The organism is Tenacibaculum agarivorans (assembly GCF_001936575.1).
Classification (GTDB): domain Bacteria; phylum Bacteroidota; class Bacteroidia; order Flavobacteriales; family Flavobacteriaceae; genus Polaribacter; species Polaribacter agarivorans.
In genome coordinates this window covers 1-115,343 of the sequence record NZ_MSMP01000006.1, presented here as the reverse complement: position 1 = coordinate 115,343, position 115,343 = coordinate 1, and the positions used below count along the sequence as shown (strand labels likewise).

99 protein-coding genes (1 of these 99 running past the window's edge) are annotated in these 115,343 nt (G+C 31.7%); 45 read left to right on the top strand and 54 right to left on the bottom strand.

The genetic code is table 11. The features are described 5' to 3' along the window. The 9 genes from atpA to porW form a co-directional block, all read right to left on the bottom strand. Positions 1 to 112, bottom strand: partial view of a F0F1 ATP synthase subunit alpha gene (gene atpA / locus BVC87_RS06280; RefSeq protein WP_075341502.1) — the 5' portion only. Its footprint begins 1,469 nt before the window's first position; 112 of the gene's 1,581 nt are visible here — the first part of the coding sequence; its start codon is at positions 110 to 112; its stop codon lies beyond the left edge, outside the window. Positions 113 to 158: 46 nt separating this feature from the next. Then, on the bottom strand, positions 159 to 716 hold the full coding sequence (atpH, locus tag BVC87_RS06275) for an ATP synthase F1 subunit delta (protein ID WP_075341501.1): 558 nt from the start codon (positions 714 to 716) through the stop codon (positions 159 to 161). Positions 717 to 725: 9 nt separating this feature from the next. Next, positions 726 to 1,226 (bottom strand): F0F1 ATP synthase subunit B, encoded by a 501-nt coding sequence (locus tag BVC87_RS06270; RefSeq protein ID WP_075341500.1) that lies wholly within the window; start codon positions 1,224 to 1,226, stop codon positions 726 to 728. Positions 1,227 to 1,330: 104 nt separating this feature from the next. Beyond that, entirely contained in the window at positions 1,331 to 1,519 is a 189-nt protein-coding gene (atpE, locus tag BVC87_RS06265) for an ATP synthase F0 subunit C (RefSeq protein ID WP_004569351.1), read from the bottom strand. Positions 1,520 to 1,559: 40 nt separating this feature from the next. Next, on the bottom strand, positions 1,560 to 2,690 hold the full coding sequence (gene atpB, locus BVC87_RS06260; protein ID WP_075341562.1) for a F0F1 ATP synthase subunit A: 1,131 nt from the start codon (positions 2,688 to 2,690) through the stop codon (positions 1,560 to 1,562). A 127-nt stretch (positions 2,691 to 2,817) separates the two neighbouring features. Continuing rightward, positions 2,818 to 3,192 (bottom strand): DUF6168 family protein, encoded by a 375-nt coding sequence (locus tag BVC87_RS06255; protein ID WP_075341499.1) that lies wholly within the window; start codon positions 3,190 to 3,192, stop codon positions 2,818 to 2,820. After that, a complete protein-coding gene (locus BVC87_RS06250) occupies positions 3,185 to 3,415 on the bottom strand; it encodes an AtpZ/AtpI family protein (protein WP_075341498.1) in 231 nt (76 codons plus the stop codon). The genes BVC87_RS06255 and BVC87_RS06250 overlap by 8 nt, the downstream gene beginning before the upstream one ends. Next, positions 3,381 to 3,806, bottom strand: coding sequence for a bactofilin family protein (locus tag BVC87_RS06245; RefSeq protein ID WP_075341497.1), 426 nt, complete (start codon positions 3,804 to 3,806; stop codon positions 3,381 to 3,383). The genes BVC87_RS06250 and BVC87_RS06245 overlap by 35 nt, the downstream gene beginning before the upstream one ends. Before the next feature lie 9 nt (positions 3,807 to 3,815). Continuing rightward, complete coding sequence (gene porW / locus BVC87_RS06240; RefSeq protein ID WP_083629316.1) at positions 3,816 to 6,041, bottom strand: type IX secretion system periplasmic lipoprotein PorW/SprE; 2,226 nt, start codon at positions 6,039 to 6,041, stop codon at positions 3,816 to 3,818. Between the two features lie 277 nt (positions 6,042 to 6,318). On the opposite strand from porW, the gene BVC87_RS06235 reads away from it, so the two are divergent. Then, entirely contained in the window at positions 6,319 to 7,698 is a 1,380-nt protein-coding gene (locus BVC87_RS06235) for a hypothetical protein (RefSeq protein WP_075341495.1), read from the top strand. 196 nt (positions 7,699 to 7,894) lie between these two features. Here BVC87_RS06235 and BVC87_RS06230 read toward each other — a convergent pair whose 3' ends face one another. The 12 genes from BVC87_RS06230 to gdhA form a co-directional block, all read right to left on the bottom strand. Then, positions 7,895 to 8,884, bottom strand: a complete 990-nt coding sequence (locus tag BVC87_RS06230; protein ID WP_075341494.1) for a DUF4837 family protein — start codon at positions 8,882 to 8,884, stop codon at positions 7,895 to 7,897. A 54-nt stretch (positions 8,885 to 8,938) separates the two neighbouring features. Beyond that, entirely contained in the window at positions 8,939 to 10,252 is a 1,314-nt protein-coding gene (locus BVC87_RS06225) for a lytic transglycosylase domain-containing protein (protein WP_083629315.1), read from the bottom strand. 10 nt (positions 10,253 to 10,262) lie between these two features. Beyond that, positions 10,263 to 11,024, bottom strand: coding sequence for an exodeoxyribonuclease III (locus BVC87_RS06220; protein WP_075341493.1), 762 nt, complete (start codon positions 11,022 to 11,024; stop codon positions 10,263 to 10,265). A gap of 35 nt (positions 11,025 to 11,059) precedes the next feature. Beyond that, positions 11,060 to 11,839 carry a hypothetical protein gene (locus tag BVC87_RS06215; protein WP_075341492.1) on the bottom strand — a complete coding sequence of 260 codons (780 nt, stop codon included), beginning with the start codon at positions 11,837 to 11,839 and terminating at the stop codon, positions 11,060 to 11,062. A gap of 16 nt (positions 11,840 to 11,855) precedes the next feature. Then, positions 11,856 to 12,509, bottom strand: coding sequence for a CoA transferase subunit B (locus BVC87_RS06210; protein WP_075341491.1), 654 nt, complete (start codon positions 12,507 to 12,509; stop codon positions 11,856 to 11,858). A gap of 58 nt (positions 12,510 to 12,567) precedes the next feature. Continuing rightward, positions 12,568 to 12,909: a four helix bundle protein gene (locus tag BVC87_RS06205; protein ID WP_075341490.1), complete on the bottom strand. Its 342-nt coding sequence runs from the start codon at positions 12,907 to 12,909 to the stop codon at positions 12,568 to 12,570. Between the two features lie 31 nt (positions 12,910 to 12,940). Next, positions 12,941 to 13,642 (bottom strand): CoA transferase subunit A, encoded by a 702-nt coding sequence (locus tag BVC87_RS06200; RefSeq protein WP_075341489.1) that lies wholly within the window; start codon positions 13,640 to 13,642, stop codon positions 12,941 to 12,943. 32 nt (positions 13,643 to 13,674) lie between these two features. Further along, positions 13,675 to 15,969, bottom strand: a complete 2,295-nt coding sequence (locus tag BVC87_RS06195) for a penicillin-binding protein 1A (protein WP_075341488.1) — start codon at positions 15,967 to 15,969, stop codon at positions 13,675 to 13,677. 2 nt (positions 15,970 to 15,971) lie between these two features. Then, positions 15,972 to 16,472 carry a gliding motility lipoprotein GldH gene (locus BVC87_RS06190; RefSeq protein WP_075341487.1) on the bottom strand — a complete coding sequence of 167 codons (501 nt, stop codon included), beginning with the start codon at positions 16,470 to 16,472 and terminating at the stop codon, positions 15,972 to 15,974. Beyond that, positions 16,447 to 17,919: a PSP1 domain-containing protein gene (locus BVC87_RS06185; RefSeq protein WP_075341486.1), complete on the bottom strand. Its 1,473-nt coding sequence runs from the start codon at positions 17,917 to 17,919 to the stop codon at positions 16,447 to 16,449. Before BVC87_RS06185 ends, BVC87_RS06190 begins: the two co-directional genes overlap by 26 nt. A 173-nt stretch (positions 17,920 to 18,092) precedes the next feature. After that, positions 18,093 to 18,935, bottom strand: a complete 843-nt coding sequence (locus BVC87_RS06180; RefSeq protein WP_075341485.1) for an alpha/beta hydrolase family protein — start codon at positions 18,933 to 18,935, stop codon at positions 18,093 to 18,095. 83 nt (positions 18,936 to 19,018) lie between these two features. Further along, positions 19,019 to 20,362, bottom strand: coding sequence for an NADP-specific glutamate dehydrogenase (gene gdhA / locus BVC87_RS06175; protein ID WP_075341484.1), 1,344 nt, complete (start codon positions 20,360 to 20,362; stop codon positions 19,019 to 19,021). A 180-nt stretch (positions 20,363 to 20,542) separates the two neighbouring features. Between gdhA and pheS the strand changes: the two genes are divergently transcribed. Together pheS and BVC87_RS06165 are read left to right on the top strand one after the other, a co-directional pair. Next, positions 20,543 to 21,562: a phenylalanine--tRNA ligase subunit alpha gene (gene pheS / locus BVC87_RS06170; protein WP_075341483.1), complete on the top strand. Its 1,020-nt coding sequence runs from the start codon at positions 20,543 to 20,545 to the stop codon at positions 21,560 to 21,562. Between the two features lie 87 nt (positions 21,563 to 21,649). Continuing rightward, entirely contained in the window at positions 21,650 to 22,045 is a 396-nt protein-coding gene (locus BVC87_RS06165; RefSeq protein ID WP_075341482.1) for a hypothetical protein, read from the top strand. A gap of 260 nt (positions 22,046 to 22,305) precedes the next feature. On the opposite strand, the gene BVC87_RS06160 is transcribed toward BVC87_RS06165, so the two are convergent. The 3 genes from BVC87_RS06160 to BVC87_RS06150 all read right to left on the bottom strand — a co-directional run bounded on the left by BVC87_RS06160 (position 22,306) and on the right by BVC87_RS06150 (position 24,555). Continuing rightward, the gene (locus tag BVC87_RS06160) at positions 22,306 to 22,668 is read right to left on the bottom strand and encodes a cupin domain-containing protein (RefSeq protein WP_075341481.1); all 363 of its coding nucleotides are present in this window, start codon (positions 22,666 to 22,668) and stop codon (positions 22,306 to 22,308) included. A gap of 4 nt (positions 22,669 to 22,672) precedes the next feature. Next, positions 22,673 to 23,476, bottom strand: a complete 804-nt coding sequence (locus tag BVC87_RS06155; protein WP_075341480.1) for a DUF6503 family protein — start codon at positions 23,474 to 23,476, stop codon at positions 22,673 to 22,675. A 173-nt stretch (positions 23,477 to 23,649) separates the two neighbouring features. Next, a complete protein-coding gene (locus BVC87_RS06150) occupies positions 23,650 to 24,555 on the bottom strand; it encodes a hypothetical protein (RefSeq protein ID WP_075341479.1) in 906 nt (301 codons plus the stop codon). 171 nt (positions 24,556 to 24,726) lie between these two features. Here BVC87_RS06150 and BVC87_RS06145 point away from each other — a divergent pair, with 171 nt between their 5' ends. From BVC87_RS06145 to BVC87_RS06135, 3 genes are all read left to right on the top strand, one after another. Then, positions 24,727 to 26,112, top strand: a complete 1,386-nt coding sequence (locus BVC87_RS06145; RefSeq protein ID WP_075341478.1) for an alanine/glycine:cation symporter family protein — start codon at positions 24,727 to 24,729, stop codon at positions 26,110 to 26,112. 186 nt (positions 26,113 to 26,298) lie between these two features. Further along, on the top strand, positions 26,299 to 27,489 hold the full coding sequence (locus BVC87_RS06140; protein ID WP_075341477.1) for a pyridoxal phosphate-dependent aminotransferase: 1,191 nt from the start codon (positions 26,299 to 26,301) through the stop codon (positions 27,487 to 27,489). An 18-nt stretch (positions 27,490 to 27,507) separates the two neighbouring features. Beyond that, positions 27,508 to 28,638, top strand: coding sequence for an AEC family transporter (locus BVC87_RS06135; RefSeq protein WP_075341476.1), 1,131 nt, complete (start codon positions 27,508 to 27,510; stop codon positions 28,636 to 28,638). A gap of 10 nt (positions 28,639 to 28,648) precedes the next feature. On the opposite strand, the gene BVC87_RS06130 is transcribed toward BVC87_RS06135, so the two are convergent. After that, positions 28,649 to 29,350 carry a M50 family metallopeptidase gene (locus BVC87_RS06130; protein WP_083629313.1) on the bottom strand — a complete coding sequence of 234 codons (702 nt, stop codon included), beginning with the start codon at positions 29,348 to 29,350 and terminating at the stop codon, positions 28,649 to 28,651. A 297-nt stretch (positions 29,351 to 29,647) separates the two neighbouring features. Then, positions 29,648 to 30,271, bottom strand: a complete 624-nt coding sequence (locus BVC87_RS06125) for an FMN-binding negative transcriptional regulator (protein WP_075341474.1) — start codon at positions 30,269 to 30,271, stop codon at positions 29,648 to 29,650. Between the two features lie 177 nt (positions 30,272 to 30,448). On the opposite strand from BVC87_RS06125, the gene BVC87_RS06120 reads away from it, so the two are divergent. From BVC87_RS06120 to BVC87_RS06110, 3 genes are all read left to right on the top strand, one after another. Then, a complete protein-coding gene (locus BVC87_RS06120) occupies positions 30,449 to 31,627 on the top strand; it encodes an AGE family epimerase/isomerase (RefSeq protein WP_075341473.1) in 1,179 nt (392 codons plus the stop codon). Between the two features lie 229 nt (positions 31,628 to 31,856). Continuing rightward, complete coding sequence (locus BVC87_RS06115) at positions 31,857 to 33,248, top strand: MFS transporter (protein WP_075341472.1); 1,392 nt, start codon at positions 31,857 to 31,859, stop codon at positions 33,246 to 33,248. A gap of 6 nt (positions 33,249 to 33,254) precedes the next feature. Further along, complete coding sequence (locus BVC87_RS06110) at positions 33,255 to 34,445, top strand: glycoside hydrolase family 130 protein (RefSeq protein WP_075341471.1); 1,191 nt, start codon at positions 33,255 to 33,257, stop codon at positions 34,443 to 34,445. A gap of 313 nt (positions 34,446 to 34,758) precedes the next feature. Here BVC87_RS06110 and BVC87_RS06105 read toward each other — a convergent pair whose 3' ends face one another. The 6 genes from BVC87_RS06105 to BVC87_RS06085 form a co-directional block, all read right to left on the bottom strand. Next, complete coding sequence (locus tag BVC87_RS06105) at positions 34,759 to 35,100, bottom strand: HopJ type III effector protein (RefSeq protein WP_075341470.1); 342 nt, start codon at positions 35,098 to 35,100, stop codon at positions 34,759 to 34,761. 171 nt (positions 35,101 to 35,271) lie between these two features. After that, entirely contained in the window at positions 35,272 to 37,152 is a 1,881-nt protein-coding gene (locus BVC87_RS06100) for an OmpA family protein (protein ID WP_075341469.1), read from the bottom strand. A 48-nt stretch (positions 37,153 to 37,200) separates the two neighbouring features. Beyond that, positions 37,201 to 37,497, bottom strand: a complete 297-nt coding sequence (locus tag BVC87_RS23205) for a hypothetical protein (RefSeq protein ID WP_143569730.1) — start codon at positions 37,495 to 37,497, stop codon at positions 37,201 to 37,203. 84 nt (positions 37,498 to 37,581) lie between these two features. Beyond that, positions 37,582 to 38,376, bottom strand: coding sequence for a hypothetical protein (locus BVC87_RS06095; protein WP_075341468.1), 795 nt, complete (start codon positions 38,374 to 38,376; stop codon positions 37,582 to 37,584). A 68-nt stretch (positions 38,377 to 38,444) separates the two neighbouring features. After that, complete coding sequence (locus tag BVC87_RS06090) at positions 38,445 to 38,780, bottom strand: hypothetical protein (protein WP_075341467.1); 336 nt, start codon at positions 38,778 to 38,780, stop codon at positions 38,445 to 38,447. A gap of 2 nt (positions 38,781 to 38,782) precedes the next feature. Beyond that, positions 38,783 to 41,380, bottom strand: a complete 2,598-nt coding sequence (locus tag BVC87_RS06085) for an EndoU domain-containing protein (RefSeq protein WP_075341466.1) — start codon at positions 41,378 to 41,380, stop codon at positions 38,783 to 38,785. A 594-nt stretch (positions 41,381 to 41,974) separates the two neighbouring features. Between BVC87_RS06085 and aspS the strand changes: the two genes are divergently transcribed. The 8 genes from aspS to BVC87_RS06045 all read left to right on the top strand — a co-directional run bounded on the left by aspS (position 41,975) and on the right by BVC87_RS06045 (position 52,737). Next, positions 41,975 to 43,735, top strand: coding sequence for an aspartate--tRNA ligase (gene aspS / locus BVC87_RS06080; RefSeq protein WP_075341465.1), 1,761 nt, complete (start codon positions 41,975 to 41,977; stop codon positions 43,733 to 43,735). 183 nt (positions 43,736 to 43,918) lie between these two features. After that, on the top strand, positions 43,919 to 45,274 hold the full coding sequence (locus BVC87_RS06075) for a hypothetical protein (protein WP_075341464.1): 1,356 nt from the start codon (positions 43,919 to 43,921) through the stop codon (positions 45,272 to 45,274). A gap of 256 nt (positions 45,275 to 45,530) precedes the next feature. Continuing rightward, positions 45,531 to 47,240, top strand: a complete 1,710-nt coding sequence (locus tag BVC87_RS06070; RefSeq protein ID WP_075341463.1) for a LytTR family transcriptional regulator — start codon at positions 45,531 to 45,533, stop codon at positions 47,238 to 47,240. Between the two features lie 131 nt (positions 47,241 to 47,371). Beyond that, positions 47,372 to 49,012 (top strand): DUF4403 family protein, encoded by a 1,641-nt coding sequence (locus BVC87_RS06065; protein WP_075341462.1) that lies wholly within the window; start codon positions 47,372 to 47,374, stop codon positions 49,010 to 49,012. Positions 49,013 to 49,059: 47 nt separating this feature from the next. Beyond that, positions 49,060 to 49,302, top strand: coding sequence for a lipoprotein (locus BVC87_RS06060; protein WP_143569729.1), 243 nt, complete (start codon positions 49,060 to 49,062; stop codon positions 49,300 to 49,302). Positions 49,303 to 49,440: 138 nt separating this feature from the next. After that, positions 49,441 to 51,084, top strand: coding sequence for a hypothetical protein (locus BVC87_RS06055; protein WP_143569728.1), 1,644 nt, complete (start codon positions 49,441 to 49,443; stop codon positions 51,082 to 51,084). A 287-nt stretch (positions 51,085 to 51,371) separates the two neighbouring features. Further along, the gene (locus BVC87_RS06050) at positions 51,372 to 51,926 is read left to right on the top strand and encodes a hypothetical protein (RefSeq protein ID WP_075341459.1); all 555 of its coding nucleotides are present in this window, start codon (positions 51,372 to 51,374) and stop codon (positions 51,924 to 51,926) included. Between the two features lie 52 nt (positions 51,927 to 51,978). Continuing rightward, positions 51,979 to 52,737, top strand: a complete 759-nt coding sequence (locus BVC87_RS06045; protein WP_234974645.1) for a tetratricopeptide repeat protein — start codon at positions 51,979 to 51,981, stop codon at positions 52,735 to 52,737. A 44-nt stretch (positions 52,738 to 52,781) separates the two neighbouring features. On the opposite strand, the gene BVC87_RS06040 is transcribed toward BVC87_RS06045, so the two are convergent. Both BVC87_RS06040 and BVC87_RS06035 read right to left on the bottom strand, forming a co-directional pair. Next, positions 52,782 to 53,261 (bottom strand): OsmC family protein, encoded by a 480-nt coding sequence (locus tag BVC87_RS06040; protein ID WP_075341457.1) that lies wholly within the window; start codon positions 53,259 to 53,261, stop codon positions 52,782 to 52,784. Beyond that, positions 53,258 to 53,671 carry an amino acid-binding ACT domain-containing protein gene (locus BVC87_RS06035; protein WP_075341456.1) on the bottom strand — a complete coding sequence of 138 codons (414 nt, stop codon included), beginning with the start codon at positions 53,669 to 53,671 and terminating at the stop codon, positions 53,258 to 53,260. Before BVC87_RS06035 ends, BVC87_RS06040 begins: the two co-directional genes overlap by 4 nt. A gap of 113 nt (positions 53,672 to 53,784) precedes the next feature. On the opposite strand from BVC87_RS06035, the gene BVC87_RS06030 reads away from it, so the two are divergent. Further along, complete coding sequence (locus BVC87_RS06030; protein WP_234974644.1) at positions 53,785 to 54,015, top strand: DinB family protein; 231 nt, start codon at positions 53,785 to 53,787, stop codon at positions 54,013 to 54,015. A 76-nt stretch (positions 54,016 to 54,091) separates the two neighbouring features. After that, a complete protein-coding gene (locus BVC87_RS06025) occupies positions 54,092 to 54,781 on the top strand; it encodes an ArsR/SmtB family transcription factor (RefSeq protein WP_075341455.1) in 690 nt (229 codons plus the stop codon). Between the two features lie 569 nt (positions 54,782 to 55,350). Here BVC87_RS06025 and BVC87_RS06020 read toward each other — a convergent pair. Continuing rightward, positions 55,351 to 56,370 (bottom strand): LacI family DNA-binding transcriptional regulator, encoded by a 1,020-nt coding sequence (locus tag BVC87_RS06020; RefSeq protein ID WP_075341454.1) that lies wholly within the window; start codon positions 56,368 to 56,370, stop codon positions 55,351 to 55,353. A gap of 146 nt (positions 56,371 to 56,516) precedes the next feature. Here BVC87_RS06020 and BVC87_RS06015 point away from each other — a divergent pair, with 146 nt between their 5' ends. The 5 genes from BVC87_RS06015 to BVC87_RS05995 are packed head-to-tail and all read left to right on the top strand — an operon-like array spanning position 56,517 to position 64,193. Continuing rightward, positions 56,517 to 59,180 carry a TonB-dependent receptor gene (locus BVC87_RS06015; protein ID WP_075341453.1) on the top strand — a complete coding sequence of 888 codons (2,664 nt, stop codon included), beginning with the start codon at positions 56,517 to 56,519 and terminating at the stop codon, positions 59,178 to 59,180. A 60-nt stretch (positions 59,181 to 59,240) separates the two neighbouring features. Beyond that, positions 59,241 to 60,587 (top strand): MGH1-like glycoside hydrolase domain-containing protein, encoded by a 1,347-nt coding sequence (locus BVC87_RS06010; RefSeq protein ID WP_234974643.1) that lies wholly within the window; start codon positions 59,241 to 59,243, stop codon positions 60,585 to 60,587. A gap of 28 nt (positions 60,588 to 60,615) precedes the next feature. Next, on the top strand, positions 60,616 to 62,322 hold the full coding sequence (locus tag BVC87_RS06005) for a sodium:solute symporter family transporter (protein ID WP_075341452.1): 1,707 nt from the start codon (positions 60,616 to 60,618) through the stop codon (positions 62,320 to 62,322). Between the two features lie 10 nt (positions 62,323 to 62,332). Further along, entirely contained in the window at positions 62,333 to 63,454 is a 1,122-nt protein-coding gene (locus BVC87_RS06000; protein ID WP_075341451.1) for a glycerate kinase, read from the top strand. Positions 63,455 to 63,482: 28 nt separating this feature from the next. Next, a complete protein-coding gene (locus BVC87_RS05995) occupies positions 63,483 to 64,193 on the top strand; it encodes a DUF6503 family protein (protein ID WP_075341450.1) in 711 nt (236 codons plus the stop codon). 247 nt (positions 64,194 to 64,440) lie between these two features. On the opposite strand, the gene BVC87_RS05990 is transcribed toward BVC87_RS05995, so the two are convergent. From BVC87_RS05990 to BVC87_RS05980, 3 genes are all read right to left on the bottom strand, one after another. Beyond that, a complete protein-coding gene (locus BVC87_RS05990) occupies positions 64,441 to 65,226 on the bottom strand; it encodes a HesA/MoeB/ThiF family protein (protein ID WP_083629312.1) in 786 nt (261 codons plus the stop codon). A gap of 16 nt (positions 65,227 to 65,242) precedes the next feature. Beyond that, positions 65,243 to 65,920: a hypothetical protein gene (locus BVC87_RS05985; RefSeq protein WP_075341449.1), complete on the bottom strand. Its 678-nt coding sequence runs from the start codon at positions 65,918 to 65,920 to the stop codon at positions 65,243 to 65,245. Between the two features lie 177 nt (positions 65,921 to 66,097). Beyond that, positions 66,098 to 66,670 (bottom strand): energy transducer TonB, encoded by a 573-nt coding sequence (locus tag BVC87_RS05980; RefSeq protein WP_159439326.1) that lies wholly within the window; start codon positions 66,668 to 66,670, stop codon positions 66,098 to 66,100. Positions 66,671 to 67,172: 502 nt separating this feature from the next. Between BVC87_RS05980 and BVC87_RS05975 the strand changes: the two genes are divergently transcribed. From BVC87_RS05975 to BVC87_RS05930, 10 genes are all read left to right on the top strand, one after another. Then, entirely contained in the window at positions 67,173 to 67,922 is a 750-nt protein-coding gene (locus tag BVC87_RS05975) for a 3'-5' exonuclease (RefSeq protein ID WP_075341447.1), read from the top strand. Between the two features lie 15 nt (positions 67,923 to 67,937). Then, on the top strand, positions 67,938 to 68,366 hold the full coding sequence (locus tag BVC87_RS05970; RefSeq protein WP_075341446.1) for a hypothetical protein: 429 nt from the start codon (positions 67,938 to 67,940) through the stop codon (positions 68,364 to 68,366). Between the two features lie 74 nt (positions 68,367 to 68,440). Further along, positions 68,441 to 69,841: a PQQ-dependent sugar dehydrogenase gene (locus BVC87_RS05965; RefSeq protein ID WP_075341445.1), complete on the top strand. Its 1,401-nt coding sequence runs from the start codon at positions 68,441 to 68,443 to the stop codon at positions 69,839 to 69,841. A gap of 149 nt (positions 69,842 to 69,990) precedes the next feature. Further along, positions 69,991 to 70,413, top strand: a complete 423-nt coding sequence (locus BVC87_RS05960; RefSeq protein WP_075341444.1) for a hypothetical protein — start codon at positions 69,991 to 69,993, stop codon at positions 70,411 to 70,413. A 77-nt stretch (positions 70,414 to 70,490) separates the two neighbouring features. Further along, positions 70,491 to 71,342 (top strand): hypothetical protein, encoded by an 852-nt coding sequence (locus tag BVC87_RS05955; protein ID WP_075341443.1) that lies wholly within the window; start codon positions 70,491 to 70,493, stop codon positions 71,340 to 71,342. A gap of 1 nt (position 71,343) precedes the next feature. Further along, positions 71,344 to 71,739 carry a hypothetical protein gene (locus BVC87_RS05950; protein ID WP_075341442.1) on the top strand — a complete coding sequence of 132 codons (396 nt, stop codon included), beginning with the start codon at positions 71,344 to 71,346 and terminating at the stop codon, positions 71,737 to 71,739. A gap of 37 nt (positions 71,740 to 71,776) precedes the next feature. Continuing rightward, positions 71,777 to 72,253, top strand: a complete 477-nt coding sequence (locus BVC87_RS05945; protein WP_075341441.1) for a hypothetical protein — start codon at positions 71,777 to 71,779, stop codon at positions 72,251 to 72,253. Positions 72,254 to 72,264: 11 nt separating this feature from the next. Continuing rightward, positions 72,265 to 72,855: a hypothetical protein gene (locus BVC87_RS05940; protein ID WP_143569727.1), complete on the top strand. Its 591-nt coding sequence runs from the start codon at positions 72,265 to 72,267 to the stop codon at positions 72,853 to 72,855. A 410-nt stretch (positions 72,856 to 73,265) separates the two neighbouring features. Continuing rightward, positions 73,266 to 74,561 carry a phosphatidylserine decarboxylase gene (locus tag BVC87_RS05935; RefSeq protein WP_075341439.1) on the top strand — a complete coding sequence of 432 codons (1,296 nt, stop codon included), beginning with the start codon at positions 73,266 to 73,268 and terminating at the stop codon, positions 74,559 to 74,561. Positions 74,562 to 75,021: 460 nt separating this feature from the next. Continuing rightward, positions 75,022 to 75,837: a hypothetical protein gene (locus BVC87_RS05930; protein WP_143569726.1), complete on the top strand. Its 816-nt coding sequence runs from the start codon at positions 75,022 to 75,024 to the stop codon at positions 75,835 to 75,837. A 201-nt stretch (positions 75,838 to 76,038) separates the two neighbouring features. Here BVC87_RS05930 and BVC87_RS05925 read toward each other — a convergent pair whose 3' ends face one another. From BVC87_RS05925 to BVC87_RS05910, 4 genes are all read right to left on the bottom strand, one after another. Then, entirely contained in the window at positions 76,039 to 77,865 is a 1,827-nt protein-coding gene (locus BVC87_RS05925) for a sulfatase-like hydrolase/transferase (RefSeq protein WP_075341437.1), read from the bottom strand. Between the two features lie 411 nt (positions 77,866 to 78,276). After that, positions 78,277 to 80,136: an ABC-F family ATP-binding cassette domain-containing protein gene (locus BVC87_RS05920; protein ID WP_075341558.1), complete on the bottom strand. Its 1,860-nt coding sequence runs from the start codon at positions 80,134 to 80,136 to the stop codon at positions 78,277 to 78,279. Positions 80,137 to 80,272: 136 nt separating this feature from the next. Further along, positions 80,273 to 82,036: a GEVED domain-containing protein gene (locus BVC87_RS23360; protein ID WP_075341436.1), complete on the bottom strand. Its 1,764-nt coding sequence runs from the start codon at positions 82,034 to 82,036 to the stop codon at positions 80,273 to 80,275. A gap of 270 nt (positions 82,037 to 82,306) precedes the next feature. Beyond that, the gene (locus BVC87_RS05910; RefSeq protein ID WP_083629308.1) at positions 82,307 to 85,525 is read right to left on the bottom strand and encodes a S8 family serine peptidase; all 3,219 of its coding nucleotides are present in this window, start codon (positions 85,523 to 85,525) and stop codon (positions 82,307 to 82,309) included. Between the two features lie 185 nt (positions 85,526 to 85,710). Between BVC87_RS05910 and BVC87_RS05905 the strand changes: the two genes are divergently transcribed. The 6 genes from BVC87_RS05905 (at position 85,711) to BVC87_RS05880 (ending at position 92,450) form a co-directional block, all read left to right on the top strand. Continuing rightward, the gene (locus BVC87_RS05905; RefSeq protein WP_075341435.1) at positions 85,711 to 87,369 is read left to right on the top strand and encodes an ABC transporter ATP-binding protein; all 1,659 of its coding nucleotides are present in this window, start codon (positions 85,711 to 85,713) and stop codon (positions 87,367 to 87,369) included. Between the two features lie 61 nt (positions 87,370 to 87,430). Further along, positions 87,431 to 88,447, top strand: coding sequence for a sugar phosphate nucleotidyltransferase (locus BVC87_RS05900; RefSeq protein ID WP_075341434.1), 1,017 nt, complete (start codon positions 87,431 to 87,433; stop codon positions 88,445 to 88,447). After that, complete coding sequence (locus BVC87_RS05895) at positions 88,425 to 89,405, top strand: tetratricopeptide repeat protein (RefSeq protein ID WP_159439325.1); 981 nt, start codon at positions 88,425 to 88,427, stop codon at positions 89,403 to 89,405. The genes BVC87_RS05900 and BVC87_RS05895 overlap by 23 nt, the downstream gene beginning before the upstream one ends. Beyond that, a complete protein-coding gene (locus BVC87_RS05890; RefSeq protein WP_075341433.1) occupies positions 89,402 to 90,181 on the top strand; it encodes a DUF4292 domain-containing protein in 780 nt (259 codons plus the stop codon). Before BVC87_RS05895 ends, BVC87_RS05890 begins: the two co-directional genes overlap by 4 nt. Continuing rightward, the gene (locus tag BVC87_RS05885) at positions 90,181 to 91,389 is read left to right on the top strand and encodes a murein hydrolase activator EnvC family protein (protein ID WP_234974642.1); all 1,209 of its coding nucleotides are present in this window, start codon (positions 90,181 to 90,183) and stop codon (positions 91,387 to 91,389) included. Before BVC87_RS05890 ends, BVC87_RS05885 begins: the two co-directional genes overlap by 1 nt. Next, complete coding sequence (locus tag BVC87_RS05880; protein WP_075341432.1) at positions 91,389 to 92,450, top strand: AI-2E family transporter; 1,062 nt, start codon at positions 91,389 to 91,391, stop codon at positions 92,448 to 92,450. Before BVC87_RS05885 ends, BVC87_RS05880 begins: the two co-directional genes overlap by 1 nt. 98 nt (positions 92,451 to 92,548) lie before the next feature. Here BVC87_RS05880 and BVC87_RS23165 read toward each other — a convergent pair whose 3' ends face one another. The 3 genes from BVC87_RS23165 to BVC87_RS05865 all read right to left on the bottom strand — a co-directional run bounded on the left by BVC87_RS23165 (position 92,549) and on the right by BVC87_RS05865 (position 94,980). Further along, positions 92,549 to 93,175, bottom strand: a complete 627-nt coding sequence (locus BVC87_RS23165) for a helix-hairpin-helix domain-containing protein (protein WP_075341431.1) — start codon at positions 93,173 to 93,175, stop codon at positions 92,549 to 92,551. A gap of 313 nt (positions 93,176 to 93,488) precedes the next feature. Next, on the bottom strand, positions 93,489 to 94,001 hold the full coding sequence (locus BVC87_RS05870) for an acyl-CoA thioesterase (protein ID WP_075341430.1): 513 nt from the start codon (positions 93,999 to 94,001) through the stop codon (positions 93,489 to 93,491). 61 nt (positions 94,002 to 94,062) lie between these two features. After that, positions 94,063 to 94,980 (bottom strand): HU domain-containing protein, encoded by a 918-nt coding sequence (locus tag BVC87_RS05865; RefSeq protein ID WP_075341429.1) that lies wholly within the window; start codon positions 94,978 to 94,980, stop codon positions 94,063 to 94,065. Between the two features lie 99 nt (positions 94,981 to 95,079). On the opposite strand from BVC87_RS05865, the gene dprA reads away from it, so the two are divergent. Then, positions 95,080 to 96,177 (top strand): DNA-processing protein DprA, encoded by a 1,098-nt coding sequence (gene dprA / locus BVC87_RS05860; protein ID WP_200799166.1) that lies wholly within the window; start codon positions 95,080 to 95,082, stop codon positions 96,175 to 96,177. Between the two features lie 35 nt (positions 96,178 to 96,212). Continuing rightward, positions 96,213 to 97,274 (top strand): hypothetical protein, encoded by a 1,062-nt coding sequence (locus tag BVC87_RS05855; protein ID WP_075341428.1) that lies wholly within the window; start codon positions 96,213 to 96,215, stop codon positions 97,272 to 97,274. 8 nt (positions 97,275 to 97,282) lie between these two features. On the opposite strand, the gene BVC87_RS05850 is transcribed toward BVC87_RS05855, so the two are convergent. The 3 genes from BVC87_RS05850 to BVC87_RS05840 form a co-directional block, all read right to left on the bottom strand. After that, positions 97,283 to 97,996 (bottom strand): DUF6503 family protein, encoded by a 714-nt coding sequence (locus BVC87_RS05850; protein ID WP_143569725.1) that lies wholly within the window; start codon positions 97,994 to 97,996, stop codon positions 97,283 to 97,285. Between the two features lie 152 nt (positions 97,997 to 98,148). Beyond that, positions 98,149 to 99,048, bottom strand: a complete 900-nt coding sequence (locus BVC87_RS05845) for a hypothetical protein (RefSeq protein ID WP_075341426.1) — start codon at positions 99,046 to 99,048, stop codon at positions 98,149 to 98,151. 68 nt (positions 99,049 to 99,116) lie between these two features. Next, complete coding sequence (locus tag BVC87_RS05840) at positions 99,117 to 99,971, bottom strand: DMT family transporter (RefSeq protein WP_075341425.1); 855 nt, start codon at positions 99,969 to 99,971, stop codon at positions 99,117 to 99,119. Between the two features lie 650 nt (positions 99,972 to 100,621). Here BVC87_RS05840 and BVC87_RS05835 point away from each other — a divergent pair. The 3 genes from BVC87_RS05835 to BVC87_RS05825 all read left to right on the top strand — a co-directional run bounded on the left by BVC87_RS05835 (position 100,622) and on the right by BVC87_RS05825 (position 108,416). Beyond that, positions 100,622 to 103,720, top strand: a complete 3,099-nt coding sequence (locus BVC87_RS05835) for an Ig-like domain-containing protein (RefSeq protein WP_075341424.1) — start codon at positions 100,622 to 100,624, stop codon at positions 103,718 to 103,720. 12 nt (positions 103,721 to 103,732) lie between these two features. Continuing rightward, positions 103,733 to 105,340 carry a carbohydrate-binding protein gene (locus BVC87_RS05830; RefSeq protein ID WP_075341423.1) on the top strand — a complete coding sequence of 536 codons (1,608 nt, stop codon included), beginning with the start codon at positions 103,733 to 103,735 and terminating at the stop codon, positions 105,338 to 105,340. A gap of 127 nt (positions 105,341 to 105,467) precedes the next feature. After that, on the top strand, positions 105,468 to 108,416 hold the full coding sequence (locus BVC87_RS05825) for an Ig-like domain-containing protein (RefSeq protein ID WP_075341422.1): 2,949 nt from the start codon (positions 105,468 to 105,470) through the stop codon (positions 108,414 to 108,416). Positions 108,417 to 108,656: 240 nt separating this feature from the next. On the opposite strand, the gene BVC87_RS05820 is transcribed toward BVC87_RS05825, so the two are convergent. The 6 genes from BVC87_RS05820 to BVC87_RS23355 form a co-directional block, all read right to left on the bottom strand. Continuing rightward, complete coding sequence (locus BVC87_RS05820; RefSeq protein WP_075341421.1) at positions 108,657 to 110,003, bottom strand: TlpA family protein disulfide reductase; 1,347 nt, start codon at positions 110,001 to 110,003, stop codon at positions 108,657 to 108,659. Between the two features lie 48 nt (positions 110,004 to 110,051). Next, positions 110,052 to 113,432, bottom strand: coding sequence for a transcription-repair coupling factor (gene mfd, locus BVC87_RS05815; RefSeq protein ID WP_075341420.1), 3,381 nt, complete (start codon positions 113,430 to 113,432; stop codon positions 110,052 to 110,054). A 313-nt stretch (positions 113,433 to 113,745) separates the two neighbouring features. Continuing rightward, positions 113,746 to 114,126, bottom strand: coding sequence for a hypothetical protein (locus tag BVC87_RS05810; RefSeq protein WP_143569724.1), 381 nt, complete (start codon positions 114,124 to 114,126; stop codon positions 113,746 to 113,748). A 43-nt stretch (positions 114,127 to 114,169) separates the two neighbouring features. After that, a complete protein-coding gene (locus tag BVC87_RS05805; RefSeq protein ID WP_075341418.1) occupies positions 114,170 to 114,547 on the bottom strand; it encodes a hypothetical protein in 378 nt (125 codons plus the stop codon). A 35-nt stretch (positions 114,548 to 114,582) separates the two neighbouring features. After that, positions 114,583 to 114,969, bottom strand: a complete 387-nt coding sequence (locus tag BVC87_RS05800; protein ID WP_075341417.1) for a hypothetical protein — start codon at positions 114,967 to 114,969, stop codon at positions 114,583 to 114,585. 137 nt (positions 114,970 to 115,106) lie between these two features. After that, the coding region (locus BVC87_RS23355; protein ID WP_159439324.1) for a hypothetical protein at positions 115,107 to 115,343 on the bottom strand (237 nt) is incomplete at its 5' end.

The window sequence follows — 115,343 nt, the reverse complement described above, 5'->3', positions numbered from 1 at the left end:
CATCACCCACTTGTAATACAGTTCCTACTTCGTTTAACGTAGCTTTTGATTCAAAATTTGTTAATTGTTCCTTTAAAATTGCTGATACTTCAGCTGGTTTAATTGCTGCCATCTTTATTTTTTGCTTTAGGCTTTAAGCTTTCGGCTTTTAGCTATAATTAAATTTTTGGAATATAATGACTATTGTCAAATTCTCTTCTTAATTCGTTTAATTGGTTAGAGATACTTGCATCGTATTGCACATCTCCTACACGTAATATAAATCCTCCTAAAATATCAGGATTTACAACGTTTTCAATTGTTGCACTGTTTCCAGTAATTTCAACAATTTTCTTTTGGATTTTAGCCTCTAAGTCTCCACTTAAAGCAACTGCAGTTGTTACCTTAGCAACCTGCATGTTCTTATAGTAATCGAAAATGATAGTGTATTGCTTTGCAACACTTTCTAACATTGTCATCCTTTTATTTTCGGCTAGTAAGTTAAATAATCCTTTAGCGATATTATTTACTTTATCTCCAAATAAGGCATCTAATACTTTTTTCTTATCAGAAGCTTTAATCACTGGACTTTTAAGCATAGCATCTAAATCGTCACTTTCAGCAACAGTAGCAGCGATAAGTTTCATGTTATCGTTTACTTCTGCATCATTACCTTGCTCTTTAGCTAGGTTTAATATCGCTTTTGCGTAACGTAATGCTGGTCTTGACTGTTTCATTATGCTAAATTAGTTTAAAGTAACGTCTTCTAACATTCCTTCTACAAGCTTTAACTGCTCATCTTGAGAAGCTAATTCTTTTTTCACTACTGTTTCAGCAATTCCAATAGAAAGATCTGCTACTTTTTTCTTTAACTCTGCAATAGCTGCTTGTTGCTCTTGCTTAATGGTAGCTTTTGCATTCTCGATCATTTTTGAAGCTTCTTCTTTAGCTTCATCTTTTGCATCTGCAATGATTTTATCTTTAATCTCACGAGCTTCTTTCATCATAGCATCACGTTCTGCTCTCGCTTCTTTTAATAATCTATCATTATCAGCTTGTAAGTTTTGCATTTCCTTTTTAGCAGCTTCTGCTTGGTCTAATGCGCTTTGGATTCCTTCTTCTCTTTCATCTAAAGACTTTAAGATTGGTTTCCAAGCAAACTTTCCTAATAAAACTAATAATACGATTAGGATTATCACTTGCATGAAAAATAACCCTGGAGAAAAATCATTTAATAACTGATCCATTATATCTAATTTATTCTTTTAAAATTCTTTTTGTTTAATTGTTAAAACATTTCCTGCAACCAACCGTTACAGGAAAATGTTTTGCTTTTTGTTTCTTCTGGAGATTACTTTCCTAAGATTAAAGCACCGAATGCTAATCCTTCTAATAATGCTCCGATGATGATCATCGCAGTTTGGATTTTACCAGCAGCCTCAGGTTGACGAGCAATTCCTTCCATTGCTTTTCCACCGATTTGACCTAATCCGATTCCTCCACCGATTACGATTAATCCTGCTCCAATTAAATTGTACATACTAATTGATTTATATAATTAAACAAATTCTTATTCTAAATTAATGTGCATGATCATGTTCATGCTCTTCTACTGCCATTCCAATAAATAAGGCAGATAACATGGTAAAGATAAACGCTTGTAAAAACGCCACTAAAACTTCTATTACCATAATGAATGTAGCTAATACAAATGACATTCCTGTTGAAGCAACAGGACCGAAGTCTTTCTTAAGCACAATCATTAACGCTATTAAGCTCATTACTACAAAGTGCCCCGCAGTAATGTTTGCAAATAAACGCACTAAAAGAGAGAATGGTTTAATTAACACAAACCCTACTAATTCTATTACTGCTAAAATTGGTCTTAACACAACAGGTACACCAGGCATCCAAAGCGTATGCGCCCAGAAATCTTTTGAACCGCTTGTTAAGTAAATTACTGCTGTGAATAATGCTAAACATATAGTAACTGCAATTTGCCCAGTAACATTAAACCCTATTGGAGTTAACCCTAATAAATTTAATATCCAGATAAAGAAAAACACCGTTAATAAATAAGGCATAAATCTTTTATATTTTTTCTCACCAATATTTGGCCTTGCTATTTCGTCTCTTACGTATAATACTAAAGGCTCTAATACACGTCCAACTCCAGTTGGAATAGCTCCTTTTTTATATCCTTTAGCTAAAGAACCAAATCCTAAAAACATTAATAACCCAGCCACTAACATTCCAAAAACACTTTTAGTAATAGAAAAATCTAATACTTTATGTGCATTTGTTGCATGATGATGATCGTCAAAAGCAACGTGCTCTACACCTTCATTCAATTCATAAATCTTACTATGAATTTTAGCTAACTTTACGTCACCAGCATCTACAACTACATGTCCATCATCATTATGATGAAATTTAGATGACATGAAAGTTTTCAATCCTTTGCTCGTCCAAACAATAACAGGTAATGGAAAACCTACATGCTTTCTTTCTCCTGCTTCATTTGTATATGAATACAAAGAAAAGTCATGAGAATCAGCTAAGTGATGTTTGATATAACCTTTGATATCTTCAGGAGTATTAATCTGTCCTCCTTTTTCAGAATTTCCGCCTCCTCCAGCGAAAACGTTTAATGAAGAAAATACTATTGCTAGTATTGCTAAACATTTGATAGATTTTTTTGCTATCATCATACCTTTACTAAATATAGAATTTATGGTCTCTAAATTTCCGTGCAAAGGTACACATTTAATTAAAACTACAAACTCTTTTTGAGATATAGTTTTTTGCAGTTGAAAAATTGAGTGGAAAGAAACTAAACTACTTGCTGTTTAGGAGTTTGGAAACCATTATTGCTTCTGTTATTAAAAACAAGAATAATGGGACAACTAAAGAAAATCGTTCAGGCTTGGTTAGAATGTTTTCTCCAAATACTGAAGTATTAAAAATAAGCACGAAAAATCCTATTTTTATAAATATGGATGCTAGATAGGCATAACCTGCTTGATTCGGTAATTTATCTGCTACCAACTCTACAATAGCATATACTATTGAGGCTGCAATGGCATGGAATAAGTACACACTAAATAACGAGAATGGAAAGTGGTTTTCTTCTACTAAATAACTATTTAAAAAATAACTTACGATGAATAGAAGAACTATAGCAGCTATAAATAATACAATACGCTTAATCATTATCTTTAGAAATATTTGACACCTGTTTGATTACGGCATACATAGCCATAAAAACGGCAGCTAAGGTACAAACTTTAGTATAGATTTCATCTGAGTTTGGGTACTTTCCATCTAACCATTTACCTAATAAACTACCTAGATAAATAGTACCCCCCATTTGAATAGCTATACCGCTAAAGCGTATATATTTATGATACTGATTTTTGTTTTCCCTTTTGGACATCAGTAGTTTTCTTAGCTAATTCTTTTACTGCACCTTTCATATTACAGGTTGCATTAAAAGCTGCTCCTGGTTCAGTTGAAATTTGCCCAACATTTACGTTACCAGTAATATTTGCTGTAGATTTTGCAGTTAACGTATTTGCAACATTAAAATCGCCTGAAAACTTTCCTTCTACATCTGCGTTACTACATTCTACCGTTCCATTAATGAAACCGTCATGTCCAATAATAACTCTTCCATTAGTTTTTAATGTACCTTCTAAAGTACCATCTATTCTAAAGTCTCCTTCAGATATTAAATCTCCAGTAATTTTAGTCCCTTTACCAATTACATTTCTACCTGTTGTCTTTTTTTCAACCGTAGTTTCTTTTTTGTTTTTATTGTTAAACATTTTTGGGAATTATTTTAATAGGTTAATAATTTCGTTTGCTTTTTGACCTTCAATCTGATTTGCATATTTAAATGCTACAAATTCTAAGGCCTTTTTATACTCTTCTTTACTTTTGTATTTTCCTAGGCACATTGCCCTGAGTAAAGCAAATTTAGCAATTAATTCTGATTTTTCTACTTTATCACCTAATTTATCTATCTCATTTACAGCTTCTTCGTTCATATTGAACTTATACATCCTGTAAATTTCTTTATATTGTTTATCTATTTCACTAACTTTTATTTGGCTATCTAACTTAGTGTCAGGATTTTTTAAAATTTGAGCAAATTGAGAATCTGCATAATTATTTAGGATCAAATTCTTCTTCTCTTGTGCTTTATCTTCTTTGTTGGTTCTTTGATAAAGCTGAAATAAATGGTAATGAATTGGTAATTTAAGTTCTTCTTTAACATTTAAAGTTAGTAAACGCTCTAATTTTTCAATAGCCAACCCTGGATTTTTAAACTGTTCTTTATAAATCAGTCCTAATTGATATAAAGCGTCATTTCTTTCCTTTTCTAGATTTTCTACCGCTCCTGGTTCTTTAGGAATTGCATCTAAATATGTAGACACTTCATATCTACTATCTATTTTTTCAACTTCTTCTTCCACATCTTCCTCTGCTTCTTCAGAAACTTTTGTTTTGTTTGACCATCTCCAATTATCTGCTAGTTCTCTTTTTCCCCAAACCTTGGTAAAATTCACTTTTCCGAAACCTTTGGATTGTGCATTATAAAAATACCATTTGCTATTCTTATCATTGCTACCTATAGGAGCACCATTTCCACCTGCAAATTGACTTCCAAAATCTTGAGAATTTGCCAATTTTTGCCTTCTCTTTTCATCTTCCTCTTTTAAGGCTTCAATATGCTTTTCAAAAAAAGCTGTTTGCTCTTCAGTAGACATTTTAGCTATATTGATAATGCTATCATTTACCTTAACAAGTTCTTCAAAATCTTTAAGTTTTTCTAATCCTTTTTGTTTTCTTTTTATTCTTCGGATCCTTTTTTCATTTTCAAACTCTTCTGTTGTTGCTTGTAATACACTATCATAAAAAGTTCCAGCTAACAAGTAATCTTGCTTTTTAAAATAAATATTCCCTAAGCTTTCATAAGCATAGGTTTTTTGATAATTCGTGTTTTTTTTAGCTTCTAATGATTTTAAATAATATTCAATAGCTTGATTGGTGCTATCTCTTCTTTCTTCTAAGACTCCTAATTGGTAATATAATTCGTTATGATACTTTCTATTATCAGGGTTTCGAGTTAATTTTTTTAGTCTACCTATGAGTCCTAAACTTGAAGAATCTTTATGACTATTTTTTACGAGTTCTAGATACGCATGTATTTTATATTTTCTTGGTGTACTGCGTTTTCCTGCTAAAAGTTTAAAAACCATTCTTGCAGAATCTTTTCGGTTTAACTCGCTGTAAATTTGCCCTAACACAAAATAGTTTCTTGCCGTTTGTGCATTGTCAACAAATACAACAGATTTTTTTAAGTTATCAATAACTTTTTGAATTGTATCTGTTTTCTCATACGCCATTGCTAACGCTGTAAATGCTGATTGACGCTGTACACCTGTAAGATTTTTTTCATTTTGATCTAAATCTACAAGAAGCTTTAGTGATTCTATAGCCAATTTTTCATTTTCTAATCGAACGTTTGCTTTAGCTCTCCAAACTTTAGTATCGTAGATTAAATCGGCTTTGGGATAATTTGCAATGATGTAATTAAATGCTTCAATCGAAGGAATAAATCGTTGTGTATAATATCTCGCTTTTCCTAATAATAAATAAGCATTATCTACTTGTCTATTTTTTTCATATCCATTAATATTCATAGAGTGTTTTTGGATTGCTTTAGTCGCTTTTTCCTCAGCTCTATCGAATGGTGTAGACGCTTTATTCTCTTTGTTGTCATCGTCAAAACCACTACCTAATCGTAACTCTCCTATATTTCGTTCGTTGAATTTTATAGGTTCGATAGGTAATCTTTTCCAAAAATTATCCTCGTAATTTGTTTCGATACCTTTTAGCCCTTTTTCAAAAGCTTGTTCACCATGAAACAACACATTAAATTTTGTTGTTAATGCATGAAAATTTCTGTTGATTACAGTATCTTTTTTTGTACTACAAGAAAGCAAAACACTAACTATAAATACACTAAGAATTATTGGTTTGATTGTTTTTTTCATAAAATCCGCTCTACATGTACAACATCTAATTTCAGCATCTATTGTACACATGAGCGTAAAAATAGAAATAAAAAGCTAATTTTTAGTGTTGTAATTTGTTTTCTATAATGAATAATAGACCATTCTTACTGTAAAAGTTGTAATAACAATCAAATACCTTCTATTTATCAACCTTAGATTTAGAGCTTTTCTATGTAAAAAATCACTAAAAAAGGGGAGGTTAACTCGTCTTTTTTAAGATAATTTTGAGGCTAACTATAATAAATCAAAAAATAAAATGAAATCAAATGTAATCCTCAAATTACTAGTAATTACACTGTTTATTACTTTACACTCCTGTTCTTCGAAAGATGAAATCCAAGATCAAATTCCAGATGATGATTCTACATCAGTAACACCTGACGCATCTGCTGATTCAAATCAGATGAAATCCTTAGACATTTATAATGGAACTTTTATTTTTAAATTTTCTGAAAATTATGAGGTAGGGCAATTTGCAAATGGTGACTACTGGGTACATAATAATGGAGCAGATGTTAATATTGAACAAATTTTACCTGAATCTACAATTACCAATACACAAAGGGTAATTAATGGTACAATGATCAACCCTGAAGAAAGTAATTCTCAAGGTTACGATAGTGAACCTAGAGATATGAAATTTAAAGCTAGTTTGAATGTAGATCCTGGATATACATCTACTGCACTTATTGTAAAATCAGGTTCTTCTATTGTTAAATCTATTTCTACAGAAAGTAACAGAGGAAGACCAATTATACAACATGCTGTAGTTGTAACTGTACTTGACAAAGCACCACCTAAAGGAGCATTTCGTCCACCGTATACAGGAAGTGATAAAAGCATTATTGCTACGGTGAATGATTTAAATTATGATGTTTTAGGTAAACACCCTAAGCTAGGGAATGAACCTGATATTTTAGATGTACAAGAAAATTACGAAAGAGTATGGTTAGAACACTGTACTGAATGGGTACAACGTGATATACATCCAAAAAGTAACATGCCTACTTATGGTAGAGATATTGCCAAAAAATCAGGTGAAGGCTTAATCACTTTACAATTGGATTATAGTGACAAAGAAAAAGAACTGTTATTGATCCGAATGGTTCAGTATGGTTTGGACATATATGGTGTAGCAAAAAATGGCGGTGAATGGTATAATAATGGTGGGCATAATTTGGGTAGAAAAATGCCTCTTTTACTTGCTGCAAAAGTTCTGAACAACACTGACATGTTAGCGTATGCAGATAAAGAAAAACATTTCATTTTTCAAGATGATCAACAACATTTTTATGTTTCACAAGCTGAAGTTGATTTAACTAATGGACCTAAATGGGATCCTGATGACAGAGCTCCACTTACTCCATATAAGCCAGAAGACATTGGTATGGCTGAATGGGGAATTCGACATGCAGATAGACCTAAAGCTGACAATGCTAATTGGTCTGCAACATATAGACACGTTAATGGACCTGCTCAATTCTCTCATATACTAGCTGCTAAATTAATGGGAGTAGAAAAAGAATGGAATTGGTCACCTGCTTTTGATTATGCTAAACGCTATTATGGCATTGAGAAACAAAAGAAAATTGATGGTTATGTACTTGATTTATGGGAAGCGTATGCTAATGATTAAGTTTTTCAACTAACATAACTCCGTAAAAAAGAGGTCGAATTTTAAATTAAAATTCGACCTCTTTTTTTATTATTTAGCTTGGATTTTGCATAAAAACACTTATTAGTTCTAATAATTTTTCTATTGATTTGAATAAATCCAATCACTAAAAAAACGTGTTAAATCAACTTCAATAAAACTATTTAGAACAAAATCATTAATTAATCTTTAATGATTTTCCTATCGCTTCTAATTCAAATACGAAATCTCTTTTATTAACTGATGGTGCATAGGTAAAACCTTCAAAAACAATTAATCTATTGTTTTCTTTATCAACAATAGTATAATTTAAGAAAGGACCCGCCATAAAATCATTCTTCACTTCCCATTTACCTCTAGTTTCGTATGCTTTTTTGCCACTAATTTCGGCATCATAGGTAAATGGCGTGTAAGCTTGTTCCGTAATCATAAACATACCTTCTTGGCTTCCTGGAATATACTTTTCACCGATACTATCTCTTACAGTAGTAATATTATCTACAATTTTTGATTCATCAGTTAATGGAACACTATAGATTAAAACATTATTGGTTCCATCACCTCTAGCAATTCCACTTTTTAAATGCTGACGCATCCAAAGGAATTCACCTGTATCGTCAACTAAACGGTAACGCTCAGGAATATCAATATCAATATTTAAGTTTTTTATTGTTTTAAGTTGCGAGACATCTACACGTTCTCTTTTAAAAATAGATTGAATGAATTTGATATCTTCATTTTTAAACAACTTCATTATTTCTTTACCTCTAGTTTTAATCAAATTAATTTGATCATACTCATCTTTAGCGGTAGCTACAATTATAGTTTGTGGAGCAGCATACTTGTTTTTAAGTATAGAAATACCTGAACTATCAGACTTTTGAAATAATAAAACTGCTTTGTTATTTCGCATAAAGCTTTTAAATCCTGATGGGTCTATTTGTGTCACAGAAAGTAATGTTTCAGGTTGTGGCAGCCCTACTTGATGCTCACCAAAAACGGAACGCACTTCATCTCCTGGTTTACCTAACCAATCATTACCTTTCATCACCACTAATATTTGGTTTGTATTACCGGTAGAAGTAGGTAAAATAATATCATTTTTACCATCCGATTTACAACCTTGAAGTGCCGCTAACACCACAAAAAATAGGTAAAGTTTCTTCATAATAATAGTCTTTATTCGTTTGTAGTTGTTTTTGTTGATCAATAATTATTCCATTTACATTCTTCTTGGATAAATATATAAACGTTGACCTGCTCTTAGATTTGAATTTCTCATATTATTCCAACGTTTAATATCTTTTACTCTTACTCCAAATTTTATCGCTATTTTACCTAGATAATCACCCGATCTTACTTTATAACGTATTCTTTTATCCATCTCGAAATACTTCGGTAATGGTTTTTCTCTACTGGCGTCTTCAGCTTCAGCTAAGGCATAAATTTCCTGTTCTTTATATAGAAAATCTATCATTTTATTCCTTGGCAAACGAATTGAAAAGTTTTTATTCTTTACATAAGGAATAACATCAATTTTATACTGCGGATTTAAAAAAGCAAGCATCTCAGTATCTATATCTGTTTTTTCAGAAATCTGTTGAAATGAAATTGTTCTTTTTACTTGAATAGTATCCGTTTGAAAGTTAAATACTTTAGGTGATTCTGGATATATACCTAGTTCTTCAGCATATTTGAAGATATACATAGTAGTATAAAAAGCAGGAACATAGCCTGCTGTTTCTCTAGGTAAAAAAGGACGGATATTCCAATAGTTTTTATATCCTCCAGATCTTTTAATCGCTTTTAATACATTTCCTGGTCCTGAATTATACGCTGCTAAAGCTAAATCCCAATCGTTAAATAAACCATGCAAAAAGTTTAAATATTTACACGCTGCAATTGTAGATTTTACAGGGTCTTGTCGTTCATCTACATACGAATTTACTGCTAGTTTATATTGTTTTCCTGTTCCATACATGAACTGCCATAAACCTGTAGCACCAACTCTGGATTTAATTTGTGGACGTAATGAAGATTCTACAACCGCTAGATATTTCATTTCCAAAGGAATGTCGAATAAGTCTAAATATTTTTCAAAAATGGGGAAGAAGTATTTCGCTCTTGCCATTAATGTTGGATAATACTTTTTTCGATACTTTATATAATTGTTTACCAATCGCTCTAAAGCAGGATTGAAAGATAGATTAAATGGCGTAGTAGCATTAATCAATGCTAATCGCTCTTTCAATAATTCTGGTGTAACTACTTTTGGAACGTCAACAACAATATCTTTATCGTTAATAATGTATGGAATACTATCAAATAAAGGAGAATTGAATTTAGCTTCTACAAGAAGACTATCAATTCGTTTTAAATCATCATCTGTATACAGTTCTTTTATTTCTTTTTGCTGAGGAATTGAATCTATTTGGATTTTTTGAATCGTATCAATCTTCTGAATTGAATCAACAGGTTGTTGTGCAAAAAGAGTAGAAATAGTAGTAAAAATGGTTAAGACAAAGAACTTTTTCATAAAAACAGTACTAAAATTCAAATTCTACTGCTACTGGACAGTGATCTGAGTGTTTTGCTTCTGGTAAGATATAGGCTCTAGATATTTTATCTTTCAATGGTTCAGTTACCATGCAGTAATCTAATCGCCAACCTTTATTATTTGCTCTGGCATTAGCTCTATAACTCCACCAAGAATATTCTTGACGCTCTGGATTTTTAAAACGGAAACTATCAATAAATCCACTATCTATAAACTTACCTAACCATTCTCGTTCTTCTGGTAAAAAACCAGAAACTCCTTTCATTTTTGGATTATGAATATCGATCTCTTCATGACAAATATTATAGTCTCCACAGATGACAAGATTTGGAATTGTATTTCTCAACTCAGAAGCATATTCCAAAATCTCATCCATGTAATTGAACTTAAAGCCTAATCGTTCGCTATTAGTTCCTGAAGGTAAGTACATGCTCATGATAGAAACCTCGTCATAATCTACACGTACATTTCTTCCTTCGTTATCCATAGAAGCTATTCCCGTTCCGTACTCTATATGATTTGGTTCTTTTTTACAAAAGATAGCAACTCCAGAATATCCTTTTTTCTCAGCTGAAAACCAATATTGGTATGGATAACCTGCTAGTTCAAAATCCATTGGATTTACTTGATCTTTTTGTGCTTTAGTTTCTTGTATACAAATCACATCTGGACTAGCAGCTTGCAACCACTCTGTAAAGCCTTTTTTAAGTGCAGCTCGGATTCCGTTTACATTATAGGATACTATTTTCATTTGCCTATCTCTTATCTTCCCGAAGGGAAGAAGTTTTAATTAATTATTATTTCTTCTAATTTATCTAATTCCTTGTCTAGACTTGATAAGTTTAGAAATTTTCTGTTTTTAATATCATAAATAGCAAATTTTTGCTTTTTATGTTCATCTCTAATCTTATTCCTATCGGTATACTTGATGAAAATTTTAGAATTGGAGTTTATAAAATTAAATCTTTCCACATCTATACCTTCAGTAACTTTTGTTAATTTTTTACCACTTAAATCAGAAATAAACAAATCATGTTCATCACCTGAATTGAGTTTTCCATCTTTATTTGAATCCTCAAAAGCAATTAAATAGGCTATTAAATTTACTGTTGTATCAAGTTCCTTATTATCATAACCATTTGATTTATTCTGTGGCTCTATACTTAAAATTGAAGCTTTTCTATCTAACAAAGAACCTATTACTTGGTATTTTTCATCTAAGAAGATAACATTTACGTATTTCAAAAGTCCATCTCCTATGTCATTCGCTACTGAAGCAGCTTTATAAATTGCTTTTTCTTCTTCATATGTTAATAGCGAAATTGGCAAGTACTTATTTTCAGAATTATATAATTCATTTGGACTGTAGTACTTTAAACCTTGAAGAGCAACACTATCTTGTTTAGCAGTTTCCAATTCTTGACCTACTATAACACCTCCATTGTAATATGAGTTTTCTTTATTTCTAAAAGCGTCTTTTACTATATTAAATAAGGCAAAAAACAATAATATTGGTAAAAGTGTTCCATTAAGGATAATCAAAAACTTAATGTATTTATTTTTCATAGCAATTTAATTGACTTTAAATTTCCATTTCTGGAATTTCACCATTTACAACTAGTGTTCCTTCGGTTGCTGCTTGAATATCTTCAACAGATACTCCTGGCGCTCTTTCTAACAGATGAAATCCATCATCTTTAATTTGTAAAACGGCCAAGTTGGTTACAATTTTAGTTACACAACCCACTCCAGTTAATGGTAAAGAACATTTTTTTAATAGCTTAGATTCACCTCTTTTATTGGTATGCATCATTGCTACAATTATATTTTCTGCTGAAGCTACTAAATCCATAGCTCCTCCCATACCTTTTACCATTTTGCCTGGGATTTTCCAGTTGGCAATATCTCCATTTTCAGCTACTTCCATAGCTCCTAGAATGGTCAAATCTACATGCTTTCCTCTAATCATTGAAAAGCTGGTTGCAGAATCAAAAAAACTTGCACCTGGTAGTGTTGTTATCGTTTGTTTTCCTGCATTTATAATATCGGCATCTTCTTCTCCTTCAAAAGGGAAAGGTCCCATGCCTAGAACTCCATTTTCACTTTGAAATTCTACTTCTATATCTTCACGAACAAAATTAGCTACTAGTGTAGGAATTCCTATTCCTAAGTTCACATAGTAACCGTCTTTTACTTCTTTTGCTATACGTTTTGCTATTCCGTTTTTATCTAACATTTTACCTAATGTATCAATTTATAGATGTAACAATGTATCAATTCACAATATTTTATAATTATCTTGATTTAATACTTGTACTTAATATTTTATATAAGATTAGTCCTAATTCTTTTACTTTGTTTTGTAATTCGATGTTATTAGGATAACTTTTGGATTTATCACAAAGAATTAACCAATATTTAGTTTCTTCTAATTCTTTGGTAGCGATCTTAATTTTATGAATAAAATCTGATTTACTTTCTGCGTTTTGAGCCTCGTGTACATTGGCTCCGATGCTAGTACCTGATTTTAGTAATTGGCGTGCGATTACAAACTTTTTATTTTTTTCTAAAATCTCGCAAAATTCAATGATCAATAATGCAACTTCAATAGATTTTTCTACTACTACATTTTTCATTAGTACATTGATAAATTGCTATATTGGAGAATTAAAGTTTTGGGCGTACAGTACGCTGCTCAATTCTTTTCTCATATTTTTCGCCTTGAAAAATACGTTGTACAAAAATTCCAGGAATATGAATTTGATTTGGATCTAATTCACCAACAGGAACTAATTCTTCAACTTCAGCAACAGTAATGGTTGCAGCACCACACATACATGGATTAAAGTTTCTTGCTGTTCCTTTAAATATTAAATTTCCTGCCTCATCACCTTTCCATGCTTTTACAAAAGAATAGTCTGCCTTAAATGCTTCTTCTAAAACATACATTTTTCCGTTGAATTCTCTTGTTTCTTTACCTTCTGCTACTTCTGTTCCGTAACCTGCAGGCGTATAAAACGCTGGAAATCCTGCTTGAGCTGCTCTACATTTTTCTGCTAATGTTCCTTGAGGTGTTAACTCTACTTCTAATTCCCCTGATAACATCTGACGCTCAAATTCATCATTCTCACCTACGTAAGAAGAAATCATCTTTTTTACCTGATGGTTTTGAAGTAATAAGCCTAAACCAAAATCATCTACACCTGCATTATTAGAGATGCAGGTTAGATTTGTTAATCCTAATTTTACTAACTCGGTAATGGAGTTCTCAGGAATTCCACATAATCCAAATCCGCCAAGCATAAATGTCATCCCACTAGAGACACCTTGCAACGCTTCGGATACTGAGCTTACTTTTTTATTTATCATTTAATTTAGTTGTTTGATTGTTTCAGTTTTCCTTAAAAATCAGTAGCTCCACCCTCTTCTTGCTTTTCTTTTTCTTCCTTCTTTTTCTCTTCTTCATGTTTCTTACAATCTACATTGATAGAAAGATCTGAAGGCTCTTCAAAATCAGCAGTACTAATATTTAATGTTTTGTCTTCGTAGCATTTACGCATGAAAATTGCCCAAGTTGGTAAAGACATCGTTGCTCCTCCTCCTTTATCTAATCCAGCAAAATGTGTTGCTCTATCTTCTCCACCTGTCCAAACACCAGTAGTTAAATTAGGTACTGTACCCATAAACCAACCATCTGATTGATTTTGCGTAGTACCTGTTTTACCTGCAATAGCATTACCGAATTTATATGGATAGCCTGTAATAAATTTAGGACGCTTATATGTAGTTCTTAATCGAGCTCCTGATCCAAATTTTGTAACTCCTTCCATAAGGTTTAAAATTACATACGCTGCTTCTTCATTTACTACTTCTTTGGTTTTTGGGACAAATGTATCTAGTACCGTTCCGTTTTTATCTTCTATTTGCGTAATAAACATTGGTGTTACACGCATTCCCTTGTTGGCAAATGTGGAATATGCACTGGTCATTTCCAGTAATGTTAAATCAATAGCACCAAGAGCGATAGATGGATTTGCTTGAAATTCGGTAGAAACCCCTGAAGACTTAGCTAAACGTGCTACATTAATAGGAGACACTTCATCTATAAGTCTAGCCGTAATTACGTTTACAGATTTAGCCAATGCTTGTTGTAATGTAAGTTCCCCTCCATATTTATTTCCTGCATTTTTAGGGGTCCAATCGTCTTCCATACCATATTTTTCTTTCGGAATGGTGTAGGGTGTATTTGGTAATTTATCACAAGGTGATCTTTTCAATTGGTTGATGGCCGTTGCGTATACAAAAGGTTTAAAAGTAGAACCTACTTGACGCTTTTGTTGTTCAACAGCTTCGTATTTGAAATGTTTGTTATTAATTCCTCCTACCCAAGCTTTGATATGACCTGTTTGTGGCTCTATTGATACTAAACCTGAACGTAGAAAGTGTTTGTAATAACGAATAGAATCGTAAGGCGTCATTACCGTATCTCGATCTCCTTTCCAAGAGAACACTCGCATTTCTGTTTTTGTATTGAAAACCTTTTCAATCTCTTTGTCTGATTTACCTACTGCTTTTAACACTTTATAGCGATCCGAATTCTTTTTAGCTCTATTTAGTATCTTTCTAATATCTTCCTTTTCTAAATCATAAAAAGGTGCTTTTTTGTTTCTTTTTTGTTCATTAAAAAAATACTTCTGTAAATTAGCCATATGCTCTTCCATAGCTTCTTCTGCATATTGCTGCATGCGTGAATCTATAGTGACATAAATTTTTAGTCCATCTTTATAAATGTCATATAGTTCACCATTGGCTTTTGGGTTATCTTTTGCCCACTTCTTCATAAACTTTTTTAGATGTTCTCTGAAATAGGTAGCTAAACCATCACTGTGACTCTCTGGAGTAAATTTAATTTTCAAGGGTAACTTTTGTAGTGAGTCTTTTTCTTTTTCTGTTAAAAATCCACTCCTCACCATTTGTCTAAAAACTACATTTCGCCTACTTAATGACTTTTTTTGAGATACTTTTCGATATGGGTTGTACTGCCTAGGGTTTTTTAACATTCCTGCTAAAATAGCTGACTCCTGAATATCTAATTCTTTAGGTTCTTTACCAAAATAAATACGAGCAGCTGAACGAATACCTGTAGCATTAAATAAGAAACCTTGCTTATTTAAGTACATGGTAATAATTTCTTTTTTTGTGTATTGGCTTTCAAGTCTGACCGCTATTACCCATTCTTTAATTTTCTGTGTTAATTTTGTATACAAAGAGGCTTTCTCCCTTTTATGAAATAAGTTTTTTGCTAACTGTTGCGTAATCGTACTTGCTCCTCCATTTCTACCAAATTTCGATAATGCTCTAGCTAAACCTCTAAAATCGATACCAGAATGTTCATAAAAACGTTCGTCCTCTGTAGCTACAACAGCTTTCACTAAATTATCTGGTAAGTCTTTAAACTGAATTGGTGTTCTATTTTCTTTTAAATAATATTTACCTAATGTTTTACCATCAGAAGAAATAATTTCAGTAGCCAAATCATTCTTAGGATTCTCTAATTCTTCAAATGTTGGAAGCGTTCCAAAAGCTCCCCAAGAAGCTAATAGAAATACAAAACAAACTGCAAACAAACCTCCTAAAACGATTCCCCAAAACCATTTGATAAATGTAACGTAACTTCTAGTTTTCTTTTCTGCCATGATTATTCAATTTTTTCGATTCTAAATCCTACATCTGTAATTCCTTGGAGTTGTTCTATACCATTTACCTCACCATTTTTTCTCATCGCTTGGAAAATTTGTATTTGATAATCTCCGCTTGTTGGAAATTGAATCTGTTCTTTATAAAAAAGTTTATTTTCTTTAATCTCTGAAAAACCTGTTCCTAAAAACCTACCTCTTTTGTCAGTCATATCATACTCTAAGGTATCGGTAAGTTGATTCCCGTCAGGAAAACTCATCTTCGTAATTAAAAATAGGTTACTGTATTGATAATTGTTATTATTTCTAATATTGATAAATAGGTTTCTTTGTGCTAAAGTATCTTGTATTGGAAATTGAAATGTTACTGGAGCGTTAATTTCCCAAAGTCCATTATCAATAGCAGTATAATTGTCGAAAACACGTTTGGAATCACAAGAAACCAAAACGAACAGTATGAAAAATGTATATACTAATTTATGATTGTTTATCCGTTTTAGCATTCTTATTCCCGTTGTTGTTGTTTCTACGTTTATTTCTTCGTTGTTGATTGTTATTATTCTGCTTCTTATTGGTTGGAGAATTTTGGTTATCAGATTTTCTGTTATTCGAATTTTTTCGTCTATTCTGATTTTTTTGATTGCTAGTATTCTTAGCTTGTGTTTTATTGTTGTTTTGTTTTGTATTCCCCTGATTACCTTGATTCGCTTGTTTATTATTGGTATTCTGAGGTTTTTGCTTTCTAGTGTTCCCCTTATTGTTATTGTTAGGGGAATTATTATTGTTGTTTGCTTTAGCTTTTTGATTCGGATTTTTACGCCTTCTTTTATTTCTCCTTCTTGGTTTTTTAGGCGTATCGAAACGTGTTAAGCTATCTTGACCAACAACATTTTCAAAATCTACCTTTGCTTCTTCAGTAATTTCAGATTCATAGTCTTCTAGTGGTGATCCTAATTCATCATTTTGGTTCAACTCTATGATCTCTGATACTTGTTCAAGGGAAAGCTTATACCATTTTGATTTTTCTTCCTTATAGGTATACCATAACAGCTTCTTAAAAATGTCCATTTTAATAAAAATAGCATCTCCTTTTTCTGTTTTTAGTAACACATCTTGCTTTGGAAAAGCTTGTAAAGCGTCTAAGTAAGAATCTAACTCAAAATTTAAACAACATTTCAGTTTTCCACACTGTCCAGCCAATTTTAATGGATTTAAAGACAATTGTTGATATCTGGCCGCTGCAGTATTTACTTTTCTGAAATCGGTTAACCATGTAGAACAACATAGTTCTCTACCACAAGAACCCACACCTCCTAATCGAGCAGCTTCTTGACGCATCCCTACTTGTTTCATTTCTACACGAATAGAAAATGCACTGGCTAAATCACGAATTAATTGACGAAAATCTACTCGATCATCTGCTGTATAATAAAATGTTGCTTTATTACCATCACCCTGAAACTCTACATCTGAAAGTTTCATTTGCAACCCTAAACGACTTATAATTTCTCGTCCTTTACGTTGTGTTTCTAGCTCTCTATCTCTAGCTTGATGCCAAACGTCTATATCTTTTTGAGTTGCTTTTCTGTAGATCTTTTTAACATCTTCACTATCTGATGCAACTTTTCTTTTTTTCATTTGAACTTTTACCAACTCTCCTGCCAGAGAAACGATTCCGATATCGTGACCAGGAGAACCTTCAACAGCAACAATGTCTCCCATAGAGACTTTCATTTTATCATTGCTTTTGTAAAAATGTTTTCTTCCGTTTTTAAAACGTACTTCGTATATATTAAATGGAGCTTCACCTGTAGGTAAAGTCATATTTGATAACCAATCAAAAACAGCTAATTTATTTCCACTACCGCATGTTCCTGTACCGCAATTTCCGTTACTCTTACATCCTTTAGGAACGCCATTCTTGTTAGTTGAGCAACTGCTACAACTCATATTTTAATGTATTTAATTAATAGCTTTTTAAATCTGATTTTACTCAGCATCAAAAAACTAATTATATATTTATTTGATTTTTAATTAGATAAAAAAAATTAACACTTTTTTTATTAATGTGTAAATATAGTCATTATACTGTAATGTGAAAACCGCTTCACTCAATGAAACGGCTAGTTCCCTAAAAATGATTTACAAATTGCTATTGCTTCTTCTAAATGTTGCGGTAATTCATTGGTAGTCCAAGGGTGTTTCGCTCCAAATACATGATTGGCATCCTTTATAATATGTAATCCAGCGTGCGAATTCCATGACTTTAAGTTTTCCGCTTCAGATATATGAATTGCTTCATCAGCATCTCCATGGATAATACAATAGGGTTTATTCAAATTTTCAACAGCTCTTTTTATCGTTAATCGCTTTTCATTTTCTATGAAATCTTCATAAAACTGGTAAAAGTGAAGCATTTGCTGCCCAGTTCTTCCATTAAGCACATACTTTACCCCAGTTTCTTTCCATTCTTGTAAACCTCCTGAAGTTGCTGTTCTACTTTTATAATCTGAAACTCCTGCAAGTGAAATTACATTTTGCACTCTTTCATCTTCTTCTCCTTTTATACATACAATTCCACCACCTCTACTATGTCCTAATAATGTAATATTATTTAGATCTAGTTCTTTTTGATATTCTTCTTGCTGAAAACACCAATCAATTACGGTTTCTAAATCGTCTAATTCTTTTGAATAGTTATTTTTTCCAAAAGCTTCTAGATCTTCAAATTCCATTGGGTTTTCTATGGAAGTTCCATTATGAGAAAAATTAAATTTTATAAAGAAAAAACCAGCATTTGCAAAAGCTTCTGCCATTAGGTTCCAAGCACCCCAATCTTTAAAGCCTTTATAACCGTGACAAAAAATAAGAATTGGTTTTTTACTAGTATTCTCCGTATAGAAAACATCATAAAGTATCGGTTTATCTTCTTTATTTTTTAGTATTCTATTGTTAACTTTTATCATCATTCATTTTTTATAAGTACCACAAAATACAAAAGCCCATCTAAAAAAGATGGGCTTTTACATGTATTATTTTAAAAGAGCTGTTATACAACTCCTTGTGCTAGCATAGCGTCAGCAACTTTTACAAATCCAGCTATGTTTGCCCCTTTTACATAGTCTACATAACCGTTTTCATCTGTTCCATATTCTACACATGCTTTGTGGATATTTTCCATAATTCCTTTAAGTTTTTCATCTACCTCTTCACGAGTCCAACTTAAACGTAATGAATTCTGGCTCATTTCTAATCCAGAAGTAGCTACACCTCCTGCGTTAGACGCTTTTCCTGGTGCAAATAAGATTTTATTATCGTGGAATGTATGAATAGCTTCTGGAGTAGATGGCATATTTGCTCCTTCACTAACACAAATACATCCGTTAGCAATTAATGTATTAGCTTCATCTCCGTTTAATTCATTTTGTGTTGCACATGGTAATGCAATATTACACTTAACTCCCCAAGGTCTTTCACCTTTAAAGAATTTAGCTGAAGGATATTTTTCTACATACTCATGTATACGTCCTCTCTTTACATTTTTAAGCTCCATTACAAAAGCTAACTTTTCAGCATCGATTCCATCCTCATCATAAATGTATCCTGAAGAATCTGATAACGTAACCACTTTAGCTCCTAACTCAGTTGCCTTTTCACAAGCATATTGCGCTACATTTCCTGATCCAGATACTGTTACCACTTTTCCTTTAAACGAATCTCCTCTGGTTTCTAACATACTTTGAGCAAAGTATACAGTACCGTATCCTGTAGCTTCAGGTCTTATTAAAGAACCTCCCCAGCTAGCTCCTTTACCAGTTAACACACCAGTAAATTCGTTTCTCATTTTTCTATACTTACCAAACATGTATCCTATTTCACGTCCTCCAACACCTATATCTCCAGCTGGCACATCTGTGTTAGGACCAATATGTCTGAATAACTCTCCCATGAATGCATGACAGAAACGCATGATTTCGTTATCTGACTTTCCTTTAGGATCAAAATCAGAACCTCCTTTACCACCACCCATCGGTAATGTAGTTAATGAGTTTTTGAATACTTGTTCGAATGCTAAGAATTTTAAAATACTAGCATTTACAGTTGGGTGAAAACGCAAACCTCCTTTATAAGGACCAATTGCAGAGTTCATTTGAATTCTATATCCTCTGTTCACCTGAATCTCACCATTGTCATCTACCCAATTCACTCTGAAGGAAATTAATCTTTCAGGTTCAACCATTCTTAATAATATATTCTTTCCGTGATAGATATCGTTATTTACAATGTATGGTATAACAGTTTCTGCTACTTCTTGCACAGCTTGCAAGAACTCTGGTTCATGACCGTTACGTTGCCTAACCAGATCCATAAAAGTCTTTATTTTAGATTCCATAATTTAACTATTCTAAAAATGTTTTTTTTATAAAAATAATGTACAAATATAATTAATTAACTAATTTGACAGCTTAAAATACCCCTTTTTTTACACATTCGAAAACGATGTAGTAGTTCATATAATTTACCACTCTATTTCAGTAAAAAGTTTTAAATTTGCCACCTAATTTGACGGAATATGTTAGAAAAGATTACAGAGTTAATTAACGAAGTTAAAAACTTTGAGACTTCTTCTGCTGAAGAAATTGAAAAATTCAGAATAAAATACCTTGGTAGCAAAGGAATTTTAAAGGATTTATTTACTGATTTTAAAAATGTTCCTAACGAACAAAAAAAGGAATTTGGGCAAACTATAAATCTTTTAAAAAAATCTGCTGAAGAGAAAGTAAACACTTTAAAAGAAGCTATAGAAAGTGCTGTTGAAGAAAAGGGTGTTTATGGAGATTTAACTCGTCCGTCTGAACCTATTCAGTTGGGTTCTCGTCATCCAATTTCACTAGTTAAAAATCAAATTATTGAGGTTTTTAATCGAATTGGATTTACCGTTTCTGAAGGTCCTGAAATTGAGGATGATTGGCATAACTTTACAGCGTTAAACTTACCAGAGTATCATCCTGCTAGAGATATGCAAGATACTTTCTTTATTGAAAAAAATCCTGATACTTTATTAAGAACACATACTTCTTCTGTTCAGGTTCGATATATGGAGAAAAATGAGCCACCGATTAGAACTATTTCTCCTGGAAGAGTATTTAGAAACGAAGATATTTCTGCCAGAGCACATTGTATTTTCCACCAAGTGGAAGGTTTATACATTGACACTGATGTTTCTTTTGCTGATTTAAAACAAACATTATTATACTTTACTAAAGAAATGTTCGGAAAGTCTAAGATTCGTTTACGTCCTTCTTATTTCCCTTTTACTGAACCAAGTGCTGAAGTAGATATTTACTGGGGATTAGAAACAGAAACGGATTATAGAATCACCAAAGGAACAGGTTGGTTAGAGATTATGGGTTGTGGAATGGTTGATCCTAATGTATTAAAGAACTGTAATATTGATCCGACAAAATATTCTGGTTATGCTTTTGGTATGGGTATTGAGCGTATTGCAATGTTATTGTATCAAATCCCTGATATTAGAATGTTTTATGAAAATGATGTTCGTTTTTTAGAGCAGTTTAAGTCTGTTATCTAAAAATAAATTCAAAGATTATAAAATATAAAAGTTGTAAAGTTTGTGGAGAATTTTACAACTTTTTTAATTAATATATAAGTTAAGATTATGAAGAAAGACATTATAATACCTGAGGTTAGCGGTATAGAAATAGCCGTAACATTAGAACATAATGATGTACATAATACAGAGGATTGGTATGTATATCTTATCAATAGAAAAGTAGTAGATTTAGAAATGGTGATGATTGTATCTCAAGGTTATTCTGATACTAAAAAGACCACTACATTTAGAAAAAGAATAGATGTACTACCTGCAATTAGTTTTGCTAAAATAGAAATGATACATCCTGATGTCTTTAAATTAAAAAACAGATTTCAAGTATCTTTTTTTCAAGACAATCAAATTTTTGAGAAGACTTTTATTTTTGAGGAAAATACTATTAAAGAAGGTGCTTTGCGAATGATTCCTTTTTTAGAGAAAAGAGGTGTAGTATCTAAATAAAAAAAGATCCTTTTACATTTGGGGCTTGCAAAAGGATCATAATTTAATCAACCAAATAAATTTCAAAAACCTTCATTTTAATGAAGAGTGTTTTTTTATGAAAAAAACTAAAACTAAGTGTACTTATATATTCTACTTATTTACACTTCAAAGGTACTACTGTTTCTCGGGTTTAATTTAAGATATTCGATATATGATTTTTAACTGTAGTTAAGCTGACTTTTACTATCGATGAATGAAAAAATCACATCAGGCATCTATTAAATTGATTCATATGTTTCTACAGTTATGTCTGCTGTAACATCTCCTGTATGTTTTGTTGATAAGGGTTCAAAAAGCAGAATATGTACTTCTTCCTCTGCTATTGGTTTGTGTAAAACACCTTTGGGAACAATATAGAACTCTCCTTCATTAATAGTTACTGACGAATCTTCTAAATCTATTCGTAATTGTCCTTTTATAACCATAAATAATTCATCTTCGTCATCGTGCTTATGGAAAACAAATTCTCCTTTTATTTTAGCTAATAGTACTTGTTGACCATTAAGCTCTGCTATTTTTTTAGGAGACCAATGATCTGAAAACAAATTAAACTTGTCTTTAATATTAATTGCAGCTGACATATTATTATTGATTTTTAGTGTTTTTTAAATTTACAACACTTTCTGTATCTATTCTAGAGACTTCTTTTAATTCACCTTTTTCAAAAAGAGCTGGTAAATCAGCTAATGGAGTTCCTACTTCTGCTTTATAATTAATATAATCTTGGAATAAAATTCCATCTACATTTCTTCTATTATAACTACTTCTAAATCGTACTCCTCCATTATTCACTTTATAATTATAGGCCAAATAATCCATAGTGTGAGTTTTAGTATGTATCCAATAATAGTACTGATCTTCAAAATCTTTACCTCCACCATCTTGATTAAATGTTATTTCAACTACAAAATAGTTCTCTCCTTTTATTACAATTTCTCCTTTGTATTTTTTATTCACAGCACCATCATTCAATTTGTACGGAAGTGTAGCAAAATATACGACTGAATTTAATGCCTCTTTATATCTGGAGTTATCTCTAGGATTTAAGGTTGTCATTTCTCCATTGACTTTTCTAGTCAATTTTCCATTATCTAAAACATCTTCAATCAATTGATTTTCTTTTTGAGTCTTAACTGAGTACTGATAAGTATCTTTAGTATTAGTGAAAGTATATTCTTTTTTTCTGAAGGTAAACTTATAAGAAGCACTATCATATAAAGTACCTCCATGTGCAGTAATTGCTAAATTAACAATCGAATCTCCTTTACTTACAGGAACGTCCTTCTTCTCAATGTTTTTTAATTCTTTATGTTCTTGCTTTTCACTTTTACACGAGACATAGGTAAATACTATTGAAATCAATAGTAAAAGTAAGGTATTAGTTTTCATTTGTTTAAAGTTCTAGTTTGTTAATATGGTGTTTTAACTGTGATAGGTAGTCTTGTTTTTCAAAAAAGCTTACATTTTTTAACAAGGTTTATGTTCTAAAAGTAAAATTTCTACATTAAAAAACCCTCTTAAATCAATCTTTAAGAGGGTTTCAAATTTTATATTGAATTTCTTTATTTCAGAAGGATACTTGAGGCTCCAACTTTTCTATCACCTATATATACGTTAGCTACGTAATTCCCTCTTCTCATTTGATTCTTATCAACTGAAATTAGAGAAACAACACCTATTTGTTGATTTCTATAATCAACTTTTATAGCATCATTACATGCTATATTTGCTTCATTTTTAAGTGCACTCTTTTCAGAAAACACTACCTCTCCTTCATCATCTACTATTTGAATGTAAACATCTCTTTCACCTGGATTAGCAACTACGTTTTCTAACAAATCGAACTTAACTTTAAACGCATCTGTTTTACTAGATCTGGAAGTATTTACATATTTTCCATTTCTTTTTTCTTTAAATGCATTTATAGAAACCCTACCAACCTCTACTTTGGCTACAGTACTAATTTTACTTTTAAGCTCATTTTCTTCTTTTAAAAGAGCTTTCTTCTCGTTAAGTAATGATTCGTGAGTTTTCTTGTGCGCTCTTAGGGTATTTTTAGCAATCTCATTCTTTTGAAGTAACTCTTCATTTTCATTCTGAAGACGATTCGCTTCAATATAAAGATTTCTATTGTCTCTTTCCAATTTTGCTGCTTTCAAAGTATATTTTGCAAGCAAGGCATGGTTAGCTCCTTTGATTTCTTTAATAGAATCCTTAAGGGCAATTATTTTATTAATGCTTGTAATAATTCTCCTTGATAATCCTTTTTTTCGTACTGTGATTTTTTTGTAGTCTGCAATCACTTTATCGAGTTCCTTTTCAAGAATTTGTTTTTCTTTCTTGAATTCTTCTTCTAATTTATTCTGGTTCTTGTTGGTGTTGAAAGAATAAATAACGACTAATACTAAAATAATAATTGGTGAATACTTGTAGAACTTATTCACTGAAGTTTTACTGAAAATTTTCATAATTGGGGAATATGAAGTTGTTATTTATAAAGGTACAAAAAACTTTCTTTTTTTTATAGCATAAATTGTTTTTTCGACAAACAATCTTGAATGATACGACAAATGGTTATGAAAAAGACTAAAGAATTATAAACTAATCTGTAAATATCTTATTTTCGTTCAAAAACCAATATGTTTTTAAATATTCAAGACCTTGTTGCTCAATTTCAATCTTGGGTTTGGGGAATTCCTTTACTAATTCTTTTAATCGGAGGAGGTTTTTTTCTTTTTATCTATTCAGGGTTAGTTCCTTTTCGTTATTTAGGTCATGCTGTAAATATTTTACGAGGCAAATATGATAAACATAATTCTCCTGGAGATTTATCTCACTATGAAGCTTTATCTTCTGCAATTGCTGCTACTGTAGGTATGGGTAATATTAGTGGTGTAGCTATTGCTATTGCTACTGGTGGACCTGGTGCTATTTTTTGGATGTGGGTAAGTGCTTTTGTAGGTATGGCTACTAAGTTTTTTACGTGTAGTTTGTCTATTATGTATAGAGGAAAAGATGAAAAAGGCAATACCAAAGGAGGTCCAATGTACGTAATTACAGAAGGCTTAGGCAAACAATGGAAACCTTTAGCTGTTTTTTTTGCTTCCGCTGGTTTAATAGGAACATTACCCGCCTTTCAGGCCAATCAACTTACTCAAACTTTAGTGGATGTTTTTGATGTAAAAGAAGCTAATATTTTTACAGCCAAACTACTTTTAGGTATTACAATAGCTATTATTACAGCTCTTGTTATTTTTGGTGGAATAAAACGTATTGGAAAAGTGGCAGGAAAGTTAGTTCCTGTTATGGTAGTTATTTACTTACTTACAGTGTGTACGATCCTAATCTTAAAAATTGAAAATATTCCTGCAATGTTTTCATTAATTTTTACCGATGCTTTTTCTGGAAATGCTGTTTTGGGTGGTGCTTTGGGGAGTTTAATTATTACTGGAGTAAAACGCGCCGCTTTCTCTAATGAAGCAGGACTAGGAACTGCTCCAATAATGCATGGAACAGCAAAAACCGATGAACCTATACGAGAAGGTTTAGTAGCCATGCTAGGTCCAGCCATTGATACTTTGTTAGTTTGTACACTTACTGCTCTAGCTATTTTAGCTTCTGGAATATGGAAAGGCTTTGATGGTAACGGAATTTCACTAACACTAACAGCTTTTGATACTGTTTTACCTAGTGGATTAGGTAGCATTATTTTAACCATTTGTGTATTGATATTTGCTTTCTCAACCTTGTTTACCTACTCATTCTATGGATATTCTTGTCTTAGTTTTTTAACGAATTCAAAAATTGGAAGCTATTACAATTATATATACATTGTAACCATTGTTATTGCTTCTATTGTAAAACTGGAATTTGTAATTAACGTAATAGATAGTGGTTATGCTTTAATGGCAATTCCAACGGTACTTTCTACCTTAATTTTAGCACCTAAAGTAAAGAAAGCGGCAAACAAATATTTTTCAGAATTAAAACAGGAAAAGCTTCAAGAAACAACTAACAATAGATAATACTATTATTTTCAAAAACTTACCAACTAACGATTTTGAATAAAAAGCTGATATAGACTTCGTAAAAACAAGTATTGAATTTTAAACAAATCACATTTTAAGTTGCTTATTTTTAAATAATTACCATAGCTTTTTTTAATAAATCTGTATACATTGTAGTTCAATCAAATTTATTCAAACTTCAGCATGGAAACTACAGGTATAAGCAGACGTAATTGGTTAAAAAAAGGAACTTTAACATTGGCTTCAATGGCTTTAATCCCAAATGATATTTGGGCTATGGCTGTAGAAGAAGCTCAGATAAAAAATGCTCCATTTTTATATAACACCCCTAACTCTTTTAATGAATTTACTCCTCCACCCTTTAAGGAACCAGAACTAAAAGCTATTCTTAGAGCAAACGAAAATCCTTATGGTCCGCCTCCTCAAGCCGCTAAAGCTTTTCAAAAAGAAGTATTTCAAGGAAATAGATATGCTTGGAAAACTTTATTTAATCTAATGGATTTAATTGCTCAAAAAGAAAACGTTTCTACAGAACAAATTTTAATGGGTCCTGGATCATCAGATATTCTAGAAAAAGTAGCTATGGTATTATTTCAAAAAGGTGGAGATGTGATAAGTGCAGACCCTAGCTATATGTCATTAATTAATGTGTCTAAATCAGTAGGTGGACAGTGGAAATCATATAAGCTATTACCTGACTTTCAACATGATTTAGATGCAATGGAAGCAGGAATTGATCATAATACTAAATTGGTATACATCTGTAACCCCAATAATCCAACGGGTACTATTACTGATGCTAAAAAATTAAAAGAGTTTTGTAGTCGCGTTTCTAAAAAAGTACCTGTTTTTGTAGATGAAGCCTACATTGAGTTATCGAAAAACGGATTAAAAGATAGTATGGTTAGCTTGGTTAGCGAGGGTAAAAATGTGATGATCGCACGTACATTTTCCAAAATTTATGGAATGGCAGGATTACGCATAGGATATTTAGTAGGTAAAAAAGAAACTGTACAGCAAATTCAAGAAATCACTAGAGGAGGAATGGGAATTACAGGCCCCTCTATACTAGCCGCAACAATAGCGTTAACTGAAGTTGATTTTTTACAAAATTGTAAAGACAAAATTAAAATAGCGAGAGATTATACCAAGACATATTTAGAAGAGAAAAACTATCGCGTAATGCCTTCAGAAACCAATTTCTTAATCTTTGAAATTTCAATGGAAGGTGATAAATTTTTACAGAAAATATATGATAAGAAAGTAGCTGTTCGCGCCTTTAAGTTTTGGGATAAAAATTGGTGTAGAGTAAGTATCGGCACATTGGATGAAATGAAATTATTCACAAAGGCAATGGATGAAATTTTTGCATAAAGCACTATTATCTACATTATGGACAACGCAATAGAGAAATCATTATCTTTCATCATTTTCATTTTGATTGGTATATTTTTGAAGGGAAAATTTGCTAAAAACAATCAGAAAGATGGATTAAAAGCACTAATCTTAAATCTAGCCTTACCAGCAACAATTTTTATCGCTTTGCTAAAAATTAAAATCGATAACAATTTACTTCTTTTACCCTTTTTTACTTTATTCTTTAATGGTATACTATTTTTATTAGCTCCACTTCTACTATCCTATGTTGGGGTTACTAAAAAGTCTTCGTTCAGATCTATACTTTTATTATTACCTTCATTAGCTCCAGGCTTGTCTTGTTTTCCGTTCATTATAGAGTTTTTAGGAGATTCCTACTTAGCTAAAGCTGCTATGGCTGATTTAGGTAATAAATTTTTTGTCTTATTCATATTATATTTAATTGCTATGCAATGGCATAACAGGAGTCAATCTGTACAAAAAGAATCTATGAAGGAAAAAATGACTTCTCTATTTAAAACACTCATTTTAGAACCAGTTAACCTGTTTATTTTTGCCGCTTTGATTCTTTTATATCTAGGAATTAGTATCGATAATTTACCCACTATACTGTATAAAATTCTAAACAGACTAAGTTTTATTATGACGCCAGTTGTCCTTATTTTTATAGGATTAGCTCTCAAATTAAACCGCAAAAGTTTCTTTCAGATTTTATCATTGCTTATGCTCCGTGCTGCAATTTCATTTTTCTTAGTTTTACTAGTAATTCTAATTTTTAATCTTTCAGTGCAGAAAGAAATCCTATTCATCTTAGTATTTTCATTAAGCTCTTGTAGTTTTTGGCCCTTTGCTCATATTTCTACTATTTCATCTAAAGAATCAGCTATTGCTAAACCCAAGAGAACTTTTGACACCTCTGTTGCTTTGTCTGTATTAGCATTATCCTTACCAATATCTGTAATTATGATTCTCACAGTACTTACAAGTGGTGAAACATTTACAGAAGTAACCACGTTATTAATCACAAGTATTTTACTGTTTATTGGAGGGTCTATTTTACCCTTTATGAATTTCTTGCGTAAACACGTACCGTTATACAAAAAAGAACAAAAGGTGATAGTTGCCTCAAATACAGATTTGAATTAATTGTGTAATGTTATTTTGAAAAGTAAAATCGAATACTCTTCCATAGAAGTACACCGCTGATAATAAAAATGATGAGTCCCCACATCCAGTATGTACCAAAGCTATTAGCTGCTATATTTTCTGTATCGGAAGTCATAATAGCACCATGACGCTCGAATTGTTTGGTAAACAAATAATTGAATTGTAAAAAAGTACTTAAAATACATTGCAGACCTAAAAACAACACTGTAATGGTTTCGATCTTCTTATTTTTTAAAAACATGATAATTATAAAACCTACAGCAAAAGCTGTCAGAATTATAATTCCCCATGTAGAACGAATCCAAAGAAGTAAAGATAAAATGATTACACCTGTGAGTATTTTTAAAAGTATGCTTGCATATTTTATTGATTTCGCAGAAATAATTAAAATAGCTCCTGCAATAGCCGGACCTAATAAACCTCCAGCGGCTGTTAAAGCTCTAGCTATTGAAATGGAGAAAAAGCGGTTAGTTACAGTAGAATAAGCTACACCTCCACCATTTTGATAAATCTCTAAATACTTAAACTCTCCTCCTACTAAAATAGCTGTTAGTCCATGTCCCATTTCATGAAACCAAGTACCTAATAATCGAAACGGATATTGCAAATGTGCTAAATCAGGAAGTTGTAACAATAGAAAAATTCCTGCTGCTATGCTAAGTATGGTATAATCGAGTTTTTTTGAGTTCAATGTAAATATTTTTAATTCTTATATCAGATGGAGCACAGTCGAAATCTTAGTTTACACGTTCAATAAATTCTAGACACGTTTTATTTTAAACACAAATTGATTAAGATAAATCCATAATAAAATCTTGTCAGTTCGAGTGATTTTACTGAATGACAATGAGGTAAAATTGTATCGAGAACTATCTATTTTAATTTCCAATAGATCTACTGAGCAATAGTCGAAATATAAAATTTATTTCCACTCTACTCCCACGAGTTTCGCTCGAAATATCATTTTTATTCTCAAACAAGATCCATCTTAACTAGGTATTCTTTTTTTCATTTCTTCTGCTAAAAAAGAATTCGTTCCTCCCTTTTTTTCTAGTTCAGCAATTACATTCAAGTAACTTTCTTTATCCAAACCTTGACTTAATTTAAAAACGGTATCTAAATGTTCCACTTTCATTTCAAAACCTATAATGTGAGGCATCCATTTGTTCGTATAACTTTCTGGTAAATTATCATACACAGTTGGTGAACTTGTATTTCCTCCTTCATGATATAAAGTGAATTCTTTCATAAGAGCCACCAATTGCTCTCCTTCAAAAAAAGAAAGTTTACCCTCTGTATGTACACTCATATAATTCCATGTAGATCCTTTGTTTGAATTTACACACCAAGATGCACTTACATAACCATTCGGCCCAGTGAAAACAGATACTACTTCAGGGTTTTCTAAAAAAGCCTTGCAGTGATCTGTATTTTTCATCATATGACCTAAAAGATATAGATCATCTCCTCTCTTTTTCACTAATAAAGGAATCTGAGTAGACACTATCTTACCTACTGGATTTACTCCTGTAATCAAAGCTAATGGATATTCATTAATAAAAGCAACTATTTCTTCTTGATCAGCTGCTTTGTAAATAGGAATATTATACATATGGTTGAAAATTTACGGTAAAAATATAATCATTTTAGAGTGAAAAGCAATCATTATTATAAACAGATCAAATGGTTTTGAATCTTTGACAAAAAAGTGTTATTACAAATAAAAACTGCAAGTTATTTTTGAGAAACCTTGAAAGCTAAACCTTTATTTATCTAAAACTACCGTTACATGAATATTTTAGAGCATTTAAAAATCGATCTTGAAAATGAACTTAAGAATATTCTTACGTATTGGGAAAAACACACAGTAGATGATGATTTTGGAGGCTTTATTGGGCATATAGATTATCCAAATATTAAAAATAAGCAAGCGCATAAAGGTGTTATTTTAAATACAAGAATTTTGTGGTCTTTCTCGAAAGCATCTAACTACTATAAAGATGATCGATATAAAGATGTCAGTGAGAGAAGCTTTACTTATCTCAAAGAATATTTTAAAGATAATAAGTACGGAGGTGTGTATTGGGAAGTCAATTACAAGGGAACACCTATCAATACAAGAAAGCAAATATATGCTCAAGCCTTTGCCATATATGCACTTTCAGAGTACTACTTATATTCAAAAAATGAAGAAGCAAAAGTATGGGCTAAAGAAATTTTCAAATTTATTGAAGAAAACGCCTTTGATAACAAATACAACGGATATATAGAAGCTTTTGAAGAAAACTGGAGTGCTATAGAAGATATGCGGTTGAGTGAAAAGGATGACAACGCTGCCAAAACAATGAATACGCATTTACACATATTAGAAGCGTATACCAATCTGTATACAATTTATCCTGATGATAGATTAGAAAAGGCTCTTCAAAATTTGATTGCTATTTTTATTGATAAATTTTTATCTGAAGATGGGCATTTACATTTATTTTTTAATGAACAGTGGGAATTAAAAAGTAGCGTTTATTCTTATGGACATGATATAGAAGCTTCTTGGTTACTTTTAGAAGCAGCAAGAGTAATTAAAGCTACAGAAACAATAAAAGAACTAGAGGAAATTGCTGTAAAAATCACAGATCATTTTGTTAAGGTAGCTATAGCGCAAGATGGTGGAGTGATGAATGAAATAGATACTGCAACAGGGCAAGTTGATACTGATAGGCATTGGTGGCAACAAGCCGAGGCAATGGCTGGTTTATATCACACGTATAAAATCACTGAAGACAGTAGATATCTTGATCATCTTTTTAAAATATGGAACTTCATTAAGACCTCTATCATAGACCATACTTATGGAGAATGGTATTGGTTAGTGGATAAAAATGGCCATTTTAATACTGCTCATGAAAAAGTTGGAATGTGGAAATGTCCTTATCATAATACAAGAGCTTGTATTGAAATTATACAATAAACCGCACCTTAAAAAGCGGACTTTGTCATTATTCTTTCAAAGAAAGGCAATAATTGATAAAATAGTATCACCTCTATATTACTTCTAAAATTAATTTTGTTTGGTGTTAAAATTGATAATACAATATTTTTTATTGTTAAATTTTACAAATATCATAAAAATCAACCTTCTGGGTTACCAATATAATTTGATTACTCGAAATGTATGGTCCTCATAAAAGATTCAACCAATGCAAAAATTAAAACTTAGTGAAAAAATAGGGTATGGATTTGGAGATTTTGCATCTTCTATGTTCTGGAAATTATTTACCATGTATTTACTCTTTTTTTACACCGATGTTTTTGGAATTTCTGCTGCCGTTGTAGGTACAATGTTTTTAGTAACTAGAGTTTTCGACGGACTAAATGACCCAATAATGGGAGCCATTGCTGATAGAACCAATACAAAATGGGGAAAATTTAGACCGTATTTGTTATGGATGGCCATTCCCTTTGCTTTTGTAGGTGTATTAACGTTCTCTACTCCTGATTTATCTACTAGTGGTAAAATAGTGTATGCCTATATCACATACACCTTAATGATGATTGTGTATACTTCAATAAATATCCCTTACGCTTCTCTTTTGGGAGTTATAACTTCTAATATTAAAGAGCGAACTTCATTAGCTAGTTACCGATTTATATTTGCTTTTGCTGGAAGTATCTTGGTTTTAGCGCTAGCAGAGCCTTTAGTTAGTGTTTTTAGCAAACAAGGAAATGTAGAAAATCAAGCTATTGGGTGGCAATATACTGTTACCATTTTTGGAATTATAGCTACGTTGTTTTTTTTAGGAACTTTTTACTTAACCAAGGAGCGTATAAAACCTCCAAAAGCACAAAAAACAGATCTAAAAACTGATTTAAAAGATCTTGCCAAAAACAAACCTTGGTTTATTTTATTAGGCGCTGGTGTTTGTGCTCTCATATTTAACTCACTCAGAGATGGGGCTACCATCTATTATTTTAAATATTACTTTATAAGTCAAAATGCTTTTAAACTTCCTTTGCTAGATATAAACATCACGTACAGTACTTTATATTTAGTATTAGGTCAAGCAGCAAATATTGTAGGTGTAATTTTAGCAAAACCAATATCCGCTAAATTGGGTAAAAAAACGACCTTTTTTATGGCTATGGTACTGGCCTGTGTATTTAGTTGTATTTTCTTTTGGTTTAAAGAAAATCACCTTCAATTTATCTTCATTTTTCAATTTTTAATCAGTGCCTGCGCTGGAATTATTTTTCCGTTACTATGGTCTATGTATGCGGATATTGCTGATTATTCTGAATGGAAAACAGGGAGAAGAGCAACAGGACTTATTTTCTCATCTTCTTCAATGTCTCAAAAAATGGGTTGGACTTTAGGAGGAGCGCTCACAGGATGGATGTTAGCATATTATGGTTTTGAAGCTAATGTAGTGCAAACAGAAAATGCAAAATTTGGTATTCGGATGATGCTGAGTTTTATTCCAGCTATTGGAGCAATAGGATCAGCAATCTTTATTTATTTCTACAAATTAGACGATCAGTTTATTCAAAAAATTAATACAGAATTAACCCAAAGAAGGGAATTAGAAAATTAGTACACTATGACCACAAAATCAATTTCTAAAACAAAATTGAGATTAAAAAATTTACTCAAATCTCATGAAACGTTATTGTTACAAAAGAATAGTCCAATCGCAAAATATAACGGAATTTATCAACGGTATAAAAATCCTATTATTACCGCTGACCATGTTCCCATTCATTGGCGCTACGATTTAAACCTAGAAACCAATCCAATGCTGCAAGAGCGTATTGGCGTAAACGCAACGTTTAATGCAGGGGCAATGAAGTGGAATGACAGTTATGTGGTTTGTGTAAGAGTAGAAGGATACGATCGTAAATCGTTCTTTGCTATTGCTGAAAGCCCTAATGGACTTGATAATTTTAGATTTTGGGATACTCCTATAGCATTACCAGAAACGGAAAATCCAGATACTAATGTGTACGATATGCGTTTAATAGCGCATGAAGATGGTTGGATTTACGGTATTTTTTGCTCTGAACGTAAAGACCCGAAAGCACCTAAAGGAGATACTTCTAGTGCCGTAGCGAGTGCAGGAATAGCTAGAACAAAAGATTTAATAAATTGGGAGCGACTTCCTGATTTGGTAACCCCATCTGACCAGCAAAGAAACGTAGTTTTACATCCTGAATTTGTAAACGGAAAGTATTGTTTATATACACGTCCGCAAGATGGTTTTATTGAAACTGGATCCGGAGGAGGCGTTGGTATTGGTTATACGGATTCTATGGAAAAAGCGATTATTACTGAAGAAACGGTGATTTTCAATAAAAAATACCATACGGTTTACGAGCTTAAAAATGGACTAGGACCTGCTCCTATTAAAACAGAAGAAGGTTGGCTACATTTAGCACATGGTGTACGAAATACAGCAGCCGGTTTACGCTATGTTTTGTATGTATTGATGACCCATTTAGACGATATTACCAAAGTAAAATATCAACCTGCAGGATATTTTATGGCACCAAATGATGAAGAAATAGTGGGTGATGTAAGCAACGTACTTTTTTCAAATGGGTGGATTCATAATGAAGAAGATGATAGTGTATATATTTATTATGCTTCTTCTGATGTGCGCATGCATGTAGCGGTATCTTCTATAGCCGCATTAATAGACTACTGTAAAAATACTCCTGAAGATCATTACAGAAGTAGCACCTCAGTACAATCAATTCTAAAACTAATTGAACATAACAAGCCCTTTTTATAATTTTTAATACCCTAATACAAAAGGTGGTTAGACGAGTGCTAACCACCTTTTATTAATGTGGATTCAATATAATTTTTCTTGAGTTCTATGTGAATAAAAATGTCTTTGCGAACGAATCCTGAATATTTCCTGAGATTCTTGAAGGAAAGAGAAAGGGAAGTGAAGCAATCTTTGTCTTATAAACGAAATTTTCGTTATTAAATGAACAGATTACTTCTTCACTTCACTACGTTTCGTTCATCGTAAAGACATAATTCATTGATTTACATATTAAAATGTATTCTTAAATCGAAGTCACCTTTTATTGTATGTATTACTTTTTGGTTAAGGTCTCATTTTCAAATTGTAGACCTTCGAAACTTGTTTTCATAAAGTTTCTAATATTTTGATGTCCTGTTCCGTTAGGATCTCCTAATACTTCAGTATAATATTGACCAAAACAGGCTAAAGTTTCTTCTTTTGTCAATTCCTGTTGAATTGCAAATGAAAACACTTTACAAGAGCCTTGATTTTGAGAAACTTCATTCTCTAATTCTCCATTTTTGAATGCTGAAGGTGTAAAGTTGTAGTTATTTTCGATTACTGCAATTGTTTCTTTAAAATCAATTGTAGCGGGTTCGTTTTGTAATTGATGTTTGAAATCTTGTAGTGTCATAAATGATGTATTTCGTTTTTAGAAATCTATGAATTATCAAAAATAATCATTGTCAACCTTTCTATTGTAACTCAAGGCCTAGGAAATACATAAGACTTCTTACACTATAAAAACCCCTGTTATTGTATAACGGTTTTTATAGTATTCATATTTTGTATAAAGTGTAGCTCTTTATGGTTGCTGAGTACAGCTTTCACAATACAATACTCTTAATTCTATATTTTCTAATAACTGAAATGTAACGCCTCCTTCTAAAGATGGATTAAAAATTGCACAAAATCGTTTTGGATTCATATTGATAGCATTTAACACCGTAGTTTTATAAGCAGCAGTTTTTACTAAATCTCTATTGGTTAACGTTAGGTTTAAATAATAAAATAATAAATCTTCATCTACGGTAATTTCTTTTACTTTATCTTCTAACACCTCAATAGCATCATAAATATTTGAATAATACGTTAAAAATTGCGCTAAACTCAAATAATCGTAATTAGACAATGGAAAGTTTTCATAAGTATCTAGAATAAACTCAACCGACTCATCTTTTTCATCGTATTTTCTGCTCTGTAAATCTTCTTGTGCTTTTATAATGTGATAATTTACCAACATTCTATCGATTAATACCTGAGGTATACCAACATTTTTAAGTGCTATAATTTCTTTTTTAAACTTTTCTTTATTGATCTTTCCCGCTTTATTTCTCCAAATGATAAACTTAAGCACAGCAAGATTATATTGTATGCGTTTGTTTTTAGGATCTAATTTTTCTAACGCTAATAGTTCATTTTGTACAATCAATGTTTGCGAAATATTCATTAGATACTTTACCATACTGTTTTTAGTAAGTAGCGTAATATATTTTTTCTGTTTTGGAATATTCATTTGCGTTAATGCATCTGGCGACAAAGTTTCTCTTACTTTAGCCAGAATGGAGTTTTGAATTGCTGTGGCTTCCGCAATGTCATCACTTTGTATAGCTGTATTAAAACGGTTTACCAATTCTTCAACTGTTAACTTTTTGTACTTATCTTTCTTTTCTAGAGATAAGGTAACCACTGCTTTTCTGTGATGTTTCAGTATCGGCTCTATTTGCTGTGCTAAACTCCCTACTAACTTTGCTTTGGTCTCTTTTTTAGATAAAGGTATTAATGTAGCAAAACTGGTGTTTTTAATGTCATTTAAAAACTCTACCCAATTTTCAGACGACGATACTGTAGTAGCAATACTAGGTTGCTGAAACGATTGTAAAGAGTTTGCAATACTTGTAGCTCGTTGTTCCTGCAATTTTATATTTCTTTCTACACTACCTTCTACAGAAGCATAGGCTTTAATCTCTATGGTTTTAATATTGAAATTTGTTAAACGCAACGAATCATACATAGGCTTTATGTCCTCTGGTTTGTATTCTGCTTTGTTTTTTTCAAAAGGAATGGTAAACTTCAGCGTTTTATATTTCGTTACTATTTTTTCCTGTACCGTAGTAATTTTTTGATTTTTATAGGTTAATGAGTCTAAATACACTCCCATATCTAATAAATCCCATGCATAAGCTTGTAGGTTGTATATGTTGTAGTATTGGCATAAGCTTTTATTCTGTAAAAACAGAATGTTAAATTCCAGATCTTCTTCTTTTAGGTTTTCTGGTATTTTACCTACCCATACTCTATAATTATTTTGTCTTGCCTTTTTTAACTTTCGTTTTAATTGCATAGCATAAACAGGAGGAAGTAAGGTTCCTCGTATTTGTGTATCTGCTACCAATTGGTTACAACTATAGCGTTTTTTAGATACTACATCTACAGCAATGCCGTCTCCTGTTTTTTTAAACAACTGATCGAGCCATCGCTTGTCATTAATTTCAAAATACAGGTTATTTCCTTCTGTTTTTATCCCAAAGCGTATTTCTTTGGGTTTTTGCTGAAAGGCTTGTAAAAAGTAATTGCATTTGGTTTGCCTATCACGTTTAGGAAAATAAATTCCATATGTTTTTTGTTGTGCTGTTACTGCTTGTATTCCTATACATAGCAATAGTAGTATTGTAATTTTTTTCATTTCTTTTTTTAATTGAAAACTAATTTCAAAGTTTTTCCCTATAAATCATTATTTAAAAAGCATAATAATATCCTTTATATTAGGTAACATCAGTATTAATAAAACAATAGGAAATAAACTATTTAATATAAGAGAAGTCCAAAAAGAACTGGATAATCTTAATTTATACTGTATAGTAAGGATTACACCAAAAATGCTTAAAACTATACCTAAAAAAATAAAGAGTACTATATTTATAAGTATAATACTGTTTCCTAAACTACTCCAGAAATACAGTAGTGTAAACACTATGACTACAATACATAAGTTTGCTAATCCTAAATATAAAGGAATTCTATTTTTCATATTTAAATTTTTACTGTGTGATTATTACTTGTGTCCTTATACGCAGAAATAATAATCTTGTATTTTTTCTTTTTTACACCTTTTTTAGTAGCGTTTCAATATGTAGTTTTCAAAATCAATATCTATTAATTTATGATTTTGTTTATTACCATTATAATCATCGAGCACATACTGAAGACAACCCTGAATATCTTCAGAATACCATTTACATTCAAGTATTAAACCATTTAAATTTAGCTTCTTTCTTAAACGCAAAAAGTTGTAATACATAAAAGGGAAATTATATTCATCTGATACATATAATTCATATCTGTGATTTTCATCTATCATAGATGTTTTTATATGTGCATTTATGATAACTTTATACCCCAGTAATCCTAAAATTTTTTTGGTGTCATTTTTATTAATTTCTATCTTATAATCTACATTCTGTTCTTTATATTTATTTTTGAGTTCAAATGCATATTTGCTAATCTTATTTTTTCTTTGATATTTTTTAAAACTTTTAAAATATTCAGGAACATATATAAAAGATTTTGATAAGCTATACACCTTAATAGTATCATTAAAAAAATAATAGCTTTCAGGGGGTTGCAATACACTTACCGCTCTTTCTTTACTCGGACGAATTAGAGAATCATCTAAAGCAATAATTCTTGAATCATATGCTTTATCGCGTTGTTCTACACTCAAATACTCTTTTATCTTAAGCCTGAACGAATCTATATCTTTCTGATGAATAGCTGCTAAAGTATAATTATTACGAACCTCGTAGGAAACATATCCTTGCCTATTTATCTCCTCATTTTTTTTTGGTTTCTGAGTAAAACCATTGGTATATGATAGCACCAAGAAAAGTATTAACAGTATATTTTTCATTTCTTTTCTTATAGTGAAAAACCAACCCTAAATGGGTTGATTTTTCTTTTACTTTATAATCAATATTTTTACCTACCATTTTCTTCTAAAATGTATATCCACAGCATAATCAACTCCTTAAAATCTTTTGTAGGTAATTCAAAATCAGAATGCCCTAAATCACTTCCTAATAGTTTAGTAGTTTCTGACTCAATATAAGCTACGCCAACAACATCAGCTCCAATATCATTAAATTTTAGTTCTTTATTTATTACTAGATTCAGTTCAGGCAATAAATCTTCTTTTATATCTTGTACGTTATCCCAATAAGCCAAGAAATGTACAAGAATTTGTTTATTACTATCTTTAGTAACAATATGTTCGTTACTATTAATTTCTAAGTTATATTTTTTTAATAATTCCATAATTATAAGTTTGGAAAAGCAGTTTTAATATTTCCTAATTCATCTAAAAACATTGTAATCTTATGACCAGTAGTTGTAAATCCGCTAAATTTATTTCCTAACTCTAAAGTCTTGTTCTTAAAAGCATGAGCTATTTCTGCTTGTATTTTTTCTGTACTCCATGAATCAGGAAAAAATGTTGATTTATTATTTTTAACTTTCCAATTCGTCCCCTGGTCATTTATAAATCCTTTAATTTGTTTTTCCACTTTTGCTTTATAAAAACCATCTCCTAAATCTTGAATTTGTGTCCCTGGTTTTATTCTTACAGTACCATCTAAAAAAGCTTTATTAGAATGAATTCCTGTCACCTTGTAAATATTGTCTCCAGCTGCATTCTTACCAGTTATAGTGACATCACCTTTAAAAGTATGATCATTGAGCTTTTTATTATCTATAACATCATCAAATGCTTTAATAAAATCTGGATCATTTTTTAACTGCTTAAATGCATCATCTCCTAAATTGTCTAATTTTGTACTTGCTTTAGTAAATGACTCAATAGCATCCTCTCCTTTAACAATTATCTTTCCAGCATCATCAGTTAATTGCACTACATCACCCGCTATTTTAACACCAAATTTTTTGGCTAATAACCTTCCTAGGCTTGTAGCAAAATTACGCAATTTAGCAAAAGCTTTAAATACTTTGACTCCTACTTTACCCGCTTTTATAAATCCTTTTACAGCTGTGCCTCCTAAGGCATCTACAAGTAAACCACCTAAAGCAAAGGCTAAGCCTATAGTATCTCCGTTTTGTATACTTTTGGTTGCTTCTATAATATCTGCACCAGGTATGGTAGCTAGTAAAAGCTCACCAACTAAACTGCTTGCCAATTGTCCAATAACTTTCCACTCCTCTTGATTTTTTGGCCAATACTGTTTTAAGTCCTGTAATGAAGGTAATAACGCAATCGCGTTTTCATTAGTTTTAAGTTCTCTTAACTCTTTTTCTGTAAGATTAACCAAACCTATAGAAGATAATTTTTTACGTGCGGCTAGTCTTCTAATTTCTAATAACGTATTATTTATTTTTACCCATTCCGCTGGCGATAAGTTTATGATTTTGGTAATGTTGTTAATATGCTCTTGAATTCCAAAATAGTATAGCGGGTCCATGAGGAATAAGTTATACCCAAGTACTTTTGCGTATTCGCTACGTTCAAATATATTTGAAAGTATAGTAGTAGTAGCTGCTCCTCTAAATATATCTGTAGCTTTTTTAGCTAGTACTCCTGCTTCATTAGAGTATTTTTCATCTTCATAAAACTTTCCAATAGCATCAACAGTATCTTTGTTGTCAGGGTTATTTACCCATGCTTTTTGGGCTTCATTTAAATTTAAAGATATAGTTAACGAAGTTGCATAATTTCTTGTACTAGGTGTATCGTCTGGTGTAAAAATAGGCGTATCTCCTGTACTATCTGGACATTCTGAAGCGTCCTTTTGTACTATCACTTGTCTATATCCTAAGCCTTCACAAGGATCCGGTAATACTAACTCGCTTTCTAATTTTCTTAAAAACGCTTTTTCAAAAATAGTTCGCTCTCCTTCCTTAGTTAACAACCTATTTCTTGCTTCTAATATAAAGTTTCTGTAAGCTCCTTCTCCTTTTGCACATAATGCTTCTACTAACTCTAGATCTACATCTAAAAATCGATCAACATCAGGTCCTGCTAAAACCACACCCTCTGTAGCTCTTAAGGCTACATATATACAAGATTGTGCTACCTCATATCGCACTCCTGTACCGCTATGCCCTGAAGATGCATCTCCACATTCTTCTGAGCTATGATCTGTATGATTGTTGGGTCCGTTACATTGATATCTAATTTCTTTTACTTCAGGTACACATACGGTTACAAAAGCAGACTGACCAACCTTAATTCCTCCACTAGAAGTACTGGTAGGTGAGCTATTTAAAATACCTGATGATAAATCTCCAGAAACATAATTTATATCCACGCTAGAATTACTATTGGCAGGATCTACATTGTTCACCTCACAAGGTTCTTGTGCTGCTCCAGGTGTTTCTGTTCTACTCTGAACTGAGAGTCCTTTTAAAAATTTTTCGGCATTAAAAGTAGCTACTTGCCAAGGGTTTTGGTAAAAATTTTCACTGGTAATGGTAGTAATATTAGCTTGTGATGTATACTGTTGTATTTTTGGGCTACTTAAGTTTCCATAAATATCTTTTTGTATAACAATATTATAAAATGTTGTTTTGGCTTCATTTTTTAGAGGAAGTAGTATACTATAGGTTTTAGTATTGTTACTACTATTTACTTCCATAATTGGTGTAGTTACCAATTTTGCCATGTCTATTTTATCTTGAATTTCAGCATGGTCAGTAATAGCATTTAGCAACTGGGTAAGTTCAGGTACTTCTCCGTAAGCAACATATTTGTACGTGGATGAGCTTGTTGGTAATGCATTACTCGCAATTACCTCTTCATCGGATATTACATCATCATTATCGCAGTTATATAACAGTAATGGAATAATAAAGAATAAGGCTAGTTTTCTAATTACAGAATTGAATTTTCTCTTTTTGTTTTTCATAATTACATCTAAATTATAATGGTTAATGGTAATAGAAAGGTATATAGGTTACCGACGATGTGGAAGTACCATAGCAATATCTTTCTTTTTAATTTTCGCATGCAAAAGAATAAAAAAAGTTTGAATTTACCATAACTTTTATCTTGTTTTTTGTATTTGTACAGCGTTTGTATGTACTGTGTACTAGTGCTGTACGGGATTTGTGCGAATAATCAGTTACCAATGAATATGCTAATAAAAATCAGAGTATAGACCTCACAGGTTTTAAAAACCTGTGAGGTCTATTTTAAAATGTTAAATAGTTACTTTTTTTGATTCACTGTAAACTCGCGTTAGGGATTGTAACGGCATCCTTTTTATTAGAATTTCTAAATAAAAAGATATAGTGAAAAGCCCGACCCTTTAGGGGAACGTCAAAAACAATATCATATACAATCAACAAATTCCTTCATTCTTCCTTCGATACACTCAGGAATCATTTGTAATGATTCAAAACTTTACATTTTAAACTTTTCCTTCTTATAATTTTTGAGCTTGAATTTAATTCAGGATATAACTTTTATAACTAAATTTGCGCATCTAAAAACAGAAACAATGTACAGATCGCATTCTTGCGGTGAGTTAAGAGCATCGCATATAAATACAGAAGTTACCCTTGCAGGTTGGGTTCAAAAATCAAGAGATAAAGGTTTTATGATTTGGGTTGATTTACGAGATCGTTACGGAATTACCCAATTGATTTTTGATGAAGAGAGAACTTCTAAAGATCTTATTGAAAAAGCAAAAACTTTAGGTAGAGAATTTGTGATTCAGGTAAAAGGTACAGTGATTGAAAGAGCTTCTAAAAATCCTAATTTAGAAACGGGAGATGTGGAAGTTTTAGTTTCTGAATTGACGATTTTAAACGAAGCAAAATTACCTCCTTTTACTATTGAAGATGAAACAGATGGTGGTGAAGATATCAGAATGAAATATCGTTATTTAGATATTCGTCGTAATCCTGTAAAAAACAGTTTATTATTCCGTCATAAAGTATCGATGGAAGTACGTAAATATTTATCTGACAAAGGATTTATTGATGTAGAAACTCCATATTTAATTAAATCTACACCAGAAGGAGCACGTGATTTCCTAGTGCCTTCTCGTATGAATGCTGGTCAGTTTTATGCCTTACCACAATCGCCACAAACCTTTAAACAATTATTAATGGTGGGTGGAATTGATAAATATTTCCAGATTGTAAAGTGTTTTAGAGACGAAGATTTACGTGCTGATCGTCAACCTGAATTTACACAAATAGACTGCGAAATGTCGTTTGTAGAGCAAGAAGATATTTTAGAGATTTTTGAAGGAATGACTCGTCATTTACTAAAAGAAATCAACGGAGTTGAAGTAGATAAATTCCCAAGAATGTCTTTTGATGATGCCATGCGTTTATATGGAAATGATAAACCGGATATCCGCTTTGGAATGCAGTTTGGTGAATTAAACGAAGTTGCACAACATAAAGATTTTAAAGTATTTAATAGTGCTGAATTAGTAGTAGGAATTGCCGTTCCAGGTGCTGCTGCTTACACGCGTAAAGAAATAGACAAGTTAATAGAATGGGTGAAGCGTCCACAAGTTGGAGCTTTAGGAATGGTGTATGTAAAATGTAATGAAGACGGAACATTTAAATCTTCAGTAGATAAATTCTACGATAAAGAAGATTTAGCAAAATGGGCTGAAGCTACAGGAGCTAAACCAGGTGATTTAATTTGTGTATTATCTGGAAACACCAATAAAGTACGTGCACAATTAAGTGCATTACGTATGGAATTAGCTGAGCGTTTAGGTTTACGTAAACCTGATGAATTTGCTCCGTTATGGGTTGTTGATTTCCCATTATTAGAATTAGATGAGGAAACAGGACATTACCACGCAATGCATCATCCATTTACTTCTCCAAAACCAGGTCAGCTAGAATTATTAGATACGGATCCAGGTGCTGTAAAAGCAAATGCTTACGATTTAGTATTAAATGGAAATGAAATCGGAGGTGGATCTATTCGTATTCACGATAAAGAAACGCAAGCCATTATGTTTAAGCATTTAGGATTTACTGAAGAAGAAGCGAAAGCACAGTTTGGTTTCTTAATGGATGCTTTTGAATATGGAGCGCCACCACACGGAGGTTTAGCTTTTGGATTAGACCGTTTGGTTGCTATTTTAGGAGGACAAGAAACCATTCGTGATTTTATTGCTTTCCCTAAAAACAATTCGGGGAGAGATGTAATGATAGATGCTCCTGCTACTATTGATAACGAACAGTTAGAAGAATTAAGTATTCAATTGAACCTTAAAGAAGAAGCATAAGGCTTAGAAACAAGGTCGCTTCGCTGCAAGAATCAAGAGACAAGACTATTTGTTAGTATTCTATAGATTAAAAAATCCCGCTTTAGGCGGGATTTTTGCTTTTTATTACTAAGATACTTATTTGTAGGTATAGTGGTGCCTTTATATTCCATATAGTTTTGAAACTAACCAAAACTTAGGAATATGAAAAAATGTGTTCTTTTTATTTGTTTTTTTTACTTACAAAATAGTGTGGGACAAAGTGATTTAGATAAACTTTATCATAAATTAACTCAGGATATCGGCTTTTTCCAACAGTTAGATTCCAATACAAACAACGCCAAAAGTTACCAAAAGGCATTAGCTTATGTAAAAATGCTAAACCATCAGGAAAAAGAAATTGATAAATTAGGCTTAAATATATCTTTTGGTTTAAACGGAAATGATAATAGAAATACAAGTAGTTTTGTTTTCAACACCAAAGCCAAAATCACAAAAGAATTTTATCCATACAATTTAGACGTAAGCGCATCAATAAGCACACAATTTTTTAATGGTGTTTTGCAAGAAAACATTTCTAACTATCATGCTAGTCTTGATTTTTTTATCAAAAATGAAGATAGGTTTGAACATACCGGAAAAAACTATCTTTTATTAAAAAATAATTTAACTACTGAAGGTTATGTGTACGCTGATAGGTATGCAAATCAATTTTTAAATATAGATCAACGTTATGAAGTCGGGGCTGGATTGATATTTAACTTTTATAGTGGAAGTTTAACCAAGGAGAAAAGAGACAAACAAGGGGAATTGTATAGTTTTGATTATACTGAAAATGAACTACGAGGTTTAACACAAAAAGGTAAAGCATTAGTAAAAAAATTCTATGAAACCCCTGCTATCAAAATCAAAGTGAAAGAAAATGACTCTTTAGTGGTAAACGATGAAAAAAAGGAAATCATAATTGGTTTTTGCAAAGATAAATCATGTAGTCCTGTACCTGTAAATAAACATATTAAATTAGAAGATAACAACACCTTAAAAAAAGCACGTAGAAAAATTTCAAACGCATTAAAGAAAAAGCACAGTGCATTCAGAGTTGCTCTATTGACTGGTTTATTTTATGAAATTGAAAAGGGTAATGCTAGTGATTCTGTAACCATCAAGGGCCAAAAAGATAAAGAGTTTATAAGTAGAGCAATTCCAGCCACAAATTTTTTAAGATGGCAATTCAGACCAACGTTTGAGTTTAAAACAAATCAATTCAATTTTAAGTTAAAACCTTATTTTAAAATGCCAATGCCTTGGGAGTGGAACTCTAAAGTAGCGTCAGAAGAAGATCCAACTGAAAACAACAAAAAAGTAGATTACTTAATTGATGGACAAGCTTCCGCATCTTATGCTATAAGTAACAAATTTAATGTTACACTTACATTACGTCATATTTATGATAATGCTCCCAAACGTGTTTATGTTGACTTTAAAGGAGATCAAAGGTTATTATCCGCTAGAAATCATAATACACAATTTAATTTTTCTTTAGTGTATAAAATTTTGTAATCAATTATAAAACTTAAAACCCTTCTAAATGTAGGATTTTTTTATATTTAACCTGAATCTCGTTTAAGAATGAGAGTGTCGCTTCGAGTGAAATTCATTGGAGTAGAATGGAAATGAATTTTGTATCGAGAAGTGAATACGTTGTTCTCGATACAATTTTACCTCATTATCATTCCGTAAAATCACTCGAACTGACAAAGATTTCATATCCAAGATTCGCGTTATTTAGACTCTAACCACTAACCAAACTCCTTTGATGAAAAAGAATATTAGTATTCTTATAGGTATATGCTTTTGTTTTCTACAAAGCTTTGCTCAAAATGAAATTGATAAAGAAGCTAAACGATTAGAAAATCTATGTAGAAAAAATAGCAGAACTCCTGACAGCCTATCCTTTTACGGAAAACAATTGTTATCTCACGGAAAAAAACACAGTCATTTAAAAGCTATTATTGAAGGGTATTTTGCTTTGGGCTATTCTAACAGCTTACAATCTAAAGAAAATATTGCTATTACTTATCTAGATAGCGCTATTGCGTATAAAAAAGAAGCCTCAGAAAAATATTTTCCTGATATGATGCGAATTATGCGTAATAAAGCTATCATTTATTCTAGGAAAGGGGAATTTAATACCGCAGAAAGAATTTATCGTGAAATCATTACAGCTTGTAAAGCAAATCAAAAAATGGGAGCCGTAGCACTCAATTATAATGATTTAGGGATTGCTTTTAAGCAACAAGGAAAATTAGATTCTGCGGTAGTGTATTATAAAAAAGCCATGCATATTTGGGATAGTATCGGAAAAGAAGCTCCAAAAACCACATTGTATTTAAATATTGGAAATGCACAGTTAGAGCAAAAAAATGATAAACAAAGTACACTATCTTTTAAAAGAGGGTTAAAAATTGCTGAGCAATATAAGAATGAAAGAGATATTTATCGATTTTATAATAATTTATCGATTAGTTATCGAAACCTAAAACAATATGATTCTGCCTATTATTTTTTACGAAAGTTAATTCCATATTACCATACTAAAAAGTTAGTCTACCTAGAAAACTTAGCCTATATGAATATTGGAAACACGTTGTTCCAAGAACGTAAATTAGATAGTGCTGAATGGTATTTGCAAAAATCGTTACGAGGTTTAAAGCCCACACAGCAAGTGAATTCTATTGGAGAAAATTATCGCTTATTGAGTTATGTTTTTTTTCATGATCATAAAATTAACCTAGCTAAAACCTATTTGGATTCTTCTAATGCTATTAATGTAAAACACCATTTAAAAAGTCATTTAGTTAAAGATTATAATTTATATGCAAGAATTTATGAGAAGTTAAATGATTTTAAAAAAGCTACTGAATATTACAAGTTAGAAAAACAAATTAGTGATAGTATTTATGCGGCAAAAACAGCCAAAGATTATAATGAATTACTAGTAGAGCAAAATGTGAAACAGCAACAGCATAAAATTAAAGATCTATCCAATACCAACTCCATATATAAATCCAATTTATTTATCGCTTTTCTATTCATTTTAGTGCTATTAGTCTTTAGTATCATCTTATATAAAAATTACAGAAAAGGAAAAAAAGAAATCACTCAATTACAAGAAGAGCTAGATGTATTTAAAAGTACTACTGCTCCAATTGAAGCTAATTTTATACACCTAAAAAGTAAAGCTGTACTTAATACTATTGATATTTTATACATTAAGTCAGACGGTCATTATCTTGAAATTTTTACCCAAGACAAAAACAAACCCGAAATTGAGCGCAGTACACTAACTGAGTTCTTAAATACATTACCTGAAGGAGACTTTATACGTACTCATAAATCTTATATTGTAAATATCCATAAAATTAAAATTATAAACTCTACGCAATTGATGCTTCAAAATGGAGAATGGATAAAACTATCTAGAACATACAAACAAGACTTAAAAGATATACTGAATAAAGAGTAAAATCAAGTAGGTTACTGGTGATAGCTTTTGTGTTGTTCATGACAAAAACTCAATAAAACAAGGGCTTTGCATTACTTTCGTAGTGTAATCCTCTTCATTTAATTTTTGTCATTAACTAAAAGCTAATTATAATGAAGACCATTAAAACCTTACTGATTTTATGCCTTTTCACAAGCATTTTTACCAGTTGTAATTTATTCAGAAATTACACCACTATTACCACAAAACCTGATCGGTTTTTTGCGAACAAAGTTACGGCTCAAGATACCAGTCTAGTTTCTTTTGACCTAAAAGTGGATTATAAATCCATAGAAAAAAAGGTAAATGAATTATTCTCTCAACCATTTACGGATAGTGAAAGTGGTGAATTTGATGAAAAATATCAGGCTAAAACCAAAAATATCGCTTACGATCCTGTAGAATGGATAAAAATTAGAGATCCACTATATAATCCTAAAAAGTGGCTTCGAATATTAGGTATAAAAACTAAAAATCCGTTATATCATCCTAACAAATGGATTAAGACGAAAAACCCCAAATATGATCCCAATAAATGGATTTATGGAGATGTTGTTCGTGTTCAAGTCGGGTATACCTATAGCTATGCTGTGGAAAAAAGAGGTACTATAAATTTTGAAAACATTGGGAATGATGTATTACGAATTCATGTTCCTTTAGATATTAAAGGTACTGTAGGATTCAAAGGAGATGGTGCACGATTATTAGGGCTAAACAAGAAGAATGTAAAAACTAAAATCGACTTTTTTATTGACACTAAAATTTCTTTTAGTGAAGATTGGTGTCCGTTAATCAAATCTAAAATCAATCATAAATGGATTTCTGATCCTAAAATTGAAATTGCAGGCGGTGTATGGTTAAATCTAAAACTACCCGCTCAATTGGCTTTAAACAACGTAGAAAATGAACTAGAAAAGGAAATTGCTAATAAGGTGGAATGCACAAAACTACAGGATGAAATTAAGAAATGGATTAAGCCTTCATCTTTTCAGTTAACTAACGTTTCAGAGTTATTGTATTTAAATGCAAATCCTCAACAGTTTTACTTGTCAGATTTGCAAGTTACCTCTTCAGATTTGACTATACGATTTGCGGCAAAGTTACTCTTAGGCCTAAGCACTACTAAACGATATGAAAATCAATCACAAGAACTCCCCAAACTAGAAAAATATGCATTTAAAGAAAACATCATTGCGCTTACTGTTCCTTTAGCTGTTGAATATGATGTATTACAAAATGAATTGAATGCATTGTTAGAGAAAGAAGAGTTAACCTATGAAGAAAAAAGGACGAAAATTAAGGTTAAGGAATTCGAAATATACCCTAGTGGAGAAGCACTAACTATTGGTGTGGATATTTCTGCTAAACTTCCAGGGAATTTACTATCTACAAACGGAAAAATATATTTAACTGCTGAACCTCACATCAACAATAAAAAGTTTGAGCTTAAAAACATTTCATTTAGCACACAGCTTGATAATGAAATCTACCCTATCGTAGCAGCTGTTTTTAAGAAAAAAATAATCAAATACATTCATTCAGCAACCCAAAAAGACCTCACCAAACAATTTGATCAAGCTGAAAGCATTCTTCAAGATAAATTAACGGAGCAATTGAAAACCTATAACAATATGGATGTTACTGTTGATGAAATACGTTTAGACATCCCTTACATAAGTATCCTGGAGAAAGAATTTAGCATTCCTGTTAGACTTGCTACAGGTGTAGATATCAAGGTAAAGTCTGTTTGGTAACACTTAAAACAGAAAGAATTCAAATACTAATTAAACTAAAACATATTATGAAAAAATTAATCAAACTCATCGCTATTCTAGCAATTACATTGACTTTAAACGGTTGTGAACATTGCTACGAGTGTGTAAAATGTACTTCTTATGATGAAAATAATGAAGTAGTCCGCGAGCTTTTTGACTGTAGTACTGAAAAGCCTTTTTTAGATGGTTTTGTGGATGGTTTTAAAGCCAGAGCTAAAGAAGAAGGCAATACTGCCGAATGTGTAAAGAATAATTTAAAATGTGAGTAATTACCTCATAAAAAATAACTACTAATTCAACACATCATGAAAAAATTAATACATACCCTTTTACTTTTTTCTTCACTGCAACTTATAAGTCAAACTATAAATTGTGAAGAGAAAATTAAAAGTTTAAACTCCGAGTTTTTGGATTCAAAAAAAGAGTTAGCTAAGGAAGAAAATACTTTTAATACATTAAAAGATAACCTCACTTACGGAAACTCAGCTGAATTTTCTAAAAAACTAGTTCATCAAGACAGTATAATTACGAGCATAAAAGAAAAAATGAACAACCTACAGATGCAGTTTTCAAATTACAAAGTAGTATGTTCTGAAAATAATCTTTTGGAGAATATTAAAATTGACACCATGTCTATTTCAAAAGACATATCGTTTGACTTACAAAACCCTGTGAAAGAAGCAACTAAAGAGCCCATAACTTTCAGCTATTTTAATGAGGATATAGTAATAGTCAACTCCATTATACCTGAGGATAAACAAAATACGCTACAAGCAAAAATATTCAATCAGGTATTAAAACAAACTCAGCAAGAAACCTACTTCGGAGATATAACTATACCTGAAAAAAATCAAGAATTTTACTTCTATTCGTACAAAAAGGTCGAAAAGAAAAAAGTAAATGATAAAAAGAAAGCAAATGAAAGCACTAAGCAATATGAATATAAGCTTGTAAAAAATAACTTGAAAAAATATAAATTCAAAAAAATTCAGATTGAAATAAGAGATGGAAATTTCTTCGATATTCAGGTTCAGGTGGAATACAACGGAAAATTACTTTGGTTTGAAAATCAAAAAGGCTTAAATTTTCTAAAAATCAACAAGCTAGCAAAACGTAACTTTTTATTCTATCTACAAAAAGAACCTGACGATGTAGATGAGCAAATCTATGAAGAATTGAGATTACGATTGAGTGATGTTTTTATGTATAAATATAAAATGGGTAATAATTATATTCCTCACGATCTAGTTATAGAACTTCCTAAAGAAGATATCAACAGTAAAGAAACAAATGCAGAAGCACCAGCTACCTATCAAATAAAACAAGACACGTATTTAGATAAGATTATTGAATTGAGAGCTTATACAGATTTTTTCTCTCTCTTTGGTGATTCTAATAATGGTTTAGTACAAATAGAAGGAAATGCAAAGTTTTACATTTTTCCTTTCCCTTATAATATAGGTTCTAAAGCTAGAGGTCAATTGGAGTTTTTTAAGTCTATTACCCCTCATGTTCACTATGCAAAACTTGATGATGATAGTCAGAATGTAAATGTTAGTGGTGGAGTTATTGATAAACGATTAGAACTTATTGAAAAAAAGTTTTTAAATATTGGAGCTAACTTGAATGTAATTGAATTTTACCATAAAAACTACCCGATGAAAGCTAGCCTTTATGGAATAGCAGATTACAATATTACCAAAGCAAAAAATGATGCTCAAGCACCTGAAAATTTAAAATCATTAAGTTTAGGTGCCGGATTAGAAATTGCTTCAAATAGATTAAACAACTTTGGATTTAACTATAGATTAAGTATGCTTTGGTATGATTATAAAAGTTTTAATACTTCTACTAGTATTAATACCGATTTTGGTGTACCTGTGATATCAAATCAAGCAGAAATATTTTATCATCCTAATGAAAATCCAAATCAAGCTATTTTTGTTCGGCTAGCCACCAATAATTTCTTAGGAGAAAGAAGTAATGAAGCATTTTATCAGTTTCAGTTTGGATACAAATTCTCCATAGGTTCTAGAACTGTTAAAAAATAATTATATAAAATGAGGCCGTCTGAAAAGTCGTCATTCCGAACCTTTCGACTAACGCTCAAGACAGGTAAAATGAAGGAATCTTTTAAATTTAAGTTACCAACAATAAGATTACTTCAAAATTAAATTTTTCGTAATGACGTTTGAGAACATCTTTTCAGACAGCCTCATATATTCAAACTCGACTTCCTTTCTATACTACTTTTGTTATACGTACTCTTTTATTTGTCGTTTGTACATAGATTTTTAATTCATCAAAATTTCATATTTTTTTAAATTACATTTGATTTATGAAAAAAATAAAAAAGCTGAAAATTACCCTCTACGTCTTTTCTATTTTACTCTTAGGTGGAATTACAACTTATGCGATATTATATTATAATTTCTACGGAAAATTTAAAATTGATACGCAACAATTCCCTCATCATATTGGGTATATAGATCAAGAAAAAGCTTTATTAAACAATACATATACGCTTTGTGGAGATAGAAGTATTTATAAAATACATCACGGTGCTCCTGATGATGCTTTTGAAGGAAGCAAAAAAAAGTTTAAAAACTTTATACTTTCAAATTATAAAAATGAGTCTTACACCGATTCTGGATACGCAAACTTTCGATTTCTGATAAACTGTGAAGGAAATGCTGGTTGGTTTGAAATCATTGAAATGAATTTAGATTTAGAGGAATCTCCATTGGATAAAAATATGGTGAAACAATTACTAAAACTAACTTCAGACTCTAGAAACTGGGCGATTTTTTCTTATAAAAATCAGCCGAGAAATTATTACATGTATATATCTTATCGTATTGAAAATGGAGAAATTGTCGAAATATTACCTTAGTTTACTTATTTGCTTTACTCTTTTCACTTCTTGTAAAGAGAAAGTAAACCAAATGGGGAAAACAAAAGAAAGAGTTTTAGCTGAAAAAGTTTTTAAAGAAGGAGAACACTTATTTCAAGGATCTCCAAAAAGTATGACTAGAATTCAAAAAGCTATTGAAATCGACCCAACCTATGCCGAAGCTGTTAGAGAAATGTCTGTAGCGTATTTAAAAAGAGGAATGCCGCACTTATGGAAAAAATACATGGATAAAGCAGTTGCTTTAAATCCCAAAGTTTGGCAAGGATACAGAGGGTATTGTTATTTATGGTTTTATAGAGATTATAAAAAAGCTATTGCGGATTTTGATGCTAATGATGTATTAACTCCAAACATTACCGATGCGCCTCAAGGTCATAGCGTTGATTATTGGAAAGGAATTGCCTATCTAGGACTAAAAGATTACGAGAACTCTTTACTATACTTTGATAAATATATTAAAGAAGAAATTGAGGAATTCGGAACAAGCACTGTAGAAGTTACTACCTATTTATATAAAGGAATCGTTTATTATGAAACAAATGACTTTGAAAAGGCTAAAGAGAATTTCGAATTACTATTAAAAAACTCATATAATGTTTATGCTGACGGAAAATACTATTTAGCTCTAATTTTAAAGGAAGAAGGAAAAATAGAAGAAGCTAAAGAAATGGTACTTTCTGGGTTAAAAGATTTTAATGATGGTTATGTAAATCAACGTCCTTATGTTGAAAGTATGAGAGAGTTGTATTTAGAAGATTATCAAAACTTAATAAAAGATGTAACAAAGTAAATGTAGAGTATAAAAGGTATATAATTTTACACTCTGATTTGTGTTTAATTCTTTTCTTCTAATTCTATTTTTACAATGTGTTCAATTGGAAAATTAATAGAATTCGCTATGAAACAAAACTCATTAGCTTTTTGATGTAGTTCTATTGCTTTCTCTTTCATCGATATTTCTGAAATCGTGACTGTAGGATTTAAAATAACTTTAGAAAAATAACCACTACCATCCGCATTGATATTCATTACTCCATAAACCTGATCCTCATAAGCAGTAACCACAATACCCTTTTCAGCACATAAATGTAGATACCACAACATATGACAAGATGCGATTGAAGTAATTAAAAGTTCTTCTGGATTGTATTTTCCACCATCTCCTCTAAAAGCTACATCTGAAGAACCTAAAATTTGCGGTTTATTGGCTATGGATATTTCGTAACTTCTTTCATAATTTTTATAATCGATAGTTCCTTTTCCTTTGTTTCCTCTCCAAGTTACAGTAGCAGCATACTTATGTTCTTTTTTCATATGATATAATCTTCATTATTCCACCATTTTTTCATCCATTTATCTGATACTTTTTTACCTCTTTCATAATCATCTACTACAACTATGAGCTGGTTTGCGTGATCACTATACTGAACTAAAATATTTATACCTTCATTCGCTAGTTCCTTACAAAACTCACCAAGCTGCCCTGGAACGTTTTGTTTTAGTTTTTGAATAATCACATTGTTAATTCTGGTCACCTTTACTCCTGAGTTTTCTAAAACCCTTTTTGCTTTTTCAGGTTGTTCTACTAAAAAATGAGCAATGGCATTTTCCCCATTTTGAAAAACGCCTCCTCCTTCTAAACTTATCTGATTTTCTCCTAGTATTTTTCCTAATAAAGCCAACTGTCCTGGTTTATCTTCTAATACAATTTCTATATCTTTCATTTTCTCGTTGATTTATTTTCATCACAAAGAAAAAACAACAAAAACACTGATACTTCATTTCAAAATGAACTATAGGAACAACTCCTAATTTACCTTTGTTGAAAAATTAAAACATGGATTCAAAATCAATTATTCTTTTAAATTTTAAAGAAACTAGAAGAAGAAGTATCAAGTTATGGAAAGGAATTCCTACTGAATATTTACATTGGAAACCAGATATGCAAGCTATGAGTTGTATTGAAATGGTTAGACATGTACTGGAAGGAGAACATTTATATCATACAATTATCAAAAATAAAGGTAATTTAGGTTCGTATGTTTCTCCTTGGAATGGTGTATCATGAAGCTGTTCATACCGGGCAATTACTGAGTTATTTAAGAACTTTGAATTGCAAACGACCTCAAATTTGGGATTAAATAATGGAAAATTTAGAACACGATTTTAGTGAAATAGCTGCTCTTTTAGGCGATAAATCCAGAGCCATAATGCTTTGGAATTTACTAGATGGTAGAGCGTATACAGCCACTGAATTAGCCAATTGCGCTGGTATTTCGTTACAATCTGCAAGCAATCATCTATCCAAACTATTAAAAAACAATATACTATCTGTTGCTAAACAAGGAAGGCATCGTTACTACAAGTTTAGTTCTCCTGAAGTTGCTCGAGTGATTGAATCCATGGCTAGTCTATTATCATTTCAAAAAGAACATCAAAAAATTAAAAAGCCAAAACCTACAAACTTTACCTATGCAAGAACTTGTTATCATCATTTAGCTGGAGAAATTGGAGTAAAAATCACTAATGCTCTGATTGCTAAAGAAATTTTACTGTTAAACAACGAAACCTACCAAATAAGTGAATACGGAACACAATGGTTTTCAAATTTAAACATAGATATTCAAGAACTACAAAAACAAAAACGAACATTAGCCTATCCTTGTTTGGACTGGAGTGAAAGAAAATACCATTTAGCAGGTGCTTTAGGTAACGCCTTTTTAGAATTCATGTTGACAAAAAATTGGTTCCGAAGACATAAAAATTCACGTGAACTCACTTTAACCTTTGAAGGTAAAAAATACTTAAAAAGTTTACTTGACTTAGATTTCTAAAATAACATGAATCTTGGATAAACTTTTTTGTCAGTTCGAGGCCTTAGATAAGTTTAATTATCTAACGTAGGAAATGACGTATTAAAAGTTAGTTCGTTTAAACAGAAGATCGTTCAATTAATGGCACCCTAAAAAAGTGACCTCTGAATCAAAATTTTGAAAATCAAGGAAGCAGTGTTGGCCAAAAGGTAAAAAGATGTTTGAGCGATAGCGAGTTCTTTTTATCAGTGGAAGATTCCGTAGTATTTTCTCAAATTTTGATTCGAAGTCTTGATTTTTGTTTCTTTTCATCAAGGAAAAGAAAGAGAGAATTTATTATTTTTTATTGGAATTAACTCCCTTTAAAACAATAGATTATAAAAGGCGTCAATGATAGCTATTTTATGGAATGATAATGAAATTATATCGAGAACTAGTGAAATACTTCTCGATAACTCTACTGAGTATTTCGACTATCGCTCAATATAAACTTTAGTCGAAGTACAAAATTATTTTCCATTGTATTACAAATAATTTTACTCGAAGTGACAGGAGTTTCTTTAAGCAAGATTCTCCTTAAAATAGCAATACTACAAAAATGTTGAAGCTCTTATGATAAGATTCGTCTGAATCTCAATAGATTTACTAGTACCAAAAGCATCATTATTTTCTATCTCTCTCACCATTTGTTGCATAGCTAACTTACCTATTCTACTTCCTGGCTGATTCACAGTAGTCAAATTCGGTTCTATAATTGTTGAGTGTGATGAATTACTAAAACCAACAACAGCAATCTCATCGGGTATTTTTATAGCAAACTTTTTTAAGGTTTTAAGTACCCCTATGGCAAAATCATCAGTAATACAAAAAATAGCATCAGGACGATCTTTTAAACAAATTAACTCTCTTGCCAATCGCTTTCCTTCATTAATAGAGGAATCATCTGTACTTAAAATCAAACTCCTGTCTATAGGAAATCCATGCTTTTCTAAAGTTTGTATATATCCTTGGTATCGTTTTTCGGAATTATATGAATCTTCTCGCTCTTTTATAATTGCTATACGTTTCTTACCGATATTAATTAAATGTTCAACCGCATTTGCGGCTGCAGCTACTTCATCTATCACAACTTGTGTACACGGAATTTTACTAGAAACTTTATCAAATAAAATCAAAGGTCTTTTCTTTAACGCATATAGCATTGGCGAAATATTTCTGGTATGTTTAGATAAAGACATTAGAATTCCTTCTACTCCAAATTGTAACATGGTATGTAAAACATCTTTTTCTTTCTCAGGGTTATTGTTCGTTTCAGTAATAATCGTCGTGTAATTTGTTTTTTCTGACTCTAATAAAATTCCTTTTAAAATAGTTGCTGTAAAAGAATGCACCACGCTAGGTACTATGATCCCAATAATATTGGTTTTGTGCTTCCGAAAACCTTTTGCAAGGATATTTGGTACGTATTGCAATCTTTCAGCCTCTCTTTTTACTTTTCTTTTTGTGGATTCACTTATATCAATATGATCATTTAACGCCCTAGAAACTGTTGATATAGAGATATTTAAACTATTTGCGATTTGTTTTAATGTTGTTGTTTCTTTCTTCATTATGTAAATTTTACATTAAACACTCGTCATTTCTTGTTTTGCAAACGTTTGCGGTAACGTTTGCGTTAACTTTTCGTAAAATTATTGAAAAAAAATTGAATATATAATAATATTTTTATGCTATTAGCAACTAATTCACAATTTATATGAAACAATTATTAATACTACTATTATCTTTTTATAGTGTTTTTTCATTTGCACAAACTACTATAAAAGGTACAGTAAAAGACCAACAAGGAGAGCCTATCCCAGGAGCCAATATTATTCTGGAAGGAACTAGTTCTGGGGCATCCACAGACTTTGATGGAAACTTCAATTTAGTTACATCTTTAACAGGGGAACAGACTTTACGAGTTAGTTTTATTGGTTACAAAACTTTCACTGAAGTAATACAACTAGATGGAACTACTCTTCAAAAGGATATTGTTCTACAAGAAGGAGGAGATGTACTTGATGAAGTAGTACTTACAGCATCTAGTACATTTAGATCACAAAAAAATGCACCATTATCTATAAGTTCGTTAAAACAGAAAGAAATCACTAAGCTTTCTGCGAATAGCCAAGCTGATATTATTAGAAGCGTACCAGGAGTTACCGCAGAAGGTGGTGGTGGTGAAACAGCTACAAACGTATTTGTTAGAGGACTACCTTCTGGTGGTCAGTATGTATTTAATCCATTACAATATGATGGAATGCCATTAATGAGTACGTTTGGTTTAAACTCATCTGCTCATGATGTATATGCAAGACCTGATATTGGATTTAAAGGATTTGAATTTGTACGTGGAGGTGCAGCTGTATTATATGGTGCTGGATCTGTAGCTGGTATTTTAAATTATACTAGTAAAACTGGAGATACAGACGCTAACAATATTATCAACCTAGAATGGGCCAACGAAGGGCGCTTAAAAACAGATTTTTATACTGGAGGACGTTTAGGTGGGGAAGAATCTAATACCTATTATGCGTTCACAGGTTTTGTAAGATATGATGAAGGACCTATTGTTACTGGACTACCTACCAAAGGAGCGCAGTTCAGAGGAAATATTAAAAAGAAATTTGAAAATGGTTCTTTAACAGTTCACGGTCAGTTTATAAATGATAATGCACAATTCTTCTTACCCCTACCTTTAGATGGCGCTACACGTTCTCGATTAAAAGGAAATGATGGTGAAGAGGTATCTCAATTATTATCTGGCGAATTAGCTAATACTTCTTTTAAAACTCCAGGAGGAATTTATAATAGTCCTATAGAAGATGGAGTATCTACCAAAGGTGGATATGTACTTGCTGATTTCAATTATAATTTTACTGATGATTTAAAACTTAAATCTAAAATACGATTTGCTGAGTACGAACACAACTTCGCTTTATATATTGGAGGAAATGGAGATAATAATAACCCCATTACTTTAAATGAATATGTAAATAACGTTGCGCCAGGAAACACTGGATTCACAGCTACTTACCAAGGAAGTACAGTGCCTGTTAATGGTAATGATTTAGTACTAGATAATTTACATATAGACCGTTTACGTCCTATGACAGATTATGCTGGTGAGGCTGCTTTAGTAAAGAAAATCACAACTGATACCGGAAGTCATGCTATTACTCTGGGTACTTTCTTAGCGCGTACAGAAGCAGAAGATGTAAACTTTCAATACAGAGTATTATCTGAATTCAATAATAATCCAAGATTGATAAATTTAAACTATTCAGATGCTACTGGAAGCAATGTGGTTTATTCTCAAGGAGGGCTATACAATAGAATTGGTATGACTAGTAATCGATTCTTATCACAAAATAGAAGCGCATTTTATATAACTGATGAAATGGTATTTGATAAATGGCGTTTTGATGTTGGATTCCGTATAGAGTCTACTGATGGTATTTTTAGTGATGGTAATATTGTAGAAGAGCAAGTTTATGATAATCCTGAATTAACTGCGGAATTAGCTAACGTACGTTATGCTGATGGAAGTTTCACAAGAGCATCTGTATCTGCTACGGATTGGGCTGTTTCTTTAGCTGGTTTATATGAATTAAATGAAAAAGTAAACTTATATGCTAACTTTTCTAAAGGGTATTTCTTTCCACAATTAAGAGGTTTTGCTCCAATTTCAACAGGAGTTACGAATAGTAAATACGATTCTGAACAAATTATACAATTTGAAGCAGGTGCTAAATATGGAAGTGAAAAACTTTCAGGATCTTTTGCTGCATATTATGTAGGATTAAGTGATCGTATTCGAATTACGCAAGGATTTAATGCTGGACAGTTGGTTGACTTAACTAGATCTGCTCAAAATACCGCAACTATTGGTATTGAAGCAAACTGGGATTATAAGTTTGTGGATAATTTAAGCTTTAGAGGTACTCTTACGTACCAAGATCATGAAATCACTAAAAACGTAGATGAAGATTTAGTAAGTGGTGGTAGCACTACAATAAATGAAGGTAATAAACTAGCAAGGCAACCAAATTTTATTACAGCATTAGGATTACATTATGATAATAAAAAGTTAGATGGTGTATTTACTTTAAACTATACAGGAAGCAAATTTGCAGCAGATAACAATACTGTTGAATTAGATCCAATATCTATTGTAAGACTTGGAGCAGGATATACTTTCGATTTAAATGAGAAAGACAACCTACGTTTAGGATTCTCAGTCTTTAATTTATTCGATACTGATGGCGTTACGGAAGGAGACCCTAGAAACGTAAATCAGGCTGGTGATGCAGAGTTTTTCTTTGGTAGACCTATTTTACCAAGAAGGTTATTCTTAACCGCAACCTTTAATTTTTAATCTTATTATTTGTTAATAATCCCCCTTTTTAACTAAAGCATTGGCTTAACCCCCTTACTGATGGATAAGCCAATGTATTTTATTCATTATTTTATGAAACATCACGAATTAATTACGAAAGCTCAAGAAGTTTTAAATAATAACTATCAAGAAAAAGGTTTTACTATTCCTTGTCAAGGACTGTATCCTTTTCAATGGAATTGGGATTCTGGGTTTATAGCCATTGGTTTTGCACATTTTGATATGGAAAAAGCCAAAAAAGAAATTAAGACATTAATAGATTCGCAATGGTCTAATGGATTTATACCACATATCATTTTTCATAATGAAAGTGACACCTATTTTCCTGGTCCAGATTTTCATAGATCTGACCTAAGTAAACTTTCAAATACTTCCGTACCTACAACAGGTATGACACAACCACATATATTAGGTTTTGCACTGGAACGTATGTATAAAGTAGCAGAAAATAAAGAAGATGTATTACAGTTTATTAAAGAAAATATTGATGCGATATATGATTTCAGTATGTATTTCTATAATCATAGAGATCCGTTAAATGAGGGATTGGCCTATATTTATCATAATTGGGAATCTGGAACAGATAATTCTCCTATTTGGGACGATATTTGGAGTACTATGGATTCACCTTCTTTAGAATTTCAACGAAGAGATACAAGTCATGTTGATGCTTCTCAAAGACCTAGTAAAAGAGAATACGATCATTATCTACATATTATAGAAATAGCCAAAAAATATAATTATGAAGATGCTAAAATTGCCGAGTTCTCTCCTTTTTTAGTCCAAGATCCTTTGTTTAATGCTGTTTTAATAAGCTCAAATAAATCGTTAATTCGTTTGTATGAACTTATTGGAGGCAATGAGGAAAAAGTAACACAGTTAAAACATTTAACTGCAAAATCTATTCACAGTTTTAACACGAAACTCTTTGATGAAGCTTTAGGTGCTTACTGTCATTATGATTTAAGGACAGGTAAATTATTACGCTATGTGAGCTCTTCATCTTTTAGTCCACTATACGCAGGTATTCCTAGTAAAGAACAAGCAGAAAAGCTAGTCTACACCATGATGAAAAAGTTTGGTAAAGATGATCAATACTTATGTGCTTCTTTTGATCCCACACACGAGAGATTCAATCCTAAGCAATATTGGCGAGGGCCAGTTTGGATTAATTTAAACTGGCTATTGTATCATGGTTTTAAAAACTATGGTTATAAAGACATAGCGGAACGCATCAAACAAGAATCGATAGAAATTATTGAAAAAAATGGTTTTTACGAGTATTTCGATGCAAGGAAAGAAGCACATAAAGATAATACTGCTGGATATGGTGGTAATAATTTTTCTTGGAGTGCAGCACTTTTAATAGATTTATTAAGCGAATAATCTACCTAATACACCTAAATTTATAAACATGAACTGGCTAGACTACACACTTATCATCATTTATCTCTTTGCATTTATTGGGATGGGATATTTTTTTAAAGAAAATAAAACTTCTAAAGATTATTTCTTAGGAGGTAAAAGTCTAGGTTGGTTTCCCTTAAGTTTATCTACTATGGCCACTCAATTATCAGCCATAAGTTTTATTTCTGCTCCTGCCTTTGTTGGTTTAAAACAAGGTGGTGGAATGAAATGGTTAACCTTTGAATTCGGAGTGCCTTTAGCCATGATAGGTATCATGTTTTTTATTATTCCGCCTTTATATAAATCCGGCATCGTAAGTATTTATGAATATCTCGAAAAACGTTTTTCTACCTCTACTCGAAAACTGATTAGTTTAGTATTTCAAATTAGTAGGGCATTAAGTACTGGAGTTATGGTATTTACTATGGCTTTAATTATTCAAGCAGTTGTTGGAATTAGTTTTCATCTTACTTTGTTAATCATTAGTATTGTTACCTTAATTTATTCCTATCAAGGAGGTATGAAAGCAGTAGTTTGGGGTGATGCTATACAAATGATTATTTTATTTCTGGGCTTAATTATTTGTTTAGGAGTTGGCTATTATATGCTGAAAGATATTGGTCCGTTCCAAGGTTTTGATACTTCAAGATTACAAGTAATCGAACTCAACAATTTAGGTATTTATAACAATGAAAACTATGGGTTTTGGCCTATGCTTTTAGGTGGATTGTTCCTATACCTTTCTTATTATGGAACTGATCAAACACAGGCACAACGCTTACTGTCTGCAAAGGATAGTACATCTATTAAAAAGCTATTAGTAGCCAACGGATTATTACGTTTTCCTGTAGTATTTGTATACTGTATAATGGGATTGATCGTTGGTTATTTGGTTAATAACATTCCGGAGTTTTATGATAGCATTGTTGAAACCACAAAAACACATTATCCTGCAGAATATGCCAGAAATGGAATTAAACCCGATTTAATGATTCCTGTATTTATTACCAAATACTTACCTAATGGTTTTATTGGGATTTTAATGATTGGTATTATGTCTGCTGCAATGTCTTCTTTAAGCTCAACTATTAACTCTTTAAGTGCTGTAACTATAGAAGATTTTTTTAACAATAAAGGAGAGTTATCAGAAAAAAAGTATCTTTTTACTTCTAAAATATTAGTAGTGTTTTGGGGTGCTGTATGTATTTTAGCTGCTTATTTATTCGGAAATAGTCAAAGTACTGTAATCGAAATTATCAACTCTATCTCCTCTTTGTTTTATGGTCCAATCTTAGCCGCTTTTATCTTAGCCATTTTCTTTAAAAAAGTAAATCATATTGGTATGAACGTTGCCATTATAAGCTCAGTAACCATCAATCTTATTTTTAAATACCTACCTGAAATCACTTATTTTATAAGTCAAGGAAACTTTTATGATGGAACAGAAAACATTCACCAAGCTCTAGCAAATATTGGAATTCATAATGTCCCTGATTTATTCTGGATTTGGTATAACTTAACTGGTTTTGTTATAGCTGTACTATTGGCCATTTTGGTTAGTAAAGTCACTTCTAACATTCCTGCTAAACAAGTAGAGAATACAAGTTATAGTGTCAATTTACAATCAATTTTTACTCGTGAAACAGCAATTTTAGGAGGGTATTTTATCCTTATCGTAATTTTTAGCATATTTATTCCACAACTATTTAGCTAAATCTATTTCTATGCGAATTGTTATTGCTCCAGATAAATTTAAAGGTACTCTTACTTCTTTTGAATTTTGTGATATTTTTAAAAATACACTACAAGAGTTTAGTCCAAATACTCACATCCAACTACTTCCATTAGCTGACGGTGGTGATGGTACTATTGATATTGCACAATATTATTTAGGTGGAAGTTTTATTACCAAAGAAGTACAAAGTGCCTATTTTAATACCATTAAAGCTAGTTATTTGTATGCTGAAACCACAAAAACAGCTTTTATAGAAATGGCTGAAGCTTCTGGAATGAAGGCTTTAATCAGTGATCATTTAAATGTTAGAAAAGCAAGTACGTTTGGTACGGGTGAACTTATTATTGACGCCTTAGATAGAGGAGCTGAAACCATTATTATCGGATTAGGTGGTAGCGCTACTAACGATTGTGGTATTGGAATGGCAAATGCTTTAGGATATGAATTTTACGACAGGCAAGAGAATCTCGTTCATCCTATTGGAGAAAATCTCGCGAAAATTGAAAAAATAACTTCAACAAATATACATCCTAGATTACATCATGTAAATTTTAAAATAGCCTGCGATGTAACCAATCCTCTATACGGCCCTAATGGTGCTGCTAATGTGTATGCTAAACAAAAGGGAGCATCTGATAAAGATATTGCTGTATTAGAAGATGGAATGATTCATTTTTCTAGTGTATTAGATCGTCATTTCGATACCAAAACACAAAGTATTGTAGGTGGAGGTGCTGCTGGAGGTATGGGGGTTGGATGTCATATATTTTTACAAGGCGAACTTATTTCTGGTTTTAGTTTACTAAAAGATTTGGCCAATTTTGAAGAAGCCATTCAACACGCTGATTGGATTATTACGGGTGAAGGTCAATTAGATGAACAAACCAAAAATGGAAAAACTATTCAAGGTATACTCCAAGCTAGAAACCCTGATACTAAAGTTGCTGTTTTCTGCGGACAAGTTTCATTAACGAATGCCGAGTTAACAAACTTTAAAATCGACTATGCTAGAGATATCATAAGTATAGCCACAGATATTAACGATGCCTTTACCAATACCAAACAACACTTAAAGCACTTGGCAGAAACCTTTGTAAAAGAAAAAATATAGTACTTTAGTTACATAAATATACTTTATTATGTATCGACTATCTCTTATTTTAGGTTTATTATTAGTAAATAGCTTCTTTGTTAACGCTCAAAATATTACAGGGCAACAATTATTAGAAAAAGCAATTGCTTATCATGATCCAAATGGAAATTGGGATGCATTTAAAGGAACATTACATGTTACCATGACAACGCCTGATGCATCAAAAAGAGACAGTAAGATTCAAATTAATTTACCTGAACAATTCTTTGCCGTGGAAGCAAAAAGAGGAGAAGACACTACAACATATACTATAAAAAAAGATAAGTGTACCATCGCTTTTAATGGTAACGAAAATCTTTCCGAAGCTGTTTTAAAAGAGAAAAAACTAAGTTGTGAGCGTGCCAATCTCTATAAAAACTATTACACATACCTGTATGGACTTCCAATGAAATTGAAAGACAACGGAACTATTATTCATGATAAAGTAGAAAAAAGGACCTTTAAAGGAAAAGAATATCTCGTTTTAAAAGCTACTTATGAGGAAGGTGTAGGTAAAGATACTTGGTACTTCTACTTTAATCCAAAAACTTATGCCATGGAAGTCTATCAGTTTTTTAAAGCAACTAAAGATAGTGGAGAATATATTTTACTTTCTGAAGAAGAAATCATTAACGAAATTAAAATGCCTAAGGTAAGAGCTTGGTATTACAACAAAGATGATAAGTATTTAGGCACAGATACACTTTCAAAAAAATAAGAGATTGTCTGAAAAGACATTTGAAATGTTATTACAAAGAAATGCAACAGATGAAGCAATCTTTGTCTTAAAAACGAGATTTTCGTTATTCAATTAACAGATTACTTCTTTACTTCACTATGTTTCGTTCATCGTAAAGACATAATTCATTAATTTAAATCTAAAAGATTTCTTCATTTTCTATGTTTTTCACGACAGTCAATAGATTAGAAACGAATACTTTCTAGACAACCTCTCATAATATTAGTTATCGAGTTGATAAAAAATAAGGTTCTGGATATGTTTTAACTGGTAAACCTGTACTCAAACAAAATGCGATATTGGTCACTAAAGAGGCTGCCAAATATGAACCTACCACTAACTGAGGAGGAGTAATTTTTTTAGATTTTTCTTTATACGTTTCATAGAAATCATAAAACCAAGATAAATCTAGATCCTCTCTATTCTCGAAATAATTCAACATATTTTGGATCAATACCAATTCAAACCTTCCTGTACTTCTAGCAACATCATAGATTTGTTCACTTGTTGGTGTTACTACGTAAGCTGCTCCTGCCCAACCAAAGTTTAACGGGTGAATTACAGGAATTCCTAATTCTTTACAACACTCATCAAAAACAAAAGGTGTTTGTAACGTATCAAAATCAATTGCATTAATAGCTATATCACATCCTTCAACATAATCCTTGATGGTTTCTGGCTCAAGAAATACATGATGATATACTACTTTCGCATTAGGATTAATGGCATGTAAACGTTTTGTAATTGAGGCTACTTTTGAGTTTTGAATATCATTCTCTGTATAATTCTGTCTATTTAGGTTTGAAGTTTCTACCTCATCTCCATCAATAAAAACAAAATTCTCAAAACCCAATCGTAACAAAGCTTCAGCAATTACACTTCCTAAACCTACACCTCCAAATACGATTTTAACATCTTTAATTCTATCTTGTTGTTCAGGAGTTATGTACAATACATTTTTATGATACCTAGCTTCATCATGCATTTCTGGTATCGCTTTTTTATCTATCATCTTCCTTTATTAGTTTTTATTGAAATTCGTAATTTATTTCTTCTGAAAGCCATTTTCTTATGGCTTTAGACCTTAACATTACTGGATAAGTAGGACTGCCTAAAAAATCTTTCTTTTCTCCAATAATTTCCATGTGAACTCCTATATCATCAAAAATTTTATGAATTAATACATCGGATTCCGCTAACATTAAATTATCTGGATGTTCTGCTATATAGCTTAATGAGTGAATTAGTAAGTTTTTAATTACCTCTTTGCTTGAAACCTCATATGTAGTTTTCAAAAGATCAGAAGCAATGGCTAATCTTCCTAAATGCCATATGCTATTGACTGGGAAGTTTTGTTGATTCACAAAATCGTCAACGTTAATGTCAAAATCTTTCTCAATAGAAAACTGTTGTCCTACTCTTTTACTCACTTTTATAGTCCCTAAAAATTGATCATCCAAATTTTTAAAAGCGAAGTATACAGAATCTTTAAATTGATCTTTATCAGACTCAAACATCTCCTGTTTTACTGTAACATCAGGTTCCCAATTATACTTTTTCTGATAATGAAATGCGTACTTTTCATACACAAAGTTTGAGAGTTTCTCTAAGTTATTGTATCCAACTTTATAGAGATACATGTTTTTATAGACATCTATAAGCTCATCATTTATAGTAAAGTTACCCTCCTCTAACTTTTTATACATTTGGCTAAGACATTTTTTATTTTGCGCCGCAAAAATACTTTGTTGTAATAGAAAAAAAATCACCCGAAATGGGTGATTTTATAATGGTGTATTTTTCTTAAACATACTTTAATAATTTTATAACTCAATCAAGTGCATCTGTAAAACAACTATTAACTTTTTAAATAAAAACTGTAATTAGTTTTGATCTGACTTAAAGTTTATCGCCATTAAATGTTTTACGTTAACAACTTCACCGTCTAATTTTCCAGGTATAAACTTTGGTAATGATTGAATCAATTTTGAAGCTTCTTCTTCTAATAATCTACCTCCAATTGGTCCTAAAGCTACTATGTTTTTAACTTTCCCTTGAGTGTCGATTACAAAACTAGTCCATACAATACCCTCTATCCCTTCATTTTTTAAGGTTTCAGGGTATGTTAAGTTATCACTAACGTATCTTTCTAAAACCTCTCTTAAGTTTCCTGTATACACTGGATTATTTTTAGACATTACTAGCACTGGCTCTTGAGTTACTTCCCCTAAATAAACATCTTTTGCTTTTACTTCTTTAGTAACAACTTTGTTTTTTTCCGCATCTATAGCTTTTAAATTTTTTCTAAGTTTATGATAATAGTTAGTTCTTCTAGTTCTAAGATATCTTTTGGTACTTTTTTTAGGTAATGTAACCTCAGTATTTTCTTTTTGAGATATACATTTATCAATAGAGTTTAATTCCATTAGTAAATCATCTTCTGATGATGAACTCATACACACGTTATTTTGTGAAACAAGTAATGCATTTGATACTACAATACAGCCTAAAATAAATATTCTCTTTAAAATCATAATAATCGGAGTTTAACGGTTGATGAAATTTTGTGTTACTATTTTCTAATAACACTACAAATGAAGTTCAATCGAAGAGTATTCCTGTACTTAAACTGTGTGAAGGGGAAAAAAAGCCTTTAAAAAGGAATAAAATAGGGTGAAATTTTTAGCATATCATCAAAAAAAGCCAGTAAAAATGGGGTTTTGTCAAAAACTCAACACATAACTAAACTTATTCTCAAATAGGAATAATATCATTTAATCTTTCGAAAAAAAGTAGTGAAATGCTACTTTAAATTGCTAAATCAGATGAAATCTAAGTTTATTCTATGGACGAAATAAAGTAATAGTATCAAAATTACACTAGCCCTTCTACACCTCGGATATTAAATAATTTTTATACTTTTACCAAAAATGCTAGAAATCAAATTGCTATATTACCATGTTACAAAACATAGACCTAAAAAACATTCTGTTTTTAGATATTGAAACTGTTCCAGAACAAGAAGACTGGAATACTATTACTCAAGAAAAACAAGTACTCTTTGAGGAAAAAACAAAATACCAAAGAAAAGGCGAATTCACTTCCGAAGAGTTTTATGAAAGAGCTGGTATTTGGGCTGAGTTTGGTAAAATCATTTGTATTTCTGTCGCCTACTTTATTGAAAAGGATGATCATCGTCAATTAAGAGTAACTTCTTTTTCCAATACTAACGAATATGAATTGCTCATTAACTTTAAAGAGTTACTTGACACTCATTTTAACCTTAAAAAACACCTACTGTGCGCACATAACGGTAAAGAGTTTGATTTCCCTTACATTGCACGCAGAATGATTATTCATGGAATAGAACTTCCTGAAAAGCTTAATTTATTCGGTAAAAAACCATGGGAAATTCATCATTTAGACACTTTAGACTTATGGAAGTTTGGAGACTACAAACATTATACTTCTCTAAACTTACTTACCCATATTTTAGGGATTCCTTCTCCAAAACAAGATATTGATGGCAGTCAAGTAGCTAATATTTACTATAAAGCACAAGATTTAGATCGAATTATTCGTTATTGTGAACAAGATACCATAGCTGTAGCGCAATTGCTATTACGTTTTAATAATTTACCCATTTTAGAAAACAAAAATATTCAGCATATACGTTTACAGGTAAAATCTAAATATCAAACTCAATAGAAAATTTAAAAATATATGAAAATTGCATATTCACTACTTATTGGTCTACTTGTAATTATTTCTTGTAAACAACAACAAAACACACCAAAGAAATTCGACGCAGAATTAACAAGTCAACTATACTCGCAATTAATAGCTAACTTCAAATCCGCTATTGGGTTTAAAGAAAGTCATTTAACAGAGTTGTTAACTGATATTAGTATTCCTGAATTGAAACAAGGTAAATCTGTGGAGAAAAAAATGCTTTTCGAAAATTTTCAATGTGAATGTTACGATCAAATGAAACTATCCTATTCTAATACCGACAATAGATTTATTTTACATGTTTATGAAGAATTTTTCAATAAAAAATTAGACTGGTGCCCAGAAAGCTCATCTACATATTCCTTTGAAATACTAGAAAATAAAATATCAGGTCTAAAATTAGATTTTTCCGCTGATTAATTTATATCCTAAAAATCTTCAGGTTTTAGTAAATTTATATTGACTAACCATCAATCTATTTAAAACTAAAACCAATGAATTTTGTTAAACTAGATCATTTTTATGTAACCATATTTTCATTCCTATGTTTAATGAATAGTTATGGTCAAGTTAAAAACACCTCAGCACAACAGTACAAAAACCACTGTAGTGGTTGTCATGGTAAAGATTTGAGTTCTTTTGTAGAAAGAAAATGGATATATGGTAATTCTCCCGAAGAAATTATGAACTCGATAACCATTGGAAACGAGAATAACGGAATGCCTGCTTACGGTAAAACATTTACCAAAGAAGAAATAAAAAACTTAACTGATTATATTCTTACTGAAATTGAAGGAAAAACTTTACAAGGTTTAGAAGCTCAAAATCCAGATTTTCAAAAAATAATTATTTCTGACGATTTAAATTTTCGAGTAGACGTTATTTCTGATCAACTAAATGGAATTCCTTGGGGAATGGTGCAATTACCTAATGGTGATTTTTTAGTAACAGAGCGCGATGGAAAACTATATAAAATCGATACAAAAGGTCAGTTAACTACCATTTCTGGTGTGCCGAAAGTTGTTGCTAAAAGGCAAGGTGGATTATTAGATATCATACTACATCCTGATTTTAAAAAGAATAACTACCTCTACTTATCTTATTCTAAAAAACATCCTAACAAATCAAATAAGCAAACTACTGCCGTTTGTCGTGCCAAACTTGTTGATGGTCAATTAATCGAATGTGAAGATATTTTTGTGGCATTACCTTATCGTACTACAAAACATCATTATGGCTCTCGTTTATTATTTGATACCAAGGGCTATTTATACATTTCCATTGGAGATAGAGGTGGTAGAGATAAATATCCACAGAAACTGGATAATTTTTTAGGAAAAATCCATCGAATACATGATGATGGTAGTATTCCAAAAGATAATCCTTTTGTGAATAAGGAAGGTGCCATTCCTTCCATTTATGCTTATGGGATTCGAAATCCGCAAGGGTTAACTATTCATCCAGAAACTAAAGAAATTTGGGAAGGTGAACACGGACCAAAAGGTGGGGACGAAGTAAATATTCTAGCACCTGGACATAACTACGGCTGGCCAGAAATTACATATGGTATCAATTATATCGGTACTCGTATCACCAAATACACCGAAAAAGAAGGCATGGAACAGCCTATACATTATTGGGTCCCTTCTATTGCTCCTTGCGGTATGACGTTTCTATCTAGTGATATATATGGAACATGGAAAAATGATTTGTTTGTGAGTTCACTAAAATTTGAATATTTACATCGTTTAAAAATGGATGGAAATAAGATTATTAGCGAAGAAAAACTACTTGAAGATATTGGTAGAGTTCGACATGCTTATGTAGGTAATGATAACTTCTTGTATGTTCTAGTAGAAGGTCCTGGACGATTGCTGCGTATTATTCCTCAGTAAATACGGTTTTTAGTCATTAATCACCCGTGATTCTTATCAATTTAATTTAGTCTTTATTTATTATAAATCAAACAAATACCTAGTTATAGGTATGGTTTTCAGTCGCTGTTTTTTTCAAATTGCATGATGTAATTTTAACACTAAATATCATGGAAAATTTAAAAATTGAAGACTTCATCAATAAGAAAATCAAACCGATAAGAATCATTGCTACTAATGAAGGTGAAACAGACTCTTCTGAAGGCACTTGGCAAGATTTTATCGAAGTAAAAGTTCCTTGTTTACTAAATATCAATGCAGTAGCTAAAGCTCACTATTCAGGTCCTGTTGTTAACGCAGGAATTTGTTTGAACATTTTTTTAGATGAAAAACTTATAGCTTCAGATTTTAGTTTTGAAGGAGAAAGTGGTCAAATCGGTTTTTCTTCATCTGCTTCTACTACAGTATTTCTTGAACCTGGCAAAAGATATAATTTAAAAGTAGACAGAGCAGATATCCGTACAAACTCCAACTTTTATTTACATGTCAATTATTTTGCTTTGTATGCAGAAAAAGCGAATATCATTGAATAAGTTTTACGTAATTATTTGTATTTTATTCTTTTAAAAATCTTCTATCCTAATCATAAAGTCAACTAAACTCACTCAATATGAAAAAACAACTACAACAATTAGGGGTTCTTCTAATCATTATAGTAACTTTTTCAAGTTGTTTAAACTTGAAGCATGTTAATGACTTTTCAACAGCATCATCTGAAAGTATCAAATCATTTGAAACACTTAATTATAGTTTCAAACAAAGCTGTATTGACAAATGCATCAGTAAAAATATAAATGCTTTAAAAATAAACAGTAATGAATGTAATTGTGCTTTAGAAAAAGTAGCTGATAGTATTACTTTAAAAATATATGCTTCCATAAATGGTTATTTTAAAGGGCTTTCAAAACTTTCTGATAATGAACTTACAGCATATAAAACAGAAGATTTAGAAACTGCTTTAATTGAAGGTGATTTTGGACCAATTAAAATAGAGGAAAAACACGTTAGATCTTACTCTCAAGTTGCTAAAGTTTTAATGCGAGCATTTACTGATACGTACAGGAAAAATAAAATCAAAGAGTACATTAAAGATGCTAATGCACCTATTAAAGAGTTAATTACATTTTTAGATTTTAATTTATCTTCAAATTTATCTGGAAAATTAAACGTCAAAAAAGATAGAGTCAAATCTGACTACTTTGATCTTTTAAATGATAATTCACTTTCAACCATAGAAAAAAGAAATTCATTACGTGAATATTACGCTAAACTAGATGAAATCAAAAATCAACAAGAAAAAATAGCATCATACTCTAAATCTTTAACTAAAGTAGCTGAAGGACACCAGAAGTTATTTGATGATGTAAATAAACTAACTTCAAAAGAAATAAAGCAAGCACTTTTTCAATATGCAAGTGAAGTAAAGCTACTAATTTCTGAATTCAAAAAAATAAAAGAATAACATGGGAAAACTAACTTCAAAACAGGTAAATGAGCTTGCTAATAACTTTTTAGCATTAGCACAATCGTTAGGTGATTACAGATATAAAAATTTTAATTCTTTAACTGAACTTCAGAATAAAAAGCTTCGTGAATCACATAAAAGAACTCTTGACTATTCTGACGATTTATATACGCTATCTGCCACTTTAGTAATGAATGATGCAGAAGAATCACTAGCAGCAATACATAAAATTACCAAAAAAATAAAAAAGACCTATAAATCTATAGATAATGTTCAAAACATCATAAACATTGCTACTGGTGTAGTCACATTAGGAGCTTCTATTTTTAGTTTAAATCCACAAGCTATTATCGATGCATTTGGGAATTTGAAAAAAGCCGTGGAGCAGGTGTAACAGCTACTGTAAAAATAAAATCAAAAACCTTGAAAAAATGAAAAAATATGACTGGAATAAATTTGTTCCGTGGTTTCTAACCATCTCGTGCACTTTAACACTTATAGTTATCGGAATATTTCTAATCAAAAATATTGAATGGTATAAAGGAAGCGTATTTGCTAAAGAAGTTAGTGAAATTCAACAACCAGAATACAGGTTCTACGCGTATCATCTGCATTTAAGTATGATAAAAAGATCTATTGGACTATTTTCTGGATTTGCTATTATGTTTCTCGGATTAGGTGTTGCTTTTTTTACATTAAAAAATAATTCAACTATTGATACTTCTGGTGCGGGATTTTCAGCAAAGATTGCAACCGCTTCACCTGGTATAATAGCATTATTAGTTGGTGCTTACTTAATTATTTCAACAATAGATAGTAAGGATAATTTTCCTAGTTATGAGAGAAAGGAAATAATAAAAAGTATTCTAGATAAGTCAAAGAAACCTAAAACTCCAACAGATATATAAACAACTTCAATATGAGACCAATACTAATGCTAATTCCGATACTTGGATTGACTTCCTTTGTAATGTTAGGCCAATCACAAATTAGTCAAGATAATTTAAAAACGACATGTGAAGTACTTTATCAATTGACAGACAAGGCAATTGATAATGATCGAAAGGACTTAATAGCTGTGTACTATAATGCCTATAAGGCAATTCGGCTAAACAATGAAATAACTGATGGCTGTGACCGATATTTTGATGAAATCAGAACAAATTATGGTAAAGATATTGGTAACTGGAACTTAGGACTAGATTTTCCTCCAAAGTATTTAAACTCAATAAAATCAAGAGGTTTTACACACAAAGAAATTGAAACTTTTACTAAATTCAAAGAATTAAACCTGACATTAGAAGACTTGGAGCAAGTTAAATTTTTCAAGGGAATACAAGAAAACACTGTTGATTTAAAACTACTAAAAACTACCAACACGCAAAATATAAAGCTACTAAATGATAATTTAAATAAGCTAAAAATAGAGACCATAGATTATTCAAAATTAAATCAACTTTCAAATCATAAACTTAATATTGAACAGTTTCAAAAAATAATAAACAAATAGCCTTTACAACAATAGATTAAAATCACACTAATATTGTTAAAGTAAGAAATAGTAGCGTTATCTGTTTGCATTAAAGAATACAATCTAAAAATTAAAAAAATAAGGTGTTTTTCCTTTTACACTCATTTCTATTATTCACGTACTTTATTCACTGATAAAGAATAGAGTAAATTCTATTTTTTAGTTTTATTATGACAAATAAACTCCCAAAGCAATTATACCTTTCTAAATAATACACATACTAAGCGCTCGAAAAATTCGGGCGTTTTACCCAACATCTATTCGCTTCTTTTTTCCATACCTTAAATACTATCAATCATGCGTTAATATGAGGTATTTATTCCCTTTTCCTGAATTTATATTATTGTTTTTAAGAACTTTAAGCAATTAATAACCAATCTTATAAACATATGGAAACTCCAACATTAGAAAAACCAGTAACCTCATTACATGCACATGCTCCAGTAGTAGAAAAATTGAAGCAATTACTTGAAGAGGATAAAAAAATGGCATTAGCTTTAGAAGCATCATTAATTGTAGCTGTTAAAAAAGCTAAAGCACAATTAAATTCAGATTTATACAATGCTATAAACAACGAATTTAAAGGAAATGGATGGCCAACAACCATTCCTGCTTATTTAGATTATTTGGATTTATACGTACGTATGGTTCCTAATGAAAGTAAAGATCCAGAATATCCAAATGCTTGGAAAAGTAACGGACAAAAAAATGGATACAATCAAAAAGTATACGATTTGCTATGTCAATCGTACTGGTTAATAGATCAAAAAATTCCAGAAACCAACGTAACCATGCAAAGTTTTGAAGCTTTTGCCAATTGGTTAGTTGACTTTGCTAAAGCTTGGGGTAGATTCTTAGACACACCTGCTTCTTTAACTAAAGAAAGTTTACATTCTTTTAAGTATGATAGAATGTATAATTTCCCGTTATATGCTAAAAACGAACAGTCTTGGAAAACATTCAATCAATTCTTCTTCAGAGAATTTAATGATGCTGATCCAGATACAGGAATTAGTCCATTACGTCCTATAACTGCTCCTGAAGATAATACCGTTGTGGTTTCTCCTGCGGATTGTACTTACAAACAATTTTATCCAATAGACAGCCAAGGAAATGTAATTGGTGTTGAAGGAAGTAAAAAACCTTTACGATTAAAAGGTACACACCCAATAGGAACTATTAGTGATTTGTTACAAGGTAGTCCATATGTAAATGACTTTAATAACGGAACTTTTGTACACTATTTCCTGAGTCCTTTTGATTACCACCGCTTTCACACTCCAGTAAGTGGAGAGGTTCTAGAAATTCGACCTATTCAAGGAAAAGTATACTTAAACGTAGACTTAAAGTCTGACGGACAATGGGATGCTCCAGATGGTGCAGAAGATGGGTATGAATTTACTCAAGCGAGAGGTTTAATTGTTATGGATGCTGGACCGGAAGTTGGTAAAGTAGCTATTTTACCAATTGGAATGTGTCAGGTTTCTGGAGTAAAAATGTATGAGAATTTACTTGGACAACAAGTGGTAAAAGGACAAGAATTTGGAAAGTTCCGATTTGGAGGTTCTGATATCATTATGTTATTCCAAAAAGATCCTAGAGATATTTATATGTATAAGTATAGTCCAAGTCAGGAACCAATTCACTTCCAATACGGACAAGCTTCTGTGTTGTTTAATAAGTAAAGTTTCTATTGAATACTTTTAAAATAGACAAAAAATATCTTTAAAATAACAAACGAGATCATTTCAACTTGAAAATGATCTCGTTTTACTTTATTTGATTTACCGTGAATATTATTTGAATACTTTCTACATGTAAATAAAAAATTGTACTTCAACTTTGCTCAGTAGAACTATCCCTAATGGTTTTCAATACATTGTTCATTCTCTAAAAATACTTAAACTGACATTTAGAATAAAAAAACGCCAAATACAAAATAGGTTAAAAGGAATTAAAATCATAAAGTAATCTATGCAAAATGGTGTTGATTATTGCTAGTGAATTATTTTTTGTTTAACAAAAGGTGTTTTTCCTTAAACACTTTTGTGTTTAATCAGTTTCTTTATCTAATCAAAATTAATATGTTTTTACTTCATACGGACGTATTAACAAAAAGAATATTAACCTTTAAATTCATATATTATGAAAAGCAGTTCAAATTTATTAAACTACATTTCTCATCTTATGCAAGATGATGATGCCCTCTACAAATTTACTATTGATCCTATTACTACCTCTGAACAAGAGCATGGGTTAACCAAAGCAGAACGTGCAGTTTTACGTAGAACAGTTCACGGATTAAGCAATAATTCTTTAAATGGATATTCCATAGTTAGAAATTTAGATTCTTACCGAAGGTCATTGAGATTATTACAAAACGTATTAAGTAATGTTGGAACTAAAATGATTATGGACCATAGCGCTTTGGAAAAAGAAAAAAAACTAATAGATGTAAGCAGTCAGTACATTGGTGTAACTGTATATGTTCCCCAATCTGCCTTTAATGGAACGTTAAACTACACAAAATTTACTAACCAACAAGTGGGTAATCCATACTACGCACCAGCTTATTTTCAAATTCCAGCTACTTCTACCATGACTATTAAAGCTGTTTTAGATCAGCTAAATACAACAAATGAGCTTCCATATGCAACTATAGAAAATAGTAGTGGTGAATTACTTGTTAATGGATTTAATCCTTACACGTATTTTGAAGATTATCTGATTGCCGATTTAACACAGTACAACTTAACGGATGATTATGCTTTTTGGTTTTATTCAATTAACGGAAAAGCAGGGCCTAATAATTCAGGTATGATTGGACAATCTTTTGCTAATTTCAATGTAAGCCCAGGAGATACAATTGTATGGCAATTAATTGCACCTGATGCTCAATACGGTTTTCAACCTTGCGCTCCTCATGAGGATAATGTTTATGCTAAAACTATCAAACAATAACATGATTATATTATCAGTAATATAAATCACAAAGCGTTCACCTCAGTTCTATAGAAAGGGGGTGAATGCTAATCTAGTATTGGCATATGGATTATTAAAATAATACCTCATTTTCACTTTTGAAGTGAAGTAATACATTAATTTTAGGTTCACTAATTTTAAAACCGAAAACCAGCAAACCTAAAACTCTATAAAACTTTATTAATTACTAAAAGAAGGGATAATTTTTTGAGGAATGTTAAGCACTTTATCATCCGAGCCTTCTGCAAAATTACTAAGCGAATACGTATTTGCTTTAGACCAGTCACACTCTACTCTACCATCACCCAATACTATATTCCCTAATTTATTTCTAAACCAAATTGCTAACTCTTTATAGGCTGGATCGTAAGCTACATTATTTCGTTCTAGTGGATCTGTTCGTAAGTCATATAATGCCAATTCTGCATCTTCCAAAGAACATTCTAATCCCCATCTTACATTTTTATTCAACACAGGTTCATTCATTGGACGACTTCGCATTGAAAAAGCAAAATCATTAGAACGTAAATATGCCCTTGGTCCAACCACAACTTTAGTTTCTCCTAATGTATAAGCTTTTTGTTCTTTCTCTGTAAAAAATAGATTAGATAAGCTCATTCCATCTAAATACTCATATTTCTCATTACTAACATCAATTCCTGATGCAGAAAGAATAGTAGGCGCAATATCTACATATTCTATCAACTGCTTTTTCACTTTACCTTGAGGAACCTTAGTTTTATCGGAAGAAGCAATAATAATAGCTCCATTTGTAGATTGTTGCCATGGACTAAATTTAGCTTCAATACCTTGTTCTCCTAAATGCCAACCATGATCTCCTACAGTAAAAACAATTACATACTCTTGATTGTTCTTTTTACAGTATTCTTTAAATGTTGTAATCGCTTCACCTATCAATTCATCACCATGAGCACAAAACGCATAATAATCTTGAATTGCTTGTTGAATTTCTTTATCCGTCATATTCGTCATGTTCATATCATCATGCATTTTTTTCAATTGCGGAGGTAGTTTTTCATACTCTTCTTTATCAAAATTAGGCACAGTATATTTGATTTTCTTGAAAATATCACGATACTTTTTAGGTGGTAGAACAGGCGTATGCGGTAAATGAAAAGCCAAATTAATTAGCTGTGGTTTTGTTGAATTTGCTCCTTTCTCTTTTTTACCCCAAGAAGTAGTGAATTCAGCATCTTGATTATTCAAATACAGTTGAAATTCATCAACTATTTTTGCATCTATCGTTTGGTTTGCAGGCATTGGATTTTCGCCTCCAATAATTAGATTTGGATTGGAACGTGTATATGATCTTAGAATCTCAAATTCCTTTTCAATCTCTTTTTTCTTTTTAATATCTTCTGTACTGATTTCGCCAGAACGCTTGTGAACATAATATTTTTCAATACGACCATCTGGACGTTTTACATTCTCTTGTGTACCTTGATACACCACTTTATCATTTATGATTTCATATGGATTATGTCCCCATAAATCTCCTACATTGTTTTTTTGTAAACTATGTTTAAAGTGGACGATATATTCATAATGTTCTGCATTGTGAAAACCTTGTCCAGGCCCCCATTTGTAGATGTATTCTCCTGTTTTCCCAAATTGAGCTGTTTGGTAACCTGTTTTTTGTAAAACTTGTGGAAATGAAGGGCGAACAAAATCTGGATTTTGATGTGTCAAATCAAATGCAAAATGTCCGGTTCTAAAAGGGTAACGTCCACTAATCATTGATCCTCTAGAAGGACCACATACAGGCGCATTACAATATGCATTAGTGAATAAAACTCCTTCATCAGCTAATCGATCAATATTAGGAGAAGATACGAAGCCTAGTGGACTTTCTTTTTTATCATATACTGCTTCATTATAACACGCTAAAGCGTCGGGTCTATGATCGTCAGTAATGATCCACAAAATATTAGGTTGTGTTCTTTTGGATTGGAGATTTGTCTTGGTTTTTACGATAAAGCCGGACATAAAAAGTAGTAGTACCAATGAGAAAGATAACAGTACATACCGTTTCCTTCGTTTAATTAATTTTGTAATCATTTGTTTGTAAGGTGTTTGGTTTGGTGTTTGTTGTACTATGTAGAAACATAGAAATGCTTTAAAATAGTTTTAAAACGACTCTGAATATATATTATTCCACACAAGGCTTGTGTTAAGTACAACTTGACAAAAACTGTACACTACCCACTTCTTAACAGAAGTAAAGCATTTATAGTAAAGAAAATACAGCCTTAACCTAGTTAAAATTTGCATCTTTCAAGTGCATCTATATGCAATAAGTAAGAAGTTATTTTTTGCTGTCTTTAACTAAACACAGATACCAACTTAAAACAATACTTTATTGATAATTGATCATTGTTCCCTGATCATTGAATACTACTACCTTTCCATTTTCATTGATAGTTCAAACCAACGTTCTTCTTTGGTTTCTAAGTCTTCTATGATTTGTTGCAATTCAACAGACTTATCATTAATATCTTCAGGAGCAATATTACCATTAGCAAATTGTTCTTCTATAGCTTCTTTCTTTTTTTGGAGTTTTTCAATATCAATTTCTAAAACACCAAACTCACGTTTTTCATTATAACTTAACTTTCCTTTTTGAGGTGTTTTTTCTTGCTTTACAACCTCTTTTTTCTCAGCTTTAGGTTCTGGCGTTTTAGAATCTTCATAAGCTCTAAAATCAGAGTAATTCCCAGGAAAGTTTTCCACCACACCTTGGCCTCGAAATACAAATAATGAATCCACAATTTTATCCATAAAATAACGGTCGTGCGATACTACCATTAAATTTCCAGGATAATCCAATAAGAAGTTCTCTAATACATTTAGTGTAACTACATCCAAATCATTAGTAGGCTCATCTAAAATCAAAAAATTTGGATTCTGAATTAATACCGCACATAAGTACAAACGTTTCTGCTCTCCTCCACTCAATTTTTCTACAAAATCGTATTGCTTTTTTCGGTCGAATAAAAAACGTTCTAATAATTGTGCCGCAGAAATTCTTCTTCCTTTGGTTAATGGAATTTCTTCTCCGAATTCTTTTATCACTTCAATTACCTTCTGCCCTTCTTTAATTACAATTCCTTTTTGGGTATAGTAACCAAATTTTACCGTCTCTCCTACTACAATCTTTCCTCCATCTAATGGGAGTTGTTTGGTCAATAGATTTAAGAACGACGATTTCCCTGTTCCATTTTTTCCAATAATTCCAATGCGTTCTCCTTTTTTAAACACATAATCGAAACCGTCTAAAATTACTTTATCATCAAACGCTTTTTTCAGTTTGTGTAATTCCACAATCTTACTTCCTAAACGTTCCATGTTAATTTCTAACTGTACCTCATGTTCTTTTCTTCGTTGATGTGCTTTTTGTTTGATTTCGAAGAAATCATCGATTCGAGATTTTGATTTGGTAGTACGTGCTTTGGGCTGACGACGCATCCAATCCAATTCTTTTTTATATAAACTCTTCGCTTTACTGAGATTGGTAGCTTCTAGAGCTTTTCGTTCTTCTTTATTTTGGAGGTAATACGAATAGTTTCCTTTGTATTTATAGAGTTGACCATTATCCAACTCAATAATTTCATTACACACACGCTCTAAAAAATAACGATCGTGTGTTACCATAAATAAAGTGATCTTTTCTCTCGCAAAAAAAGCTTCTAACCACTCAATCATCTCTAAATCTAAATGGTTGGTTGGCTCATCTAAAATTAATAAATCTGGTTTGTTAATTAAGATAATTGCTAACGCTAAACGCTTACGTTGACCTCCAGAAAGTGTAGCTACTTTTTGTTGTAAGTTATCCAGTTTTAACTTGGATAAAATTTGCTTGTATTGTGTTTCAAAATCCCATGCATTGTGCTGATCCATCAAATCAAACGCTGTTTGATAAGCTTCGGTATCATCTGGATTTTGTAAAGCTTGTTCGTACTGCTGAACAATAGGAAGAATTTTGTTTTCTGTTGCAAAAATGGTTTCTTCTATGGTTTTATCCACATCAAAATCATGATCTTGAGATAAATAAGCAATATGTATTCCTTTTCTGCTCACCACCTGGCCAGAGTCTGGCGTATCTTTTCCTGCAACTATATTTAAAATAGAGGTTTTACCACTACCGTTTTTTGCCACAAAGGCTATCTTTTGATCTTTATTGATTCCAAAGGATAAGTCCTCAAATAAAACGCGCTCTCCATATGCCTTTGAAATGTTTTCTACAGTAAGGTAATTCATTTGTGTGATACTATTTCTTGTTATCGCAAATGTACTAATTTTAACAGGCTCTAATATTTGCTTTTTCAATAAAGAACATAAAAAAAAGTCCAAGCAATGCTTGGACTTTAAACTAAGAATTATCTAAAGTTATATATTATTCCTTAACTAATTTAGTCATAAACGATTTTTGACCATCATTTACTTCTAAAATATAAATACCTAAGGTTAAATTAGACACATTAATTTGTTGAGAAGCATCTAAACTTCCTGACTGTACTGTTTGTCCAACTGTATTTATAATTTTATACGATGCTAAACTTGCATCTACATTTGTTAATCTTACCTCAACAAAAGTATCTGCAGGATTAGGGAATGCTGCAAAAGTTTGCGCTGTTTCATTTCCTAATGCTCTAGCTGCATCTGCATCTACTCTAGAAGAACCTCCTGTCGTTGTAATATTAACGGTATAATCTTCTACTTCACCATCAGCAAAAGTTTCACAAGGTGTTTGTTCCGCATTATACTTCATAGATACACGCATTCTTGTACGTCCTAATCTTGCACTTGAAGGAACATTTACTGTAGCTGATAGGTTATTTGCACTTGAAGATGATCCAAATACAACTCTTTCACTTCCTTCAAAAGTACCATTTTGGTTAAAATCAATCCAAACAGACCAAAATTCTGTATACGCTTGACCTGAAAAACCTGCACTAACAATCATACTACTAGAAGCTCCTCTTTGTAATGTACCTACCTGAGATGTAAAATCTCCATAACCTCCATTAGAAGCTGTTCTATTTCTGATTCCTCCTAATTCAACATTATCAATCCATTCGAATGAAGAACGGTTTCCTTTAGACCCACAATATGTAACTGGCGTTGGATCTGTTGTAGAACCTCCACCTGTTTCTGTCTTATCAGATAATGCTAATGTACGTCTAGCTCCACCAGCTTCTAAAAAAGAACGCATCACATTTTTTTGACCTTGAGTAAATAAGTTCATACAAGAATCATCTGAATAATCCATATAATTTTGTACCATATCTTCAGACCCACAAGAGGTGTGCCCTGCTGAACATCCGTAGTTTGGAGCATCAGATTCTGGAGTATCAGAAATTCCATCATCTACACCACAAGCACCGTCACCCCAAATATGACGTAAACCAAAATAATGTCCAACCTCATGTGTTGTTGTTCTTCCTCCATCAAATGGTGCTCTAGCTGTGCCTGTTGTTCCAAAATATTGATCAGACATTACAACACCATCGGTTGAAGCGTCTGTATCCCAAGGAAACTGAGCAAAACCTAAGATAGTAGCTGTACCTGTTGGCGTATTTCTTATTAAATTATCTACAATCCACATGTTTAAATACTCAGCAGTATTCCATGGATTCACTCCTCCTTCAGAAGATTTTTTTAGATCATCTCCATCTCCTAAAGATAAGTTCCAAGTAGATTTACTTACCCTTTTTCTAGTAATTCCAGAAGTAGGATTACCATTAGGATCTACTTTTGCCAAGTAAAACTCTATTTGAGAATCTGCTGCTTGACTCCATTTGTTTGTTCTATCTGAGTTAGTTCTTCTAAAATCTGCATTTAATACATCTAATTGAGATTGTATTTGTGCAGTACTGATATTATTAGTTGAATTAGTATGTAAAACGTGTACTACAACTGGAATTTGAATTACATTCCCTACTATTTTACCTTGTAGGTTTTTCATCTTTAAAGCTCTTTTCTGAGCATTTGCTTCCATGTCTATCATTCGTTGTTTAATGCTAGGGTCTTTTTGGATACTTTCTTCTAAAAGTTCCATCACATTACAATCACGTTTTACTTGGGTTGGTTTTTGCTGTGCAAGCATAGAAATACTAAGGAAAATCCCCAGTATTACAGGAGTAATTCTGTTTTTCATGGTTTAAGGGTTTATTAGTAAAAATAAAACTAAACAGGAAAGTTTGAATTGAATTCAGATTTGGGAGTTTGAAAACTTACAATACAACTTCCTTTTTAATTATGGTTGGCGAATCTAATTTTTTATTGAAAAATACACAAGAAAAAAAGATAAAAACTGAATATTTTTTGCCAAAAACTCTTAAAAACATAAATATAATTCATCAAAAAAACCCAAGCGTTGCGCTTGGGTTTAGGTATTGGTTGTTAAATAATAATATTTGAAGGGTTTTTATCTCGTAACCAATATTTTAGTTGTAAATACTTTTTGTCCGTCAGTAGTTTCTAGAATATACATTCCCGAGTTTAATGTAGATACATTTATTCTTGAACTTTCTAGTTTTCCACTTAACACTGTTTGACCAATAGTATTTGTGATACTATAAGATCTTAACGCATTTAATCCGTCTCTAGTGTTTCCTGCGTTTATTAACTGTACAAAGTCTGTTGCTGGATTTGGATATGCACCAAATACAGTTGATTTTTCAGTTCCTAAAGGATCAGCATCGCCAGTAGCAAATGTTGTGAATAAGTTAGTAGTAGACGCAGTAATATTAATTGTATAGTCTTCTACTTCACCATCTGCAAAGTTCTCACAAGCTGTTTGTGCAGCATTATATTTCATAGATACACGCATTCTTGTTTGACCTAAAGTAGCATTAGCAGGTACATCTACTGTCGCAGATAAGTTATTTGCACTAGAAGAAGATCCAGAAACTACTTGTTCGCTACTTTCGAAAGTTCCATTTTGGTTGAAATCTATCCAAACTGACCAGAACTCAGTATAAGCTTGACCGCTAAATCCTGCACTTACAATCATACTATTAGAGCTACCTCTTGCTAAAGTTCCTACTTGAGACGTAAAGTCAGAATAACCACTTCCTGCACCAGTTGCATTTGTGATTCCTCCTAGTTCAACATTATCAATCCATTCAAATTGAGTTCTGTTTCCACTAGAAGCACAATACGTAACACTGCTTCCTAATGTAGTAAAGCTTACTGTACCTGCAGCTGAAGCATTTCCTGCAGCATCATTTGCTCTAACTGAAATAGTATATGATGTATTTGTAGTTAATCCTGTAAGATTTGCTGAAGTACCAGTAACTGTTCCTATACTTGTAGAACCTTGGAATACTTCATATCCTGTTACTCCAACGTTATCTATTGAAGCAGACCAGCTAACTGTAGCTGTAGTTTGTGTAATGCTAGATGCTTGAACATTAGATGGTGCAGTAGGCGCTTGTGTATCTGGTGTAGAACCTCCACTTGTACTAACTGCTAAATTATCGATAGCGATATCACTAGACCAGCTTGTTCCTGTAGTACCTACAAAACGTAATTTAAGCTCGCTTTGTCCTAAGTAAGCACTTAAATTTACAGATACATCATTCCATTGATTTCCTTGGTTTCCTGATTGTGACCATAAACTAGTCCAATTTGTACCATCAGTTGAAGCTTCAACTGCTAAAGATCCTACACTTGTACCAAACATATGGTTGCTAAATGAGAATGTAGCTGAAGATGCAGACGATAAATCTAAACATGGACTTTGTAAAATTGCAGTTGCGTTATTTCCTATTTGACCTGCACTACTATTTGTAGAAGCCTCTAAGAACATGTAGAAAGATCCATCAGCACCAGCACTTGGTCCTGTTCCTGAAGAAGGTGTTCCGTTAGCATCTCTTACCCAGTTACCATCATCTCCTGTAACTTGAGTCCATCCATCATTAGACTCAAAACTTTCTCCATATGGGAAAGAATTAATAGTACTTGTACATGTAACTGGGTCTGGAGGTGTTCCAGATCCTGCAACTCCTGTAACGATTAGAGAAAAAGCTTGGCTTCCTCCTGTTAATGATCCTTTGTGTGTAACTGTAATTGTATATGTTCCTGATGCATTAGCTACATCTACTCTTTCAAATGGATCTACATTATTATCTCTCTTAGCACTAGTTGTTGGACCAGTTAATTCATATGGTAAAAATTGTGAACTTCCTTTAGATACTCTAATATCTAAATCATTTACTAAAACTGGAGTAGTAGAATTTACTGTAGTTACAGCAGTACCTGGTCTATCTGTCCAAGAAATAGAAGCTAATAATGGACTTACTCCATCAGAATCTACAGTAACCGTATATGTTTGACCTGCATTTAATGTTAACTCTTCAACTTTTGATTTGTTTCCATTTTCAGTAATCGTTTCTGCAGCTCTCTTAGCATTTAATAATCCCCATCCAAAAACAGCATCAGGACCAGAAGCTCCAGCATCATCAGCAGTGTGTAATGCTAAACCTTTTAAAGTAGCCGATCTCATGAAGTTTCCATTAATATTATTATAGTGCTGTTGTAATAATAACATAGAACCTGCTACGTTTGGAGATGCCATAGACGTACCAGTAATAGAATTATATGCTGTATTACTGTTGTGATATGTAGAATATACTCCTGTACCATTACCAGTAATATCTGGTTTAATACGGAAATCATCTGTTGGACCTTCACTACTTGAACTGTTTATTGAAACAGAATTTAAAGTACCATTGCTACTTACATTCGCATCTTGAGCATTTGCTACAACTAAGTTGTTTTTTGAAACTGAATGTCCAGTTAACTTATCCCATCCAGAACCTCCAGTTGGATTATTATTTGCAGTATTATCATTTCCATCGTTACCTGCAGCTACTACCATTAAATAGTTTGGTGCATTAAACATGATTTGATCCCAATCTCTAGAGTTATCAATATAACCTCCAAAGAAGTATTGTGGTATTTGTACTTGTCCAAACTGATCTCTAGCAGCAAAACCGTAAGAGTGGTTAGACACTAACATTCCGTTTGCCGCAGCTGCAGCTGCCTCAGAAGTATCATTATCCCAAAAATATCCAACAGCACTTGCATGAGGTGCCATCCCTTTAGCATCTGCTTGAACTCCAGAAGCTATGATAGTACCCGTTACGTGAGCAGCGTGGAAATTTAAGCTTGTGCTTCCGTCCCCTACAGAAAAACGGTTATTACCACCAGCTCCGTCATACTCTTGGTGAGAGGCTCTTGCGATACCTCCATCCCAAACGTGAGCTGTCATTCCTTGTCCCATTAAGTTTAATCCTAATGAACCTCCAGCATTTAAGTGGTTAGTTCTAGTAGATCTTGCAGCATCTACATTAAAAGTAGTATAGTAAATAGGATTTCCGTTTACTACTCTTTGTAATTGCATAAATCTACCATCTTTAGTAGTAATCTCAGTTTCCCATCCTTTTTGTTTCGCAATTTTGTACGCTTGTTCTCTTTCTGAATTTTCTTTAGCCTCAATAGACTTTTCGATTTTTTGTAGTTTTCCTAAATCGTACTTGTTTTGAATTTGTTGAATTTGTTGATCACTTTGTGCATATAATTGTACGGAACCAACCGACAATGCAGCAGAAAGTAATAACTTTGCTGAAAAGTTTTTCATTTTTTGAAGGGTTTAAATGGTGCAGGCTTCTCTTAAATAAACTTAAAAGAAACCTTAAAGTTTTGTTAATAGTGCGCCAAATATAATTTTTTTTTGCAGAAATCAAAAAAATATTAAAAATTTCGACAAAAACAATTATTTTTTACCCCGTTTTTTTGATTTTTATTCACATATAGACAATATTTATGCTAAAAATTGAGAATCTTTCAATTTCTTTTTCAAAAAAAATAATAATTAATAATGTTTCGTTTGACCTTCCCTCTAACAAAATAATTTGTGTTGTTGGAGAAAGTGGAAGTGGTAAATCATTGACTTCCTTATCTATAATGGGGTTACTACCAAAAAACGCCATAGTCAACGGTAGCATTACTTTCAATAATAACAATTTATTAACGCTATCTGAGCATAAGTTTCAAAAAATAAGAGGTAGAGTCATATCGATGATTTTTCAAGAACCGATGAGTTCATTAAACCCAATTATGAGATGTGGAGAACAAGTCGCTGAAATTTTAAAAACACATACTGATTTATCTACACCTGAAATAAAAGAAGAAGTAATTTCTCTTTTCACTAAAGTCAAACTTCCAAATCCAGATCGTATATACAAAGCTTATCCTCATGAAATTAGTGGTGGTCAAAAACAACGTGTCATGATTGCCATGGCTATTGCTTGTAAACCCAAGTTATTAATTGCAGATGAACCAACAACAGCGCTAGATGTTACGGTTCAAAAGGAAATTATAAAACTTTTAAAAGAGTTACAGGTAGAAAATGAAATGAGTATATTATTTATTTCTCATGATTTAAGTTTAGTTGCTGAAATTGCAAATGAAATTGTGGTTCTTTACAAAGGAAATATTGTTGAAAAAGGAAATGCAGAAGCGATTTTTAAAAATCCTGAAAACGACTATACAAAAGCATTAATTAATGCTAAACCACAACAAAACATTCGTTTAAAAAAGCTACCTACAGTAACTGATTTTATTGATAAAACTCTAGATCATACTTTGTATACTGATCAAGATCGTGAAAAATTTCACACAAAAATTTACAATGCACCTCCACTACTTGAGGTGCAAAATATTGAAAAAGAATTTTTCTCTACTTCCTTTCTATTCGCTAAGAAAAATAAAGTAAAAGCTGTTAATAGTGTTTCTTTTAATGTCTACAAAGGGGAAACTGTTGGACTAGTAGGTGAATCTGGCTGCGGAAAAACGACATTAGTGAGAACCATTTTGCAACTTGAAAAAGCTACATCTGGTAATATAAAGTTTCAAGGTAAAGACATTACCAAGTTAACTCGAAGTGAATTAAAAAAACTGAGAAAAGAAATTCAAATTATATTTCAAGATCCCTATTCTTCTCTTAATCCAAGAATTACTATAGGTAAAGCTATTATGGAACCTATGAACGTTCACAACATCTTAAATTCTAAAGAAGAAAGAAAAAATTATGTGTTGGACTTACTAGAAAATGTTGGTTTAGAAAAAAATCATTTCAACAGATATCCTCATGAGTTCTCTGGAGGACAACGCCAACGAATAGGTATCGCCCGTGCTATAGCATTACAACCAAAATTAATTATTTGTGATGAATCTGTTTCAGCTTTAGATGTTTCTGTGCAAGCACAGATTTTAAACCTACTAAATGAATTAAAAAGTAATTATAAATTCACTTATATTTTTATATCTCATGATCTGTCTGTAGTTAAGTATATGTCTGATCAACTTATAGTTATGAACAAAGGAAGAATAGAAGAAATAGGAGACGCTGACAACATTTACAAAACACCTAAAACCGAATATACTAAAACACTTATTGACGCTATTCCTAAAGGAATTTAACTTTTTAAGGAAGGGAATATTTATAGTATATTGCGATATTGTAAATAAACTAGAAAAATTAATGAAAATTATTGTACCGATGGCTGGTGTAGGTTCTAGACTACGACCACATACACTTACAATTCCAAAGCCTTTAACAGTAATAGCAGGAAAAACTATTGTACAACGATTAGTTGAAGACATTAGTAAAGTGATAGATCAACAAATTGAAGAAATTGCTTTTGTTATTGGTCCGGCTAAAAAAGGATTTCCAAGTGATACTAAAGATAAATTAATTACAATAGCAGAAAAACTAGGGGCTAAAGGTTCTGTATACGTTCAAGAAGAAGCCTTAGGGACTGCTCATGCAATATATTGCGCTAAAGATTCATTAAGTGGTCCATGCGTGGTTGCTTATGCTGATACTTTATTCAAAGCTGATTTTACACTAGATACTAATGCAGATGGAGCCATTTGGGTAAAACAAGTAGAAGATCCAAGCGCTTTTGGTGTTGTAAAATTAGATAATGGATTTATTACTGACTTTGTTGAAAAACCAAAAGAGTTTGTCTCTGATTTGGCAATTATCGGTATTTATTACTTTAAAGATGGTGATAAATTGAAAAGCGAAATTCAATATTTAATTGATAACGATTTAAAAGAAAACAATGAATATCAATTAACAAATGTTCTTGAGTCTTTGAAACAACAAGGAGCCAAATTTATTCCTGGTAAAGTAAATGCTTGGATGGATTGTGGTAAAAAAGATCCTACTGTTGACACTAATAAACAAGTCCTAGATTTTGAACAAACAGATGGCAATAATTTAGTTGCTGAAGATGTAATTTTAGAAAACTCAGAAATTATTCAACCTTGTTATATTGGAAAAAATGTAGTGTTGAAAAATGCTAAAATTGGTCCACATGTTTCGATTGGAGAAAATAGTGTAGTTGAAAATTCAACCATTGCAAATTCTTTAATTCAAACTAATGTAGAAATTAGTAATGCCAATTTTAACAATGCCATGATTGGTAATTTTGCTAAATTTAATGGAAATTTTACTTCAATAAGTATTGGTGATTACACAGAACTTACATAAAATAAAGAATCAAAGTATAGTAAAAAACAAGAAAAGAGCTCTTTTTTATGCCTCTTTTCTTGTTTTCTATATTTTCTCATTACAGTTACAAGCTCAAGATAGTCTTGTTTTAGAATCGAGTATTTCTGAGAAGAAATTGATAGATTTTGAAAAGCATTTTTTTGATGCATTGACTCAAAAAGCAACCTATAAATATCAAAAAGCTATAGATCTTTTAGAGCATTGTAATTCAATACTTCCTAATGAGAAAGCTGTTTTATTTGAGCTATCTAAAAATTATCATTTCTTAAATAAGTATCCTGAAGCTTTAGAATATGCAGAACAAGCTATTCAATTAGACCCACAAAATGTATGGCTTTTAGAACATTTAGTTACCTTATATAAAAAGTCTGCTAAATATGAAAAAGCCATTGAAATACAAGAGGGATTAGGAACACGTTTCCCTAAAAAAAGAAGGCCTTTAGTATTTCTTCATTTACTGAATAATGACAAAAAAGCCGCCAATAAGGTGTTAGATGAATTAACCGAAGCCAAGTTATTGAATCAACGCCTACGTAAATTAAAAAGTGATTTAAGAAAGAAGCCAAGGAATACTGTAGTAAAAGCTACCGAAAATAGTAATTTGAAAGTAGTTTTTGAAAAACAAAAATCATTTCAGAATCTGAGTAATTTATTATTGAAATTAGATAATGAAAATAATTCCGATTTATTGAATTATAGTGAAGAAGGGCTGTCCTTATTTCCTGCGCAACCTTTTGTGTATTTAATGAATGGAAAAGCGTTAAATAAAGCCAATAAATACAAAAAAGCTATTGAATCGTTACAAAATGGTATTGATTTTGTGATTGATGATAGACAAATGGAGAAACGTTTTTATTTAGAGCTAATGAAAGCTTACAAAGCTGTTGGGGACTCCAAAAACGTAAATAAATATCAGAAAAAATTAAATAAAGTATGAGAAAAGTCTTTGGTGCTTTTTTACTATTTTCAATTGCCTTAGTAACATCTTGTAAGTCATCTAAAAATATAGCTTCAGGTAATTCCACTGCATTAACAAAGCTTTCTTCCAGAAAGGTAGTGAAAAAACATACTGCTGCGGATTTTAATGGTAATACGATTGATGCAAAACTTAGAGTAAACTACAAGGATAATAAAGAAAATATTGGGTTTTCAGTAAAAATGAAAATCAAAAAAGATGAAGTAATTTGGCTTAAGGGCACTAAATTAATTACTGTTTTTAAGGCTAAGATTACTCCTGAAAAAGTTAGTTTTTATTCGCCATACAAAAGAAATTATTTTGAAGGTGATTTTTCCATGTTGAAAGAACTCTTAGGTTTTGATGTTAATTTCAATCAACTTCAAAATATGTTACTCGGTCAAGCCGTTCTTAATCTAAAAGAAACAAAGCAGAAAGTTGAAATTTCGGATACAAACTATCAAATGTATCCTAAAAATCAACCTGATTTATTTGATATATTTTACCATATAAATCCTGTTCACTTTAAGCTTGAAAAACAATATTTAATTAATGAAATAAAGGCCCAACGATTAGATATAAACTATGGAAATTACATTACCAAACAAGATCTATTATTTCCTGAGAAAATATCTATACAAGCTAAAGAGAATACTAAATTCACCAAAATTGATATTGGTGTTAGATCTATTACATTTAATAGTGATTTACAAATGCCATTTAAAATTCCATCTGGATATAAAGAAATTAAACTATAGTGAAAAAGCTTTTTTACATACTTATTTTAGGTTTTTTATGTATAGACGCTTCTAGTTATGCACAATCTAGAAGAGTGCTTGAAAAACGACGTAAAAAAATCAACAAGGAGATAAAAAAGATCAACTCATTATTATTTGAGACTAAAAAAGAAAAAAGTAATGCTTTAGATGACTTAAAAGATTTAAGTCAAAAAATTACAGTTAGAGAACTTTTGATTCAAACCATTCAACTTGAGACAGAAGAATTGAATAAAGAAATCAAACAGAATGAAAAAGTTATAGACGCCAATAACATTGAACTTGCTAATTTAAAAGCGGATTACGGAGATATGGTTTATAAATCATATAAGAGTAAATCGCAGCAAAGTAAAACCATGTTCTTACTTTCTTCTAAGAATTTTTTACAAGCATATAAGAGAATAAAATATATTGAGCAGTATAAAGACTTCAGAAAAAAGCAAGCCTTAAAAATTGAAGCTAAAACAAAGGAAATTGAGCGATTGAATGATTCATTAACAAAGAAAAAGAATCAAAAGAAAATTCTGATTAATACTGAACAAACCCAAAAGAAAAGAATTGAAAATGAAAAAGATGAACAAGAATCTTTAGTTACTAAGATCAAACAACAAGAAAATAAGTACAAGCAACAACTCAATAAAAAAATAAGAGAAGAAAAAGCTTTAGCTAAAAAAATAGATAAAATTATACGAGAAGCTATTGCTAAAGCTAATAAAGGTAAAAAAGGAAAAGCCAAAAAAGGAGAACTTTTACTTACTAAAGCTGAAAAGGCATTAAAAGCAAATTTCGAACAAAATAAAGGGAGTTTACCTTGGCCTTTAGATGGTGTAATAACTCGTAAATTCGGCGTTCAACCCCACCCTACATTTAAATCAATAACCATAAATAGTACAGGACTTCACATCCGAGGTAAAGAAGGAGACGATGCAAAAAGTGTCTTTAATGGTAAAGTATTAAGTATAGCCAAGTCTGAAAAAGGGCGAAGAAGTGTTATGGTACAGCATGGAGATTATATTACTACCTACTCTAATCTTAGACAAGTATTTGTAAAAAAAGGACAAACAGTTAAAACCGGTACTGCCTTAGGTAAAATTTTTACTGATAAAATTACTGGTAAAACTGATTTGGTTTTTGTACTTTTCAAAAACACTAACAGATTAAATCCATCTCATTGGATTAGAGCAAACTAATGAACAAAGCTGCAAATTTTATAATTCTTACTACAGCTATTATAGCTGTGTTAGTTATTGGTAAAGGTATCTTAATTCCATTTCTTTTTGCCTTAATTTTTTGGTTCTTTACCAGAGAAGTCAGAAAAGTAATTTATAAAATACCTTTTGCTGAAAAGTTCATTCCTAAATGGTTAAGTAACATTATTGTATTTTCAATAATTATACTTGCTTTTGGTTTTGTTTCTGAAATTATAACCAATAGTATTACTACAGTTACGGAGTCTTATTCTAAATATGAACCTAATATTGAACGAATTATAACGGATTTGGGTAATTATCTGAATGTAGATATTATGACTTCTATAAAATCTGTAGTTGGTGATTTTAATTATGGATCGGTATTAGGAGACGTTGCAAATGGTGTTAGTGGTTTACTTGGAGATACGTTTATGATTATCATTTACGCATTATTTCTATTTTTAGAAGAACGTAGTTTTGTTAAAAAACTATTTATGATTCTTAGTAAAGGATCTAATTATGAAAGTATTCAAATGATGCTTGAGAAAATTGAAGATTCTATTTCAGATTATATTCGACTAAAAACTTATGTAAGTTTGCTCACTGGAATTCTTAGCTATTTTGTGCTCTTTTTTGTTGGTGTAGATAGTGCTCCATTTTGGGCTTTTTTAATCTTTTTATTGAATTATATACCAACCATTGGATCATTAATAGGAACCTTATTCCCTGCTATTTTTAGCTTATTACAGTTTGGTGAATTTACTCCTTTCTTAATCATTGCTGCAGCTGTTGGTGCTATTCAGGTAGTAGTAGGAAATGTTATAGAACCTAGACTATTTGGTAAATCACTAAACTTAAGTCCGTTGGTAACCATTTTAGCCTTATCCGTTTGGGGAAAAATATGGGGAATTACTGGTATGGTACTCTCAGTTCCAATTACTGTAATTATGATTATTGTGTTTTCTCAATTTGAAAAGACGAGAGCTGTAGCTATCATGCTTTCAGAAAATGGTGATATTGATGAAATTCACAATAAAAAACGAAAGAAGAAAAGCATATAACTTTTTCCATACGTGTCTATCTATTGCTGTTTAAAAAGTGACCTTTGAAAGGCTCAGAATGACACTTTTTAAACAGCATTTTGATATTTTTATTACTACTATTTTCCTCCTTTAAGAGTGTCTTGAAGCTTCTTTAATTTATCCCACTTCTCTTCAAAAGCTAACTTAGCTTGTTTTGGCCAAGAATTAGGTTTGTGCATCGAGAAACGAGTTCCAGCATCTTTCAAAATCTCTACAATTTTATCTACAGATGCTTCACTAAGTTTTTCAAAGGTATCTATTCCTTTTTCTGCTAAAACAGATGCTATTTTAGGACCAATACCTTCTATCTTTTTTAAATCATTTCCTTTCTTCTTTATGGTAGCAGTTTTTTTTGTTGTTTTCTTTACTTCTTTCTTTTTAACAACAACCGTACTTAAATCAACTACGCTATTGTCTATACCATAATATGGTGAAGGAACATAATCGTCAGCTGCATTATCATTAAACCATACCTCTCCTTTGCTCAAATATCTAAATTCATAACGTTTTCCATTTTTAAGTTTTAGGCTTGTTACATACACATCACCATCCTTTTTCAATTGATACGCTTTATCTGAAGTTTCCCAATTATTAAAATCTCCTAATAATACTACTTCAGATTCATTAGATACTGCGTGATTTTCTACCGTAAATGTTACTAAGGTATGAGAACCTTTACCTTCTGTTTGTTTTACTAATGCCATTTTTTAGAGTTAAAGTTGTACCCTAAACTTAACATATAAAATTCTTATTTTCAAATGTTTATTAAAATAAAAACGAAAAGGTTTTCCTTAATTTACAAGGTTTATAGCTATCATTTTAAAGAAGAAATAGTGTGAATTTATACACTTATCAAAATACGATATATATGATCGAAAAATTGATAAAAAAAACAAGATATTTTGCTAATTTTTAAATTTTATCTCCCAAGTTATTTGAGTTAAAAACATCAAAATAATTGTTTTATTATCTAAATAATTTTGATCAGAAAGTAAAATAAAGTCCTTTTAAAGGATTTTAATCCAAAAACAAGGCTTTAAGTTCTGTTGCATCTTTAGGCTTCATTCTCCCTCCTAAAATTAAGCTTAATTGCTTTCTACGAAGTGCTCCGTCATAACGCTCCTTTTCTAATTCAGTTTCTGGTTGAATTTTAGGAATTGGCACTGGCTTACCTGTTTCATCAACAGCAACAAATGTATAAATACCTTCGTTTACTTTAGTACGTTCTCCAGATTGACGATCTTCAATCCAAACATCAACAAAAACTTCCATAGATGATGTAAACGCCCTAGACACTTTAGCCTCAACGGTAACTACACTACCTACAGGAACCGACTTAGAGAAAGCGACATGGTTTACAGATGCAGTAACCACTATTCTTCTAGAATGACGTCTAGCAGCGATACTACAAGCTCTATCCATTCTTGCTAATAATTCACCACCAAAAAGATTATCTAAATAATTTGTTTCTCCAGGTAAAACTAAGTCTGTAAGTACGGTTAACGACTCTCTAGGTGTTTTTGTTTCCATCTAAAAAATTTGCCGCAAAGATAGGCAAACCCTTTCAAAGGTGTTTTAATGAGAAGTATAATTATTTCACTAAAATCCAAGCATCAGTCCCAATGTCTTCTCGAACAGCATCAATAACTTCTAGTGCTTCTTCTTTAGATGAATAACTTCCAACAGATACTTGTGTTAAGCCCCATTTATTTTTACCAATAACTTTAGCATCATAACCTTTTTTCTTAAGTTTTGCTATTTTCTTATTGGCATTTTTTTCCAATTGAAAAGCTCCAGCTATAATGAATACTTCTTGAGGAGTTTCTTTAGCAATATTTAAGTTTATTGCAGGTAACTCGTCATCAATTATGAATGTCGCTTTTTGTATCTTCTCTTCTACTAATTTTTGTTCATTAGCAGAACTAAATGCAGTATTTTGATTCACAAATTGATTTACACCAAAAGCACCAACAAGTAAAACTGCCGCTGCTGCTGCATATTTTGTGAAAGCAAATGGTTTTTTAACTACTTCTTTAGTTGAAGTTACTAATTCGTTTTCAACCTCTTGTTCTGGATAAAGTGCAATCACTTCTTGGTTTCTCTCAATAATTGATGAAGCAACTGGAGAAAGCCCGAAAGAACTTGTTAAAAAATTAGTGCTTGTTTTAGGTTCAAAAGTAATCTGCTTTTCTTCATTTAAAGCTAATGTACCAACTTCTTCAAGTACTATACTTTCAGAATTTAATGTTGCTTTCCAATCAGAAACAGTATTCACTATTTGTTGAACCGCTTCTTCAAATGAAATTTTTAAAGCAGAAGCTATTTCATTAGCTAATAAACCATCGTTATGAGTAAGTTGTGCATTAAAAGAAATTTGCTTGCTAGGTGGATAAAAAGTACCGTCTATCAACTGTGTATGTGTAGTGTTAGTTACAAAACCACCAAAGTTTGGCACAATAACACAATCATATCTATATAATAATTCCTTTATGTAGCTGCTTAACATCATAAATACAAAATTACATTTTTTGTTGGTTTAAAAAAACTATATTTACCATCTCTAAAGGATTTATCCTTTAAATTGCTCATCTTAAGAAAGAAAAAAATTATGCTAGAAAAAGAATTATTAGCCGTACTTCGTTTACAGGCTACACCTAAAATTGGCGATATAACTGCCAAAAAATTAATCAGACATTTTGGTACTGCTTCTCAAATTTTTAAAGAGAAAAAATCTACACTTCAAAAACTAGATGGTGTTGGTGATTTGATTATTAAAGAACTACTAAATCCATTGTATCTGAAACACGCTGAAAAAGAATTAGAATATATATTTAAAAACAATGTTCAATATTCTTATTTCTTAGATGTAAACTATCCTAAAAAGCTTCAACATTGTATTGATGCTCCTATTCTTATTTTTTATGATGGAAAGTTAGATTGGAATACTGAAAAAATAATTTCTATTGTTGGTACAAGAAACATGACAAATTATGGTCGTGATTTCTGTACTCAATTTATTTCCGAAATTGCAGAACATGATCCACTTATTATTAGTGGTTTTGCCTATGGGGTAGATATTTGCGCACATAAAGCTGCTATAGAAAATAATTTGCAAACCATTGGAGTGTTTGCCAATGGTTTAGATCAATTGTATCCTAAACGGCATAAAAAACACGTTGCTGATGTGCTTAATAATGGCGGATTGATCTCTGAATTTTGGCACAACGAAAAACCTATGCGAGAAAATTTTTTAAAACGGAATAGGATAGTAGCAGGTATGTCAAAAGCAACTATTATTGTTGAATCTGCTGAAAAAGGAGGAGCACTGGTCACTGCCGATATTGCTAACTCTTATCATAGAGATGTGTTTGCATTACCAGGTAAAGTAACAGACTATTATAGTAAAGGTTGCAATAATTTAATTAAAAACAACCAAGCACATTTGCTTACCTCTGCTCATGATGTTATAAAAATGCTGAATTGGGATATAGAAGAGAAAAAAACGGTAAAACAAACTGCTCTTTTCATAGATTTGGATGAAAAAGAACAAAAAATATATGATTATTTACTTGCCAACGGACAACAATTATTAGATGTTATTGCCATTGATTGTGATTTGCCTGTATATCAATTATCCTCAATTCTAATTCAAATGGAATTGAAAGGAGTTGTAAAACCAAAACCAGGAAAAATGTTTGAGGTATAGTTTAAAAGATTATTTTTGAAAAAACGCCCACCTACATGGAACACTCACAAGAAAAATTAATGTCTAAAAAAAAACCTGCTTTTCCTATTAATCATTTTTTGAATGATTATCTAACGGAACATAGTAGGAATATTAAGATCCCAATTTTTTATGAGGACTTGCTCCGTTTTCAAGGTGCAGTAACTGTCTACGATAAAAATGATGAAGATACATTATGGATCCGTGTGTACTTTTCTGAATATGATAGACAAGAAATTGACTTAAGTCTGAAAAAAGTATATAATATTTTGCACTCTAATGGAAATGAAGACAATATCAAATTTCTCAATGTAGATGCTATCGACTATTGTACGTTTGGAAATTCAAAGCCATTTCGTGTAAAAGTTAGAAACATTTTAAATGATAACTATACTTATTTTTATGTAAAAAAAACAGATGCTTCACGTGTATATGGTTTAGAATTAGAACATATTTTATCTCCTTACAACTTAAACTTCTTAGTGTATAAAGACACTCTTATTGAAGAACACATTTCGGGTATTCCTGGAGATACTTTCATTAAAGAAATATTACCGAATTGTTCTGAACCAGAAAAATCTCAAATTGCCAAAGAGTTTGTAAAATTCAATGAGCGTTGTATGATTCGTTTGCTAGGGGATATGCGATCTTATAATTATGTAATAGTGCCTACACACGACTTTGACCATGTAGTATATAAAATTAGAGCTATAGATTTTGATCAACAATGTTTTGAAGGAAAGTTTAAAGTGTATTATCCACAGTTTTTTAAAGAGAACTATCCAATGGTAAAACTAGTAGGAGATAAGCTTCAAGAAAATTCTATTGAGCAATACAAATTAGAGGAACGATCTATAGTTGCTAAACGCATTTTATCTTCAGAAGACAGAATTAATGAACTGGTGTTTTGCATGAAAAATGATGAAGTTTCTACTGACGAAAATATTGAACAACTAAAAATGCAGATCTATGAATTTACTAAAGATATTTCTTTTAAAAGAAGTAAAAACATGGGAGAAGTATTAGAAAATGCTTTAGATTTTGTTCGTAGAAATTATGAAGATATGACCACACGTTAAGACGATCACTATTTCTCTATAATTTCTAATAAAATATCACTCCCAGAATAGGTGTCGTCTAATTCTTTCCAATGCCTTATTCTTGGTAACATCATTTCATCTATAATGCATTTTTCCTCGAAAACTAGGCGCTCTCCTTTGTTAGGGGTTTCAGGGAAAATCATTTCTACTCCTAAAATTCTGTCATTTTCTTTTGAGAAAAATATATTCCAGTATTTTGAAAATAAGGGTTCATTGAGGGTTACAGAAATTTTATAACAATCTTCTTTATTAAAAAAAGTTGTAGTTACTGAGTTTATTTCACTTATTTCTGCTGGTAAAGACATCGGTAACCCCAATAATACATGATAAAATCGTTGATACCTTTTATTTCTTCTAGGTTCTAATCGGTATTTTTTGATTAAAGTAGTATCTGTTTCTATCTTTCCATTCAAAAAAGTTTTTGCAGTATCATTAGTGACTATATGCTTAGAAATAAACTCGTCTCGATTTCTTTTTAATTCAAAAGACTTGTCTTTATTATTCATTTTAATGATAGAATATCGCACCGGATTTCCTATTCGAGGCTCTTGAACACGAATAGCAAAATTTGACGCGTTCCATTTATGTTTAGGATCATGAACTTTAATACTTTTTTCTAATATCTCTGCTCCCGTAGGAATACTTTCTTTAGTGGTGCAATTCCAAAAACAAAGTATTAAAATTGATAGAATATATTTCATAGTTTGTTTACGATTTACTTGAGTTTTCAAGTAAAAGAAAATCAACAATACTACTTGTTAATCAGAAGTTAAAGTTTATATATTCCAAAGTTTTAATATGAAAAAAGAGACTATTTAAAAGATAAATCCTTTTTAAATAGTCTCTTTTCTTTTTAATTTTTGTAGATCAATCCAGCAGAAAATCCACTTTCATTACCAAAATTTCTTCCATCAAGATTCATCGCATAACCAACACTTACACCTATCTTTTGCTTATAAATAGGTGCATAAACATCCAAATATAAATTTGTATAATCTACTTGTGTTTGCGATAGTGCAGCAGGACCACCATTAGCAACAAATTCTGGGGTACCTATATCGTAGCCAGAAACAGAATCTTGTACACCAATCTTCGCGTGAGTATAAATCCATTCGTTGTAATAGCCTAATTTAAAACTGTATAATACTGCATTTGGAATATCAAAATCACTATTCGTTCGAATACTATAGCCAGTTTCTAACTCTGTAAATAAATTAAAATTAGTAGTGTACTGAGCTATAAACATATTGTCAAAAGAAGTTGCTCTATTTCCAATTGTTAAAATAGCATTTCCAACATATTGATTGGTAGGAAAATCAATTCCTGTAGCACCTCCTAATGTAATATTAGAACCGTTGGAGAAGTCTTTTTTAAATACTCTGGCTTTTACATATAAACCTAGGTTTTGCACACCATTTTGTTGGCTTTCTTGGTGTACAGGATCTGGAGTGTTATTTGCATTTTGAATATCTATATATGGAAGTGATAAAGAGGCTGAAAGCCAATTGTTAATTCCATATTCTGAATACAGACCAAAAATAGAGGAGGTGATTTCACCCATATTGGCTGGTGTAGTTTCCGTTAATGTTGTTCCTCGATAAAATTTATCATACCCTTTATAAGTAAAACTTGTAGCCACAGTTAAACTGTTTTTTTTAGGATAAAAGCCACTTACTGGAGTTTGAGAAAATGTGTAGATTGAAAAGCATAGGCATAGCCATAACACTGGGATAGGTGCTTTAGTTTTAAACATGAATTTAGATTTTAATAATAGGTTAATTAAATATGTAATTCATAGTTCTTCTAAGCAGTTCAAAAGTATTATTTTTTTCTGAACACTTCTAAAATAATTGTAATTAAAATTAGGCTTCCTCCTAAAAAAGTATTCCATGTTGGCATTTCATGTAAAAAAATAAATGCCAAAATAATTCCAAAAATAGGCTGTACACTACTGATAATACTTGTTGTAGATGCAGAAAAAAACTGTAGTGAATATACCATTAAACTATGGCCAATAGCTGTGGTTAAAAAAGCCAATAATAATAAAAAAGGTAATTGACTTTGTACTCCAGAAATATCCATAAAAAATAGTGTAGGGAAGAGGCAAATAGAAATGATGACTGTTTGATAAAACATTAAAACCACACCATTATATTGATTTACATAACGTTTTAAAATTAAAATTCTAATCGCATAGCATAATGCTGATACTAAACCAAATAAAATACCTATTGTAGTTGTACTCTCAAAAGTAAATTCAGGGGATAGGATATACAAACCTAGTAAAACTAAAATTCCAAAAATTATATAAATAGGGTCGAATTTCACTTTCAGAAAAAAAGGTTCTAAAAATGCAATTAGCACAGGAAATGTGTATAAGGATAGCATTCCTATAGCTACATTAGAAAGCTTGAGTGCATAGAAATACGTCACCCAATGAACCCCCATAAAAACACCACTTACTAAAAAGGGTAAAAAGTGATCTTTTGATTTTAAGGATAATGGTTCTTTCTTCAGTTTCAAAAACACAAATAAAATTATCATAGCAAAAGCTGCTCTGAAAAAAATAATAACTTCAGAAGGCATGGCTATATACCTTCCTAGAACTCCAGAAGTACTGATAAAAAAAGTAGCTAATAGTAAACCTAAGAGGTTTTTTAAGTAATTGTTACCCATTATTTCCTTGCTTTTGTAAAAAGTTCTAAAACTATACAATCTAAAAATTATGACTTTTATATTTCTCTAGTTTTTTTATTAATCTTCTGTAATTAATATTCAAAATCCTGTTTTTGTAAGTTTAAAAAACTCGATTATAGTGTTTTGTCTAGTTTATGTCTATTTTTTTTACTCAGTAATAAAGCGGGCTAACGCCAGAAAACCCCTAATTTACAACAGAACAAAACAAACCCAAAAAAACCAAATAAACATTATGAAAACCTCATTTTTATCCTGCTCATTTAGTCCGTGAAATTTTCTTTTCCTTTTTAAATAACAAAGTAACAATTTCATTTTCATACGTCTTTATCAAGAAAAGTATTATATCTTTTTTTTAGTGAGAATTAACTAAATCTTCTAGATGATTTTTTCTCATATAATTATCCTATAACTTTTGATGGTAATTTCTTAGACGTACACGTAAATTTTATGCTGATCCCTACTCTGTTCATTACCCTAACAGTGTTTCTTTACAGGTATTTCTTATCCTAGGTTTTTTGATATATCTATATAGAAACTAATGAACTAGAGAAAACAAAGGCTGGTAAACACACCAGCGCTTTGATGACTTTTTACACCCCTATTTTAAACAATAACCAAAAGAATTAAAAATGAAAAACAAACACACCCTATTATTCTTTATTCTAAGTATTTTAATTATTCCTCAAATCTTTTCGCAAGTCAATGTAGATGTGAATGTGAATATAAAACACTCTGTAGGAGGCGTTTCAGATTTTGGTAGAGACCGCCACATTGTTACACATTCTAATTTATATGAAGGAGATTGGGATGGAGAATTTGATAAATTAAAATATTTAGTCGATGATTTAGACGTTTACTTTGGACGCGACAATGGTCTATCATCCTTTTTATTCAATTATTCTCCTGCAGATCCTGATAGACCTAATAAACATGATACAGATAGTTTAACTGTACTGTTAGATTTTTGGAAAGGATGGCATCACGACAGATTAATTTCTGAAAACAGAGTCCAATTCAAAGACAAAATTCAAAGTATGGTCATGGGTACAAATCCACACCCTGTATATCCTACATTATCTTACTGGTATCCTAGTGGTTCAGAGTGGGGAAGAGCTAATGGACAAACATGGATTTCTCAAGATATTGAAACTTCTGCAGAATGGGTAGTTCAATATATGGATGAATTTTTCTCTACAGGCCCTGGAGATCAAGGACAACCTATGCCTAAATATTGGGAAGTAATAAATGAACCTGATTTTAAACTAAATACTGGTCAATTTATGATGTCTTCTTGGGAAGATATCTGGGAATATCACAATTTAGTTGCGCAAGGCGTAAAACAAAAATTAGGTAGCAGGGCACCCAAAATAGGCGGTATGACTTGGGGCTCGCATGATTTATTCAATTCGGATCAATTTTCAAGATTCCAAACCGCTGATTATGTCAATAATTTTTATGGAAATACACCTGGAGATGAAATTGCGAAGGCTTATGCAAGAAGTCAGGTAGAATCTCCTTACTTAGGACAAAATTTTCCTTGGTTTCAATGGGAAGTCATATGGAAAGGATTTATTGACGCCGCAGGTGCTAATATGGACTATTATTCTGTTCATTTATATGATTGGCCATCTTACGACGCTAACGGTGGTGTTACCCGTGCTGGAAGTCATGTTGAAGCTACTTTAGACATGTTAGAAACTTATGATATTAACAAATTTGGAACTCGTAAACCTATAATTATATCGGAATATGGAGGGGTTAATAATGCTTGGGATTTTAAACCTCATGATAACAGGTATGATTGGGAAATTATGAAACCATTTAGCTCTATGTTAATGCAATTTTTAGAAAGACCTGATTATATAGAATTGTCTATGCCTTTTACACCTACTAAAGCCCAATGGGGTGATACAGATGAAAATGGAGACGGAATACCAGAATATTTCTATCAGTATAAATTGTTAAGAGATGATGATAGGGATGGAAATTGGGAATGGAGCGATTATATTAAATGGTTCGAATTATGGTCTGAAGTAAAAGGAACTCGTATAGATACTAAATCTTCTGATCCTGATATTCAAGTAGATTGTTATATTGATGGAAATCATGCATATTTAATTTTAAATAACCTTGAACCTGTTGCAAAAAGTATCAATTTAAATTTCTTCGGAAATACTCCTGGGTTACAAAATGTATCTTCTAAACATTTGTATTTATCCGGTGTTCGAAATATTAAATTGGATACTTCAAATTTAGGAAGTTCAGCTCCTAGTAATGTGCAGTTAGCTGCAGACGGTACCATGGTTGTAAAGTATACCTACGCTAACAATGTAACAATTAACGAAACTTCTATCGAAAGAAAATTCTATGGACCTAACCTTAGCGCCAATCAGAGAGTTCCTATTCAAGCTGGAGATAATACTTTCCAAATCAATGGCGTTAGAGTCCCACCAAATACTAATCAAGCTGAAGCAATGTTAAGAGTTACAGCTAATCTTTTTAATGATGATGATGATAAAGAGGGTGGTTTTTTAACTATTAATAAGCTAACTGTTAATGGTACAGAAGTGGAAACACCTATCGATTGGCGAGGAGGGAATCAATTGCGAAGTAGATGGTTTGGTACTTTAGAAATACCTGTCCCTGCTAATTTATTGCAAACCAATAATACTGTTGTTATTGATTTTAAACATGTAGGAGAGGTATGTTATGTGAATTTAGCTACATGGGAATTTAGTACTGTGCCAGGAAGAACAGATGGAGGAGATACTGATCCTATAGTTCCTGTAACAGGAATAGACCTAAGCCCAACAAGTGGAAACTTAAACATAGGACAAACTCTAAACCTAAATGAAACGATTTCACCATCTAATGCTACAAATAAAACCGTAAGTTGGAATTCTAGTAACCCAACTGTTGCCTCTGTTGACGCCAATGGTGTAGTTACTGGTATTGCTCAGGGAAATACAACAATAACGGTAACTACTCAAGATGGTAGTTTCTCTGCTAATTCGTCAATCACCGTAAATAGTAATAACGGCCCTAATGAAATTATTACTATACAAGCAGAAGATTTTACTGCAACTGGTGGTACTTTTAATGATGCTTTTGCTGGAGGACCTGGACTTGGTGTCAACAGAACTGCTACAACTATTAACTATGTGAATAATGGTGATTATGCTGATTACTCAGTTACTATTCCTGAAGATGGAACGTATGAAATTGTCTACTATATTTCTTCTCCAAATACGGGAACAACCATTGCTTTTGGATCTCCAAATACTGTCTTTAATACTACCAATGTGCCTAACAACGGTTCTTGGGATGATTATCAGCCTTTAACAGCTTCACAAACTGTTGATTTTACTGCAGGAAATCATACCATAAGACTAACTGCAGCGCCACAAACTTGGACTTGGAATTTAGATAAGTTCACCTTACAAAAAGTCCAAACTGTAGTATCCAGAAGTACTATTGTAAAAGATGAAAACCCAATTCAAAAATTAGAGGTAGTTGTATATCCTAATCCATCAGACGGAGTCTTTACTGTTCTAGGATTAGATAATGGAAAACAGTCATTTAAAATTGTTAATGCATTAGGCATAACAGTTAAAGAAATAGATACTTCAGTTCAAGGACATAAAGCGAATTTAAACTTACAATCGTTAAGTGCTGGAATCTATTTTATTGCTACAAAAGACTTTGTAAAACAAATTATTATAAAATAAGCGAATATAATCATGAATTTTAAAGTTTTTATACTATTTGTACTATGCGCTTTACCTACAATTGCGCAACAAGAATGGAGTGCATTTCCAGTACCCGCAAATCCTGGATCAGGAAAAACTTGGGAACTTCAACCTGATATTTCAGATGATTTTAATTATACAATGTCTGAAGGAAATAGACCTACAGCTTTTACAGATAAATGGTATCCAAGATATCATAACAATTGGACCGGACCCGGTGAAACTCTTTTTAATTCTGCACAAGCATGGTCTAATGGAGATAAATTAGCTATACAAGCAGTTAGAGTTCCAGGCTCTAATCAAGTATACTGCGGTATCATCACCAATAAAAAACGAATAAAATACCCTGTATACTTTGAAGTTAGTGCTAAAATTATGAACCAAACTTTAGCAAATGCCTTTTGGTTATTGAGTCCTGACGATACTCAAGAAATTGATGCCATGGAAGGCTATGGTGGTGGAGCTGGTCAAGAATGGTTTAATCATAGAATGCATTTAAGTCACCACGTATTCATAAGAAACCCTTTTCAAGACTATCAACCTAAAGATGCTGGATCTTGGCACTATAGTCCTGTACCATGGCGAAATGAATATCATAGATACGGATGTTATTGGAGAGATCCTTGGCATTTAGAATACTACATTGATGGAAAACTAGTACGTACTGTTTCAGGAAAGGATATGATTGATCCTTTATTTTACACCAATGCAGTAAATCCAGGTGATGTAAACAATGATACTCGAACGGGTTTAAATAAAGAAATGGATATTATTATTGACGCTGAGAATCAAACAACTTGGAGAACTGGTCCTACAGATGCGGAGCTACAAAATGGAAGTAACATTTTTTGGGTAGACTGGATGCGTATTTATAAACCTGTTGATGATACCAATACTAATCCTGGGCAATTCATTACCATCCAAGCAGAAGACTTTACTGCAACTGGAGGTACTTTTAATGATACTTTTGCTGGTGGCCCTGGTTTTGGAGTTAATAGAGCAGCAACTATTATTAATTATGTGAATAATGGTGATTATGCAGATTATACGGTTACTGTTCCTGAAAATGGAACGTATGAAATTGTCTATTATATTTCTTCTCCAAATACTGGAACTACTATTTCTTTTGGAACACCAAATACTGTATTCAATGTTACTACTGTGCCTAACAACGGTTCATGGGATAATTATCAGCCTTTGGCGGCTTCAAGTACAGTAAATCTTAATGCTGGTATTAATACTATTCGACTGAAAGCTGCTCCTCAAACTTGGACTTGGAACTTAGATAAGTTTACCTTAAAAAAGGTACAAAACATAGCTTTTAGAAATATGGTTAAGAAAGAGAAAACTACGATAAAAGATTTGAGAATAATCGGATATCCAAATCCATCTAGTCGTGTTTTCACCATTTTAGGTTTAAGCAAGAGTGCTGATTACAAATACCAACTGGTAAATAGTAATGGGGCTTCTGTATTATCGGGAAATATTAGTGCTAATAACAATACTATTGCAGTAGATGGATTAGCTTCTGGAATGTATTTTATCAATATCTCTTCTGATTCAAATCAGAAAATCTTAAAACTTCTCATTAAAAAATAACCGAAGTTATGCTTAAAAAATTGTGATCTCATTACAACGAGGTCACAATTTTAATCAACCTTCTAAAAGAAAAGAGGAACGTATTCCTTTCCTTTTTCAATCGAAAAAACAAACAAAATCAATACTAATGAAAACATATTTCATATCCTTTTTTTGGCTTTTAGTAAGCCTGAATTTAATTGCCCAAGACTGGAGCGGTATAAATATTCCTGCTAATCCTCCTTCAGGGATGGTTTGGGAGTTAAATCCTGTTTCAGATAGTTTTAATTATGAATCTACCAATGCTAATCAACATCCTGAATTTACTAAAAGGTGGAATAATTTATATATAAACTCTTTTTCTGGACCATCAAATACGGCTTTTAATAGAGATCATTCATGGGTTACTAATGGAAATTTAAATATACATGCTGCTTTAGATCAACAGTTTTCAATTATATACACTGGATGTATTTCTTCAAAAGCACAAATGACCTATCCTATGTATATGGAAGCTAGAGTAAAACAAGCAAATTGTATGCTTGCAAATAATATTTGGATGATTAGTGAAGATGAAACTGAAGAGTTAGACATGTTAGAATCGTATCCAAATAGTCAAACAGGCAGAGAGTGGTTTGATCAACGTATACATTTAAGCCATCATACATTCATTAGAAATCCTTTTACAGATTATCAACCAAGAGATGAAGAAGAAGTTTTTGGTACATGGTATTATGAGAATGATAGAGAATCATGGCGAGGTGAATACTTTACTATAGGAGTTTATTGGGTAAATCCTCACCATGCGGAGTATTATATTAATGGGGTAAAAGTAAGAACTATTAAAAAAAATGAACATAGTTTTATAGATCCAGATGGAAATTTATCAGAACACACTACTGACTTTGATGCTCTTGATAAATATGGCTATACAGGTGGAACAGGCTTAAGTAAACCTCAACATATTATTATCAATATGGAACAGCAATCTTGGTTAAGTGATTTAAATATTTATCCTACTGATGAAGAATTAGATGACGCTAATGGTAAAAATTTATTTCAAGTTGATTGGATACGAGTTTATGATGCTGTTCCAACAGGAGGAAATATACCAGTTACAGATGTTGCTATTACCCCTAGAAATGTAAGTATACGTCCTGGGGAAACATTCCAACTTGATGCTGTTATTTCACCTGCTAATGCAACTAAAAAAATTGTGACATGGTCTTCTGCTAATACTGCTTTTCTTACTGTAAATGGTCAGGGTCTCATCAAAGGAGTTAAGGCAGGTAACATTGTAATACAGGTAAAAACATTTGATGGTGGTTTTACTGATGGCATTGTGGTTAATATTTCTGGGGAACCTGTAGATGATACTCCACAAAACATTCCAACCACAGGAGTTAGTGTTTTACCTCCAAATCTTACATTAAACGCTGGTGAAACTACACAATTAACAGCATCTGTTATTCCTTTTAACGCTACCAATAAAGCAGTTACCTGGTCGTCATCTGATATCAATGTAGCTACTGTCAGTACTACGGGTTTAGTAACAGCTATAGATGATGGTACGGCTACCATCACTGGAAAAACATTAAGTGGAGATAATACGGATACTAGTATTATAACTGTTACTGGAGGAGATGGGGAAGATCCTGATGATACAACTGATGTTATCGCTACTGGAATTACTGTAACACCTGCAAATACAACGTTAGAAATAGGACAAACTACTAATTTAACAGCTACCATAGTTCCTAGTAATACCACAAACAAAACTGTTACATGGTCTTCTAATAATACTAGCCTTGCAACAGTTACAGCATCAGGTGTAGTAACAGCGATAGCCTCTGGTAATGTTATAATCACAGCAACTACTGCTGATGGAAGTAATCTAACGGATACAGCTACTATAACTGTTAATAGTACCACTCCAAATGAACAAACACCATTTAAAAATCATACTATACCTGGAGTAATTAATGCGGTTGATTTTGACAACGGAGGGCAAGGTATTGCCTATAATGATACCACTACTGGAAATAATGGATCTGGCGCTCGACAAAATACTGATGTAGATACAGAAAATAGAATTAGTACTGGTAATATAGGCTGGATTGCAGCAGGTGAGTGGTTAGAATATACTGTAAATGTTGCTACTTCCGGAAATTACGACCTTAATGTTCAAGTTGCTTCAACAGGAAATAACGGCGCATTTCATGTTGAATTTGATGGTGTAGACAAAACAGGAGTACAATCCGTTAACTCTACTGGAGATTGGGGAACGTTTGTTGCTCAAACGATATCAAATGTCTCACTAGCTGCTGGTCAGCAAGTAATGCGTGTTTTTATGGATGGAGGCGCTTTCAACTTAGGTAGTTTAACCTTTAATCAAACTACCACAACAGATCCTGGACAATTGATTACTATTCAAGCAGAAAACTTTACCACAACTGGAGGTACTTTTAATGATGCTTTTGCTGGAGGACCCGGACTTGGTGTCAACAGAACTGCTACAACTATTAACTATGTGAATAATGGTGATTATGCTGATTACTCAGTTACTATTCCTGAAGATGGAACGTATGAAATCGTCTACTATATTTCTTCTCCTAATACAGGAACAACCATTGCTTTTGGCTCTCCAAGTACTGTCTTTAATACTACCAATGTGCCTAACAACGGTTCTTGGGATGATTATCAACCTTTAACAGCTTCACAAACTGTTGATTTTACCTCAGGAAATCATACCATAAGACTAACTGCAGCGCCACAAATTTGGACTTGGAATTTAGATAAATTCACCTTACAAAAAGTCCAAACTGTAGTATCCAGAAGTGCTATCATAAAAGATGAAAACCCAATACAAAAATTAGAGGTAGTTGTATATCCTAATCCATCAGACGGAGTCTTTACTGTTTTAGGATTAGATAATGGAAAACAGTCATTTAAAATTGTTAATGCATTAGGCATAACAGTTAAAGAAATAGATATTCCAGTTCAAGGACATAAAGTGAGTTTACACTTACAATCATTAAGTGCTGGAATCTATTTTATTGCTACAAAAGACTTTGTAAAGCAAATTATTATAAAATAACGTGAATCTCGTTTTAAGGATAATGGTTTCACTTCGAGTGAAATTAATTGGAGTAGAGCTATCGAGTAAAAATTGTGTTCTCGATACAATTTTACCTCATTATCATTCCGCAAAATCACTCGAACTGACAAAGGTTTCTTAACCAAGATTCACATTAAAATAATACTCCTTAAAACAAAACAACAGTAGTGTAGTGCTACTGTTGTTTTTAAATTATATTCTTTTCACAAGAAAGTAAGTTTACTCAAATAAACTATCCAGAAACTTCCTTGTTTTTTTAGATTTCACTTTCAGTGTATTATCAATAACTTTACCTTCGGCTGTGAGTAAAACACCTGTCGGAATAGCAGAAATATCATAGGTGTTAACGAATTTTACCTTAGAGCCTTGGTATAATAACTGCACTGCTTCTTTATGCTCTTTCGCAATCGCTGCCCATTGTTCGAAATTTTCTTTTTTATCTACAGAAACATTGATGAATAAAATATTCTTGTCGTGATACTCATCGTTCAATTTTTCTACCTCTTTAAAATCTTTAACACAAGGTTTACACCATGATGCCCAAACATTCATAAAAATGTAGTTGTCTTTGTAATCTGATAATTTCACACCTTCTCCATTATCGTTAATGAATTTAAATTTCGAGATGTTTTTTTCTGCATCTACAAAACGAATTCTATTGTATTTATTTTTAGCCCTAGCAATAAACTCGTTGCTTATTGAATTCGCTTTTATTAAGTCAAAATATTCTTTAGTCAATTCTGGCGTGTCTCTAGACATCAGCTGGTATAAGCTTTCTAACACTCCTTCTTTCATAGATTCTGTTCGAATAGAGCTGATGATATCTTGTTTATACCCAAAGTTATCTGCATTTTCGATATCGTTTCGCCATTTTAAGATACTTAATTTGGTGTATTCATAGTATTTATTAAACAACTGCTCATTATCGAAATGAACACGACTTAACGGCTCTAAAAACGATTTTGAAGGACGAATACTATCGTTAATTTTATAGTGTTCTTTTGCATATTCATACTTTAATAAGTCTAAAGAATATCCATACTGTAAATTCTTCATTTCTTCGTTTACAAAGTCTTCATCTTCTAAAGTTCCTGAAAATAAAACACCATATAATTCTTTGTAATGTCCATCAATTTTTCTTAAGTAAGCTTGCTCATTTCCCTCGTAAAAATTCTCCTTGTAAAAGTCACGTTGCTCACCATCTTCATCTAAAAACACCTTGTTTCTATTGGCTAAATAGGTATTGATATCAGCTCCTCCACCTGTAAAAACTAAGGAATTATGAAATTGTTGCGCATCAAAATTAATGGTTAATTCATCTTCAGGTCGAATGTATAGTAAGGCTTCGTTTTCTCCTTTTTTCAAGAGATAATATCCTTCTTCAAGATTGGTATCAGGTAAATCAAAATTGAACTCTTTTAGTTCAACATCGTGTAATACTTTATTTGATAATGTACGAAGTGAAAATTTACTTCCTATAGAATCATTCTCAATATTAAACGTAATTTTCTGACCAAAAACTACGCTCGCACTTATTACTAAAAAACAAGTAATTAATCTTTTCATATTCCATCAGTTAGCGCTTCGGCTAATTTAACTTATTTAAATGTAAAACTATATTTTTTCTAAAACTTGTAACGCTTTTTGAACCGTATCTATTTTAATAAATGTGATTAATAAACGTAACCCGCTTTTTGTTTGCTTTTCTTTCATTACACAACTCTTTGAATTGTGCTGTACGTACTTCAACATTTTGGTAAATGCTTCCGTTTGATAAAAATCACTTTGTTGATCAGATACAAAATATCCAATCATGCGTTTTTGCTTTAAAATGATTTTCTCTAATCCTAACGATTTAGCTAGCCATTTTATGCGTACACTATCTAATAAATCTTGTACTTGTGTTGGGTATTCTCCAAAACGATCTACAATATTTTGCTCAAATACTTGTAATTCTTCTTCTGAATTTAACTCTCCTAACTCCTTGTACAAATTGTAACGTTCTGTCGTTGCATTCACGTAATCATCAGGAAAAAGAATTTCGAAATCGGTATCAATTTGTACCTCTTTTACATACTCTTTCGGACCACTATTTTCATCAACAGGATACAAGTCTTTAAACTCATTTTCCTTCAATTCTTCTATGGCTTCTTTTAGGATTTTCTGATAGGTATCAAAACCAATATCATTAATAAATCCACTTTGTTCACCTCCTAATAAATCTCCTGCCCCTCTGATTTCCAAATCTTTCATTGCAATACTCAGGCCACTTCCCAATTCAGAGAACATTTCTAAAGCTTGAATACGTTTGCGCGCTTCTTCTGTCATCATATGATATGGCGGCGTAATGAAATAACAAAATGCTTTTTTATTCGATCTACCCACACGTCCACGCATTTGATGTAAATCTGATAACCCGAAATTGTTAGCATTGTTGATAAAAATAGTATTCGCATTTGGTACGTCTAATCCACTTTCAATAATTGTAGTCGACACCAACACATCAAATTCACCGTTCATAAAAGCTAGCATCAGTTCTTCTAACTTTTTTCCTTCCATTTGTCCGTGTCCAATTCCAATTTTTGCAGAGGGTACCAAACGCTGTAACATTCCTGCCACTTCTTTAATATTTTCAATACGATTGTGAATGAAGAAGACTTGACCTCCGCGTGAGATTTCATAGGAAATTGCATCTCGCATGGTTTCTTCTGAAAGACGAACAACATTGGTTTCTACCGGATGACGGTTTGGCGGCGGTGTTTTAATCACAGATAAATCACGCGCTGCCATTAAGCTAAACTGTAACGTACGTGGAATTGGCGTTGCGGTTAGCGTAAGCGTATCTACATTTTCTTTAATGGTTTTTAACTTGTCTTTTGCAGCTACACCAAATTTTTGTTCTTCATCAATAATTAACAACCCTAAATCTTTAAATTGGACGTTTTTGTTGGTAAGCTGATGTGTTCCTATTACAATATCTACAGATCCATCCGTAAGACCTTCTAAAACTCCTTTTCGCTGTTTTGCGGTCCTAAAACGATTCAGGTAGTCTATTTGTACAGGAAATTGTTTTAAACGCTCTGAGAACGTTTTAAAGTGCTGAAACGCTAAAATTGTAGTGGGTACTAACACAGCAACTTGTTTTCCATTATCTACTGCCTTAAATGCTGCACGAATGGCAACTTCTGTTTTTCCAAAACCTACATCTCCACAAACTAGACGATCCATTGGCTGATCTTTTTCCATATCTGCCTTTACATCTTGTGTAGCGCTAAATTGATCTGGAGTATCTTCAAACAAGAAACTTGCTTCTAACTCATGTTGCATATGGGTATCTGGACCAAAAGCGTGTCCTTTTTCCAGCTTTCTTTTGGCATAAAGTTGAATTAAATTGAAGGCAATTTCCTTAACTCGTGTTTTCGTTTTTTGCTTGATTTTTTTCCAAGCGTTAGAACCTAGCTTGAAAATTTTTGGCGGTTTTCCGTCTTTTCCATTGAACTTAGAAATTTTGTGTAGCGAGTGAATACTCACATACAAAATATCACGATCGCCATAAATCAGCTTAATTGCTTCTTGTTTCTTTCCTTCTACATCTATTTTTTGTAATCCTGCAAATTTTCCAACTCCGTGGTCGATATGGGTAACGTAATCACCTTTTTCTAGATTGGTTAATTCCTTGAGTGTAATGGATTGTTTTTTGGCGTAGCCATTCTTCAATCGGAATTTATGATAACGTTCGAAAATTTGATGATCGGTATAACAAACTAGTTGAAGATCTTCATCTATAAATCCTTGGTAGATGGGGAATACTACAGTTTCATAATGTACTTCTTCATCGGCATCATCAAAAATATCATGAAAACGTTGTGCTTGTTTCTCATTGGCACAGAAAATATAGTTGGAGTAACCTTTGCTATGGTGTACGTTTAAGTCTTCTATTAATAAATCGAATTGTTTATTGAAGGAAGGCTGGGAGCGGACACTAAATGAAATGTCAATACCTTGATGAGATGCTGAAACAACCTTTCGACTGGCGCTCAAGGTGACATCTTTAACATTACGTTTTCCTAGGAAAGCGACAGTAAAATCATTCAGTTGACTTGTAATCAACTCTCCATTACAGAACAATTCCGAAGGTTTGGCGTGTTTGATATCTTCGGATAGTTTTTCGAATTCTACCTCCGCTCTACGATAAAATTTATCCAGATTTCCTTTGAGTAATTCTTGGTTTTTCACCAACAACACCGTTTTTGAAGCGATATATTTTAAAAAGCTCTCTCGAGATTCTTGTAATGCCTTATTTTCAACATTAGGCATTATGCTCACCTTGTTTAGTTTTTCTTTGGAAAGCTGAGTTTCTACATCAAAAGTTCGAATGCTGTCAACCTCATCGCCAAAAAACTCGATTCGATAGGGTTCATCATTTGAGAACGAAAAAACATCTACAATTCCACCACGCACAGAAAATTCCCCAGGTTCGGTAACAAAGTCAACACGATTAAAATTGTATTCGAATAAGACTTCATTGATAAAGTCTAAGGATAAATTTTCACCTTGATTGACTTTAAGCGTATTCTTTTCGAGTTCTTTTTTAGTGACTACTTTTTCAAATAGGGCAGTGGGATAGGTAACAATAATCGCGGGTTTTTTACGCGAATTGATTCTATTCAACACTTCCGAACGTAGTAATACATTGGCATTATCAGTTTCTTCTATTTGATATGGACGACGATACGAACCGGGATAAAACAATACGTTTTTCTCACCTAGTAATTGTTCTAAATCGTTTAGATAATAGGCCGCTTCTTCTTTATCGTTACAGATAAACAGGTAGGGTTTATCGCCATTTTTAAAAGTTTCGGAAATGACAAAAGACAACGAAGATCCGACCAAATTCGAGATGTGAAAATGGTGTTTGTCTTGTTGTAACGCTTGTTGTACCTCAGCCACCTTTGTAGCATTCTGGTAGTAGTTTACAATGGTTTGCTTACTCAACGGTAAAAATTTTGGGCAAAGATACGGAGTTGTGTGGAAAGTCTAAAGATGAAAGTCCAAAGTCTAGAGTTTTAAGGCGTCATTCCGAGGAGGTTTCTGAACTTTAGTGAAGAAAGTAACGAAGGAATCTGTTTTTTGTGGGGCTCGAAAAGCTTTTCAGTGATCACTAGTCTTTCTTTAAAATTGCATATAACACATTTAATGGAAAAATTAATTGAAAATAAGAAAAGTAAGTACTGATTTTCAATTAATTTGTTCATTTGGATACATAATCTTTTATGAGATTGATAAACCTTTCTCACATTTTATTTTTTTAATGTAGTGGCGTAGGGTCTTCTTTTAAATAAGCACTGATAACAATTGAATCACCTTTTTTTATGAAAAAATCTGGAATCTTTACAGGAAGTCTTCCTAGATAGGAAAATCTTATAGTATACTTTCCTTCCTGTTCTACAGAAACATCGAAAGGTTTAATAATTTTACTTTCTGAATCAAAACTAAAATCAAAATATAAATCATTTATATATACTCTTGGGCCTAGTTGGTTTTCATATTCATAGTCGTATGCCTTTAAAATTAAAGTTGAATATCCATTTTTAGATTTATGTTTATCAAAAGTATAGTTTCTATTAGATGTAATTTCTTTACTAGCTGCACAACTAATAAAGATTAAAATGAGACTAATACTAATCACATGAAACGCTTTTTGTACCACTTTTTTATTTTTAATAGAAAAACTATTCTATAGGTATTCTACTATCTTTCAAATAAGTATTAATAATAATTGAATCATTCTGTCTTACCATTATATCTTTAATACTAATACTTTCTTTACCTATATGACTTACTTCTATAGAATGTTTACCAATAGCTGGTCTAAAAAAATTAGTGTCTCCAAAATATAATTTATTTATAATAATCAAACATTTTGGTAAAACATCATTAGGAACTTCACTATCAAATGCATTTATAGTAATTGACCTTCTAGAAGATTTATGTTTTTCTATTGAATAATTGTGCTCTTTCCCTATTTTTCTAGTAGAATTACAACTAACAAAAATTGTAATAATAAATAAAAAAATAAACGTACTAACATTTAGTCCCTGTTGCTCCACTTTTATTAAACCTTTTAATTATCTTTTTCTTAGACTCAATCAATTATAGGCTCGTCTTTTAAATACGCTTTAATAACTATTGAATCTCCTTCTTTTATGAAAAAAGTTGGAATTTCTATTTTCTTTTTTGCTAAATAAGATATTCCTACATTAAAATTATTGTTGGGCTTTACTTTAACTTCCAGAGGTATCATTGTATTACCTTTTCCTAAAACATCATGATAAACTTTATTAACACAAATAATCCCTCCAGGTAAATCATTTTCATATTCAAAGTCATATGTTTTTATAATTAAGCTTGAAAATCCACTTTTAGATTTAAAGCGTTCAAATGTATATTTATCTGAAGTTTTTAAGTCTTTATTTGTAGCACAGCCCGAAGCAAACAATAGTAAAAGTATAAAGCCTTGCAAATATTTCATTTTTTTTCTGTCGGTGTAATCATTGACTAACAAATTGTATTTCTATTCTATCTTTAAAAGAATTAAAAAACATTACGATTCGATAAGATTCTTTGTTCCTCAATATGTCCCAAATTACTTTTTATCTTATCAGATATTTACTTCATTTCAAAAATGAAAAATGAGGTATTATTTTCATAATCCATATGAACACTAAAAGCATAATCATCCTTATCCCATGTAATGATTAATGGATCATCTTCAAAAGTGCATGACTTAGTTTCACCCTCCTGGGTATTGGCTATATACTCTTCACCAACATAATCCTCAATATTATATATAGTATTCATTTTTAGCATCATACTAGCTTCTCCATACTCATTCACAAGCTTTAA

Excerpts from the sequence above, each read along its gene's own strand:
- atpH (WP_075341501.1), bottom strand. The coding sequence starts at position 716 with ATGAAACAGTCAAGACCAGCATTACGTTACGCAAAAGCGATATTAAAC.
- BVC87_RS06270 (WP_075341500.1), bottom strand. The coding sequence starts at position 1,226 with ATGGATCAGTTATTAAATGATTTTTCTCCAGGGTTATTTTTCATGCAA.
- atpE (WP_004569351.1), bottom strand. The coding sequence starts at position 1,519 with ATGTACAATTTAATTGGAGCAGGATTAATCGTAATCGGTGGAGGAATC.
- atpB (WP_075341562.1), bottom strand. The coding sequence starts at position 2,690 with ATGATGATAGCAAAAAAATCTATCAAATGTTTAGCAATACTAGCAATA.
- BVC87_RS06255 (WP_075341499.1), bottom strand. The coding sequence starts at position 3,192 with ATGATTAAGCGTATTGTATTATTTATAGCTGCTATAGTTCTTCTATTC.
- BVC87_RS06250 (WP_075341498.1), bottom strand. The coding sequence starts at position 3,415 with ATGTCCAAAAGGGAAAACAAAAATCAGTATCATAAATATATACGCTTT.
- BVC87_RS06245 (WP_075341497.1), bottom strand. The coding sequence starts at position 3,806 with ATGTTTAACAATAAAAACAAAAAAGAAACTACGGTTGAAAAAAAGACA.
- porW (WP_083629316.1), bottom strand. The coding sequence starts at position 6,041 with ATGAAAAAAACAATCAAACCAATAATTCTTAGTGTATTTATAGTTAGT.
- BVC87_RS06235 (WP_075341495.1), top strand. The coding sequence starts at position 6,319 with ATGAAATCAAATGTAATCCTCAAATTACTAGTAATTACACTGTTTATT.
- BVC87_RS06230 (WP_075341494.1), bottom strand. The coding sequence starts at position 8,884 with ATGAAGAAACTTTACCTATTTTTTGTGGTGTTAGCGGCACTTCAAGGT.
- BVC87_RS06225 (WP_083629315.1), bottom strand. The coding sequence starts at position 10,252 with ATGAAAAAGTTCTTTGTCTTAACCATTTTTACTACTATTTCTACTCTT.
- BVC87_RS06220 (WP_075341493.1), bottom strand. The coding sequence starts at position 11,024 with ATGAAAATAGTATCCTATAATGTAAACGGAATCCGAGCTGCACTTAAA.
- BVC87_RS06215 (WP_075341492.1), bottom strand. The coding sequence starts at position 11,839 with ATGAAAAATAAATACATTAAGTTTTTGATTATCCTTAATGGAACACTT.
- BVC87_RS06210 (WP_075341491.1), bottom strand. The coding sequence starts at position 12,509 with ATGTTAGATAAAAACGGAATAGCAAAACGTATAGCAAAAGAAGTAAAA.
- BVC87_RS06205 (WP_075341490.1), bottom strand. The coding sequence starts at position 12,909 with ATGAAAAATGTAGTAGTAGAAAAATCTATTGAAGTTGCATTATTGATC.
- BVC87_RS06200 (WP_075341489.1), bottom strand. The coding sequence starts at position 13,642 with ATGATAAATAAAAAAGTAAGCTCAGTATCCGAAGCGTTGCAAGGTGTC.
- BVC87_RS06195 (WP_075341488.1), bottom strand. The coding sequence starts at position 15,969 with ATGGCAGAAAAGAAAACTAGAAGTTACGTTACATTTATCAAATGGTTT.
- BVC87_RS06190 (WP_075341487.1), bottom strand. The coding sequence starts at position 16,472 with ATGCTAAAACGGATAAACAATCATAAATTAGTATATACATTTTTCATA.
- BVC87_RS06185 (WP_075341486.1), bottom strand. The coding sequence starts at position 17,919 with ATGAGTTGTAGCAGTTGCTCAACTAACAAGAATGGCGTTCCTAAAGGA.
- BVC87_RS06180 (WP_075341485.1), bottom strand. The coding sequence starts at position 18,935 with ATGATAAAAGTTAACAATAGAATACTAAAAAATAAAGAAGATAAACCG.
- gdhA (WP_075341484.1), bottom strand. The coding sequence starts at position 20,362 with ATGGAATCTAAAATAAAGACTTTTATGGATCTGGTTAGGCAACGTAAC.
- pheS (WP_075341483.1), top strand. The coding sequence starts at position 20,543 with ATGTTAGAAAAGATTACAGAGTTAATTAACGAAGTTAAAAACTTTGAG.
- BVC87_RS06165 (WP_075341482.1), top strand. The coding sequence starts at position 21,650 with ATGAAGAAAGACATTATAATACCTGAGGTTAGCGGTATAGAAATAGCC.
- BVC87_RS06160 (WP_075341481.1), bottom strand. The coding sequence starts at position 22,668 with ATGTCAGCTGCAATTAATATTAAAGACAAGTTTAATTTGTTTTCAGAT.
- BVC87_RS06155 (WP_075341480.1), bottom strand. The coding sequence starts at position 23,476 with ATGAAAACTAATACCTTACTTTTACTATTGATTTCAATAGTATTTACC.
- BVC87_RS06150 (WP_075341479.1), bottom strand. The coding sequence starts at position 24,555 with ATGAAAATTTTCAGTAAAACTTCAGTGAATAAGTTCTACAAGTATTCA.
- BVC87_RS06145 (WP_075341478.1), top strand. The coding sequence starts at position 24,727 with ATGTTTTTAAATATTCAAGACCTTGTTGCTCAATTTCAATCTTGGGTT.
- BVC87_RS06140 (WP_075341477.1), top strand. The coding sequence starts at position 26,299 with ATGGAAACTACAGGTATAAGCAGACGTAATTGGTTAAAAAAAGGAACT.
- BVC87_RS06135 (WP_075341476.1), top strand. The coding sequence starts at position 27,508 with ATGGACAACGCAATAGAGAAATCATTATCTTTCATCATTTTCATTTTG.
- BVC87_RS06125 (WP_075341474.1), bottom strand. The coding sequence starts at position 30,271 with ATGTATAATATTCCTATTTACAAAGCAGCTGATCAAGAAGAAATAGTT.
- BVC87_RS06120 (WP_075341473.1), top strand. The coding sequence starts at position 30,449 with ATGAATATTTTAGAGCATTTAAAAATCGATCTTGAAAATGAACTTAAG.
- BVC87_RS06115 (WP_075341472.1), top strand. The coding sequence starts at position 31,857 with ATGCAAAAATTAAAACTTAGTGAAAAAATAGGGTATGGATTTGGAGAT.
- BVC87_RS06110 (WP_075341471.1), top strand. The coding sequence starts at position 33,255 with ATGACCACAAAATCAATTTCTAAAACAAAATTGAGATTAAAAAATTTA.
- BVC87_RS06105 (WP_075341470.1), bottom strand. The coding sequence starts at position 35,100 with ATGACACTACAAGATTTCAAACATCAATTACAAAACGAACCCGCTACA.
- BVC87_RS06100 (WP_075341469.1), bottom strand. The coding sequence starts at position 37,152 with ATGAAAAAAATTACAATACTACTATTGCTATGTATAGGAATACAAGCA.
- BVC87_RS23205 (WP_143569730.1), bottom strand. The coding sequence starts at position 37,497 with ATGAAAAATAGAATTCCTTTATATTTAGGATTAGCAAACTTATGTATT.
- BVC87_RS06095 (WP_075341468.1), bottom strand. The coding sequence starts at position 38,376 with ATGAAAAATATACTGTTAATACTTTTCTTGGTGCTATCATATACCAAT.
- BVC87_RS06090 (WP_075341467.1), bottom strand. The coding sequence starts at position 38,780 with ATGGAATTATTAAAAAAATATAACTTAGAAATTAATAGTAACGAACAT.
- BVC87_RS06085 (WP_075341466.1), bottom strand. The coding sequence starts at position 41,380 with ATGAAAAACAAAAAGAGAAAATTCAATTCTGTAATTAGAAAACTAGCC.
- aspS (WP_075341465.1), top strand. The coding sequence starts at position 41,975 with ATGTACAGATCGCATTCTTGCGGTGAGTTAAGAGCATCGCATATAAAT.
- BVC87_RS06075 (WP_075341464.1), top strand. The coding sequence starts at position 43,919 with ATGAAAAAATGTGTTCTTTTTATTTGTTTTTTTTACTTACAAAATAGT.
- BVC87_RS06070 (WP_075341463.1), top strand. The coding sequence starts at position 45,531 with ATGAAAAAGAATATTAGTATTCTTATAGGTATATGCTTTTGTTTTCTA.
- BVC87_RS06065 (WP_075341462.1), top strand. The coding sequence starts at position 47,372 with ATGAAGACCATTAAAACCTTACTGATTTTATGCCTTTTCACAAGCATT.
- BVC87_RS06060 (WP_143569729.1), top strand. The coding sequence starts at position 49,060 with ATGAAAAAATTAATCAAACTCATCGCTATTCTAGCAATTACATTGACT.
- BVC87_RS06050 (WP_075341459.1), top strand. The coding sequence starts at position 51,372 with ATGAAAAAAATAAAAAAGCTGAAAATTACCCTCTACGTCTTTTCTATT.
- BVC87_RS06045 (WP_234974645.1), top strand. The coding sequence starts at position 51,979 with ATGGGGAAAACAAAAGAAAGAGTTTTAGCTGAAAAAGTTTTTAAAGAA.
- BVC87_RS06040 (WP_075341457.1), bottom strand. The coding sequence starts at position 53,261 with ATGAAAAAAGAACATAAGTATGCTGCTACTGTAACTTGGAGAGGAAAC.
- BVC87_RS06035 (WP_075341456.1), bottom strand. The coding sequence starts at position 53,671 with ATGAAAGATATAGAAATTGTATTAGAAGATAAACCAGGACAGTTGGCT.
- BVC87_RS06030 (WP_234974644.1), top strand. The coding sequence starts at position 53,785 with ATGGATTCAAAATCAATTATTCTTTTAAATTTTAAAGAAACTAGAAGA.
- BVC87_RS06025 (WP_075341455.1), top strand. The coding sequence starts at position 54,092 with ATGGAAAATTTAGAACACGATTTTAGTGAAATAGCTGCTCTTTTAGGC.
- BVC87_RS06020 (WP_075341454.1), bottom strand. The coding sequence starts at position 56,370 with ATGAAGAAAGAAACAACAACATTAAAACAAATCGCAAATAGTTTAAAT.
- BVC87_RS06015 (WP_075341453.1), top strand. The coding sequence starts at position 56,517 with ATGAAACAATTATTAATACTACTATTATCTTTTTATAGTGTTTTTTCA.
- BVC87_RS06010 (WP_234974643.1), top strand. The coding sequence starts at position 59,241 with ATGGATAAGCCAATGTATTTTATTCATTATTTTATGAAACATCACGAA.
- BVC87_RS06005 (WP_075341452.1), top strand. The coding sequence starts at position 60,616 with ATGAACTGGCTAGACTACACACTTATCATCATTTATCTCTTTGCATTT.
- BVC87_RS06000 (WP_075341451.1), top strand. The coding sequence starts at position 62,333 with ATGCGAATTGTTATTGCTCCAGATAAATTTAAAGGTACTCTTACTTCT.
- BVC87_RS05995 (WP_075341450.1), top strand. The coding sequence starts at position 63,483 with ATGTATCGACTATCTCTTATTTTAGGTTTATTATTAGTAAATAGCTTC.
- BVC87_RS05990 (WP_083629312.1), bottom strand. The coding sequence starts at position 65,226 with ATGATAGATAAAAAAGCGATACCAGAAATGCATGATGAAGCTAGGTAT.
- BVC87_RS05985 (WP_075341449.1), bottom strand. The coding sequence starts at position 65,920 with ATGTATAAAAAGTTAGAGGAGGGTAACTTTACTATAAATGATGAGCTT.
- BVC87_RS05980 (WP_159439326.1), bottom strand. The coding sequence starts at position 66,670 with ATGAGTTCATCATCAGAAGATGATTTACTAATGGAATTAAACTCTATT.
- BVC87_RS05975 (WP_075341447.1), top strand. The coding sequence starts at position 67,173 with ATGTTACAAAACATAGACCTAAAAAACATTCTGTTTTTAGATATTGAA.
- BVC87_RS05970 (WP_075341446.1), top strand. The coding sequence starts at position 67,938 with ATGAAAATTGCATATTCACTACTTATTGGTCTACTTGTAATTATTTCT.
- BVC87_RS05965 (WP_075341445.1), top strand. The coding sequence starts at position 68,441 with ATGAATTTTGTTAAACTAGATCATTTTTATGTAACCATATTTTCATTC.
- BVC87_RS05960 (WP_075341444.1), top strand. The coding sequence starts at position 69,991 with ATGGAAAATTTAAAAATTGAAGACTTCATCAATAAGAAAATCAAACCG.
- BVC87_RS05955 (WP_075341443.1), top strand. The coding sequence starts at position 70,491 with ATGAAAAAACAACTACAACAATTAGGGGTTCTTCTAATCATTATAGTA.
- BVC87_RS05950 (WP_075341442.1), top strand. The coding sequence starts at position 71,344 with ATGGGAAAACTAACTTCAAAACAGGTAAATGAGCTTGCTAATAACTTT.
- BVC87_RS05945 (WP_075341441.1), top strand. The coding sequence starts at position 71,777 with ATGAAAAAATATGACTGGAATAAATTTGTTCCGTGGTTTCTAACCATC.
- BVC87_RS05940 (WP_143569727.1), top strand. The coding sequence starts at position 72,265 with ATGAGACCAATACTAATGCTAATTCCGATACTTGGATTGACTTCCTTT.
- BVC87_RS05935 (WP_075341439.1), top strand. The coding sequence starts at position 73,266 with ATGGAAACTCCAACATTAGAAAAACCAGTAACCTCATTACATGCACAT.
- BVC87_RS05930 (WP_143569726.1), top strand. The coding sequence starts at position 75,022 with ATGAAAAGCAGTTCAAATTTATTAAACTACATTTCTCATCTTATGCAA.
- BVC87_RS05925 (WP_075341437.1), bottom strand. The coding sequence starts at position 77,865 with ATGTCCGGCTTTATCGTAAAAACCAAGACAAATCTCCAATCCAAAAGA.
- BVC87_RS05920 (WP_075341558.1), bottom strand. The coding sequence starts at position 80,136 with ATGAATTACCTTACTGTAGAAAACATTTCAAAGGCATATGGAGAGCGC.
- BVC87_RS23360 (WP_075341436.1), bottom strand. The coding sequence starts at position 82,036 with ATGAAAAACAGAATTACTCCTGTAATACTGGGGATTTTCCTTAGTATT.
- BVC87_RS05910 (WP_083629308.1), bottom strand. The coding sequence starts at position 85,525 with ATGAAAAACTTTTCAGCAAAGTTATTACTTTCTGCTGCATTGTCGGTT.
- BVC87_RS05905 (WP_075341435.1), top strand. The coding sequence starts at position 85,711 with ATGCTAAAAATTGAGAATCTTTCAATTTCTTTTTCAAAAAAAATAATA.
- BVC87_RS05900 (WP_075341434.1), top strand. The coding sequence starts at position 87,431 with ATGAAAATTATTGTACCGATGGCTGGTGTAGGTTCTAGACTACGACCA.
- BVC87_RS05890 (WP_075341433.1), top strand. The coding sequence starts at position 89,402 with ATGAGAAAAGTCTTTGGTGCTTTTTTACTATTTTCAATTGCCTTAGTA.
- BVC87_RS05880 (WP_075341432.1), top strand. The coding sequence starts at position 91,389 with ATGAACAAAGCTGCAAATTTTATAATTCTTACTACAGCTATTATAGCT.
- BVC87_RS23165 (WP_075341431.1), bottom strand. The coding sequence starts at position 93,175 with ATGGCATTAGTAAAACAAACAGAAGGTAAAGGTTCTCATACCTTAGTA.
- BVC87_RS05870 (WP_075341430.1), bottom strand. The coding sequence starts at position 94,001 with ATGGAAACAAAAACACCTAGAGAGTCGTTAACCGTACTTACAGACTTA.
- BVC87_RS05865 (WP_075341429.1), bottom strand. The coding sequence starts at position 94,980 with ATGATGTTAAGCAGCTACATAAAGGAATTATTATATAGATATGATTGT.
- dprA (WP_200799166.1), top strand. The coding sequence starts at position 95,080 with ATGCTAGAAAAAGAATTATTAGCCGTACTTCGTTTACAGGCTACACCT.
- BVC87_RS05855 (WP_075341428.1), top strand. The coding sequence starts at position 96,213 with ATGGAACACTCACAAGAAAAATTAATGTCTAAAAAAAAACCTGCTTTT.
- BVC87_RS05850 (WP_143569725.1), bottom strand. The coding sequence starts at position 97,996 with ATGAAATATATTCTATCAATTTTAATACTTTGTTTTTGGAATTGCACC.
- BVC87_RS05845 (WP_075341426.1), bottom strand. The coding sequence starts at position 99,048 with ATGTTTAAAACTAAAGCACCTATCCCAGTGTTATGGCTATGCCTATGC.
- BVC87_RS05840 (WP_075341425.1), bottom strand. The coding sequence starts at position 99,971 with ATGGGTAACAATTACTTAAAAAACCTCTTAGGTTTACTATTAGCTACT.
- BVC87_RS05835 (WP_075341424.1), top strand. The coding sequence starts at position 100,622 with ATGAAAAACAAACACACCCTATTATTCTTTATTCTAAGTATTTTAATT.
- BVC87_RS05830 (WP_075341423.1), top strand. The coding sequence starts at position 103,733 with ATGAATTTTAAAGTTTTTATACTATTTGTACTATGCGCTTTACCTACA.
- BVC87_RS05825 (WP_075341422.1), top strand. The coding sequence starts at position 105,468 with ATGAAAACATATTTCATATCCTTTTTTTGGCTTTTAGTAAGCCTGAAT.
- BVC87_RS05820 (WP_075341421.1), bottom strand. The coding sequence starts at position 110,003 with ATGAAAAGATTAATTACTTGTTTTTTAGTAATAAGTGCGAGCGTAGTT.
- BVC87_RS05800 (WP_075341417.1), bottom strand. The coding sequence starts at position 114,969 with ATGAAATATTTGCAAGGCTTTATACTTTTACTATTGTTTGCTTCGGGC.